Raw genomic sequence first — 110,489 nt, 5'->3', positions numbered from 1 at the left:
GGAGCCATCCCGGCCCGCCGGGCCGCCGTACCCGGCGCCAACGGCTCGGGAAAGCGGGCCAGTTCGCCGGCCGCGACCGGTCCGGCCAGCCGGGCCACCTCGTCCGCGTCGCCGCGCTCGTCCGGGCGTACGCCCGTCTGCGCGGCCTTCAGCACCGCCACCGAACGCCCGGCCGCGAGCGCCGTGGCGGCAACGGCCGCGGTCGTGACGGTCTTGCCGACCTCCGTGCCCGTCCCCGTGATCACCAGTACCGGCATCTCATCCCTCCCGCGCAGCGGCGCACACGGCGCGCGCGATCCGCGCCACGTCCTCGTCCGAGGTGACGTACGGCGGCATCGTGTAGACCAGGTCGCGGAACGGGCGCAGCCACACGCCCTCCCGCACGGCGGCCCGGGTGGCCGCGGTGATGTCGATCTCGTGGTCGAGCTGCACCACGCCGATGGCGCCCAGGACACGGACGTCCTTCACCCCCGGCAGCGCGGCGGCGGGTGCCAGGCCCGCCCGCAGGCCCGCCTCGATCCGCCGGACCTCCGCGTGCCAGTCCTGCCCGAGCAGCAGGCCGATCGAGGCACAGGCCACGGCCGCCGCCAGCGGGTTCCCCATGAACGTCGGGCCGTGGGCGAGCACCGGCACCTCGCCCCGCGAGATGCCGTCCGCCACCCGCGCGGTGCACAGCGTGGCCGCCATGGTGAGATAGCCACCGGTCAGCGCCTTGCCCACGCACATCACGTCCGGGGTGACGCCCGCGTGGTCCGCCGCGAACAGCGCGCCGGTGCGCCCGAATCCGGTGGCGATCTCGTCGAACACCAGCAGCACGCCGTGCTCGTCGCACGCCTCGCGCAGCACCCGCAGGTACGCGGGGGAGTGGAACCGCATCCCGCCGGCGCCCTGCACCACCGGCTCCACGATCACCGCGGCCAGCTCATCGGCATGCCGCCCGATCAGCTCACGCAGACGCAGCGCGTACGGCTCCTCGTACTCGGCCGGCGGCGCGTCCGCGAACACCTGACGGGGCAGCACACCGGTCCACAGGTCGTGCATCCCGCCGTCGGGGTCGCACACCGACATCGGGTTCCAGGTGTCCCCGTGATAGCCGCCGCGCCAGGTCAGCAGCCGCTGCTTGGCCGGGCGGCCGAGCGAGCGCCAGTACTGCAGGCACATCTTCACCGCGACCTCGACCGACACCGAGCCGGAGTCGGCGAGGAACACGTGCTCAAGCCCCTCTGGCGACATGTCGACAAGGAGCTTCGCCAGCCGGACGGCGGGCTCGTGCGTGAGCCCGCCGAACATGACGTGGCTCATCCGCCCCAGCTGCTCACGGGCCGCCTCGTTGAGCACGGGGTGGTTGTAGCCGTGGATCGCCGACCACCACGAGGACATGCCGTCGACCAGCTCGCCCGAGCCGTCGGCCGGGCGCAGCCGGACCCCGCTCGCCGACTCCACGACGAGCGGTTCGGCACGCCCGGGCATCGGACCGTACGGATGCCACACATGCCGCCGGTCCAGTTCCAGCAACTCGGGCACGCTCAGGCCGGGCAGGTCAGGCATTGGGCGCGAGATCCGTTCCGGCGCCCCGGCGGCGCACGGCGACCAGGTCGCTGCGCGCCTCGTTCCCCGCGGGCTCCGGCGCGGCCGCCGTACCGCAGACACCGCCGCCCTCGTGCGATCCGCAGCCGGCCTCGGCGTGCGATCCGCAGCCCGCCTCCGCCTGCGACCCGCACCCGGCGCTCTCGTGGGAGCCGCAGCCGCCCGCGGCGGCCGCCGCCCGGTGCTCCGGCAGGGTCACCTGCTCGGCGCCCTCCACCTCGAACCCGGCGTCCGCGATCATCTCCAGGTCGGCCTTGCCCGCCTGACCCTCGCTGGTCAGGTAGTCGCCCAGGAAGATGGAGTTGGCCAGGTTCAGGGCCAGGGGCTGCATGGTGCGCAGGTGGACCTCGCGGCCGCCCGCGATGCGCACCTCGGCGTCCGGGCAGACGAAGCGGACCATCGCGAGGATGCGCAGACAGCGCTGCGGGGTGAGGTTCCACTCCTTGGCGAGCGGGGTCCCCTCGAACGGGATCAGGAAGTTCACCGGAACGGAGTCCGGGTCGAGCTCGCGCAGCGAGAAGACGACGTCCACCAGGTCCTCGTCGCTCTCACCCATACCGGCGATCAGCCCGGAGCAGGCGGACAGTCCGGCCGCGTGCGCCTTGTTCACCGTGTCCACCCGGTCGGCGTACGTGTGGGTGGTGGTGATGTCCCCGTAGGTGGCCTCGGAGGTGTTCAGGTTGTGGTTGTAGGCGTCCGCGCCGGCGTCGCGCAGCCGTTCGGCCTGGCCGTCGGAGAGCAGGCCGAGACAGGCGCACACCTCGACGTTCTCGTGTCGGTCCTTGATGGTCCGGATGGTCTCGGAGACCCGGTCCACGTCCCGGTCCGTGGGGCCGCGCCCGGACGCCACCAGGCAGACCCGCTTGGCGCCCCCCGCCAGGCCCGCGGCGGCGGCCTCGGAGGCCTCGCCGGGCTTGAGCCAGGTGTACTTGAGGATGCCGGCGGTGGAGCCGAGCCGCTGGGAGCAGTAGGAGCAGTCCTCCGGGCACAGGCCGGACTTGAGGTTGACCAGGTAGTTGAGTTTCACGCGCCGGCCGAACCAGTGCCGGCGCACCTTGCCGGCCGCGGCCACCACATCGAGCAGGTCGTCGTCGGAGGTGGCGAGCACGGCGAGAGCCTCGTCGCGGGTCGGCGACTCGCGCCGAAGCCCCTTGTCCACCAGCGTGTTCAGCAGGTCCATGAGGCACGATCCTGTCCTACGGGACCGCCTCGGGCCAAGGAGAGTTTGCACAACGGAGACGGTTCACCGTGTGGGTATTGCCACACCCTGGGTGGGCGGCCGTACGGCTAGTGTCTGTCCGCTACCTACAAAAGCCCCGGAGGAGCCATGGCGTTCGGCTGGATCGACGAGCAGGCCGAGGCGCGCCGTCGCGCCGGACTTGTCCGGACCCTGCGCCCGCGCCCGGCCGACTCGCCGCTGCTGGACCTGGCGAGCAACGACTACCTGGGTCTCGCCCACCATCCCGAGGTCGTCGAGGGGGCGGCCGGGGCCGCCCGGACCTGGGGCGGCGGATCCACCGGTTCCCGGCTGGTCACCGGCACCACCGAGCTGCACACCGAGCTGGAGCGGGAACTGGCGGACTTCTGCGGCTTCGAGGCGGCCCTGGTCTTCTCCTCCGGCTACGCCGCCAACCTGGCCGCGGTCACCGCGCTGGGCCCGCACGGGTCCCTGATCGTGTCCGACGCGGGCAACCACGCCTCGCTCATCGACGGCTGCCGGCTCGCCCGGGGCACCACCCAGGTGGTCGGGCACGCCGACCCGGAGGCCGCGGGCAAGGTGCTCGGCACGCACCCGGGACCGGCGATCGTCGTCTCCGACACGGTGTTCTCCGTCGACGGCGACGCGGCACCGCTGGCCGCCCTGGCCGAGGCGTGCCGTGAGCACGGCGCGGGCCTGGTCGTGGACGACGCGCACGGGCTCGGGGTACTGGGCGACGGCGGCCGGGGCGCCCCGTACGCCGCCGGGCTCGCGGGCGCCGGCGACGTGGTCGTCACCGCCACGCTGTCGAAGTCGCTGGGCAGCCAGGGCGGTGTGGTGCTCGGACCGGCCCGGGTCATCGCCCATCTGGTCAACGCGGCCCGCACGTTCATCTTCGACACGGGTCTCGCCCCCGCGGCCGCGGGCGCCGCGCTCGCGGCGCTCCGGCTGCTGCGGCGCGAGCCGTCGCGGGCGGAGCGGGCCCGCACGGTCGCCGCCGAACTGCACGCACGTCTGACCGCCGCGGGTCTGGAGGCGGTACGACCGGACGCCGCGGTGGTCTCCGTGCGGGCTCCGTCCCCGGAGCAGGCCGTGCGCTGGGCGGCCGACTGCCGTACGGCAGGCCTGGCCGTGGGCTGTTTCCGTCCTCCTTCCGTGCCCGACGGCATCTCGCGGCTGCGGCTGACCGCCCGCGCGGACCTCTCCGGGGCCGAGATCGAACGCGCTGTACGTGTGATTCGCGAGGCGCGACCATGAGTCGGCGTGACACGGCCGCACATCTGGCGAAAGTGATCGGATCTGATCAGTAGGGGTCGGTCCGCTGGTCGGTGGTCAGGTCGGGTTCGACCCGATCACCGGAGCGTGGCCACGAAGCCCGCCCAGCTCCCGGGGGAGAAGAGCAGCGCGGGTCCGGCGGGGGCCTTGGAGTCGCGCACGGCGAGCAGTCCGGCCCACGGGCCGGAGCGCGGCCGGGCCGTCTCCACGCAGTTGTTCGCTCCGGTGCTGTAGCTGCTGCGCAGCCACCGCACGTCGTGCAGATCGGTACTGGCTGGGACGTTCCGAGGCAGTGCTGTCATGGTGCCTCCTTACGCGCCGTCACCTATCCCGGCGATGTAGTCCAACGATTCCTCGGGTGAAAGGGCGTGGAACTGAAGGGTGTCGAAGGCCTCGGAGTAGGCCATGAGGTCTTCTTTCCGTTCCAGGTAGAGGCTACTCGTCAACTGGTCAAGAACAACTACGTCCAGATCAGAAGTGCTCGGAAATGAGAAGATAACGAAAGGCCCGGTGAGGCCGATATGCGCCCCCGCCGCGAACGGCAGTACCTGGAGCCGCACTTGGGGCAGCCGCGCGGCCTCCACCAGCCGTTCCAGCTGCCGCGCCATCACCTCGGGACCGCCGACCTCGCGCCGGAGCACCGCCTCGTCCAGTACCGCGGTCAGCTCCAGCGGCGGCTCGGACCGGAGCACGTCCTGCCTCGCCAGTCGCACCTCCACCAGGGTGTCCAGCCGCTCCTCGTCCACTCCCTCCACCGCCGCCCGGGTCACCGCGCGAGCGTATTCGGGCGTCTGCAGAAGGCCGGGAACCACCGTGGTCTCCAGGGTGCGCATCCCGCTCGCCTGCGACTCCAGACTGATGAAGTCGCGGTAGGTGGGCGGCAGGACGCCCCGGTAGGCGTGCCACCAGCGGTTGCGGCCGCCCGCGTCCTGCGAGCCCGTCAACATCAGCAGCATGTCCCGCAGTTGCCGGTCCCGCACCTCGTACGCGTCGAGGAGTAACCGCACGTCGGCCGGCTTCACCCCGCTGGCGCCGGTCTCGATGCGGCTCACCTTCGACTGGTGCCAGCCCACCAGAAGGGCCGCCTCGCCACTGGTGAGCCCGGCCCCGGTGCGCAGCGCGCGCAGTTCGGCGCCCAGCTTGCGGCGCCGCACCGCGGGACCGTTCTGCATGGGAACTCCTTACTCCTTCCAGGCCGCCCGGATACGGTCTCGCGTCGCAGAGTTCACCGCTTCGGGCGACAGATATATGCATATCTCGGTGGATCGCTCCCCTGACCGCCTCGGTGATGGCAGTCTGGCGAAGAAGCACCAGTCCGGGACCGTACTCGAACCATCCGCTCCTCGTCGGACTGCGGTCCCGTGGGAAAGGGACGACGTCGCCATGGCAGACCACCTGGAAGCATCCGTCACTCTGCCGAGCGATCCCGCATCGGTCTCCGCGGCCCGTTCCTACGTGGTGGGCACCCTCGCGGAGTGGGGCCTGCCGTCGGACACCGACATGGCCGACACCGTGCGGCTCATCGTCTCCGAACTCGCCACCAACGCCGTGCAGCACACCTTCGGTCAGTCACCCACCTTCACGGTCGACATCGCGCTGGACCGTGACGAACACCTGCGCATCGGCGTCACGGACAGTCATCCGCGCTTTCCGAAGAGACTGCCCGCCGCCGTCCAGCAGGACAACGGGCGCGGCATGGTCATCATCCGCTGGCTCACCGCCGAGTGCGGCGGCAGACTCCGCGTCCGCCCCACCCGCGAGGGCGGCAAGACGGTGTGGATCGAACTGCCGTGGACCCTCCAGGGGGAGCACCTCACGACGGCGGGGCAGCAGGAACCCTAGAGGAGGACCCTGGAAGCCGGAGAACCAGAGCCCGGTACGCCGGCGGCCCTGCGGCCCGCCACGGAGCCGGACACGGCCGCGCCGCCCCGGGGCCGCCCGCGTGCTTCAGGCGGGCACCGGGACGGCGCCGACGGTCAGGGGGAGCGGCCCCGCTGCTGGAGCCGCTCCGGGGCTGGGCGGGGTCAGCTGACCCGGCCGTACCAGACGCTCCGGGTCCAGATCTTCTCGAGCCGCACCACGGCCCCGGTCTTCGGGGCGTGCCAGATCTTGCCCTTCCCGGCGTAGATGCCGACGTGGTAGACGCTGGATCCATAATGGAAGAAGACGAGGTCGCCGGCCCTGCGGTGGCCGGCGGAGATATGGCGGGTCTTGTTGTACTGCTGGGCCGCCGTACGCGGCAGCTTCTTGCCCGCCTTCTTGAACGAGTAGAGCGTCAGACCCGAGCAGTCGAACCGGCGCGGACCGGTTGCCCCGTACTGGTAAGGGGAGCCCTTCTTGGAGGCGGCGATGTGCAGGGCCTTCGTCGCCAGAGTGGCGGCCGAGGCCTCGCCGGCCAGGCCGGGCACGGCGATGGAGCCGCCCACCGCGGCGAGCGTAAGAGCCGAGGCCGTACCGGCCCTGGCCATCATCGACGGGACACGATTCAGCGCAGTCATGCGCAACCCTTCGTCAGCCGCCTGTGAAGGATGACCTGTCGGATTCGGGCTGGCGAAGTGGCCCGGCCGCGTTGCTGCGGCTTCACCCCAAGGGCTGCTCGGCACGACCGTCCGTCTGTGACGAACGTCCGTCCCGGCGACCCGTCTTGCCTGGGTCCTCCACTCCTGCCGATCCACTCCTGTCGACCGGTCACCCGGGGCGGCGGCAGGACTCGGCGTCCGCCCGGATCGCCCCGCCGCGGTGGCGGGGGCTTGTCGTCAGACAGGGATCTTCACTCACAGCTGTCCGAAAATCCCAACGGAACCGGGGATTTGTGGCGTTACTCACCACTCACCCGTTCGGGTGGACAGTGCTCTGTTCGAGTAGCCGTCAACTTGCCTGCGTAGCCCCGGACCTGGGGCGGAGTACCTCGGCGCACGTCCCGGTTCCGCCGATCGCGCAAGTCGGGGAGTCAGAAAAAAGGCCCGGAGATACGCCGGCCGGGGGTACGTCGTTCGGGCCGTTTCAACTCCGCGCCGGACGGATCGTCGACGACGAGGTCCATCCGGCGCGGGAACCGGTGTCCGGTTCAGCCCACGCAGTCGGGCGGGAGCACGACGCGCGCGGTGCGGCGCTCACCGTCGAGCACCCGCAGAGCCCGTGCCAGCGTGTCCCCGTGCAGCTCCGTCTCGCCCCGCCGGTGCATCAGGGCGAGCGCGTCGCGGAGCTCGGCCGCCTTGCGCACCAGGGCCTGCGCCGCGCGCAGCCCGCCGTAGGTGTCTCCCGGACGCGCCGGGTTGATCCGGCCGAGCAGGTCGGCCGCCTCCAGGTAATGGTCGATCAGCTCGCCCTCGGCCCTGGTCAGCGCGGGCAGCGGCGGAAGCTCCGGTGGCAGCATCGGCGGGTCACTCCGCCGGCTCGGCGCCGGGGCCGGTCTTGCGGCTCGGGACCACGCCGTCCACCAGGCCGTACGCCAGCGCGCCCGGCGCGTCCAGCACCAGGTCCCGTTCCAGGTCCTCGCCGACCTGCTCCGGCGTACGCCCGGTGTGCCGGACCAGCATCCCCTCCATCAGCGCCCGCGTCCGGGTCAGCTCCCCGGCCTGGATGAGGAGGTCGCTCGGCTGTCCCCGGGTTGGTTCGGGCAGCGCGGGCTGCTTGAGCACCACACGCGCCCCCGGCAGGATGAAGCGTTTGCCCGGGGTGCCGGCCGCGAGCAGGGCCGCGGCGGCGGAGGCGGCCTGGCCCAGGCAGTAGGTCTCCACGTGGCAGCGGACGTAGCGCATCGTGTCGTAGACGGCCGTCATGGCGCTGAACGAGCCCCCCGGGCAGTTGAGGTACAGCGTGATGTCCCGGTCCGGTGCGGCGTGTTCGAGGTACATGAACTGGGTGATCACATCGGTCGCCGCGGTGTCGTCCAGAGGTGTGCCGAGGAAGACGACCCGGTTCTCGAACAGCTTCGAGTAGGGATCGAGCGTGCGGTGCCGGCCCGTGCTCGTGCGCTCGGTGAACTCGGGCAGGACGTGGCGGGCGAACGGTCGAGCCATGGGCGTACCCCTCCTCGCGACGGGACCTCCGGCGGCCCCGCGTCTGTACAAAATGTACAGTACGTACGTGACGTTATGATGGGGGTATGGCCTACGAGATTCCGGTGACGCAAGCCAGGGCTGAGTTCGCCGACCTGATCAACCGGGTGGTGTACGGCGGTGAGCGCGTCGTCGTGACCCGGCACGGCAAGCCCCTCGTCGCTCTGGTCTCGGCCGCCGATCTGGAGCGCCTGGACGCCCTCGAGGAGCCGGCGGAGGAGGAGATCGTCAGCTCCGTGTCCAAGGTGCGCGAGCCCGCGCCCGCGCCCGCGGCCGGGGAGCGGCAGCGGTTCGGCATCGCCGCCGAGCACCGGGGGCCCGGCGCTTCCTGATCCATGCGTGCCGAGGGCCCGTCAACGCCCGCGTATGGGGGAGTCCATCGAGTGGTCATGGCCCGACCAAAGCCTGGTTAACGTCGCTGAAACTCCGGCGAACTAGCCTGCCGATCCACGCCACCAGGGGTTCTTCTGCCCGCGTTGATCACCATCGGGGCAATTTGTCTGTGTGTTACATCTGTCCCCGTAGCGGTGGCTGCGGCAACCGGACCCCGCACGGTCCGGAGCAAGGACTGTGAGGTGGGACGTGCAACTGACCCCGCACGAGCAAGAGCGGCTGCTGATCCATGTGGCGGCCGACGTGGCCGAGAAGCGCAGGGCCCGCGGACTGAGGCTCAACCACCCCGAGGCGGTCGCCCTCATCACGTCGCACATCCTCGAGGGCGCACGGGACGGCCGTACCGTCGCCGAGCTGATGTCGTCCGGCCGTAAGCTCCTCACCAGGGACGACGTCATGGACGGCATCCCGGAGATGATCCACGACGTCCAGGTCGAGGCCACTTTCCCGGACGGCACCAAGCTCGTCACCGTGCACGAGCCGATCGTCTGAGGGGGCCCGCGATGATTCCCGGAGAGATCCTGTTCGCGGACGGCCCCATCGTCTGCAACGAGGGGCGCGAGGTCACCCGCCTCACCGTCCTCAACGCCGCCGACCGGCCGGTCCAGGTCGGCTCCCACTACCACTTCGCCGAAGCCAACCCCGGCCTGGAGTTCGACCGCGCCGCCGCGCACGGCAAGCGGCTGAACGTCGCCGCCGGCACCGCCGTGCGCTTCGAGCCCGGCATCCCCGTCGCGGTGGAACTCGTGCCCCTGGCCGGCGCCCGGATCGTGCCCGGACTGCGCGGTGCGACCGGAGGTGCCCTGCATGCCTGAGATCTCCCGCGCCGCGTACGCCGACCTGTTCGGTCCCACCACCGGCGACCGTATCCGGCTGGCCGACACCGATCTGCTGATCGAGATCGAGGAGGACCGCTCGGGCGGGCCCGGACTCGCCGGGGACGAGGCGGTGTTCGGCGGTGGCAAGGTCATCCGCGAGTCCATGGGCCAGTCCCGGGCCACCCGCGCCGAGGGCACCCCCGACACCGTCATCACCGGGGTGGTCGTCGTCGACCACTGGGGCATCGTCAAGGCCGACGTCGGCATCCGCGACGGCCGGATCACCGGCATCGGCAAGGCCGGCAACCCGGACACCATGAACGGCGTCCACCCCGACCTGGTGATCGGCCCGGAGACCGAGGTCATCGCCGGCAACGGGCGGATCCTCACCGCCGGCGCGATCGACGCCCATGTGCACTTCATCTGCCCGCAGATCGCCGACGAGGCGCTCGCCGCCGGCATCACCACCCTGGTCGGCGGCGGCACCGGCCCCGCCGAGGGCTCGAAGGCGACCACCGTGACGCCCGGCCCCTGGCACCTGGCCCGGATGTTCGCGGCGATGGAGCAGTACCCGCTCAACATCGGCCTGCTGGGCAAGGGCAACACGGTCTCGCACGAGGCGATGCTCTCCCAGATCCGCGGCGGTGCCCTCGGGCTCAAGCTGCACGAGGACTGGGGTTCCACCCCGGCCGTCATCGACGCCTCGCTGACCGTGGCCGATCGGACCGGCATCCAGGTCGCCATCCACACCGACACCCTGAACGAGGCCGGATTCGTCGCCGACACGCTCGCCGCGATCGCCGGGCGGGGCATCCACGCGTACCACACCGAGGGCGCGGGCGGCGGGCACGCGCCGGACATCATGACGGTCGTCTCCGAGCCGCACGTGCTGCCGAGTTCGACGAACCCGACCCGGCCCTTCACCGTCAACACCGCCGAGGAACACCTCGACATGCTGATGGTCTGCCACCACCTGAACCCGGCGGTCCCGGAGGACCTGGCCTTCGCCGAGTCCCGCATCCGGCCCTCCACCATCGGCGCCGAGGACGTCCTGCACGACCTGGGCGCGATCTCCATCATCTCCTCGGACTCGCAGGCCATGGGCCGGGTCGGCGAGGTCGTCCTGCGCACCTGGCAGACCGCCCATGTCATGAAGCGGCGGCGCGGCGCACTGCCCGGCGACGATCGGGCGGACAACCACCGGGTACGGCGCTATGTCGCCAAGTACACGATCAACCCGGCGCTCGCCCAGGGGCTCGCCCGGGAGATCGGGTCGGTGGAGACCGGCAAGCTCGCCGACCTGGTGCTGTGGGAGCCGGCGTTCTTCGGCGTCAAACCGCTCCTCGTCATCAAGGGCGGCCAGATCGCGTACGCGCAGATGGGCGACGCCAACGCCTCCATCCCCACCCCGCAGCCCGTCCTGCCCCGGCCGATGTACGGGGCGATCGGACGGGCGCCGGCCGGGAACTCGTTCAACTTCGTGGCACCGCTCGCCGTCGAGGACGGGCTGCCGGACCGGCTCGGGCCCGGCAAGCGGTTCGTCGCCATCGACTCGACGCGGTCGGTCACCAAGGCCGACATGCGGGAGAACGACGCGCGACCGCGGGTCCGGGTCGACCCGGACAGTTTCGCCGTGCACATCGACGGTGAGCTGGTCGAGGCTACACCGGCCGAAGAACTGCCCATGGCCCAGCGCTACTTCCTCTTCTGATGTCCAGGGCAGCGCTGCTCGTCCTGGCCGACGGCCGGTTCCCCGCGGGAGGGCACGCGCACTCCGGCGGGGCGGAGGCCGCCGTCAAGGCGGGCCGGATCACCTCCGCCGCGAGCCTGGAGGGCTTCTGCCGCGGGCGGCTGCACACGGCCGGGCTGGTCGCGGGCGCGGTCGCGGCGGCCGCCGTCCTCGGCGTCGAGCCGCGGGAGCTGGACGCGGCCGCGGACGCCCGTACGCCCTCACCCGCGCTGCGGGCGGCCGCGCGGCGACTCGGGCGGCAGTTGCTGCGGGCCGCCCGGGCCTGCTGGCCGTGCGAGGAACTCGACGCGCTGGCACGGGAGTTCCCCAAGGGCGCGCATCAGCCGGTGGTGCTGGGCCTCGCCGCCCGCGCGGCCGGCCTCGAACCCGGGGACGCGGCGTACTGCGCGGCGTACGAGAGCGTCAGCGGGCCGGCGACGGCGACGGTGCGGCTGCTGAGCCTCGACCCGTTCGACGCGACCGGTGTGCTGGCGCGGCTCGCGCCGGAGCTGGACCGGGTCGTCGACCGGGCGGTGGCGGCCGCGCGGAGAGTCCCCGACGAGGGGGTCGACGAGCTGCCGGCCGGGTCGGGACCGCTGCTGGAGGCCGGCGCCGAGTGGCATGCGGCCTGGCCCGTAAGGCTGTTCGCGTCCTGAAGAACCCTCACCCCCGCCACACCTGCCGTCCGCCAGGGGCGCTGCTCCTCGGTCAAGGCATCTCGGACAGGAGCCGTACATGCACCTCGACCACACCCACCACGGCCCCTCCGCCGTGAGCGCCGACGCCCACCGGTCCGACGGGGCCCGGCGCGCCCTGCGCGTCGGACTCGGCGGTCCCGTCGGGTCCGGTAAGACCGCCACCGTCGCCGCGCTCTGCCGGACCCTGCGCGAGGAGCTCTCCCTGGCCGTCGTCACCAACGACATCTACACCCGTGAGGACGCCGAGTTCCTGCTCAGGGAGGCCGTACTGCCACCCGAGCGAATCACGGCCGTCGAGACCGGCGCCTGCCCGCACACCGCGATCCGCGACGACATCTCCGCCAACCTCGAGGCGGTGGAGGACCTGGAGGACGCGGTCGGGCCGCTGGACCTGATCCTCGTGGAGTCCGGCGGGGACAACCTCACCGCCACCTTCTCCAGGGGACTCGTCGACGCGCAGATCTTCGTGATCGACGTGGCCGGCGGCGACGACATCCCGCGCAAGGGCGGACCCGGCGTCACCACCGCAGACCTGCTCGTCGTCAACAAGACCGACCTGGCGCCGTACGTCGGCTCCGACCTCGCCCGGATGGCCGCCGACGCCAAGGCGCAGCGGGCCGAACGCCCGGTGATTTTCCAGTCGTTGCGAGGCGACGCGGGAGTCGCGGATGTGGCCGCGTGGGTGCGGGGGCGGCTCGCCGCGTGGACGGCGTGACGACGACCGGGGTCCGGGCGGACGCGCGGATCGTCGCCCGGAGCGACGGCCGGGGCGGCACCGCCCTGCCCGTGCTGGACGGCGAGGGTCCGCTCGCGCTGCGCCGCGTCCGGGCGAGCGGCGACGAGGCGCGGGTGATGGTCGTCGGCGCGATGAGCGGCCCGCTCGGCGGCGACCGCTTCCGGGTGCGGGCACGGGTGGCCGAGGGCGCCCGGCTGCACGTCGGTTCGGCCGCCGCCACCATCGCGCTGCCGGGACAGCACAAGGGCGAGGCACGGTACGACGTCCGGCTCGACGTGGCCGAGGGCGCCGAGCTCAACTGGCTGCCGGAACAGCTCATCTCAACCGGCGGCAGCGACCTGCGCGTCACCACCCGAGCCGAACTCGCGACCGGGGCACGGCTCGTGCTGCGCGATGAGCAGGTGCTCGGACGGGCCGGGGAGGAACCCGGACGGCTCACCAGCCGGCTCACCGTGCGACTCGCCGGCCGGACCCTGCTGGACCAGGAGCTGAGCTGCGGGCCCGGAGCACCGGGCGGCTGGGACGGCCCCGCCGTGCTGGGCGGCCACCGGTCCGTGGGCCAACTGGTCGTGGTGCGCCCCGAGTTCGCGGAGCAGCCGCCCGCGGCGCGGGTGCTGGGGGAGTGCGCGGCGCTGATGCCGCTCGCCGGACCGGCGGTGCTCGTCGGCGCCGTCGCCCCCGACGCGCTGACGTTGCGGCGGCTGCTCGACGAGGCGCTCGCCCTGCTCACCTAGGGTCTCTCGTGTGGATCATGCCGGGCTCGCGCGCCCGGGCACCGCCCCTCGCCGCGTTGTCGTCGGCTGCCAGGGCTCCGCCATGGCGCCCTCCTCCGCAGTGCGAGGCTCCCCCAAAGACCCTGGTTGTCCCGCTCAAGAGACGCGCTGATCCGTTTATCGGATTGGTAAAGAAGATCTGCCTCCTCTGTTCTCGGGTGGCGCACAGCCGCGAGGATCCCCGTCTGACCACTCGCAGCGATGTGCAATGGGAGTCCACTTGAGGGACAACAGACCGAAGAGCCGCCTGCTGGCGCTCAGTTCGGCCGGAGCGCTCGTCACGGCGACCCTGATAGCCGGCGCGGCGTCGGCGCCCGCGGCCAGCGCCGACAGCCGCCACGGACGGGACCGCGAGGCCGTCGGCGCCGAGATCGCCGCCGCCCGCGCCGCCAAGGCCGGCATCGACTGGCGGGACTGCCCCGCCGACTGGGGGCTGGAGAAGCCCATCCAGTGCGGCTGGGTCTCCGTGCCGCTCGACTACAGCAAGCCCGACGGCAAGCAGATCGAGCTCGCCGTCGACCGCATCGGCAACACGGGAACCCAGAAGGAGCGCCAGGGCGCGCTCGTCTACAACCCGGGCGGTCCCGGTGGCTCCGGCCTGCGCTTCCCGCGCCGGGTCACCACCAAGAGCGCCGTCTGGGCGAACGTGGCGAAGGCCTACGACTTCGTGGGCTTCGACCCGCGCGGCGTCGGCCACTCGGCGCCCATCTCCTGCGTCGACCCGCAGGAGTTCGTCAAGGCGCCCAAGGCCGACCCGGTGCCGGACACCGAGGCCGACAAGACCGTGCAGCGTAAGCTCGCCCGTGAGTACGCGGAGGGCTGCGGCGAGCACAGCGGCACGATGCTGCCGCACATGACCACGCCGAACACCGCACGCGACCTGGACGTCATCCGCGCCGCGCTCGGTGAGCGCAAGCTCAACTACCTCGGCGTCTCCTACGGCACCTACCTCGGCGCCGTCTACGGCACCCTCTTCCCGGGCCACCTGCGCCGCATGGTCGTGGACAGTGTGGTGAACCCGTCGAAGCGGAGCATCTGGTACCAGGCCAACCTGGACCAGGACGTCGCCTTCGAGGGCCGCTGGAAGGACTGGGAGGACTGGGTCGCCGCCAACGACGCCGCCTTCCACCTGGGCACCACCCGCGCCGCCGTCCAGGCCAAGTGGCTCGAGCTGCGCGCCACCGCCAAGAAGAGCCCCCTCGGCGGGGTCGTCGGCCCGGCCGAGCTGATCTCCTTCTTCCAGAGCGCCCCGTACTACGACTCCTCGTGGGTGCCGGTCGCCTCGGTGTTCAGCAAGTACGTCGCCGGTGACACCCAGGCCCTCGTCGACGCCGCCGCCCCGGACATGGCGGACACGGCCGGCAACGCCGCCGCGGAGAACAGCAACGCGGTCTACACCGCCGTCGAGTGCGCCGACGCCAAGTGGCCCACCAGCTGGAGCAAGTGGGACCGGGACAACACCCGGCTCCACCGGGACCACCCGTTCATGACCTGGGCCAACGCCTGGATGAACCTGCCCTGCGCCACCTGGCCGGCCAAGCAGCACACGCCCGTCGAGGTGGGCACCCACCGGGGCCTTCCGCAGGTGCTGATCGTCCAGTCGACGCATGACGCCGCGACCCCCTACCAGGGCGCCGTCGAACTGCACAAGCGCTTCAAGGGCTCGCGTCTCATCACCGAGCGGGACGCGGGCTCCCACGGTGTGACCGGCCTGGTCAACCCCTGCATCAACGGCCGGGTCGACGCCTATCTCCTCGCCGGCAAGCTGGACTCCGCCGATGTGACCTGCGCGCCGCACGCGACGCCCAAGCCCTAACCGGCAGCGGTTCGGACAACAGGGGCGGCCGGACTTCCCGGCCGCCCCTTCGTCATGCCTCCGCCGGCCAGGCGTCCTCGGCCGCGTAGTCGAAGGTACCGGGGTACGCCCCCGCCATGACCGGGAAGCGTTCCCGCCAGTCACCGTCGCGCAGCGCACCCGTCAGCCACTCCACCGTCTCCGGCAGGCTGTCCGGGTACGACACCACCGGCCGGTAGCCCAACTCCCGCTCGGCGGCCGACATGTCGAAGACCACCGGCAGCGGGACCGACCACGGGGTACCGCCCACGGTCCCGCCGGGCGGCGGGCCGTCCAGCAGCGTCGTCTCCGTCTCCACGCCCATGACCGCGTCGATCGCCGCCCCGATCTCGGCCACCGTGGGCGTCTCGCCGTCACAGGCGTTGAGCACCCGGGACCCCGGCCGGGCCGCCGCCAGCCGCACCAGTTCGGCGATGTTCCGGGCGCTCGCCGGGTGGAAGCGGCTCTCCCCGCGGTACGCGAGTACCCGTCGGCGCCTGCCGTCCAGGTTCCGCTTCACGAAGTACAGCTCGCGGGGGAGCGGGCTGTGCGGACCGTGCACCGCGCCCGCCCGCAACACGGTCGTCGGCAACACCGCTTCGGCGTCGCGCAGTTCATGCTCCAGGGCCGCCTTGCGGGTGGAGTAGGTCGCCGCGCCCGGTGCCACCACCGGCTGGGACTCGGGCACCGGTACCGGATACACCGGAAAGCCTTCCGGCTCGCCGGTGGTGTCGAAGCCCCGCCCTTCGCCGTCCTCGTACACCGACACACTCGAGATGACCACCGCGGAGCCGATCCGGTCCGCGAGGGACGTCAACTGCCGTGCGTGCGAGGCGTCGTACGCCACCATGTCGACCACGAGGTCGCAACCGCCGCCCACCACGGCGGCCAGCGCGCCGTCGTCGGACCGGTCCAGTCGTACCACCCGCACGCCGGCGTCCCACGACTCGTCCCGGCCGCCGCCCCGCGAGGCGGCAGTCACCTCCCAGCCGTCCCGTGCCAGCGCCGCCACCACCGGCCGGCCGATCTGCCCGCTCGCCCCGATCACCACTGCCTTCTTCATGCGGCGAGCCTAGGCGCGGGGCAGGCCCGGGTCCGAGCCGTTCTGCCGAGGGCAGAGGTCAGCCGAGCGGCGTCCGGGGGAACTTGCGTTCCTTCTTCGCGTCCGCCTGCTCCCCCTTGACGACGGCCGCGTACTGGTCGACGTACTCCTGCTCGGAGAGCGAGAGGATCGCGTACATGATCTCGTCGGTGATGGCCCGCAGGACGGCCTTCTCCTTCTCCATGCCGGCGTAGCGCGAGAAGTCGAGCGGCTCGCCGAAGCGGATCACGACGGGGCGGATATGGGGTACGACCTTGCCCGGCGGCTGCGCCTCGAAGGTGCCGATCATCGCGCAGGGCACGACAGGCACCCCGGCCCTCAGCGCCATGACCGCGACCCCGACCTTGCCCTTGTACAGCCGGCCGTCGTGCGACCGGGTCCCCTCCGGGTAGATGCCGAGCAGCTCGCCCTTGCCGAGCACCCCGAGCCCCTCGCGGATCGCGGCCTGCCCCGCCTCCTTGCCCGAGCGGTCCACCGGGATCTGCCCCGCGCTGCGGAAGAAGAACGCGGTGAGCCGGCCCTTGACGCCCGGCCCGGTGAAGTACTCGGCCTTGGCGAGGAAGGTGATGCGCCGCTTCAGGATCGCCGGCATCAGGAAGTGGTCCGAGAAGGACAGATGGTTACCCGCGACGATCGCCGGCCCCGACGCCGGCACATGCTCCAGCCCCTCGATTCGAGGCCGGAAGACCAGCCTGAGCAAGGGGCCCAAGAGGACGTACTTGAGCAGGTAGTAGAACAAGGGGTCGCTCCTCACTCCTGGCGGATTGGCTCAACCACCGCGTCCCTCCACGTCATTCGGCCTGTCGTGGGATGTCAGTGTAGGTGCAGGCACGGCCGTCCGGCACCGGTCCGGACCGTGTCGGGGCCGACCGTGAACGCCTGCCCCGAACGGGTGCTACCGGAACGCCGCGAGGTTGCGCGCGACCCACTGCGCGAACGGGCGCGCGGGGCGGTGCAGGATCGCGGCGACGTCGGGACTGATCCGCCGCTCGGCCGGGAGCGGGACGCCGAGGACGTCCAGCGTGCCGGTGACGACCTGCTCCGGCATGAACCGCGCCAGATGGGCGTGGGCGTCCTCGCGGGACAGCTCCACGAACCTCACCTCCTCGCCCAGGGCCTCGGAGATGACGGCGGCCTGCCGGCGCGGACCGATCGCCTCGGGGCCGGTCAGCTCGTACACGCGGCCCGAGTGGCCGTCCTCGCGCAGCACCGCGGCGGCGACCGCGGCGATGTCCGCCGGGTCCACGACGGGCAGCGCCACGTCACCGAACGGGGCGCGGACCGTGCGTTCGGCGCGGACCGTGTCCGCCCAGGCGAAGGCGTTGGAGGCGAAGCCACCGGGACGCAGGACGGTGAACTCCCCTCCCCACGCGCGCACCGCCGCCTCGAACCGGCGCAGCCGCGCGTGCGAGGGCGCCTGCGGGCGGGTCGCGCTCACCTGTGAGGAGGCCAGGACGATCCGCTCGACCCCGGCGGCCCCGGCCGCTTCCAGCAGGGCGTGCGGGCTTTCGCCCCGGCTGTTCAGTTCCCCGCCGAGCAGGACGAACAGGGCGCGGGCACCCGCGAGCGCGGGCCCCATGCTCACCGCGTCCCCGGGATCCGCCCGGACCCACCGGACCCCGGCCCGGTGGTGCGCGGGCCGCGGTCGCCGGGAGACGGCCACGACCTCCTCGCCCGCCGCGGCCAGCAGCTCCACGAGCGTCCGCCCGACGTTCCCGGTCGCACCCGTCACCGTGATCATGATGACCCTCCTGATGTGAGTTAGTTAGCTGACTTAAAAACTAGCACGGAGTCGGCAGGGGCTGTCTATAGTCAGTCGGGTGACCAACTCAGTGAACCGCCGGACACAGGCCTCACAGAAGCGGCAGCGGCTCACCGCGGCGGCGGCCCGGGTCCTGCACGAGCAGGGGGTCGAACGCACCACCCTCGCCGACATCGCGCGCGCGGCCGACGTACCCGTCGGCAACGTCTACTACTACTTCAAGACCAAGGACGAGCTGGTCCAGGCCGCGCTGGCCGAGCACACCGCGCGGCTGGACGAACTCACCGGCCGGCTGGAGCGGCTGGCCGATCCGCGCGACCGCCTGAAGGCGCTGGTCGAGGCCTGGGTCGGGCAGCGGGACGTCGCCGCCCGCCACGGCTGCCCCACCGGAACGCTGGCCGCCGAACTCGACAAGCGCGCCGACGGAACCCTCGACGCGGAGGCCGGGGCGGTGCTGCGGCGGCTGCTGGACTGGGTCGCCGGCCAGTTCCGCGAACTGGGCCTGCCCGGCCCGCAGGACCTCGCCCTCACCCTCGTCTCCGGCTACCAGGGCATGTCGCTCATGGCCAACGCCCTGCGTGACCCGGACGTCATGACCCGTGAGGGCGCCCGGCTGCTGCGCTGGCTGGACTCCCTCGGCGCTCAGGGCGCGCCCGTCGCGGGCAGCTCCAGACGCAGTTCGTAGCCGCCGTCCGTAGTCGGTCCGGAGGTGATGGTGCCGCCGAGGAGCGAGGCGCGCTGACCCAGGCTGACGAGGCCGTAGTGCGAGCTGGGCAGGGGGAGCCCGGGACGGGTCGGCGCGGAGTTCGTCACCGTGACGCGCACGGTGCCGTCCTGCTGCCCGAGGCAGACGGTCGCAGCGGCGCCGGGGGCGTGCTTACGGATGTTGGTCAGGGCCTCCTGGATGGTGCGGTAGACGGCGCGCTGCACGGTCGGCGGCAGATCCTCCGGCAGATCCATGCGCAGCTTCGTCTCGATGCCGCTGCCCGCGACGAGCTGCTGGAGGTCGGCCAGGGACGGCTGCGGGGTCAGCTCGGTCGGGCGCCCGCCGGAGGCCCGCAGAACGTTGACCATGTGCCGCAGCTCGTCCAGGGTCTGGACGCTCAGCCGCCGGATCGTGGCCGCCGCCTCCTTTGCCTCCGGGTCCCGACTGCCCACCTGCAGCGCGCCCGACCGTACCGCGATCAGGCTCACCTGGTGGGAGACGACGTCGTGCATCTCGCGGGCGAGCTGCGCGCGTTCCTTGGAGAGCGCGGCTTGGGCGGTCAGCAGCTGTTCGTGGTCGCGCGCCTCGGAGATCTCGGTGAGCCGCAGCGACAGATCGCGCCGGGTCTGGACGAGCTGGCCGAGGAACACGGGAGCGGCGGCCATCGCCGCGGTGTAGGTCAGGGTGATCAGGGTCGAGGTGCCCAGCAGGTCTATCGCGGGCGACGGCCATCGGGTGACGTCGCTGAACGTGAACGCCAGGGCGCACAGGACCAGCATGACGCGGCGGCGGGTGAGCGAGGCGAGGGTGTACAGCGCGGCCAGCGCGGCGAAGACGGCGTCGGAGAGCAGGACGGAGGGCAGGGTGAGCAGGAACGTGAGCAGCGGCAGACGCCGGCGCATCAGCAGCGCGAAGGCGGCGACCAGGGCGAAGGTCATGCGCATCGGTTCGTCGCTGTCGAAGTGCACCCAGACGTCGAACAGCGAGCAGACGACGACGGCGGCGTCCAGCAGCGGCGCGGGCGGTCGGCGGGGTGTCATCCGTCCCCCTTCTTGAGGAGCCCGGCCCGTTGGGCGAGCAGGGCGGCCTGGACACGGCCGCCCACCTCCAGCTTGGTCAGGATGGCGCTCACGTGGTCCTTGACCGTCCCGGTGCTCAGGTGCATCCGGGTGGCGATGTCGCCGTTGGACAGTCCCTCCGCGACGAGGAGCAGCACATGGCGCTCACGGTCGGTCAGCCGTTCGATGGTGCGGGCGGCGGCCTCCTGGGAACCGGCGCCCAGGAAGCCGTCCACGACGGTCCGGGTCACCTTGGACGACAGGACGGTGCCGCCGTCGGCCAGGGCCCGCACCAGGAAGGGCAGTTCCTCGGGGTCGGTGTCCTTGAGCAGGAAGCCCGCCGCCCCCGAGCGCAGAGCCGTCTCCACGTACTCGTCCATGTCGAACGTGGTGAGCATGGCCACGACCGGGGGATGCGGCAGCCGGCGGACCTCCGCCAGGACCGTCAGCCCGTCCACGTCCGGCATGCGGATGTCCAGCAGCACGACGTCCGGCTCCGTCACCCGCACGGCGCTGAGCGCCTGTCCGCCGGGCACCGCCGCCACGACCTCGATGTCGTCCGCCGCGTCGAGGATGTGCTGGAAGCCCGTACGGATGAGGGCCTCGTCGTCGACCACCAGTACCCGGATCACGTGTGCTCCACTCGCTGCCGGTTTCCAGTCTGATCCGTACCGCGCCGAGCGGCGCGCCGTGGGCGCCCGGCGGCGGGTTCAGCCGGGCGGCGGGGCAGTCCCAGCCGGTCGGCGGGGCGGTTCCGGACATCCGCCGGATGTTCGTGGCCGGTGGTGGCCACCGACCCTGGTACGCATGAGCCAGGACGTGCCGTCGGCCGCGTCACCCACCGTGTCGCGCGCCCGGGTGTCACCCGCGGTGACACCCGCCGGGACAGACCGCCGCCCACCGGGCCCACCGTCCCCGGGGCGGCTGGCCGGCGTAGACCTGGCCCGCGGTCTGGCGGTCCTGGGCATGTTCGCGGTCCATGTCGGCCCCGAGCCGTCGGTCGGCGGCCCGCTGGGCTGGTCGATGGAGCTGGCCCGGGGCCGCTCCGCCGCCCTGTTCGCCGTGCTGGCCGGGTTCTCGCTGGTCCTGTTGACCGGCCGTCCGCAGCCGCGGACCGGTCAGGCCGGGCGGCAGGCCGTGGGCAGGGTACTGATCCGCTCGGCCGTGCTGGTCGTCCTGGGGTACGCCCTGACCGCCCTGAACACCGACGTCGACGTCATCCTCTCCTGCTACGGGCTGCTGTTCGTCCTCGCCCTTCCGCTGTACCGGCTGCGGGCCGCCACCCTGGCCGTCGTCGCGGCGGCGACCGTGCTCGTGCTGCCCCAGGTCCTCTATCTGCTGCGGGCCGCGCTGGAGAACGGGAGCTGGGGCGACACGGTCGTCGCCCACGACCCGCTGGCCCGGGTCACCGGCACCGACGGGCTGGCCGGTCTGCTCGTCACCGGCGCCTACCCCGTACCGACCTGGCTGCCGTTCATCGTCGCCGGTATGGCGGTGGCCAGGCTCGACCTCGACCGGCCCGGCGCACGGAACCGGCTGGCCCTGTCCGGCACCCTGCTGGGCGTGGCCGGCTACGGGGGTTCCTGGCTGGCCCTGCACCTGGTCCCGGGCGCGCAGGCCGCCGTGAGCGCGGCCACCGGGGGCGGCCCGGCCGGGTCCGCCTGGTGGTCCGACGCCGTGGGCGACGACCCCACCGCGGGCGTCCCCGCGTGGCTGTTGGTCGCCGCGCCGCACAGCCAGACCACTTGGTCGATCCTGGGCAACACCGGTGTCGCCCTGGTCGTCCTGGCCGCCTGCCTCACCGTCACCGGCCGGTCGCCGCGCCTACGGTGGGCGGTCAGTCCGGTCACCGCGGTCGGCGCCGTCCCGCTGACCGTCTACGTCGGCCACATCCTCGCGATCAAGGCCCTGCACACCGACGACCTCGCGGAGTCCGCCGCCCCGGCGGTCCTGCTCGGCTTCGCCGCGGTGGCCATGCTGTCGGCCCTCGCCTGGACCCGCGCCTTCCGGCGCGGACCGCTGGAGCACGCCCTGCACGCCGCCACCACACCGGCCCAACTGATCAGATGACCCGCGCACGGACTTCTCGACCGAGAGCCGTGCCGGTGCACCAAGGAGGTCAGTCGCATGACGATCCGCCTCACGTTCCTGAGCACGAGCGGGGGGGAACCCACCCCCGGCACCCGTTTCGGTGACGCTCCACCGACCGAACGCGAACTGGGTGAGGCGCGCGCCGCCCGAGCGGACCTCCCGCCCCACACCCGGGCCGTGCGCGCACCGTCCCTGCGCTGCCGGCGGACCGCCGAGGCACTGGGTCTGGCGGCGGCGAGCGAGCCCGCGCTGCGCGACCTCGACCTCGGCACATGGCGCGGCCGCACGGTCGACGAGGTCGCCGCGGCGGACCCCCACGCCATCACCGCCTGGCTTACGGACCCGGACGCCGCACCGCACGGGGGTGAGTCGGTACGCCGGTTCTGCCGGCGTACCGCGAACTGGCTCGGCGCCGTCGCCGACGAGCCGGGCCACATGCTGGCCGTCACCGAACCGGCGGTCGTCCGGGCCGCGCTCGTGCACGCCCTGTCCGCGCCGGCGAGAGCGTTCTGGCGCTTCGACGTGCCGCCCCTGTCCCCGGTGTCCCTCACCTGGCAACGCGGTCACTGGGACGTCAGTGTCGGCTCCGCCGCCTTCGAGGCGACCCGGCGATTCACCGTGATCCACCGGAACCCGCCCCGGCACGCCGGCCGGGAGGCCGCCCACGCCCTCGTTCCGTCCGCCGGCACCTGGGCCGACCCGCTGTGGTACCCCCGGGTGGACGGGGCCGACTACGCCTCAACGCGCCCGTAGCGGCGCCCTCACCCCGGCCGCCGCCGCGGCCGTCGCGCGAGTCCCGTCGCCGCTCGCGCCGCCCGCCCCCGTACGATGTCCGCGATGCCCAGCAACCAGCAGCGCGCCCAGCGACCGCCTCGACGGCCCCGTCGCGCGCTGCTCGTGCTGGCGGTGCTCGCCGGCCTGCTGGGCATGCACGCCCTGGCGCCCGGCGGCGGCACCGGGCACCCGGCACGGGCCCATGCCGAGCACCGGACGGTCGCCGTCATGGCCCAGGACGCCTGTCCGGACGGCCATTGCGGTGGCGGCCACCTGCACCACGCCGACCCGTCCTGCGCGTCCGACGCCGTCAAGGACGGCCCCCGGTCACCTGTTCTGGTCCCCGGCCCGGTGACCGCCCCGGCGCCGGCCGACGCGTGCCGCTCCCGCGCCGTCGCCGCGCCGGACGGCGCCCGCGCCCCGCCCACCCTGGCCGAACTGCAACTCCTGCGGATCTAGAGGCACCGACGACCGCTCCGACGGCGGCCGTCCACCCACGCGTGCCCGAAAACACCTTTCCCACAGCAGGAGTTCCCAGCATGACCACTCGTACCCTGACGCGCCGCGCCGCCCTCCTCGCGGTCACCGCGACCGCCTCGCTGGCCCTCGCCGCCTGCGGCGGCAGCGACGACGGCGCGGCCCACGCGGGACACGGCGGCCCGGCGTCGACCGCCGCGTCCGCCACAGCCACCGCCGGCCCCCGCAACGCCCAGGACGTCTCCTTCGCCCAGGGCATGATCCCGCACCACCAGCAGGCCCTGGAGATGGCGAAGCTCGCCGACGGCCGGGCCTCCTCGGCCCGGGTGAAGGACCTCGCCGCCCGGATCGAGAAGGCACAGGACCCGGAGATCCGCACCATGACCGGCTGGCTCACCGCCTGGGGCGAGCAGGTGCCCATGGCCGGCATGGACCACTCGGGACACGCCGGGATGACCGGGATGACCGGGATGATGAGCGACGGCGACATGGCGGCTCTGAAGAAGGCCTCCGGCGCGGACTTCGACAGGAAGTTCCTGTCCCTGATGGTCGAGCACCACCGGGGCGCCGTCGAGATGGCCGGCACCGAGAAGGCCAAGGGCGCCTACGGTCCCGCCAGGACCATGGCCGGTGACATCGTGCGGGCGCAGAACGCCGAGATCCAGGAGATGAAGCAGCTCCTCGGCGGGAGCTGACACGAGACGGGGGGCCGGCACCGGTCCGGCCCCCCGCTTCCCTCAGCCCAGCACCTTCTCCAGGGAGCCCAGCGCCGAGCGCAGCTCCTCGGCCGTGATGGTCAGCGGGGGCGCCAGCCGGATCGTGGAGCCATGGGTGTCCTTGACCAGGACGCCCTCCCGCATGAGCCGCTCGCTGATCTCACGGCCGGTGCCGATCACCGGGTCGACGTCGACGCCCGCCCACAGCCCGCGCGCCCGGAACCCGGTCACGCCCCTGCCGACCAGCGCGGTCAGGCCACCGCGCAGGACCAGGCCCAGCTCGGCGGCCCGGCGCTGGTACTCGCCCGTCTCCAGCAGCCCGAGGACCGCCGTGCCGACCGCCGCGGCCAGCGGATTGCCGCCGAACGTGGAGCCGTGCTCACCCGGGTGCAGCACGCCCAGCACCTCGCGCCGCGCCACCACCGCCGACACCGGCACGATGCCGCCGCCCAGCGCCTTGCCCAGCAGCAGCACGTCCGGGACGACGTCCTCGTGCTCGACGGCGAGGGTGCGGCCGGTGCGGCCGAGACCCGACTGGATCTCGTCCGCGATGAACAGGCAGCCCTTGCGGCGGGTCAGCTCACGGACACCGGTCAGATAGCCCTCGTCCGGGATGACGACCCCGGCCTCGCCCTGGATCGGCTCGATCAGCACCGCGGCCGTCGTCTCGTCGACCGCCGCCTCCAGCGCGGCCAGGTCGTTGTACGGCACGATCTTGAAGCCGGGCGTGAAGGGGCCGAAGCCGGCCCGGGCCGACTCGTCCGTGGAGAAGCTGACGATCGTCGTCGTACGGCCGTGGAAGTTCTCCGCGGCCACCACGATCGTCGCCCGGTCGGCGGGGACGCCCTTCACGTCGTACGCCCACTTGCGGGCCACCTTGACGCCGCTCTCCACCGCCTCGGCGCCCGTGTTCATGGGCAGCACCATGTCGAGCCCGGTCAGCGCGGCGAGCCGCTCCGCGAACTCGGCCAGCCGGTCGTTGTGGAAGGCGCGGGAGGTCAGGGTCAGCAGGTCGAGCTGTCGGTGCGCGGCCTCGATCAGCTCCGGGTGCCGGTGGCCGAAGTTGAGGGCCGAGTAGCCGGCCAGCATGTCGAGGTAGCGGCGGCCCTCGACATCCTCCACCCAGGTGCCCTCCGCCCGGGCGACGACCACGGGCAGCGGGTGGTAGTTGTGCGCGAGGACCGGCTCCTCCGCCCGGATCAGGTCCTCGGACGTACGGGTGCGCGCGGGTGCGGTCATCAGCGGATCTCCTGGGTGCAGCACTTGATGCCACCGCCGGCCTTGTGGAACTCCGACAGGTCGACGGGGACGGGGACGTAGCCGTGGTCGGCCAGGCGCTCGGCCAGCGCCTCGGCCTTCGGGGCGATGAAGACGTGCCGGCCGTCGGACACGGAGTTCAGGCCGAACGCCATCGCGTCGTCGCGGGTGGCGAGCACGGCGTCCGGGTACAGGCGCCGCAGCACCTCCCTGCTGCCCGGGGAGAACGCCTCCGGGTAGTAGACGATGTTGTCGTCGTCCAGGACGAACAGCGCCGTGTCCAGGTGGTAGAAGTACGGATCCACCAGCGTCAGGCCGATCACCGGGTGGCCGAGGAACTCCTGGGCCTCGCGGTGGGCCTCGCGGGTGGTGCGGAAGCCGGTGCCGGCCAGCACGTACCGGCCCGTCCACACCAGATCGCCCTCACCCTCGGTGACCGACTCGGGGCGGTGGACGTCGAACCCGGCCGCCTTGAACCAGGTGTCGTAGTGGACGGACTCGGGACGCCGCTCCGACGCGTGGAACAGGGACCCGAAGACCCGGCCGCCGACCACGAACGCGGCGTTGGCGGAGAAGACCATGTCGGGCAGGCCCGGGACCGGATCGACCGCGTCCACGGTGTGGCCGTGGGTGCGGTAGGCGCCGATCAGGGTCTGCCACTGCTCCCGGGCCAGGTCCACGTCGACCGGCTTGTCGGGATGCATCCACGGATTGATCGCGTACTGCACGGCGAAGTGTCTGGGTTCGCAGACGAGGAAGCGCCGATGGCGCGGCACACGGCTTTCGGGCACAGAGGGTTCCCTCCGCTTTCCTGTGTGTCACTGAAGGATGACACCACGGTAGAAAGCGGCGGGGGCGGACGACAAGAAACAAGGGCTGCGCGTATGTGCAGCATCGCTGCGTTCACGTCGGCGCAAACGCATCATCGCTGCGTGAAAAGGGGTTTGCCGCGCACTCATTCGGGCGCCGCCTGGGTCGCGCCCGCTTCCGGGCTCTCGGGGAGGAGATGCGAGAGCACCATCACGCTGATCGTCTTCCGGATGAAGGGCTCGGCGCGGATCCGCTCCAGCACCTCCTCGAAGTGCTCCACGTCCCGCGCCCGTACGTGCAGCAACGCGTCCGCCCCGCCGGTCACCGTCATGGCCGCCGCGATCTCCGGATGGTTGCGGACGACCTCCGCCAGGCGCCGCGGCGGGGCCGCGCCCTCGCAGTACACCTCGACGTACGCCTCCGTGCGCCAGCCCAGCGCGAAGGGCCGCACGGTCGCCGTGAACCCGGTGATCACCCCGGTCTCCCGCAGCCGGTCCACGCGCCGCTTGACCGCCGTGGACGACAGCCCGATCGCCGCGCCGATCTCGGCGAAGCTGGTCCTGGCGTTCGCCATCAGCGCGGTGATGATCTTCCGGTCGAGGTCGTCGAACGACGTGGCCCTGCTGTTCATGCGGGCACTGTAATCAGCCGTGCCCGCGACCGGGTCTACGACTGGGTGGCGACCATCGCGAGTGTCAGCAGCCCGAGGACCACCCAGCCGAACCACAGCCAGCCGTTGCTGCCGAGCGCGACGGTGTAGGCCGTCACGACGACGAGCCCGCCGACGGTCATCGCCCCCATCGCCTTGGTGGAACCGTTCGTGGAACCGGGCATCGCGACACCCTCCTCATGGTCCGTCCACCACCATGGTGCCCCGGTTTCCGCCCGGAAGGCATACCGCGTACTCAGCCCTCGCGCGCGTTGAGGGAGGCCAGATAGGCGTTGTACGCCGCCAGCTCCTTGTCGCCGTCCCGGTCCGCGGCCCGGTCCGTGCGCCTGGCCTGCCGCTGCTCGGAGCCGTACCACTGGAACAGCAGCGCGATCAGCACCAGCACGGACGGGATCTCGCTGAACGCCCAGGCGATGCCGCCGGCCGCGTTCTGGTCGGAGAGCGCGTCGATGCCGAGCGAGGCGGGCGGGTTCCGGAACGTCGCCACCATCGGCGTGGACCCCATCATCAGCGCGATGCCGAAGAAGGCGTGGAACGGCATGCCCGCGAACAGCTCCAGCATCCGGATCAGGTAGCCCGGCCGGTGCGGCCCGGGGTCCACGCCGATGATCGGCCAGAAGAACACGACGCCCACGGCGAGGAAGTGCACCATCATCGCGGCGTGCCCGGTCCTGGAGCCCATGAGGAAGTCGAACAGCGGGGTGAAGTACAGGGCGTACAGGCTCGCGATGAACAGCGGGATGGTGAACACCGGGTGCGTGATCACCCGCATGTAGCGGCTGTGCAGCAGCGCCAGCAGGAGCTCGCGCGGGCCCGTGCGGCCCCGGCCGGCGGGCGGCAGCGCGCGCAGCGCCAGGGTCACCGGGGCACCGAGCAGGACCAGGATCGGCGACAGCATGCTGATCACCATGTGCTGCACCATGTGCACGCTGAACATGACCATGCCGTAGTCGTTCAGCCTGGTGCACATCATCAGGGCGATGGTGAGGACACCGGCGACGTACGACACGGTCCGGGCGGCCGGCCAGGAGTCCCCGCGCCGCCGCAGCCGCACGACACCCCATCCGTACAGGGCCAGCCCGGCCAGACAGGCGACGAGGAAGAAAGGGTCGGCCGACCAGTGCAGCCCCCGCCCCAGCGTGAACGGCGGCAGGTCCATCGTCATGCCGTGGCCGCTGTGATCCATCCGCCGGCTCCTGATTCGTGGGGGTTGTACGCGTCTGTCCGCCCACAAGAGTAGAACCGCCCCCGGTCAGCGCCGTGACCGGGGGCGGGTGGTCGTGGGGCGGACTACAGGACGCACTCCGCCTCGTCGTACCGCTCCGCGGGCACCGTCTTCAGGGTCTCCACGGCCTGCGCCAGCGACACCATCACGATGTCGGTGCCGCGCAGCGCGGTCATCCGCCCGAACTCGCCCCGGTGCACGGCCTCCACCGCGTGCCATCCGAAGCGCGTGGCCAGCACCCGGTCGTACGCCGTCGGCGTGCCGCCCCGCTGCACGTGCCCGAGGATGACCGGCCGTGCCTCCTTGCCGAGCCGGTGCTCCAGCTCGATCGAGAGCTGCCGCGCGATGCCCGCGAAGCGCTCGTGGCCGTAGATGTCCTTGCCGCCCTCGTCGAAGTCCATGGCGCCGGGCCGCGGCTTGGCCCCCTCCGCGGCGACCACGATGGCGAACCGCTTGCCCGCCTCGAACCGCGCGCCCACCTTCCGCGTCAGCTCGTCGATGTCGAAGGGCCGTTCCGGGACGACGATGGCGTGGGCGCCGGCCGCCATGCCCGAGTGCAGCGCGATCCAGCCGGTGTGGCGGCCCATGACCTCCACGATCAGCACCCGCTGGTGGGACTCGGCGGTGGTCTTCAGCCGGTCCAGCGCCTCGGTGGCGACCCCGACCGCCGTGTCGAAGCCGAAGGTGACGTCCGTGACGGCGATGTCGTTGTCGATGGTCTTCGGCACGCCCACGATGGGCAGCCCGTTGTCCGACAGCAGCCGGGCCGCCTTCAGCGTGCCCTCGCCGCCGATCGGGATGATGGCGTCCAGGCCGAGTTCCGCGACATGGCCCCGGGCCCGCTCGACACCGTCGCGCAGATGCTCGGGGCGGACCCTGGAGGAGCCGAGGATGGTGCCGCCGCGCGCCAGGATGCCGCCCACGGCATCGAGGTCGAGCTTCATGTAGTCGCATTCCAGGAGGCCCTTCCAGCCGTCCCGGAAACCGATGACCTCGTCACCGTGGTCGGCCACGGCACGGTGCACGACGGACCGGATGACGGCGTTCAGGCCGGGGCAGTCGCCGCCGGACGTGAGGACACCAATGCGCATAGCCCGAAATACCTTCTCAACGTGGGCCGGGAAACCGGACCACGTCGTCCGGCGGATTCCCGGCCACCCTACCGGCGTGAGGGGGTGGCTCCGTAGCGGGCGTCCGCCTGCTGGACGCGCCCGCACATGTGAGCGGACGAGCCGTCAGGCGGGCCCGTCACGAGCCTGCCGGAAAGCGCTGAGAGGCCCCTGACGCGAGCCTTACGCGGGCTGCTGCGCGGCCGCGATGCGCTCGTTGCGCAGCGCCTCGTACCAGCGGTCGTCGACCGGCGGCAGCGCGTTGACGTCGAGCGCCAGCTTGAGCAGCAGGTCGGCGATCTGCGGGTTGCGGGCGAGGACCGGGCCGTGCATGTACGTGCCGAAGACGGTCCCGTTGTACGCGCCCTCGGTGCCGTCCCCGGTGCCGTTGCCCTTGCCGATCCGGGTGCGGGCGAAGGGGCGGGCGCTGGCGCCGAGGTGGGTGACGCCCTGGTGGTTCTCGAAGCCCGTCAGCGGGGGCAGGCCGAGCTGCGGGTCGATGTCCGCGAGGACGTCACCGACGCACCGCTCGCCCTCGCCGCGCACCGACGTGACGTCGAGCAGGCCGAGGCCCGGCTCCCGCTGGCCGAGGTCGTTGATGAACTCGTGGCCGAGGATCTGGTAGCCGGCGCAGACCGAGAACACGATCGCGCCGTTCTCCACGGCCCGGCGCAGATGGCCGTCGCGCCGCAGCCGCTCGGCCGCGAGCCGCTGCGGCCGGTCCTCGCCGCCGCCGATCAGGTAGATGTCACCGGACGTCGGGATCGGCTGGTCGCTGCGCACGTCCAGCCGGGCCACGTCCAGGCCGCGCTGCCGCGCCCGGCGCTCCACGACGAGCGCGTTGCCCTGGTCGCCGTAGGTGCTCAGCAGGTCGGGATAGATCCACACCAGCCGCAGTTGGTTGTCGCTCATGAGGTGATCGCCCTTCGAAGATCAGTTGCCGACGCGGCGGCGCAGGTCCTGGAACGCGGTGTAGTTCGCGATGACCTCGATGCGTCCCGGCGGGGCCGCCTGGACGGCCTGGTCGAGGTTGTCGCACACCTGGAACTGCTGGTTCGCGACTTCGAGGCGGACGGCGAGGTCCAGCTTGCGGTCGCCGACCACGAAGATCGGGTGGCCGGTCAGCCGCGTGTAGTCGACGTCCCACAGCCAGGAGGTGTCGGTGCCGTCGGCTCCGCGCGCGTTCACGGACAGGATCACCGGGGTGGGCGGCGGGTCGATCAGGGAGAACGTCTCCAGCCAGCCGGCCGGGTTCTTGGCCAGCAGCAGCCGGAGGTCACGGTCCATGAACTGGACGACGTCGTACCGGCCGGCCACGGCCTGCACCTGGTACATCCGCTCCAGGGCGACCTGCGGAGGCACCCCGAAGACGGCGGCGACGGCCGCGGAGCTGGCCGCGTTCGCCTTGTTGGCCCGGCCCGGCAGCTGCAGGTGGATCGGCCAGGCGGAGCCGTGCGGGTCGAGTACGTGGTCCCCGGACAGTGCCCAGCTCGGCGTGGGCCGCCGGAAGCCGCACTCGCCGCAGAACCAGTCCTCGCCCGGGCGCTGCATCACGCCACCGCAGGACGGGCAGGACCAGGCGTCGTCCTTCCACATCTGGCCGGCCGCGACCCAGATCACGTTGGGGGAGGAGGACGCGGCCCACACCACCAGCGGGTCGTCGCAGTTGGCGACGATGACGGCCTTGGAGCCGGCCAGGCCCTCGCGCCAGTTCTCGGCGAGCATCCGGGTCTCGGCGGCGCGGTCCAGCTGGTCCCGGGAGAGGTTCAGCAGGGCGATGCACTTCGGGCCGGTGTCCCGGGCCACCCCGGCCAGGTACTTCTCGTCGACCTCGATGACACCGAACTTCGCGTCCGAACCGCCGGCCAGCGCCGAGGTGATGCCGGCGGGCATGTTGGCGCCGAGCGCGTTCGACACCACCGGACCGGCGGCGCGCAGCGCCTCGGCGATCAGCCGGGTGGTCGTGGTCTTGCCGTTGGTGGCGGACACCAGGATGACGTCCAGGTTCTGGGCGAGCCGTCCGAGGAGGTCGGGGTCGAGTTTCAGCGCGACCCGGCCACCGATCACCGACCCGCTGCCGCGTCCCGCGGCACGCGATGCCGCGGCGACCGCCTTGCCCGCGGTCACGGCCAGCTTGGCCCGCGGCGAGAGCGGGTCCGAGTTGCCTGCCATCAGTTCTCGATCCTCCTTGCGTACGCGCCGCGCCTGGGGCCATCCGGCAGCGTGGTGTGGACCTCAGCCTATCGAGATCCATTCGCACACCCGAATCGCGGCCCACGCCTCGCGGCGGGCATGGGCCGAACGAACCGTACCCTTGCCGCCATGCGACACCGTCCGATCCCGGGCGCCCACGGGCGCGTCCGGCCCCTTTCCCTGCTCGGGGACCCCGTTCTGCACGAGCCCTGCGCGGACGTCACCGATTTTGGCCCCGAACTCGCCGCACTCGTGGAGGACTTGTTCGCGACCATGTACGCGGCCCAGGGGGTGGGCCTGGCCGCGAACCAGATCGGGGTGCCTTTGCGGGTATTCGTCTATGACTGTCCCGACGACGAGGACGTCCGTCACCTCGGCCATGTGGTCAACCCGCGCCTGGTGGAGACGGACGGCGTGGTGATCCGGGGCCCGGAGGGCTGTCTGTCCCTGCCGGGCCTGGAGGCGGGGACGGAACGGTACGACCACGCGGTGGTCGAGGGCTTCACGGCGGCCGGGGAACCGGTCACCGCGCACGGCACGGGGTTCTTCGCCAGGTGCCTCCAGCACGAGTGCGACCACCTGACGGGCACGGTGTACGCCGACCGCCTGACGGGTCTGCGCGGCCGGCGGCTGCGGCGGCGGATCGACCGGGCCGCCTGGCACCGGGCGGGGGACCGCACCGGAGCCCAGGGCCTCTCGTTCGGATGATGCCGGGCTCGCGGGGTCTGGCACCGTCCCTCGCCGCGTTGTCGTCGGTCGCCATGGCTCCGCCATGCCGCCCTTCTCCGCCTGCGGGGCCGCTGCGTATGCGCGCGATCCCCGCGGCGCCGGGCGTCCGGGCCGCCCTCGCGGCCGCCCCCCGCTGCCCGAAAGGCGTGGGCGGTGCCCCCACAGCAGACCCCGCTCCCTCGTCCGGCCTGATCCGAACGGAAGACCCCGGGCCCTGCCGTCAGAAGCCCGGGCCGCCGACCCGGTCCCCGGCCGCCGCGAGCCGGCCCCACAGCAGGTCGGCCAGCGAGCGGACCAACTCGGCCCGGGAGCACGGCCGCTCGCCCAGCCACCAGTCGCCGGCCGCGTGCATCATCCCGACGATCCCGTGTCCCCAGACCCGGGCGAGCTGCTGACTGCCCGGCCCGAGGTCCAGCCGGTCCTCGATGACCTGAGCCAGCTCCTCGCCCATCCGGCGAAGCAGCGGAGCGCTGTGCTTGCCGACGTCGAACCCCTGGTCGCCGCCGGTGCTGCCCTCCGCCGGGTGCATGAGGAACCGGTACACCTGGGGCCGGGCCTCGATCGCCGCGAGATAGGTGTCAAGGGTGGCCTCCACCCGCTCGCGCCGCTCGGCGGGCGCGTCCAGCGCGGCGCGCAGCGAGTCCAGCAGCGCGTCCGTGTGCCGCTTGGCCAGAGCCGCGTAGAGGCCGCCCTTGTCGCCGAAGTGGCGGTACAGGATCGGCTTCGTGATGCCGGCTTCCGCGGCGATGGCGTTCATCGACGCCTGCGGGCCGTCGCGCAGCACCACCCGGTCGGCGGCCTCGAGCAGCTCGCGCCGTCGGCGGTCGGCGGACCGCTGCTGATCGGTCCGCTGCGTGGTGTCCATGTGGTCTCCCCACCCGTGCTGATTCGGTGACGCCTGCGCAAACTAACACTGTCCGCGCCCGCGACATCGAACGGGATGCCGAGGCGTCATCAGGAGTTGACTTTTCCTACTGGTCGGTAACACACTCGCGTTACCGCTAGTAACATCACTGGTAAGACCGCACGTACCGCCGCTGGAGGGGACATGGCCGAGTTCACCATGGAGCTCAACGACGAACAGAAGGAGGTCCGGGAGTGGCTGCACGGCTTCGCGGCCGACGTCATCCGCCCCGCGGCCGCCGAATGGGACGAGCGTGAGGAGACTCCCTGGCCGGTCATCCAGGAGGCCGCGAAGGTCGGCATCTACTCCCTCGACTTCTACGCGCAGCAGTACTTCGACCCCACCGGCCTCGGCATCCCGATGGCCATGGAGGAGCTGTTCTGGGGCGACGCGGGCATCGCCCTCTCCATTGTGGGCACCGGTCTGGCCGCCGTGGGCGTTCTCGCCAACGGAACCGAGGAACAGATCGGCACCTGGATCCCGCAGATGTACGGCGACCAGAACGACGTGAAGGTCGCCGCCTTCTGCTCCTCCGAGCCGGACGCCGGCTCCGACGTCGCCTCCATGCGCACGCGCGCGGTCTACGACGAGGCCAAGGACGAGTGGGTGCTCAACGGCACGAAGACCTGGGCGACCAACGGCGGCATCGCCAACGTCCACGTCGTCGTCGCCGTCGTCGACCCCGAGCTGGGCTCCAAGGGCCACGCGTCCTTCATCGTCCCGGCCGGCACGCCGGGGCTCGCCCAGGGCCAGAAGTTCAAGAAGCACGGCATCCGCGCCTCGCACACCGCCGAGGTCGTCCTCGACAACGTCCGGGTCCCCGGCTCCTGCCTGCTCGGCGGCAAGGAGAAGCTGGACGAGCGGCTCGCCCGGGCCCGGGAGCGGGCCAAGGCGGGAGGCGAGCGGGTGAAGAACGCGGCCATGGCCACGTTCGAGGCCTCGCGGCCCGCCGTGGGCGCGATGGCGGTCGGCACCGCCCGGGCCGCGTACGAGGTCGCCCTCGACTACGCGAAGACCCGCGAGCAGTTCGGCCGGCCCATCATCGACAACCAGGGCGTGGCCTTCCAGCTCGCGGACATGCGGACGCAGATCGACGCCGCGCGGCTGCTGGTCTGGCGGGCGTCCTGGATGGCGGTCAACGGCAAGCCGTTCACGGCGGCCGAGGGCTCCATGTCCAAGCTGTTCGCCAGTGAGACGGCGAAGAAGGTGACCGCGCAGGCCATCCAGATCCTGGGCGGCAACGGCTACACCCGCGAGTACCCGGTGGAGCGGATGCACCGCGACAGCGCGATCTACACCATCTTCGAGGGCACGAGCGAGATCCAGCGCCTGGTCATCGCCCGCACCCTCGCCGGGATGCCGATCAGGTAGCGCTCCGGCGTCCGGATGCCGATCCGGTGACGACGAGGGGCGCGGGTGCCGGCACGACCCCGCGCCCCTCTGCGGTCATGGGCGGTCGTCCGCGGTCATCCGTGCCGCAGCGGTGTGAGCTGCTCGATGTCGTAGCGCCGCCGGAGTCGCTCGATCGCCTCGCGGTCCGGCGGTCCGCCGTTGCCCAGGATCTCCAGCAGCTCCTCGAAGTAGCGTTCGTGGTCCGGCGGCGGGGACGCCTGGAAGAACATCCTCGCCGGCGTGTCCGTCGGATTGGCGAACGCGTGGGGACAGCCGGGCGGTACGACGATGACCGTGCCCGGAGTCGCCCGGACCACCCGGTTGCCCGAACTCGACTCCCAGCGCCGCCAGTTGTCGGGGGTGCGGATGCGCGGCTCGAAGGCGAGCACGTCCAGTTCGCCCTCGAGGACGTAGAACAACTCCTCGCTGCGCGTGTGCACATGGGCGCCGACGTCGAACCCCGGCGGCACCTCCACCTCGAAGGTGGAGGCCATGCGTGAGTGCGTGCCGGTGACCTTGAACGTCACCCGCTGGGCCGGTGTCTCGACGACCCGGCCGTGGCCCGGCGGCACCAGCAGCCCTTCGGTCGGCGCCGCCTCCTGGGCCGCCGTGGCTCCCCGTGCCGCGGGCCCTTCCGGTACCGCCAGCCCCTCCGTCGTGGTCATCGCCGGCTCACCACGTCACCGGCAGGGCCGCGGGCCCGCGGATCAACGCGCCCTTCCGGAAGGGCACCTGGGCCGGCGCCACGGCCAGCCTGAGACCCGGCACCCGGTCCAGCAGGGCGTCCACCAGCAGTCCCGACTCCAGCCTCGCCAGCATGCCGCCGGGGCAGTAGTGCGGGCCGCAGCCGAACGCCACATGGGGATTGGGGCTGCGGGAGACGTCGATGGTCTCCGGGTCGCGGAAGACCTCCGGGTCGCGGTTGGCGGCCAGGTAGGAGACGTAGACCGCGTCCCCGGCCCGGACGCGGACGCCGTGGATCTCCACGTCCTCCAGGGCGATCCTGGACAGCCCGACGGCGTTGCGGTGCGGGATGTACCGCAGCAGCTCGTCGATGGCCTTCGGTCTGATCCCCGGGTCGGAGCGCAGCCGCGCGGCCAGTTCGGGACGGGTCAGCAGCAGGTAGAACATCTGCCCGCTGTTGTTGGTGACCGCCTCGCCGCCGATCTGGAGCAGGACCGCGAGGCCGACGGCCTCCTCCAGGGCGACCTCCTGACGGCCCGCGGCGGCGCCGAGCAGCGAGGCCACGTCCTCGCCCGCGCTGTTCTCGCGCAGGGCGATGAGATCGCGGAAGTAGGCGCTCATCTCGCGCTTGGCCCTCTCACTGAGCTCCTTGCCGTGCGCGGAGGACAGGATGAGCTGGGTCCATGTGTGCATGCTGTGCCGGTCGGCGGCCGGCACGCCCATCAGCTCGCAGATCACCGCGATGGGGAAGGGGCTGAGTACCGCACTGGTGAGGTCGGCGGGCGGCCCGTCCTGGAGCAGCTCGTCCACCAGCTCGTCCAGCATCGCGCGCGCCTTGTCGCGGATCCGCTCCACGCCCCTGGCGGTGAACGCGGCGGCCACCGAGCGGCGCAGCCGGGTGTGGTCGGGCGGGTCGAGGAAGCCGACCGCGCCCCGGTCCGGGATGAAGTGCGGGGCGAGCCGGGTGACCTGCTTGCCCATGACGGCCTCGCGGCCGAAACGCGGGTCGTTGGCCACCATGCGCACGTCGTCGTACCGGGTGACCAGCCAGGCCCAGCCCTCGCCGTTGGCGAGCTGTACGCGGGTGACCGGGCCCTCGTTCATCAGGTCGGTCAGCACCGGGTCGAAGTCCGTCCCGGCCAGGTCGACCGCCGGCCAGTGCCGGACCGGGGGCAGGGTCTCGGTGAGGGTCTCTTCGGTCATCGTGTCTTCTCGCCGTCCTGGACCCAGCGGCCCACGGTCATCTCGGCGGTGATGCCGGGACCGAACCCGGCCAGCAGCCCGCGTGCCCGGTGCTCGGCACCGCCCTCGTCGAAGAGCCGGCGCAGCGCGTCCAGGACGACGGCGCTTGCGATGTTGCCGTACTCGGTGAGCGTCGACCGGCTGAACCGGAACGCGTGCGGTTCGACCTGCAGGAACTTGCTGAGGTCGTCGAGTATTCGGGGCCCGCCCGCGTGGATGATGTAGAAGTCCAGGTCGGAGGCGTCCCAGCCGTGGTTGCCCGCGAGGTCCTGGAGCGCCGGGGCGAGCGGCTCCATGGTGGCCGGCACCCGCTTGTCCAGCAGGAAGTGGAAGCCGGTCGCCCGGACGTCGTACGCGATCCAGTCCTCGGTCTTCGGGATCAGGTACGAGCCGTTGCGCTCGAGCTGGACGCCCGTGCCGCCGCGGCCGCGCACCACGGCGGCGGCGATGCCGTCGCCGAACAGGCCGTTGGACAGCAGCGAGCCGACGCCCAGGTCGGTGGGCTGGTAGCACAGCGAGCAGAACTCGCAGGCCACGATGAGGGCGTTGGCCTCGGGGTAGGCCGAACAGAAGTCGTGGGCCCGGTTGATGGCCGCACCGCCGGCCGCACAGCCCAGCTGGGCGATGGGGAGCTGCCGGGTGGTGCTCGAGAAGTCCATCTCGTTGATCAGCCACGCGGTGAGCGAGGGCATCATGAAGCCCGTGCACGACACGTAGATGATGACATCGATGTCGGTTGTCAGGAGCTCGGCGTCGTCGAGCGCCCGCTGGATCACCGCGGGGACGCGAGCCTTGGCCTCCGCCTCGTAGAGCTTGTTGCGGTCCTCGAAGCCCGGATGCTTCAGGGTTTCCTCGATGGGCTGCACGATGTGCCGGGTGCGGACGCCCGTGTTCTCGATCAGCCGGAGGGCCAGCGGGAGCTGCGGGTGGTCCGCGTGGTGCAGGCGCGCCAGCTCCAGCGTCTCCTCCATCGTGATCACATGCTCTGGTACGGACACCGAGGGTCTGCACAAAGTCGCCATGAGCCGTCCCTGCTTTCGCCGTCCGGCAGGCTTTCGCCCGCCGGTCAGAAGGTGGTCCACCCAGGTTCACCCGACGGGGCGACGATCTCGCGCCGGACTACTCCGAACCGGTGACAAGGGGTCAGGGACGACCACGCTGTGAAACCCCCCGGAGGGGCTACGGCGCCCCGCTGCTGTGGGCGATGCACGCCACGTCGATGCGGTCCGCGAGCTTCGCCAGTTCGATGGTCAACGCGGCCACCGTGTCCTCGTCGAGCTGCTCCCCGGCCTCGACCAGATGCAGCCACCGCCCGCCCACGGTCCGCAACAACTTGCTCACGTCGGCCGCTGCCACCTGCAAGGTACCGCGGTCGTCGACGATCAGAGGCAGGGTCACTTCGCGGTTCACAATCGGGATGTTAGCCGCGCGGTCCTCACGCACCCTGCCAAACCGTGGTGATGTTGCAGAACTCCCGGATTCCGTGCCCGGACAGCTCACGTCCGTAGCCGGAGCGCTTCACCCCGCCGAAGGGGAACGCCGGATGGGAGGCCGTCATCCCGTTCACGTACACGGCTCCCGCCTCCAGGTCCCGGGCGAACCGCTCCACCTCGCGCTCGTCCCGGGTCCACACGTTCGAACTCAGACCGAACGGCGAGTCGTTGGCGATGAGCACCGCCTCGTCGAGGTCACCGGCCCGGTACAGCGTGGCGACCGGCCCGAAGGCCTCCTCACGGTGGATGCGCATCTCCCGGGTGATGCCCGCCAGCACGGTCGGCGGGTAGTACCAGCCCGGGCCGTCCGGGCGCTCGCCGCCGCAGAGCACCTCGGCCCCACCGCGCTTCGCGTCGTCGACCAGCTCCTCAAGATCCCTGCGCCCCTGCTCGCTGGAGAGCGGCCCGACCTCCGTGTCCTCCTCCAGCGGGTCGCCCGTCCGCAGCGCCTTCATGCCCGCGACGAACCTCTCCGTGAAGGCGTCGTACACGTCGGTGTGCACGATGAACCGCTTGGCCGCGATGCACGACTGCCCGTTGTTCTGGACGCGGGCGGTCACGGCGACGCCGGCCGCGCGGTCGAGGTCGGCTGAGGGCATGACGACGTACGCGTCGCTGCCGCCCAGCTCCAGCACCGTCTTCTTGACCATCTCGCCGGCGGTGGAGGCGACGGCCCGCCCGGCCGGTTCGCTGCCGGTCAGCGTCGCGGCCTTCACCCGCTCGTCGCGCAGGATGTCGTCCACCGCGGCCGATCCGATCAGCAGCGTCTGGAAGCAGCCCTCCGTGAAGCCCGCACGGTGGAACAGGTCCTCCAGGTACAGCGCCGTCTGCGGGACGTTCGAGGCGTGCTTGAGCAGGCCCACGTTGCCGGCCATCAGCGCGGGCGCGGCGAAGCGGATCACCTGCCACAGCGGGAAGTTCCAGGGCATCACGGCGAGCACCGGACCGAGCGGCCGGTAGCGGACCCGGACCCGGGAGGCACCGGAGTCCCGCACGTCCTGCTCGGGCGGCTCCTCGTCGGCCAGCAGTCCCTCCGCGCGTTCGGCGTACCAGTGCATCGCCTTGGCGCACTTGGCGGCCTCCGCGCGGGCCTGCTTGACCGGCTTGCCCATCTCGGTGGTCATCACCCGGCCGATCTCCCGCTGGTCCTCGTCCAGCAGGTCGGCGGCCCTGTTCATCATGTGCGCGCGTTCGGCGAACGGGGTCGTCCGGTACGTGCGGAACGTGGCCTCGGCGAGCTGGAGCCGGCGCTCCAGCTCCTCCTCGCCCATGGCCTCGTACGTCTTGAGCGTTTCGCCGTTCGCCGGGTTCACCGTCGCGATGGGCATGGCTGACCTCCCTGGGAGCGGGCTTGCTTCGACCTTCGCGCGCGACACCGCCCGTCGCAACGCGTACGCCGCTGTTCAGGCCGAGTGCTCCGCCAGCCGGTCGAGAAACGCCGTCTGCGCCGAGACGATCACCTCGCGGGCCCGGTCCAGACCGAACCACGCGACCCGGTCCAGCTCCGGGAACTCCTGGGTGCGGCCGGACCTCGGCGGCCACTCCATGGTGAAGGTGCCCGGCTCGATCGTCTCCGGATCCAGGTCCGCCTCCACCGCCCAGGCCGTGACGACCTTGCCGCCCCGCTGTGCGACCTCGCCCAGCGGCACCGCCTCCCCGTCGGGCGGCGCAAGCCCCAGCTCCTCCCGGAACTCCCGCCGGGCCGCCTCCCAGGCGGGCTCGCCGGCGTCGTACTCGCCCTTGACGACGGTCCACGCGCCGGCGTCCTTCTTCGCGAAGAACGGCCCGCCCATGTGGCCGAGCAGCACCTGGAGTCCGTCGTCGGCGCGCCGGAACAGCAGCAGCCCCGCGCTGCGCCGCGTCGCCCTGACCGTCATGGCCTGACCTCCGGGTGGGCCGCCAGCAGGGCCTCGACGGTGTCGGCCTCCTCGGGCCGCTTGTCCTCGCGGTAGCGGATCACGCGGGCGAAGCGCAGGGTGACGCCGGCCGGGTAGCGGGAGGAGCGCTGCAGGCCGTCGTAGGCGATCTCCACGACGAGTTCGGGGCGCACCCTGATCCCCCAGCCGCCGTCCTCGACGGCCAGTTCCCGCAGTCTCTCCGTCTGCCAGGCGAGCATCGCGTCGGTCATGCCCTTGAAGGTCTTGCCGAGCATCGCGAAACCGCCGTCCGGCGTCCGGGCGCCGAGGTGGAGGTTGGAGAGCTTGCCGGTGCGGCGGCCGTGGCCCCACTCGGCGGCCAGCACCACCAGGTCGAGGGTGTGCACCGGCTTGACCTTCAGCCAGGAGGCGCCGCGCCGGCCCGCGCTGTAGGCGGCGTCCAGCGCCTTGACCACCACGCCCTCGTGGCCGCGGGCGAGCGTGTCCGCGAGGAACCGTTCCGCCGCGCCGGCCTCCGCCGGCCCGGACACCACCGTCCTGCGCACCCGCATGGGCTCGGGCACCAGTCGGGCCAGCTCCGCGTGCCGCTCGGCGAACGGCAGGTCCAGCAGGTCGCGTCCGTCGACCGACAGGGCGTCGAAGAACACGGGGGAGACGGGGACCTCGCCGGCCGCCCGCGTGACGTCCGTCCGGGAGCCGACCCGGCCGGCCGTCTCCTGGAAGGAGCGGGGCCGGCCGGCCGCGTCGAAGGAGATCACCTCGCCGTCCAGGATGAACCTCTCGCCCGCGAGACCGAGCGCGGCGGCGCTCACCTCGGGCAGCCGGTCGGTGATGTCGTCCAGCGTGCGGGTGTGGATCCGGACGGTGCCGCCGTCCCGGTGGACCTGGACGCGGATGCCGTCCAGCTTCTCCTCCACCGCGCACGAACCCAGCTTCTCCACCGCCTCGGCGACCGAGGAGGCGCTGTGCGCGAGCATCGGATGCACCGGACGGCCGACGGTCAGCCGGAACCGCTCCAGCGACCCGGGTCCCTCGGCCAGCAGCGCCTGGGCCACCGTCTGCAGCGATCCGGCGAGCATCACCGCCCGCCGGACGTCCGCCGGGTCCGCGCCGGTCGCCCGGGCGAGCCCCTCCACCGCCACCGCGTCCAGGGCGCCCTGCCGGACCTCGCCGGTGAGCAGGCCGCGCAGGAAGCGCTGTTCGGCCTCGGTGGCCGAGCCCATCAGCTCGCCGACGAGCCGGAGCCGTTCCGCCTGGGACCCGGGCCCGGACACCTTGCCCAGCTCGCTGAGCCGGGCGTCGACCTCCCGCACCGTGAGGGCGGGTGCGTCGGCCGGCGGGACCGAACGGCTCAGCACCTTCCAGCCGACACCGAGCCGGCCCTGGGGGAGCCGGCCGGCCAGGTAGGGGATGACGATCGGCACGTCGTCCGCCTCCGCCTCCCGGAACAGCTCCGCGAGCAGGGCGGTCTTGCGGGATCTGGCCGCCGTCGCGGCGACCTCCCCGGACACCTCGGCCAGCCGGGTCAGCAGCATGCAGTCAGGGTGCACCGCGGGGGCGGGGTCTACACCTGCGCACCGGCATCGAGGTCGGCGAAGAGCATCCCCCGTTGATGGCCGCCCCGGCCCGGTAGCCGCGGCCGGCCGCGTTCACCACCTGCTCGCCGAGATGGCCCCGCAGGTGCGTGGACGGCACGTTGCGCGGCTCGCCCGTGTCGATGACCAGCGTGCGCCGCCGGGCCCGGCCCAGCACCAGCGCGGCGGACAGTCCGGCCGCGCCGCCGCCGACCACGACGACTTCGTAGCTCCTGGTCATGTGACCACCTCCGCCGCCGACGGTCGCGCGGAGGCTGCCGTATTGACAAACTTCTTTGCCGATCCTGCAATGAGGTCATGAGCGTCGAACGAACGGGGAGCACGGAGACCGGCGAGAGCACCGATGGCGTTCTGGCGGGCGTCGGGCCGAGGCTGCGGCGGCTCCGCAAGGAGCGGGAGGTGACCCTGGCGGCGCTGTCCGAGGCCACCGGCATCTCCGTCAGCACCCTGTCCCGGCTGGAGTCGGGCCTGCGCCGGCCCAGTCTGGAACTGCTGCTGCCCATCGCGCGGGCCCACCGGGTGGCGCTGGACGAACTGGTCGGCGCCCCGCCGGTCGGCGACCCCGTGGTGCGGGCGAAGCCCGTCGAGCGGAACGGCCGTGTCTTCTGGCCGCTGACCCGCCAGCCCGGCGGCCTGCAGGCCTTCAAGATCATGGAGTCGCAGCGCGGACAGGAGCCGGACCGGCGCACCCACGAGGGCTACGAGTGGCTGTACGTGCTCTCGGGACGGCTGCGGCTCGTGCTCGGCGAGCACGACGTGGTGCTCTCGGCGGGCGAGGCGGCGGAGTTCGACACCCGGGTGCCGCACTGGTTCGGGTCGACGGGGGAGGGGCCGGTGGAGTTCCTCAGCCTGTTCGGGCCGCAGGGGGAGCGGATGCACGTACGGGCGCGGCCCACGCGCAAGTGACGCGGTCTACTGTTCCCTGATCGGCAAGCGACCGCTTAGTATGCCGTCGGAACCCGGTCAGACGAAGCAGTCCCGTGGAGGCCCCGCATGCAGGCATGGCAAGTGCACGAGAACGGCGAGCCGCGCGAGGTGATGCGCCTGGCGGAGGTTGAGCGGCCCACGCCCGGTGACGGCCAGGTGCTGCTGCGCGTACGGGCCGCCAACATCAACTTCCCGGACGCCCTGCTCTGCCGGGGCCAGTACCAGGTGCGGCCCCCGCTGCCGTTCACGCCCGGTGTGGAGATCTGCGCCGAGACCGAGGACGGCCGCCGGGTGATCGCCAACCCCGCGCTGCCGTACGGCGGTTTCGCCGAGTACGCCGTCGCCGACGCCCGCGCGCTGCTGCCCGCGCCCGACTCCCTGGACGACGCCCAGGCCGCCGCGCTGCACATCGGCTACCAGACGGGCTGGTTCGGGCTGCAACGCCGGGCCCGCCTGGAGGCGGGGGAGACCCTGCTGGTGCACGCCGCCGCCGGTGGGGTCGGCAGCGCGGCCGTGCAACTGGGCAAGGCCGCCGGGGCCACCGTGATCGGCGTGGTCGGCGGCGCGGAGAAGGCCGCCGCCGCCCGGGAGCTGGGCTGTGACGTGGTCGTCGACCGGCGCGCCGAGGACGTCGTCGCGGCCGTGAAGGAGGCCACCGGCGGCCGCGGCGCCGACGTGATCTACGACCCCGTCGGCGGCGAGGCCTACGCCCAGTCCGCCAAGCTCGTCGCCTTCGAGGGGCGGATCGTGGTCGTCGGGTTCGCCAGTGGCACTATCCCGAGCCCTGCCCTCAACCACGCCCTGGTGAAGAACTACGCGATTCTCGGCCTGCACTGGGGCCTGTACAACACCAAGAACCCCGAACTGGTCCTGCACTGCCACGAGCGGCTCACCGAACTGGCCGCGCGCGGCGCGATCAGGCCGCTGGTGAGCGAGCGGGTGCCGCTGGAGGGCGCCGCCGACGCCGTGCAGCGGGTCGCCGACGGGGTGACCACCGGCCGGCTGGCCGTGGTCCTGGACAAGGGAGCCGCCGTATGACCGACGCAGCGGAACTGCTCCGCCGTACACAGGAGTTGCTGGCCGCACATCCGCCGGCCGGAACCGGCCGCCTGGAGTTCCTGCGGGCCCGGTTCGACGCGGGCCTGGCGTGGGTGCACTTCCCGGCGGGCCTCGGCGGACTGGACGCCCCACGCTCCCTGCAGGCCGTCGTGGACGCCGAACTCGAGGCCGCCGGCGCCCCGGACAACGACCCCCGGCGCATCGGCATCGGCCTCGGCATGGCCGCGCCGACGATCCTGAAGTACGGCACGGAGGAGCAGAAGCGGCGCTTCCTGCGGCCCCTGTGGACCGGGGAGGAGGTCTGGTGCCAGCTCTTCAGCGAGCCGGGCGCCGGCTCCGACCTGGCCGCCCTCGGCACCCGGGCGGTACGCGAGAGCGGGCAGGACTGGGTGGTCAACGGGCAGAAGGTGTGGACGTCCAGCGCCCACATCGCCCGCTGGGCCATCCTCATCGCCCGCACCGACCCGGACCTGCCCAAGCACCGGGGCATCACCTACTTCCTCTGCGACATGACCGACCCGGGCGTCGAGGTGCGGCCACTTCGCCAGATCACCGGCGAGGCCGAGTTCAACGAGGTCTTCCTGACGAACGTCCGCATCCCCGACAGCCGGCGCCTCGGCGAGGTCGGCGACGGCTGGCGGGTCGCGCAGACCACGCTGAACAACGAGCGCGTCGCCATCGGCGGCATGCGGCTGCCGCGCGAGGGCGGCATGATCGGCCCGGTGTCGAAGACCTGGCGCGAGCGGCCGGAACTGCGCACCCACGACCTGCACCAGCGGCTGCTGAAGCTCTGGGTCGAGGCCGAGGTCGCCCGCCTCACCGGCGAACGCCTGCGCCAGCAGCTCGTCGCCGGCCAGCCCGGCCCCGAAGGCGCCGGCATGAAGCTCGCCTTCGCCCGCCTCAACCAGGAGATCAGCGGCCTGGAGGTCGAACTCGGCGGTGAGGAGGGGCTGTTGTACGACGACTGGACCATGCGCCGCCCCGAACTGGTGGACTTCACCGGCCGCGACGCCGGATACCGCTACCTGCGCTCCAAGGGCAACAGCATCGAGGGCGGGACCAGCGAGGTTCTGCTGAACATCGTCGCCGAGCGCGTCCTGGGCCTGCCGGCCGAGCCGCGCACCGACAAGGACGTCGCCTGGAAGGACCTGGCCCGATGAGCACCCAGCCGGATCTCCTCTACTCCGAGGAGGAAGAGGCGCTGCGCGCCGCCGTCCGCGGTCTGCTCACGGACCACTGCGACGCGGCCGGCGTGATCGCCCGCACCGAGTCGGACGCCCCGCACGACCTCGCACTGTGGAAGTCCCTCGCCGACGGCATGGGCCTGGCCGGGCTGCTGGTGCCGGAGGCACTGGGCGGCCAGGGCGCCACCCACCGCGAGGCCGCCGTCGTCCTGGAGGAGCTGGGGCGTGCCGTCGCCCCGGTGCCCTACCTCAGCAGCGCGGTCGTCGCCATCGAGGCCCTGCTGGCCTGCGGGGACGAGGAGCTGCTCGGCCGTCTGGCGTCCGGCCGGACCATCGGCGTCCTCGCCGTGGGACTGCACACGGCCCCGGGTGCCGGTCATCGCACCGCACGGCTGGAGAACGGCTCGCTGCACGGTGAGCTGACCGGCGTGGCGGACGCCGCCGCGGCCGATGTCCTGCTCGTCCCGGCCGACGACGGCGGGCTGTACGCCGTGGCCGCCGAAGCGGCGGCCGTCACCCCGCAGGTCTCCCTCGACCTGACCCGCCCGGTCGCCACCGTCACGCTCGACGGAGCACCCGGACGCCGCGTCGGCGACGCGGAACCGGCCGTACGGCGGGCCCTGCGGGCCGGCGCCGGACTGCTGGCCTCCGAACAACTGGGCGTGGCCGACTGGGCGTTGACCGAGACCGTGCGGTACCTGAAGGAACGCAAGCAGTTCAACCGGCCGGTCGGCGGCTTCCAGGCGATCAAGCACCGGCTCGCCCAGCTCTGGCTCGAGCTCGTCAGCCTCCGGGCCGTCGCCCGCGCCGCCGCCGACGCCCTCGCGACCGGCGCGGACACCGACGTCACGGTGACCGTCGCCCAGGCCTACGCCGGCCCGGTGGCCGTACGCGCCACCGAGGAGGCGGTGCAACTGCACGGCGGGATCGGGATGACCTGGGAACACCCCGCGCACCTGCACCTCAAGCGGGCCAAGGCCGACTCGATCGCCTACGGCACCGCGGGCGCCCACCAGGAGGCGCTGGCCCAACTGGTCGACCTCCAGGCGCCCTGACACACGGCGCGTGAAGCCCGCCCCACCCGGGGCGGGCTTCTCCGTGCGCACGCCCCGCGCGGCCAAGTGAACAGGGGGCAGCGGTCCGGCCAATTCCCCGCAGGGACGGTCCCGTTGGGCGACGGGCGCACGCATACTCTCCCCGGTCCCGTCCGGCCCTCAAGGGAGGCACCGCATGGCCCTCACCACCCGTCGCAGAGCCCTCACCACCCTCGGCGCCGCCCTCGCGGGCACGATTGCCCTGCCCGCCGTCCAGGCCCGCGCGGGCGGCCGGCACCGCCCGCGCCCGCTGTGGCACGCCCACGCCCACAACGACTACGCCCATCCGCGGCCGCTCCTCGACGCCCTCGACCACCTCAACACCGACGACCTCGCGGGCCTGGAGGCATTCCTCGACGTACACCCGTCCGCCTGACACCACACGATCGGAGGACACGTCAGCCACCCGGACAAACCCTCCGCTACGCCACACTTACGGCCGAACGCCGCTCAAGGGGCGTGGCGGAGGAGGTTGACGATGGCCATTTCCATCTCTGTGGTGCTGCTGCTCCTTATCCTGGCAGTGGTGTTCATCCGCAACGGCGCGCTGAAGATGTCGCACGCCCTGGTCTGCATGCTGCTCGGGTTCTACCTGGCCAGCACCAGCATGGCGCCCACCATCCACAGCGGGCTCACCGCGACGGCCGACCTGGTGAGCAGCCTGCGGCCGTGAGCAGTGAGCCGTGAGGTCAGCCGGAGAAGACCCCGATGCCGTTCGGCACCGGGCGTTCGGCGCCGCCGCTCGGGTGGTTGCGGACCGTCACCCCGCTCGCGCCGTCGTCGCGGGTGACCATCTCGCTCGACCCGCCGCCGTCGAGGTTGAACGCGTCGGAGGCGCCCAGGTCGCGCATGGTGGCCGCCTCCTCGGCGATCGTCAGGCCGGTGCGGGAGTCGTCGGCCCCGTCCAGCGCGAGCAGCAGCATCTGCTGTCCGCCGCCCTTGAAACCCGCGACGGTGCGTACGGCGGAGGCGGTGTCGTCGAGCCCGGACAGCGGCGTGCCGTCGCGGAGTACCGGGTAGCCGCCGATCGCGAACGCGTAGGGGACCTTGGCGGTGGCCGCCACCAGGTCGTGGGTGACGCCCACCGCGTCGCCCACGGCCAGCTCGCGCAGCTCCCGCGCCCCCTGCTCGCGGCCCACCAGCACCGTGGTGTCCGAGGGGATCGAACCGCTGCCCGGAGTGCCGACGGCGCCGACCACCCGGCCGCCGCGCACCGTCACCTCGTAGGTGTCCGTACCGCAGGCCGCCGCCCGGTCGGTGTCCGTGCCGCAGACGGCGCGCACCCGGGAGGCGCCGCCCCACCGGGAGGTGAAGGCGCCCACGGAGTTCTGCGGCAGCGCGTACTGGTTGAGCCCGCCCAGCGGGAGCTTCCCCTGCGGTGTGGTCACGGAGCCGGTGAGGGAGAGGCGGTCCAGGCGGGCCCGCCGGTCGGTGCCCACCCCGAGCACCTCCCGCGTGGTGGTCCCGGGCGGCAGCGCCGGCCCGAACCGCTGGCCCTTCGGCACCGCCGCCTTGAGCACCTGACCGCCCGCGACCGCGGGACCCACGGTCGCGCCGGTGGCCTCGACGCCCGGGTGCTGGGTCTCGGTGATGTCGAAGAAGTCGCCGTTGACACCCGCGACCGCGCCGGCCGTGTCGGCCAGCCGGGACACGGTCGCCCGGGCCGCCACCGCCCCGGGGTACAGCAGGTCCGTACGGACGTGCGGATTGCCCAGGTCGACGGTGAGCAGATGGGCGTGGGTCCGCCCGGCCGCCGCCGTGATGTCGAACTCCCGGTAGGTGACCCCCGGAGCGATCCGCTTGCCCGGTCTGCCGGCCGGTACGGCACCGGCCGGCGCCGCTCCCGTCAGGGCCGCGCCGGCCAGTAGGCCGAACGCCGTGAGAACCGTGAGAACCGATCTGCCCGCCGCCGTCTGCCGCCGAACTCGCGTCACCGCGCCCCCTGATGCCTCGTCAACTGTCACCAGTGCTCAGGGGAAGTGCACCAGACGACGGCGACGTACGGGACGGCTAGGCGTCGACTACGCGAGAACGGGTGAGAAAACGCACGCCCTCGGGTGCCTCCAGCGAGAAACCGCTTCCTCGTCCGGGTACCACGTCCACGATCAGCCGGGTGTGGCTCCAGGCCTCGTACTGGCTCCGTGACATCCAGAAGGTCACGGGCTCCTCGACGCCGTCCACCACCAGCTCGGCCAGCAGCACGTCCGAACCGCCGGTACGGAACTCGCCGTCCGGGTAGCACATGGGGGCGCTGCCGTCGCAGCAGCCGCCCGACTGATGGAACATCAGTGGTCCGTGTTCGGCCCGCAGCCGGCGCACCAGCTCCGCGGCCTGTGGGGTGAGTTCGACGCGGGGCAGTTCCTCTTGCATGGTCACCGTCCTGGAGCACGGGAGCTCGGATCTCATTCAGTCTCACGTGTCGTCAGTGGCGCGTCCAGCGTGCGGGGTTCACGTCCCGGTGCCGCTCAGGCCCGACCCCGGCCCAGCGCCGTCCCCAGCGCCACGTTCCAGCGCCCCGCCCGGCCGGTGAACTCGGTGGCGGTCAGGGGCGGTACGTCGATCCGCCAGAAGGCGGCCTCCGGTGCGCCGAGCACCCGCACCGTCACGGCCCGCACGACCTCCGGCTCGACCACCGCCACCGTGCGGCCCGCGGACCGGGCGGCCTCTTCCAGCCAGCCCCCGACCCGGGCGCACAGAAGGCGCACCGACTCCCCGCCGTGCGGGTTCGCCGCGGGGTCGGCCAGCCACCGGGCCAGCGCCTCCGGCTCCCGGGCGCCGACCTCGTCGAGGGTCCGCCCCCGCCAGCGGCCCATGTCGAGCCCGGCCAGAGCGGGTTCGGCACGTGCGTCGAGACCCAGCGCGGCCGCCGTCTCCCGGCACCGGACGGTGGGGGAGACGAGGACCGGGGCGGCCGGCCGCAGTTCGTCCGCTGCCGACCGGGCGCGCGCGGCGCCGGCCGCCTCGAGTGAGCACCCGTCGTCGAAGCGGGCCTCCCGCACGGCCGGGTTCATCGCCGGTGAGATCAACATCACTCGGGTCGTCATGAGGTCGCTTTCATGGGCAACGGCCCTTTCGGCACGGGGATTTCAAGCGTAGGGCGGCTGCGGGGGCGCACCGCCCCGCACCCGTGCGCCCTTGGCTGCACCCGCGCTTCGCGGTACGTTCGCGACGATATCGACGACGGAATGCGGAAGCCGGTGGGAATCCGGCACGGTCGCGCCACTGTAAGCCCCGTTCACACCACTCCTGGTGCGAGCCGGGCAAGTCAGACCCGCCCGTCGTCCCGTGCACCACCGAGCAGGGACGCGAGTTCCCCAGGAGGTCCTGCCATGGCGCAGTCCGCCGTTCAGCCCAGCACCGACCCCACCGTCATTCCCGCCAAGCTGCCGATCGGCGCCATCGCCCCCTGGGCGGTCTTCTTCGGCGTCCTGATGCTGGTCCTGCTTTACTTCGTCGGCGCCGAACAGGGCGCGACCTCCGTGATGTCCGGCGAGAACGTGCACGAGTGGGTGCACGACGCCCGGCATCTGCTCGGCTTCCCCTGCCACTGACCGGGGCGAGGAAACGTACGAGCTCATGAACTCGGCAACCGTCCGGAATCTGTTGGTGCGTGGCATGCTCGCGGGACTCGCCGCGGGCCTGCTCGCCCTCGTCGTCGCCTACTTCCTCGGTGAGCCGCGGGTCGACTCGGCCATCGCCTACGAAGAGGCGCACTCCCACGAACACGGTATGGAGGCGGTCTCCCGCACGATGCAGTCGACCGCCGGCCTGTCCACCGGCGTGCTGGTCTACGGCATCGCGTTCGGCGGCATCGCCGCGCTCGCCTACTGCTTCGCGCTGGGCCGCATCGGCCGCTTCGGGCCGCGCGCGAGCGCGCTGCTCCTGGCGGCCGCCGGCCTCGTCGCCGTCTACGTCGTGCCCTTCCTGAAGTACCCGGCCAACCCGCCGTCCGTCGGCGACCCCGACACGATCGGCAAGCGCACGACGCTGTACTTCCTGATGATGGTCCTGAGCGTGCTGCTGGCGGTCGCTACGGTGATCCTCGGCAAGCGGCTCGCCCCCCGTCTGGGCAACTGGAACGCGACGGTGGCCGCGGGCGCGTTCTTCCTCCTGGTCGCCGGGCTCGCCTACGCGTTCCTGCCGGCCGTCGACGAGGTCCCCAAGGACTTCTCCCCGAGTCTGCTGTGGCAGTTCCGGCTGGCGGCGCTGGCCGTCCAGGCGACCCTGTGGACCGCTTTCGGGCTGGTCTTCGGCGTCCTGGCGGAACGCGTGCTCACCGCGCAGCGCACGGCCGGCGAGCGGCAGGCCACAGGTCCGCGCGCCCCGGCCGCGCACCACTGAGGTCCCCGGCGCTCCGGCGCGAGGCGTGAGGCGCCGACCCGCTCGCGGGCCGGTGCCTCACGCGTTCGCCGCGGACCCCGCGGCCGTCGTCAGAAGCGGACCGCGGGGCCCTGCTCAGAAGGCGTACCGGACGCGCAGCCAGGGAGCGTGCGCCGCGACGAGCCCGCGCAGCTCGTCCACGGCCCTCGCTTTGACCAGGTGGTCGTAGCGCACGTTCAGCGCCCCGTTCTCGGAGCGTTTGCCCTGCTGGATGCCGGGCTGCCAGAGCATCTCCTCGGCGCGCGGATGCCAGCCGAGGTTCACCTCGTGCAGCTCCCGGTTGTGGGTCAGCATGATCACTTCGGCGGCCGCCTGCCGTTTGACCCGGTCCGGGAGCACGTCGTCGAGCTGGCGGAGCAGCTCGGTCCAGGCCTCCTGCCACCCGGGGCGCAGGACCACGGGGGAGAGGTTGAAGTGCACCTCGTACCCCGCGTCCAGGAAGTCGGCCGCGGCGCCGATGCGCTCGGCCACCGGTGACGTCCGGATGTCCAGCAGCCGGGAGTCCTCGCCGGGCATGACCGAGAAGCGCACGCGGGTGCGGCCCCGCGGATCCAGCGCCAGGAGATCCGGGTTCACGAACTTGGTGGCGAAGGACGCCTTGGCAGTGGGCCACTGCCGGAAGGCGTGCACGAGGTCGGCGGTGTTGTCGCAGATCAGCGCGTCCACCGAGCAGTCACCGTTTTCGCCGATGTCGTAGACCCACGCCTGCTCGTCGCACTGGTTGGGTTCCCGCTTGGGGCCCTGTCGCGCGATGTGGCGGCCCAGGTGGGCGATGATCCGCTCGATGTTGGTGAAGACGGTGACGGGGTTGGCGTACCCCTTGCGGCGCGGTACGTAGCAGTACACGCAGGCCATCGCGCAGCCGTTGGACGGACCGGGAGCGATCCAGTCGGCGGACCGGCCGTTGGGTCGTGTGGTGAGCGTCTTGCGTTCGCCCAGCACCAGCGTCTCGCCCTTCACCCGCACCCAGCGCCCGACGTTCCCCTCGTTTCCGTGCAGCTCGGGAATGCGCCAGTGGGAGTCCACCTCGACGACTCGCGCGGCGGGGTGGCGGGCGAGGATCTGGCGTCCGCGGGGCGAGGCGGCGGCAGCGGGCTCGGCGTAGATCGTCCGCACGGGCAGCAGCCGCCGGGCGGTGTCTGAGTCACGGAACAGCGGACCGGTGGCCGGCGTCCGTCCCGGCTCGTCCCCGGAAGACGTGACGCCGGGCAGGGCGTCGAGCCCGAACAGCGCGCCGTCGTCCGGTGCGTCGGAGAAGTCCATCATGTGTGGTTCGCCGGGTTTCCTGACTGACGTCGCATACGGCCCACTGTACGCAGCCGCGACACTCCGGTGCGAAGGCCGTCAGCGGTTGAGCCGGACGATGGAGGCGTTCAGGGCGGCCGCGAAGGCACACCAGGCGGCGTACGGCAGCAGGGCCCCGGCCGCGGCCCGGTCGGTGCGGGCGATCTGCCGGATGAGCTGCGCGTTGCCGAGGTTCAGCAGCACGTTGTCGGCGAGCGCCGCCTTCGGAGCGCGATGGGCGAAGAACAGCCGGCTCCACGCCGCGTTCAGCGCCAGGTTCGCGGCCAGGCCGCGGACGATCCCGGCCCGCCGACGCGGATCAGGGGCGCGCCCGAGCGCGTGGCCGGCCGCATAGGCGATCGACGCGTACAGCGGGGTCCACACCACGCCGAACGCCCAGGACGGTGGCTGCCAGGACGGTTTGCGCAGCGAGGCGTACCAGGTGCTGTCCGGATCGGTCGCCGTGGCGCCCGCGACGGCGGTGAGGGCCACCGCCGCCGTGGCCGCGCCGTACCGCAGCCAGGGGTCGGGCCGCCGGGTGCCTCCGCGTTCGCTGATCACCTTCATGTCCTCACGTATTTCCCGGGCATCGCCCGATGTCACCGGTCAGCCGCGGCGCAGCAGTTCCGCCAGGATGTCGTTCCAGGGCAGGTGGGAGCTCTCGGTGCCCGCCGGGACCGCCTCGAACGTCTCGGTCAGCCAGTCCTCGAACGGGTCGGCCGGTATGTACAGCACGGCGGCCCCACCCGCGCCGCGCAGCAGGATCCGCAGCGTCGTGGATCCGTGGCAGCGGCAGGGCGGCCAGACGCGCACAAAGCCCTCGCCGGACGGAGCACGCAGGCCCGCGTCGAGCAGGTCGCGTGAGAACAGCCAGGGCGCGATGGTCTCGGGGCCGTCGCGGAAGTCCATGCGCACGGCGAACGGATCGGCCGGGTCGTAGCTGAAGCGGACCTCGACCCGGACGGCTTCCCCTTCGCTGATGACCAGGTCGATGTCCAGGTCGGTATGGAGACGCCTGGTCCGGTCGGTGGAGTGCATGAGGCCTCCCGGATGAGGTGGATCGTGGGCTCTGCCCTGCGCGAAGCCCCGCACTCCACACTTCCGGACGGGGGCCGGGGGTGGATGCGGCCGGCCGGCAGGTATCGCGGGGCGCACGGGGATTCGTGGACCGCCGGGGTGCAACCGTTCCGTACGCGCCGCCGGAAGACACAGCGACGTGGGCGGGCGGGCCGTCCGGGCCTACTCCACCCCTGGGGGGCCTGGCACGCATCGGAAGGGATGTGTCATGAGGCTTCGCGACGAATGGCCGGTGGACCACAGGCTGGCGACGGTCTACCGGTACGGCGCCGGACTCTGCGGCGGCGTCCTGCTGCTGTTCGGCTGTCTCGGCTTCGCCGACGAACTCAGCCCCTTCGGCACGGACGGCACCCGCATCGCGGGCATGTCGACGAACGGACTGCTGAGCCTGATCTCGGTGCTCTTCGGGCTGCTGCTGATCGGCGGCGCCGTGGTCGGAGGGAACTTCGCCTCCACGCTCAACATGGCCGTGGGGACGCTGTTCCTCGTCAGCGGGTTCGTCCACATCTTCGTCCTGGACCGGAGCGCCAACATCCTCGACTTCGGCATGACGAACGTCCTCTTCACCTTCGTCATGGGCCTGCTCATCCTCACCTTCGGGATGTACGGCCGGGTCACGGGCGGGCTTCCGCACGACAACCCGTACTGGCGCCGCCGCCACCCGAGGCAGGCGGCGAGGGAGTCCCTGGCCGCCCGGCGCCGGGAGGGGGCCCGGGCTGCCCTGGCCCCGCCGCCCGACGCCTCGTCCCGGCTCCCGGCCACCCGGCCGCACGGCTGAACCCGCTTGCCGGCACGACGGCATCCCGGCACGACAAGGGCGGCACCGCCACTCGCGGTGCCGCCCCGTACGACGGGAGCCCTGTCCCGACGGCTCACAGATCGATCATTCGCACCACGAAGAACGCGGCGACGAGCAGGCAGCCGATCACGATCAGCGCCATCCAGATCCCAGGATGTTCCCAGATGCCGCCGTCCGGTCGCTCGGGGTGCGCTTCCGCCGTCGATCCCTCGACGGGCGGTGTCTCTCCGGGAGGGCGCAGGGATTCGGTCATCGTTTCCACCTCCAGGTGCGGGCGGTGGGAGCCACTCGCCGAGGCCGTGCGCCTTGGCGAACCGGTTCCTCTCGAACTCTTCCGAGCCGGCCGGACGAGTGGATGCGGCGTACGCGCCCGCTCTCACCCGCCGCCCCCCGCCCGAGCCGCCGCCCAGCGCAGGGCGGTGAGGCGGCCCTGGTCAGGCACGGTCCACAACGCGTGCCCGCGCAGGTCCCAGCGCCGCAGCAGCGTGTTGGCGGCGAGGAAGCCGCTGGTGGCGGCCCGTTCCATCAGGGCCACCGGCAGGCCGGTGCGGACCGTGTCGCCCGCGACGACCAGGCCGGGCGTGGGGGTGCTGACCGTGGGCCGGTCCGCGTGACCGCCCACCGGGAACAGGGGGCAGTCGGCCCGCCACTCGTGACGGGCGTCCACCACCCGGGCCCGGGCCGTCTCCGGGTAGAGGCGGTGCAGTTCGCCGAGCAGCTCCTTCTCCGTGGTCTCCCGGCCGGCGTCCTCCGGCACGGCGTAGGCGTGCAGTTCGACGACCGAGCCGCCGGTGCGGGCTGCCCACCGGGCCGCCTCGCCCTCCCAGCCGCTGAGCACACTGACGTTGTCGAGGGCCCCGAAGCCGCTGGTGCCGAGGAAGCCGGGCCGGTCCGCGCGCACGGGCCGGTCCAGCCACAGACGGGACACCAGGAAGGGCGGGGCGGTGCGCAGCCGCGCCACGCGCTCGCGCCACTCGGCGTCCCCGAGATCGCCGCAGCGGCCCACGAGGGAGCGCAGGCCCGCCGGGTCCAGGGCGAGCACCACGGCGTCGTACGGCTCCTCGCCGCTCGTGGCGGTCACGGCGTAGCCGCCCGAAGGCAGGACGGAGACACCCTCCACCGCGGTGCTCGTGCGCACCCGCGCGCGGAGCCGCTCCAGACGTGCGGCGATCGGGTCCCACAGCGCCTGCGGGAACGGTTCCCGGGGCACGTCGAACAGCAGGCCCTCGGCCGAGCCGAGGAAGTAGATGTGGAACATCAGCGCCATCTCCGCCGCCGACAGCTTCCGGGGATCGGCGAAGAAGCTGCGGGAGAACACCTCGAAGGCCAGGTGCCGCGCCGCGGGCGGGAACCCGATGTCCTCCAGGAAGTCGTACGCGCTGACGTGGTCGAGCCGTTCGTACACCTCGGGCACCCGCACGTCGAGCAGTGGCAGGGCCGCGCGCGGGCGCATCCGGGCCAGGTCGCGCACGGAGAAGGACTCGCTCAGCGCCACGAACCCGAGCGCGCTCAGCGGCGGGGTGCGCGGCACGTGCCGGAAACTGTCCCGCCGGCCGCTGCCGTGACGCAGCGGATAGTCGGGCAGGCCGGTCAGGCGGGCCAGGGCCGGATCGGTCCGGCGCAGCAGCGCGCGCAGGTTGTAGTACTGCCGGAAGAACGCGTGGAAACCCCGGCTCATCGTCACCGTCGTACCGTCGGCCAGCCGCGTGGACCATCCGGCCAGCCGGCCGCCGAGCTGCGCGTAGCGCTCGTACACGGTGACCCGCACCCCGAGCTCGGCCAGCGCGGTGGCCGCCGTCAGCCCGGCGATGCCGCCGCCCACGACCGCCACCCGCGGCGCGGTGGACTCCCCGGCACGACCGGCGCCGGGCGGTGCCGGCAGCAGCCGGGCCAGCCGGTCCCGGCCGGGGCGGGGTGGGCGGACGCCGGACACGGAAGGACGGCGCGGCCCGGTCATCGCCCCGCCTCCCCGCCGTCGGCGAACGGGCGGCGGCCTACGACGGTGTGGGTGATGCCGGTCTGCCAGCCGGGCAGCGGCAGCACCCGTACCCGTTCGAACCCCGCTCGCTCCACCCGCCGCGCGAGCTGCCCGGCGGTGTCGAAGGAGACGACACTGCGCCACAGATGCCGGTAGAGCGGTCCGTCGCCGAGCAACGTGGCGACCGGCAGGACGACCCCGCCGCACACCGCGGTCCACACCGCGCGGTGCGCCGCCCGCCCGCTCAGCGCGTACTCGTGCACGGCCAGCCGGCCGCCCGGTGCCAGCAGCCGGTGAGCGTGGGCGAGTACCGCGTCCGGGTCCGCGGTGTTGCGCAGCAGGTACGCGGCGAAGACCGCGTCGAACGGGCCGCGCACCCCGGCCGCCGCCAACCGCTCCACCGGCGCCTGCACGAAGCGCACCGGCCTCGGCCAGGGGCGCTGGGCCGCCCGCCGCAGCATCCCGGCCGACGCGTCGACGGCGGTGATGTCCGCGCCAGGCAGTGCGGCGGCCAGAGCCGCCGTCGAGGCGCCGGTACCGCAGCCGAGGTCCAGCACCCTCGGCCCCGGGACGCCGCCGGGAAGGCCGAGGCGCCGGGCGGAGCGGCGCAGGTGGGCGTGGTAACCGGGATTCGCCGCCACGAGCGTGTCGTAGCTCCGGGCGGCGTGGTCGAACGCGGTCGCCAGCTCGGCATCGCGCAGCACGGGCATGCCATCTCCGTGAGAGGTCGTTGGGTACGGGGTCGTCGGATATGGGGTCGTCGGGTACGGGAGTCGGGGATCAGGTGGTGGCGGGGGTCAAGCGGCCCGGGCACTTCGGCGCGGGGTGAACGGCAGGGCGAGTGCCGAGCCGAGCATCGCGGGGACGGGCACGTGCAGCCCGATGGACAGGTCCTCCGCCAGGCAGGTGCGTCCGTCCAGGAAACGCAGCAGGCGGGGCGCGGGCACATGGGTGAACAGGCGGGTGAAGAAGGCCGGGCCGTCCACCCGGCCGTGGTCGAGGGCGTGCAGCAGCACCGCGTCCATGAGCCGGGAGCGGGCCGAGTGGGCGCGCGGCGGGACGGGACGGCGTCCGGCGTGCAAGGCGGCGGCCACCGCGCCGGTCTGGCGCTGCACGGCGCTGAAGGTGTAGCCGGTCGCGGGACGGGTGGCCCCGGCCGCGGCCCCGATGCGGAACACGGACGGGGCGGTCCGCCGGGGGAAGTCCGCGTCCGTCATCGGGATCACACCCTGTTCGCACTCCAGCACCTCGTGGTCGCCCGCGCCCAGGACCCCGGTGACGTAGTGCCGCAGCGCGCGGTCGTAGGCGTCCCGGCCGAGCGGGCTGCGGGAGAACTCGGTGTACTCCACCAGCGCCTCCCGAGGGCCGGTCGGCAGGACGTAGCCGAAGGACAGGCCGTGCGCGGGCTGCGGGGTGCGGAAGTCCATCAGCTCCACCACGCCGGGATCGAACACCGGGCGGCGGGTGCGCACGAACCAGCCGCGGAAGTGCTGCAGCAGCGTCGTGCGGGCCGGTGGCAGCCGCTCGGGCGGCCGTGAGTCGAACACCCAGCGGGCGCGGACCGTCACCCGGCCGCCGTCGGCCCGGCGGGCGTGCACCACCGCGCCACCGGGCGCGGACTCGACCCGCTCGGCGAGGGCCTCCACGGTCGTCACCCACGGGCTGTCCGCGAGTACGCGGCGGGCCAGGTCCTCCAGCGCGTCGGAGCGCAGCATCTTGTAGCGCAGCGGCTCGATGGCGGCGTCCACCGTCCGTCCGTCGCCGGAACGGACCCGCAGCCGCCGCCAGGAGGCCGTCAGCGCCTCGTCGTACGGCCCCGCACCCGCCTCCCAGAAGCACCAGGTGCGCCGTGCCGCGCGGAACGGCCCCGGCGGTGCCGCCAGTAGCACCGCCGTCACCCGGCGCCCGTCCGCGGGCGGGCGGGCCAGCCGCAGCGCCAGCGACAGCCCGGCGGCCCCGGCGCCCACGACGGCGACGTCCGACTCCACCTGCACGGCGGCTCCTTCCACGACGGCTCTCTCTGCGGACCGGCGGATCCGGCCAGTCTTCCCGCGCACCGGCCCCGGCGGATGCAGCGGGGAGCGTGTCGTGCGGGTGGGCACCCATGGCGCCGGCATGTCCACCAAATGGCGCATCCGGCGGGGCGACCCGCGCGGAATGTGTCACGACGACATACCGGTCGCCCCCGGTGCCGGCACCGGGGGCGACCGGTGCCGGCTCACCGACAGCGCGACTTGGCCGGCTCACCGACAGGTGGTCCGGCTCACCGACCGGCGAGAGGATTCGCGATGCGTTCCACCCAGGCGATCGGCCGTCTCACGGCAGACCCGCCGCGCAGGCCGCCCGCTGTGGCCGGTCCCCACGACACCGGGGAACCGGCCGCCCCCGGCGGCGCTCGCGCCGTCGACGAGGACGTGCCGGGCGCCGTCGGCCGGGAACTGCGCGAACTGCTCGCCGACCGTCTCGCGGGCTGCCACGGGCTCGACCCGGTGTTCGCGCGGGACGTCGCCGAGCGGACCGCCCGCTTCACCCGGCGCGGCGGCCGCCGCATCCGCCCCCGGCTCCTGTGGTGGTCGCTGCGCGCCTGCGGCGGCGGGGACCCGGCCCAGGTGCGCGCGGCGCTGCGGACGGCGGCGGCGCTGGAACTGCTCCAGACCTGCGCCCTGGTCCACGACGACCTGATGGACCAGGCGCCCACCCGCCGCGGCGCGCCGGCGCTGCACGCCGATGTGGCCGGGCAGTACGCCGGTGCCACATCGGGACCCGCCGCTCAGCGGCTCGGCGCGTCCACCGCCGTGCTCGCCGGTGACCTCGCCCTGGCCTGGGCGGACGACGCCCTGTCCGGACTGCTGCTGGACCCCGGGCTGCCGCGTGACACCGCGCACCGGCTGCACGAGGTGTGGCGGGTGCTGCGCACGGAGATGGTGGCGGGCCAGTACCTCGACGTACGCGGCCAGGCCGTGTCCTCCGGCACCCCGGCCCGGTCGATCCGGGCCGCGTGCCTCAAGAGCGCCCTGTACACGGTGGAACGGCCCCTGCAACTGGGAGCGGTACTCGCCGGAGCCGACGACCGCACCATCAGGACGCTGCGCCGTGCGGGACGCTGCGCGGGCCTCGCCTTCCAGTTGCGGGACGACCTCGACGACCTCTTCGCCGACCCCCGGGTCACCGGCAAGCCGTCCGGCGGCGACGTGCGTGAGGGCACCCCGACCTATCCGCTGGCCGTGGCCCGGGCCCTCGCCACCGCCGCCGGCGACCACCACGCGCTCGGCGTGCTCGAGCACGCGATGGGCCGCGCCGACCTCACCGACGGCGAACTGGCGGAAGTACGCGAGGCCCTCGTCGCCACCGGAGCCCGCGACCACGTCGAGGCGCGGATCGCCCGGCTCACCCGGCGCTGCATGCGCCACCTCGGCGAAGCCTCCCTGGAACCCGGCGCGGCCGCCCGGCTGCGCGGCCTGCTGGCGGAGATCACCGGCACGGCCGGCCAGGTGCCCGAGCCGGCCGCGGCTCCGCGCGCCGCCGCCCTGGCCGCCGCGGGTACGGAGGCGGGCCGGTGACCCGGACCATCGCGGGACTCACCGACCACGTGGTCGTGGTCGGCGCCGGACTGGCCGGTCTGTCCGCCGCCCTGCACCTGCTCGGCGCCGGCCGCCACGTCACCGTCGTCGAACGCGACCCCCGGCCCGGCGGGCGCGCCGGCCGTATGGAGCTCGGCGGCTATCTGATCGACACCGGGCCCACCGTGCTCACCATGCCGGAGATCGCCGACGAGGCGTTCGCCGCGGTCGGCACCTCGCTGCGCGACCGCGTCGACCTGATCGAGCTGCACCCGGCCTATCGGGCGCGCTTCGCCGACGGCAGCACCCTCGACGTGCACACCGACGCCGAGGCGATGGAGGCGGAGATCGAGCGGTTCGCCGGCGGCGCCGAAGCGGCGGGCTACCGTCGGCTGCGCCACTGGCTGGGGCAGCTCTACCAGGCCGAGCGGGGCCGATTCCTCGACGCCGACTTCGACTCACCGCTGCAACTGCTCACGCCCGACCTGGTCAGGCTCGCCGCGCTCGGCGGCTTCGGCCGCTGGGAGGCGCAGGTCGCCCGCCATGTGCGCGACGAGCGGCTGCGCCGCGTCTTCTCCTTCCAGGCCCTGTACGCCGGTGTCCCGCCCGAGCGGGCGATGGCCGCCTACGCGGTGATCGCCTACATGGACACGGTCGCCGGGGTGTACTTCCCGCGCGGCGGCATGCACGCCCTGCCCCAGGCCATGGCCGACGCGGCGGCCGAGGCCGGGGCGCGGTTCCACTACGGGCAGCGGGTGACCCGCCTGGAACGCTCCGGTGAGCGTGTCACCGCCGTGGTGACCGACGATCAGCGCATCCCCTGCGACGCCGTCGTCCTCACCCCCGACCTGCCGGTGACCTACCGCCTGCTGGGCCGTTCCCCACGCCGCCCCGCACGGCTCAGGCACGCCCCGTCGGCGGTGATCCTGCACGCCGGCTGCGACCGCACCTGGCCCGAGCTGGCCCACCACACCCTGTCCTTCGGTCAAGCCTGGCGGCGCACCTTCCGCGAACTCACGCACACCGGTGAGCTGATGAGCGACCCCTCCCTGCTGATCACCCGGCCCACCGCGACCGACCCCGGTCTGGCCCCACCCGGCCGCCATCTGCACTACGTCCTCGCCCCGTGTCCCAACACCGACATCGGGCCGGACAGCGCCGACTGGCCCGGGCTCGGCGCGCGCTACCGCGACGGCCTGCTGCGCGAACTCGACCGCCGCGGCCTCGCGGGCATCGCGTCCGCCATCGAGGAGGAGTGCCTGGTGACCCCCGCCGACTGGAGCGCGCAGGGACATGCCGCCGGCACGCCCTTCTCCGCCGCGCACACCTTCGCCCAGACCGGCCCCTTCCGCCCGCGCAACCTGGTGCGCGGCACCGCCAACGCCGTCCTCGCCGGCTGCGGCACCACCCCCGGCGTGGGCGTACCGCCCGTACTGCTGTCCGGGAAGCTGGCCGCGGCCCGCGTCACCGGCGGCACCCGCGCCCGCACCACCTCCCGCCGGGCCGCCCGGCAGAGCGTCGAAGGAGTACGGCCATGACCACCCGCGAGCTGGACGCCGCTCGCATCACGGACCCGGGACTGCGCGCCGCCTACACCCACTGCCGGGACCTGAACGCCCGGCACGGCCGCACCTACTTCCTCGCCACCCGCCTGCTGCCGCCCGACCGGCGCCCCGCCGTGCACGCCCTGTACGGCTTCGCCCGCTGGGCCGACGACATCGTCGACTCGCTCGGGGACGGCCGCGGCGCCCCCACCGGCGACGAGGCGGCACGGCGGGCCGCCGCCCTGGACCGCCTGAACGACGACCTGACCCGAGGCCTGGCGGGTGGCCGGGGCGCCGAGCCGGTGGTCACCGCCCTCGCCGACACCAGCGCCCGCTACGCCATCGACCGGCGCCACTTCACCGACTTCCTGGCCTCCATGCGCAGCGACCTGACGGTCACCGAGTACGCCGACTACGCGGCGCTGCGCGGCTACATGCACGGCTCGGCGGCCGTGATCGGCCTGCAGATGCTGCCCGTCCTCGGCACCGTCGTACCGCGCGCGGAGGCCGCCCCGTACGCGGCCGAACTGGGCGTCGCCTTCCAGCTGACGAATTTTCTGCGGGACGTCGGCGAGGACCTCGACCGCGGTCGTGTCTACCTCCCCCGGGACCTGCTCACCGCACACGGCGTCGACCGCGCACTGCTGCGCCGCTGCCGGGACGCCGGCCGCACCGACCGCCGGGTCACCGCGGCCCTGCGCGCCTTCGCCGACCTCACCCGCGCCGCCTACCGGCGCGCCGCGCCCGGCGTACCGATGCTCGACCCCGTCGCCCGGCCCTGCATCCGCACCGCGTTCGTGCTCTACGGCGGCATCCTGGACGCCGTCGCCGACGACGGCTGGGCGGTACTGAACCGCCGCGCGGCGGTCCCCCGCAGGCGCCGGGCGCTGGTCGCCGCGGACGGCCTGCTGCGGGTGGCGGCGGCCCGCATGGCCGCCCGTGGCGGGTCCGGTCGCGCCCTGTATCCGTCCGCCCCGTGCGAGGAGGCCGCGTGACGCCCGATCGTCCGTTCCGTCGAGCCCGTCTGCCCTTGCGTCTGCGCCGCGACCCCGTCGCGTGGGAACGCCAGCGGCCGACGTGGCGCGAGGCCCGGCCCGCGCTCATCGCCGACGCGCTGAAGCGGGCGCAGCAGCGTCCCAGCGGCAACTGGTACGTCGTCGGGGCCTCCCGCGACCTGCGCCGGGACCGCCCGCTGGGCCGGACCGTCGCCGGCCAGGAGGTGGTGCTCTGGCGCGACGGACGGAGCCGCCTCGTCGCCGGCCCCGGCATCTGCCCGCACCTGGGCGCACCGCTGCGGGACAGCCCGGTGCGGTGCGGCACCCTGGTCTGCCACTGGCACGGACTCGCCCTGGACGGCGCGCCGTTCGGCGGCTGGGAGCCCTGGCCCGCGCACGACGACGGGGTACTGCTGTGGGTGCGGCTGGACGGCGTCGGAGGCGAGGAACCCACCCCCCGGCCGCCGGTACCGGACCGGCCCGCCGCGGCCGGCGCGCTGACCGCCGTCTACACCGGGCAGGGCGTCTGCGAGCCGGCCGACGTGGTCGCCAACCGGCTCGATCCCTGGCACGGGGCCTGGTTCCACCCGTACTCCTTCGTCGACCTCACCGTCGTGGACTCCCCGGGCCGGGACGACGGCGAGGACGCGTTCACGGTCGACGTCTCCTTCAAGGTCGCGGGACGGCTGGTCGTCCCGGTCCGCGCCGTGTTCACGGCCCCCGGACCGCGCACGGTCGTCATGCGGATCACCGGCGGCGAAGGGGAGGGCTCCGTCGTGGAGACCCACGCGACACCGCTCGGCCCGGACGGTCAGGGCAGGCCGCGCACCGCTGTGGTGGAGGCGGTCGTGGCCACCTCCGAACGCCCCGGCTTCGCCGTCGCCCGCCGGACCGCCCCCCTGCTCCGCTCCGTCATGCGGCTCGCGGCGGGCCGCCTCTGGCGTGACGACCTGGCCTACGCCGAACGGCGCTGGGAGTTGCGTTCCACCGGGCGCTTTCCCGGGTGATCGCCTGTCCGCGGCTCGGGATCCGCTGCCCCATGGCCCCATGGGCCCCATGGCTCCGGATTCGCTGCGTCACCTGGAAGGCGTACCGCGCGCGGCGTGACGCGTGCCCGGCGCTGTGTATCGCGGTGTACGACGCCCGGCGGCCGTGACGCGCGGTGGTGGGCCGGGCCGCAGGAGCGGGCCGGGGGACTGGTCGGGGGAGAGGGCCGGCCGACGAGCGGCGTGACCCGGGTCGCCGCAGGGGCGTGTGCGTGTACGCGGGCCGCGAACCGCGCCTACCAGGCGGGGGCGGATGCGGGGGCGAACACGGGGCCGATCGCCCGCCACCGATCCACGGCGCTCACCCCCGTCCAGCGGAACGAACGCCGCCCTCCGCGCCGTACAGGCCGCTCAGCGTCCGCACCGCGTCCCGCAGGCCCGCGCACCGCGGGAAGTCTCCGGCCGCCCTGCGGTCCCAGCCCGGTCCGGCCGGCAGGACGAGGGGCCGTCTGCGGGCACCCGCCGACCCCCACTGCAGACCCGCCACGTGCCGGGCCAGCGGACCCGACGCCGTCGACCGGGTCTGCGCCCAGAGCACGACGGCGACCGGACCGGTGCGCCGGACACAGGCCAGCAGCGCCTCCACCGGCACGGCGGCGCCCAGCATGCGCGTCGGCACGCCCTGCTCGGCCAGCGCCGCGTCCAGCGCCTCCAGCGGCAGCGAGTGCTGCTCGCCGGGCGCGCAGGCCAGCACCACCGGCTCGGTGCCGGTGGCATCCGCCGGGCGCGGCAGCACCAGCGGCGCACGGCGCAGCGCGGTGGAGATCTGCCAGGACAGCAGGTGCTCCACCTCCACGTAACGGTCGCCGGACGACTCCCACTTGCGGCCCACCGCCCGCAGCGTCGGCACCATCACCTCCTCCCACGCCGTCGTCAGCCCGTGCTGCCTGACCGCGTCCAGCAGCCGGTTCTCCAGCTCCGGCGTGTCCAGCCGCACCGCGGCCCGGGCCAGCCCCCGGCACTCCTGGCGCACGTCGCCGAGCGGGAGCCCGCCGCCGGCGCCGCCACGGCGGACGGCCGTCCCGGGCGACGGGACCACCGGTGGGTCGGCGGCAGGGCCGGCCGGGTCCGTCGCGGGCGGAGCCCCCTCGCCGTGCGTGGCGCGGGCCACGCGAGCCGCCTCGGCCGGTGCGACGCCCGCCGCCGCCAGCCGGCACATCTCCTCGACCATCGCCACGTCCCGCGGACTCCAGCGCCGATGCCGCCCCTGGGACCGCGAGGCGGGCCCCAGCCCGTAGCGGCGGTCCCAGGAGCGCAGCGTGGTGGGGGAGACGCCCAGGCGGCGGGCCACCGCGCCCGTGGTAAGCCCGGCCGCCTCCGTCACGTCCACATCGCTCATGACCGTCCGCCCCGTCGCTCCCGGGGCCCGTGGGCCCGCTCTTCCCGCTTCCCGCTACGGGTCCCAGGCTACTCGATGCGATATCGATGCGAGTTGTCGAGCCATGGCTACCCGGCGCAGGCTGAATTCCGGACAGCGGAGGACGCGGACGCGGTGGAAAGCCGGCCGGGTCGCTGACCGGAGGGGCGCCGCGGGACACCGGCGACGCACACCGGGCTCACGAGGAGAGACGTGGTCATGGACCGTATCGCGGCTGTATCGGGCTCCGTCGTCACGGCCGGCCCCCGCCTCACCCACCCGTCGCAGGCCGCCGGGGACGGCCTCACACCGGCCGTGGACGACGCGTCCTGGTCCGAGATCCACCGGCGGTGGGGCGGGCTGGTCCACGGGCTGGCCCAGCGGGCGCTCGGCGATGCGCGGGACGCCGAGGACGTGGCCCAGCAGGTGTTCGCCGACGCCTGGCGCGGCCGGCACGGATATGTGCCCGAGCGCGGGACACCGGCCGCCTGGCTCGTGGGTATCACCCGGCGCAAGGTGGCCGACGCGCTGGCCGCCCGAGCGCGTCGTGCGCGACTCGTCGCGGCGGCCGCCGAACAGCCCCCGGCCCAGAGCCGCGACGACACCGGCGAGCCCGAGGCCGCGCTGGACCGGATGGTCGTCGGGCGGGCACTGCGGCAGCTGAGCACCCCGCAGCGGCAGGTACTGCACCTGGCCTACTACGAGGACCTGACCCAGACCCAGATCGCCCGCATCACCGGCTGGCCGCTCGGCACGGTCAAGAGCCACACCCGCCGCGGCCTCGACCGCCTCCGCCACTGCCTGCAGGACGAGGGCATCGCCAACGCGGGGCGCGCACAATCGATGCAAGTGTGACCGATCAAGTCGGAGGGCCCACCGATCAGGCTGCCGGAGTGCCCACCGATCAGCTTTCGAAGTGACCGTCGATCGGCTTCAGGCCGAGCCGGTCAGCCGGAGACGTGCCGGCCGCCCCGTGCGGCGTGGGGCGACAGCGGGCCGGAGGCCGTACGCCGGCCGGGGGCGACCTGCTGGCCGAAGGCCTGCATGGCCACATCGCTGTTGGCCGGCAGGACGGCCATCAGCCCACGGTCCTGAGCCTCCGCGACCGCGGGGGCGGCGACGCTTCCCTCGGGAACGAAGGCCAGACGGACGTGCCCGTCCCCGGACCCACGCCGGTCCACCGGCGCGACCGCGCCGTGGGTGCCATCGGGCAGGGTCACCCACAGCTGGAAGTCGTCGTACCGGACGAAGTCCGCGCCCTTGACCGGCCAGGGGTAGTGGTGCTCGCCGGGCACGCTGGGCAGGATGCCCTGGTGGTTGCCGTGGCTCAGCGGCACGCAGGAGTTGAACAGGGAGTCGGTCCACGCCTCGACGGCGTCGGCGTCCTCGATGGGCGTGCGCAGCAGGTCCTCGGCCCGTTCGTAGCCCAGCTCCGCCAGGGCGGGCAGCGTGAGCGGGAAGGCGTCGACCAGTTCGGCCGCGTCCTGCCGGAGCCGGTCCACCTTCGCCGGGTCGGCGCAGAACTGCATGCTCCACTCGATGCCGACCCGCGCGCGGTACATGAGCCAGCCGCGGGCTCCCTTGACCCACAGGCTGCCGCCGTGGTGCATCTCCCACCGCTCGGAGTTCGTCGGCCCCTGTTTCGCCTCCAGGGGCCGGGGTCCGTAGGGCAGGTCGGCGTCGTCCATGACGTGCAGGATCTTCCGGGCTGTCGCTTTGGCGGCCCGGAAGTGTGACGATTCAAAGCGCTTCGGATGCTCGACGAGGCGGATCTTCCACGGATGGTTCTCCGTTTCGATGCCGCCCAGCTGGATTTCGGGGTGGCCCATGGCTGCTCTCCTTGGCTCGGCCTCACGGGCCGGCCCCCGGCTCGCGGGGCGGAGTCCCCCTGATTCGTCCCCCAGATTTCCCCCTGCTTCCATCGTGCGCCGCGAACCGGCAGGTCGCGACCTCAGCAGCCCCCGGCCGCACGGGGGGCTCAACGGAGTGCCGCCATCGCCCTGTTGACGAGGCGTCGCCTTCCCTCCCGCGCGGCCGTGCGCCGGGCGGTGATCCGGTTGCGGGGCATTCCGGGAGGAGTAGCGTGGGAGTTGATCGGTCCTGCCTGAGTCTGGAGGTGGGCGATGTTTCTCCGATTGCTGCGGCGTCGTAGGCCGCACCGGCTGGTCCTTCTCGGCAACGGCCGTCTGATCCGGGGCTTCAGCGGCGGAATGTACGACGGTCACGGGTACCAGCCCTGACACCGTTCGCGGTTGAATCCTGGAGGAAGTGCGGTGACAGAGGACACCCACGCCCTGGCAGCGTTGGCAAGGCTTCTGTCACCGCACTGCCGTGTCACCAGGATGTCCGACGGAGCGCTCATCGCGGACTGGAAACGGACGCGATTTCTCGGCATGGCGGCGGCGGACGTCCGGAAGCTGGCCGAGGGAAGCCCCGAGGAACGTGCCGAGCTCGTCGGCGTTCTGAGGCGCGCCGGGTGCGCGACGGACCGCCGGACGCCGCGGGCGGACTCGGTCGTCGGGATCTGGTTGCGTGGAGTGCACCTGCTGATCCGGACCGCCGGATTCGGGCGCGTCCTCCGGCTGCTGGCCCTGGCCGCGCCGGGCTACGCCCGTGCCGACGTCCCTTCCGCCGACGAGGTCGCACGGCTGAAACAAGCGGTGCGGACCCACAGCCGCGGCAGCTGGCTCGTCAACGGAGACTGCAAGTCCGAGGCGGTGACGGCCTTCGTCCTGTTGCGGCGGTGCGGCCTCGAGGCCGTCCTGCACGTCGGTGTGCGTGAGCACCCGTTCGCCATGCACGCCTGGACGGAGTCGGCGGGCCTGTGCATCCCCGACGCCGATCCGCGAGGACACGCCTTCACATCGGTGCTCTCGATCGACTGCTGGGGCCGGTGACATGGACGCGCTCCGCCTCGAGTGGGCCGGTGGCGCACCGAGACTCCGGACAGCCGGCACCATGAAGCGTCAGGGACTCGTGACGACGGTCTCCTCGCCGGCCGGCACCGCGGCCGTCGTCGGCTGGGCCGGCTCGGCCCGCGACCGGGAGGCGGGCGCGCGCGGCCTCCTCGACGCCCTCGGCCGACCGGGAGCCGCCACGCCGTTGCCGCCCGGCGACTACGCGGCCGTTCTGGTGTACCGCGACCGCGTCCTTCTGCTGCGCGACGGGCAGGCACGCGTCCCGCTGTTCTTCAGCGAGTCGGCCGGCCGCGTGACCGCCGTGAGCACCTCGGCGAGCAGCCTCGGGAGCGCCACCGAGCTGGACCCCCGCTACTTCTGCCGGTACCTCACCGGAAACATGGCGCAGCCGCACACGGACCTCACCCCCTTCACCAGGGTCCACCGCGTCCTGGGCGGAGAGGTCGTGGAGCTCTCCCGTACCGGCCGGATGCGCGGTCGTACCCTGCGACGCGTCCGCCCAATGGCCGGCCCGCCGGAGTCGGCAGCCGGCGGACTCACCCGCGGTCAGGCCGCGCGGGAGTTCCGGCTGGCGCTGGAGAACGCAGTCCGGAGCCGTATGGGCACCGCGACGGCATGCCATGTCTCGGGCGGCACCGACTCCACCAGCGTCGCGCTGCTCGCCGCACGCCTGCTGGCCGAGGAACGCGGCGGCCGGGGTGAACTGGTCCTGCTCGCCGGGCGTTTCGCCCAGGGCGAGCTGGCCGCGGAGCGGCCCTACCTGGACATGGCGATGGAGGAGATCCGCCGCCACGCGCCCTCGGCCCGCCCGTTGGTCGTCGACGCCGACGGCGTGGCCGACTTCGACGACTTCGAGCACCACGCGGGAGACGCGGACGAGCCGCATCCGCACGCCTTCCGCGCTCCGTTCTGGAGCAGGCTCCACGCCGCGGCCGCCGAGCTGGGCTGCGACACCCTCCTGACCGGCTGCGGGGCCGACCCGATCGCCGACGCAAACCCCTACCTCCTGCACAGGCTGGCCCGCACGGGCCGGCTCCGGCAGATGACCCGGCAGGCACGGGCCTGGGCCGCGGGAAGCGAGCGGGGTCTGCGGGACGTCGTCCACGCCTACGTGGTCCAGCCGGCTCTTCCCCTCGCAGCCGAGCGTGTCACCGCCCTGGCCCGCGGCGGGACGGTGCTCGGCGGACTCGGCACGTTCAACCGCCCCGGATGGCTGCGGCCCGGGTTCGCGCGGGCCCACGGCTACCGGGAGGCCGGCATCGCGGAGAGCCGCTTCGTGTTCGGAAGCAGACCGGAGCAGTCGCTGTACGACGCCGCCAACTACGCCGCCGCTCCCGACCCGCTGTCCTGGCAACGGGCGCCACGGGACGGGTTCCTCCTCTCGCACCCCTTCCTCGACCCCGACGTCATCGCCACGATGAGCGGCCTGCCCGCCTCGGTCACGTTCGAGCCGGGCCGTCCCAAGGCCGTCCTGCGCGCGGCCATGGCGGACCTGCTCCCCGCTCCGATCGGCGGCCGGGCGGTCAAGGTCCCCTTCGACGACCTCTACGCCCGCGGCCTGCGGGCACACGGCGACGAACTCATCGACCTGTGCCGTTCCGCCCGGCATCCGCTGGTTGCGGAGATGTTCGACGTGGAGACGCTGTGCCGGGCGGTCCGGGAGGCCCGGCTCGGTACGGGGGACTCGTACTCCTGGGACCGGGTGAACAGCTCCCTCGCCCTGGTGGCCTGGCTGGAGCGGCTCACCGCTCGCTCTTGATGTCCCACAGGGTCCGCACATGCGGGCCCGCGATGAGGTCGACGAGGCCGTAGCGGCTTACCAGCTCGCGTTGTTGCGCCGGCGTGAGGACACGGTCCTCCTCCCCACCGCGCGCGACGGACGTCATCACGCTCGCCCCCTGCGGGCCGAACTTCCAGTAGACGGTGACGAAACGCGCATCCCTCGTGTATTCGTCGAACGCGTTGTTCTCGTGCACCCTGGCACGGTAGATGAGGGAGTCGACGCCCCTTTTCTGGTCCTGCTTCACCTGTCCGGAGGTCTTGCCCCCACCCCAGGAGTTCCCCATGAACTGGAGCGGCGGCTGCAGCACGAGCCGGTCCTTGCGTGCGAGGCTCGCGGTGGCGTAGAAGGCCACCTGGTCGTACGGCGTGTTCATGGGCATTTGCACCACCAGCCGGGTGGAGAAGGTGTCGCTCGACTCGATCCATTGGCCATAGGGCATCCAGGGTTGTGCTTCCACCAGCTCGCCGGGCTGGTGCACCTCCCGACGGGAGAGCGGGTTCACTTCCGAGGATTTGGTCCACTGCGCGGCGTCGTCCCGCCACTGCTGGCGGAGTCGGTCCTTGCGGCTGAGCGGCACCCGTAAGCCCATGGCGTGGAATTCGGTGCCGAGCACGTAGAAGCCCACGGAACCGTGGTTCTGGAGGGTGATGTCGATCGGTACGGAGAAGGCCTTGCGGTCCTTGCTGAGCACGGCCTTGCCCATGGACAGGGTGATGAGAGGCCTGGTCTCCCGCTGGTACGGCACGTAGAGGTTCTGGTAGCCGAAATTGGCGACCGCGATGATCGAGGAGACGATCACCGCGGCGGCCACCCGCTTCGGAGCGGGGATCAGGACCGTCGTCCGCCACACCGTGAGAGCGGCCCATGCCGAACCCACCGCGAGTGCGGCGAACGCCGCCGGATACCACTTGGAATCGCCGTCCCTCACCGTCCCGACCAGAACCAGGACGTTGGTCAGCAGGGCAGCGAACGAGCCGATCAGAGCGACCAGCCCGGAGTACGGGAAGCAGTGCCGGACCCAGTGGTCCAGGACCCCGGCGGCGCCCAGCAGGGTGGTGAGCGCGACTGCGAGAAGGACGGCACCGGTGATCCGGCCGGGAAAGGTCAGCGCGTGGAAGAAGTCCTCGCTGCCGAACCGGGCCAGCAGAGCCGTCGTCAGGATCAGGGTCACCAGCATGACCGCGAAGGACACTCGTGACTGCCAGGTTCGCAGCGAAGGCCGTACCGCTTTCGGGTGCAAGCCGGGGTGGGGCCTGGGGGTCCGCACCCGATCACCTCCTGAGACGGTGGGTCGCGCCCCTGCACGTGTGGGGGACGGGCACTCACGTGCGCGAGGCGGAGAGAGAGATGTGCCGTGCGGAGACACAGGTGTGCGGCGCGGCAGCGGTTGACCCGCCGCCGTGCCGAGGATTCGTCATCATCGTCCGTGGTGATCCACCGGGGCGCCATCCGACGCCCCCGGACGTGGGACCAGTCGGCGCCCCTACGGTTCACCAGGTGGGTTCCCCGACCATGCCGTAGGACCAGTGGGAGCTCTTGGACATCTCGAAGTGCAGATGCGGTCCGGTGGCATTGCCCGTGGCCCCGACCTCGCCGAGTCGCTGACCGGCGGTGACCTTCTGGCCGTCGCTCACCTGGCGCTGTGACAGGTGGCAGTAGGTGTAGATGTGCCCGTTGTCGGCGCTCAGGCCGATCCACTGGCCGTACGCCCCGCCCTTGCCGTTCGACCAGGCGATGGTCCCTTCCCGTACGGCGACCACGGGGGTGCCCGTCGGCGCGGCGAAGTCCTCACCCGTGTGGCGGCTGACGCCGTCCGGTTTCCAGGCGTACGGGCCGCGCGCGTAGAAGGGGAAGGTGACTTTGTGGCCGGGGACCGGAGACGGGACGCGCCCGCCGCCGGTGGTGTCCGGGCGGTCGACGGTGAAGCCGGCACGCCGGCCGAGTGCGCTCAGGGAGGCGTAACCGGGGATGCCGTCGGCGTCGGCTCCGGTGAAACCCTGGGTGAGTTGTTCCGCGCGGTAGGCGGCCCGGGTCTGTTCGCCGAAGAACCCCGTGGGGCCGTCGGGGATCCGGTGGCCCTGGGCGATCAGGGCCCGCTGCACGGTGCGGACGTCGTCGTTGCTCGCCCCGAGTCGGACGTTGGAGAGTGAGACCATGACGGTTCGTTCCTTTCGGGTCGTCAGCGCCAGGGGGTCACGGTGAGCCGGATCCGCACGTCCTCCCCGGGGATCGGTGCCGCGCTGGCGGGCAGCGGTATGCGGCCGGCCGGCCGCAGCCCTGGACCACGTTGAGGGCCGTTTGGGTGAGGGCGTGCACGTCGACGTGCAGGGTCTCGGCGGTGACGAGCGAGTCTCCGGAGCACCGGATCAGCGGCTGACCACCACGCGGGAACTTCCACAGGGTGGTGCGCAGGCTGCCCCGGGCGTGATCCTCGGTGACCTCGGGCCACAGCGTCCCGGCGAGGACCGTTCGGGACACGCGTCCGCGCAGCGCCACGAAGGCCAGCAGGCGCTGACCGTTGCGGCACAACTCGACGGGCCCGGCATCGCACTCCAGTCGGAAGTGGCCGAGCAACCGCGGTTCGGACGGGGAAGACACCTTGCGCCTCTCGTCATCAGTCTCGGCCGGTGCGGACGGACGCCGCAACTTCGGGTAAGGCCGCACTGATCGTTCCCTGACGTCACGTCATAGCTATGTGAAGCGTCACTGGTTGACCGCGAAACCGCCTGTTGAGGGCCCCCGGCTCCGGTGGCAGGGATACGTCGCCGGGGTGAAAATCGAGGAAGAGGTGAGCGGCGCCGTCGCGCGCCGCCCTCGATTCTCACGACCTCGAAGATCTTCAGGACCTCGAACTCGAACGAGGCGTTCACTCATGGCTCTCCACCCGACGCGTCCTGTGGTCCTGAGGCTCTACCACGACCTGCGCGATCACCCCGGCGAGGGCCGACACGGTGGTGGCGGTGGTGGCGGTGGTCACGGCGGTGGCGGCGGTGGCGGCGGTGGCGATGGTGGCTTCCACGGAGGCTTCGGCGGGGGCAGGCGCTCCGGCGGCGGCCGGGGCTCCGGCGGCGGCCGGGGCTCCGACGGGGACAGGCCCCGCGGCCCGCGCGGACCAGGCCCGGACAGGCCCCCGGACCCCGGTCCGGCAGACACCGAGGACGCCGCCGAGGGTCCGTTCCGGGTGGTGCGGCCGGCGGACATGCTCGTCGTCGACATCAGCCTGGTGAATCTGCGCCGGGACGGCAGTCGTCTGGTACCGCGGGTTCCGGGTGCACCGGCGTTCGTCCTGGCCGTGCTGCCACCGCAGCACGTCATGGAGCAGGCTTTCCCGGCGGAAACCCCGGCCCCGTCCGCCCCGGTCAAAGCCTTCACCGCCGGCCCGACGACGCTGTCCTTCTCGGTCCCGACCGACCTGAACGGTCTGGACCTCTCACTGGAGGCGTTGCTCGACTGGAAGCGACTCGTGCCGTTGACGGATTTGTCCGGCCTGCCCGGGGGCACCGCGGGGCCGACAGGTTTCCAGGACGTCCCCGGAAGCGTCCTCGAATTTCCCACCCGGCTGCTGATCACCTACGACGGGCCGGTGGACTGGCTGAGCAGGCCGGAACCCCACCGGGCCGACGGGCGCACCGCGTTGTGGCACGCGCGGCTGCACTCGACGCGGGACGGAGACGTCCGGCTGCGGGCGTTCGCGGCGGTGCGGGACCGCAGTCCGCACCTCGGGAGCGGCTCCCTCAGTGACGTGAACCGGGAGGACATCGTCACCCTCACCAGCCGCGCCGAACTCGTGCCGCCCGGCGGCCCGCCCATCGAGGTCCCGAGCGAGTCGTTGCACTCGGAACAGTTCATCGTCACGCCGCTCGGCGCGTCGGCCCATCTGCACGGCGCCTGGGAGGCACCGCCCGAAGGCGACAAGGACCGGTACCCGGCCGCCGGGCGGCCCTACCCCGATCTGGAGATGTACGACCACATCACGGGTCTGGGACGCGACCAGTACGTACGCGTCGTCACCCGCGGCCGTCTGTGCACCAGGCACCGGGCGTCGCACGTGGAGGAGTACCGGCGGGTGTTCGTCGCGGACCCGCAGGGCGGAATCGTCGCCTACCTGCGACGGGAGGACCGCATCATCGTCAAGGAGCCGGAGGTCGAGTACGGGGCGGACGGCTACACGCACGGGGGCCGGGAGATGCCCTTCACCAGTCTGCGCGTCACCGACCGCGTCACACCGCTGATCATGCCGCCGGACTCGCCTCCGACCGAGAGGCCGGGTGATCCGAGTGCGCCGATCAGGGACCGCGTCGCCTTCTGGGTGCGGCGCGCGAGCGACAAGAGCTATTACGAGTTCACCCTGATCGGCACGGACCACGAGGGCAGGAAGGTCAGCTTCAGGATGCCGCTGATCTATGTGCCCGACGGACAACTCGTCGATCCGGCTGTACTGCTGCCGGACGGTCAGCACGCGCCCACCGGTACCGAAACGCTGGTACGGAAGCTGCTCGAGGAAAAGCCCGATCGCATGACGGGCAAGCTGACCGGCCAGGTGATGGCCATGACTCAGCCGCCGGCGGGTGTGCCCGGCAGCACCAGCCACCCGGTCGACGACCTGACCTTCGGGCTCCACACCGTCGGCACGCCCTACGTGAAGACGGCGAACGTACGCGTCCCCGCTGTCGAGCAGTTCACCGGCAACGCCGGTTACCGGGGAGTCAAGTTCAACGACACCTACCTCGAGCAGACCATGGAGAGGCACCCGGCGGGCGCCTACCTCGATCTCGAGCCGCCGGTCACGGTCGCGCTCGGCGCGGAGGACGCGGGTGGGGTCGCGAGCCCGAAGACGGCGCTCGAGCTCATCACCGCACACGCGGGTGTCATCCCGAACGTCTTCAAGAAGGATCAGACCGGGGCAGCCGTCGCCGCGTTCGACCTGACCGGCATGAAGAGGGCGTTCGGCGGAGCGAAGCTGCTCGGGGTGATTCCCCTGGACCGGTTCCTGCAGGACATCCCGCAGGACCACCTCGGCACGCTCCAGCAACTGGGCGACGAGCAGATCGAAGCCATCCTGCAGGACGTCAGGGGCCTGCTGCCCGCACCGGTGCTGCGGGTTCGCGACCTGGTGGACGGCCAGGGCAAGGAACTGCGCTACGTGTGGAAGACCAGGCTCGGCAAGATCGGGCCGTCGGCACAGCCGGCGCCGGACGAGTCGTCGACCCTGCCGGTGAAGCTGGAGGGCGCCACGCTGACCCTGGACGCCCGGACCGTCCGCTCGCAGGGCGCCGTAGACAAGTCCACCGTGCAAGGCAGACTGACCGACTTCGCGCTGGAGTTCACCGACATCGCCCAGGTGCATTTCGACGAGCTGACGTTCAGGGCCGGCCCGGGGAAGAAGCCCGATGTCACGGCCGGCGGTCTGGAGTTGACGTTCGAGAAGGACCTGGAGTTCATCAACACCCTGCGCAGCGCGTTGCCCGCCGATGTCTTCGGGTCCGGCGCGTACGTGGAAGTCGATGGGACAGGTGTCCGAGCGGGCTACAAGTTCGAGCTCCCGGCCCTGCGAATCGGTGTCTTCACCCTGTCGAACGTCTCGCTGGCCGCCGAGCTGCGCATCCCGTTCGACGGCACGCCCGTCTCGTTCCGCTTCTCCGTCGCCGAGCGGGAGCACCCTTTCAACGTCACTGTGTCCCTTCTCGGTGGCGGCGGCTATTTCTCCATGGAGGTCGACACCACCGGTCCACGGCGGATAGAGGGGGCGATAGAGTTCGGCGGCGCCGCCGCACTGGATCTCGGGGTCGCGAGCGGCGGGGTCTCGATCATGGCCGGTATCCGCTTCACGCTCCAGAAAGGCAGAGCGAAGGAGGGGGACGAGCCGGCAACGCCGGACGATGTCTCCCTCACCGGCTACCTGCGCTGCAGCGGCTTCCTCTGCGTGCTGGGCATCGTCACGGTGTCCGTCGAGTTCAGCCTTGAGCTCCGCTACGAGAAGCACGGACATCAGTCTGTGGTCCGCGGCAGGGGCACGCTCACGGTCAGCGTGCGGATCGCCTTCTTCAGCAAGTCCGTGACGCTCGAACTCGAACGGAGTTTCTCCGGCGCCCCGGGCGACCCGTCCTTCGCCGACTGCGTCCCGCTGGAACCGTACTGGCGCGAGTTCTGCGAGGCGTACGCTCCCCAACCCCACGGGTGATGTCCATGCCCCTCGAACAGCGCGTCAACTGGACGGTCCTCCCGGCCGGGCTCTCGGACGACGGCACCCGGGCACGGGTGTCGGTGTTCGTGACCCCTCGGCTGTACCCGGGGGACGACACGAAAGCAACGCTGCGCGGCTTCACCGACTTCCACGACTGGCCGCGGACGGTCTTGGCGGCCACCTTCGAGTTCGCCACCACCGGTGACCCCAAGTCGCCGCCCGTGCCCTTCACCGATCCGCTCAGGCCACAGGTCCCGGAACCGAACACGAGCCTGTGGACGAGCCTTTTCGACGGCGACACCCGGCTGGAGGCCTACCCCGACCCGCCCGAGCAGAACTTGACCAGCTACTCGGCTCAAGGGGTCCGCACGTACACCAAGGCCGTCTATGCCACGGCGGCGAAGGACCACTCGGAGGCGCCGCCCCCGACAAGGGATCTGCTGCGCTCACAGTCCACGGTCCCCGCCGGGTCCCGGACGAGGCACCAGCGCGCGGGCCGGGGTGGCGCCACCGATGCCGAAGCGGTTCCCCCGGAGCTGGAGGATCTGCACGCGTTCTACCTTCCCTCGAAGGCTGCCGGGCCCGCGGCCGGGGGGCCACCGGCCGGGTCGGGGACAGCGGTCGCCGCGGAGCCTCCGGCCGGGGAACCGCCCGCGTCCGGCCAGGAGGAGCAACCTCCGCCGCCGTCGCCGCCGCATCCCGACTTCCACACGATGCTCGGCTCACTCGGCGACCACCCCGCGCTGCTCCAGCACCTCGGACTGGTACTGACCTTCGAGGTGCCAGGGCTTCTGCCGTCCAAGGGCGAACGCTTCCTGACCGTCGTCCCCCACTGGGACCCGGCACCGGACGTTCTCTCGTACGACGTCGCCTGCCTCACCCGCTACTACTTCGACGTCGACCCCCTCTCCCCGGATCCGTCCACCCCCGGCCGCCGCGTCTTTCTCGCCGCGCAGCCACCGCCCGCGGATGACCCGGCTGCGGCTACTCCTGCGGCGGCTCTGGCGACTCCTTCCCGTGGCCTTGAGGAGTTCTCGGCGGACTTCTCCGTCGAGCAGGCGGACGTCGACGGTGCCGCGCTCAAGATGGTGGGGGTGTCCGAGGACGCCACGGGGCTGTCCCCGATGCGCAACCCCGGTATCTCGCTGGTTCGGAAAGAGCGCATGGCCAGTCTGCGGCCGGAGTTGGACAAGGCGCGAGCTCACAACGACAGCTTCGACGCGCTGGTCAATCACCGGAAGGAGCAGGACGGGCAGGCTCCCCAGAGCCCCGAGAACCCCCATACCCCCCAGGATCAGCCGACTCCGCCCGTGCTCGCCGCCCGGGACCTGGTCCGCGGCCACCGGATGGACATCTGGGACGAGCAGCGGAACGCCTGGTTCTCGCTGCACGCGCGCGACGTGGAGTACCGGCAGTCCCACGGCGGGCCGCTCCTGCTGACGGCCTCCGACGAAGGCTTCTTCCAGACCCACGCGGTCGCACCGCCGAACGGCTCGGCGCTGCACATACCCGAACCTCTGGCCGTCTGGCACGGATGGTCCCTGTCGGCTCCCCTCCCGGGCCTCGTGCTGGACACCGACGAGGGGGACCCCGACAGCCACAGGCCTCCCAACCCCCCGGTGCCACTCCAGAACGAGGCGCCGCCGGGAGTGCCGTTGGAGATCACGGTCAGGGCGGGACGCGGTTCACTGCCGGCACTGCGGTACCGCCACGCGTACCGGGTGCGCCTGCGTACCGTCGACCTGGCCGGCCGTGGCCTCGACCTCGATCACGCCGACGCCCTGATGCATCTGCCCGGCGTGACGATTCCTGATCGGCCGCTGGTCTTCCAGCGGTTCGAGGCCGTGTCGGCGCCGGCGGTGGTACCGAGGCTGCCGCTCGCCGAGGGCGCCTCCACCTTCCGGATGGTCATCCGCAGCAGCCCGGGGGACCGGCCGCCACCGGCCGCTCCGCCCGGCCCGGCGGGGAGCGGGACGAGGGTTTCGCTGGCCAATGTCCAGCCCGGCCTGAAGAACGCGGACATCGCCGTTGTGCAGAGAGCCCTCATCGCCCTGGGCCATGACCTCCCGGGCGGCGCGGACGGCTCCTTCGGGAAGCTGACGAGAGCCGCATACACCGCGGAGCAACGCGATCAGGGCTTCTCCGGGAGCGACGCGGACGGCGCACCCGGCTGCGAGTCCCTCACCAAGCTGGGCCTCAAAGGCGGCTTCACCGTCGACTGCGGCCCCGGCTCCAGCCCGGCCCCCGACACCGGCAGTACGGCGGAGCGGTACGCCGCGGAGTTCAATCGATCGCCGCTGGTCGTCAAAGAGGGACACCGCCCCTACCAGGGTGCCGACGAACGCCACGTGGTGGCGCCGAAAGTGGCGCTGCAGTGCGTGGAATGGCACGGGCTGCTGGACGAGGCCATCGGCTCCACCGATCCCACCGTGCAGAACGCGGTCTACGAACTGGCCGTACGCGAGAGCGGTTCCCTGGAAGACCCTGGACCGGACGTACGTCTGGAGCCCGTCGACTCACCGGCGGCGGACCCCGAGCACCCGGCGGTGATCGCGCTGCACACGGGTGAACAGGTCGACATGCGTGGTCTGCCCGACCCCCTGGCCCGGGCAGCCGCCCTGTTCGACCTGCCGGGAATGCCCGCCGGTCAGCCGTTCCTCGTCCCCTGGGACGGCGATGTCTGGCACCGCCCGAAATCCTTCCGGCTGCGGCTGACCGACGGAACCGGGCCGCCACGCTTCGACGAGGCGTCCCGGGTACTGACCGTGTCGCTGCCCAAGGGGGCCGTGGCCACCGTCCGCGTGTGCTCCGGCATCGACTTCGACGAGAACCTCATGGGCATGGCTTCCTGGTGCCGTGAGGCGACGACGCCGGCGGCGGGATTCGCACCGCGGACGGAGGAGCAGGCCGCGGCGTCGAGAGAGATGGAGTCGCGGAAGGCGGACCGTGCGCTGGAGCTGGCCGCGGCGGGGCGCCACTGGATGTTCACTCCCTGGCACGTGCTGACTCTCGTACACGCGGTCGACAAACCCCTGAAGACCCCCGTCCTCAACCTGTTCCCGCCGGCGACCGGACGCCCCGAGAAGGCGACGGCGGAGCATCTGGCCGGCACCATCGCGCTGGACGAGAGCAGTACGGGCCGGATCGATCTGGTCGCGGAGTGGACCGAGGTGACGGACGCGGGCCCAGATGGGCGTGCCACCCAGGAGATGACCGCGCCGGTGTTCGGACTGCTGACGGCGAGGGCCGTACAGGAAGGCGCCCTTGGCAAGAAGTCCGCCGTCCTCCAGAACGGCGTCCTCACCTTCAGCACCGAGGCGGCCGAGCAAGAGGCCGTGGAAGACCCCCCGCCCCTCATCGGGAAACACGAGTTCGGCGACACCAAACACCGCATGGTGCGCTATCACCCGCTGGCCGGGAGCCGGTTCGGAGACTGCTTCCCGCCGGATTTCGCCGGGCCCGGCGCGAGCGAGCTGATCGTACCGGGTACCGCCCAGGAGCACCCGGTGCTCAGCAGCGCGCCACCCATGGCTCCGCGGGTCCTGTACTGCGTACCCACGCTGTCCCTGGAGCAGGACCACGGGACGTCCGACGCCATCGTCCGGCGACGGCGCGGCGGAGGCATACGTGTGTACGTGGGCCGCTCCTGGTGGTCCTCCGGAGACGGTGAACTGCTCGGCGTGGTCCTCGGCGAGCCGCCCGGCGGCGACCCGGAGTCCCTGCGCGACGCCAAGGTCACCCTCATGGGCCGCGACCCCCTCCACCGTTCGGCACCCGTCGTGGCCCCGGCCCCGGAGATGTTCACCAACGCGGTGGGGGAGCCCAGGCGACTCGCCATGGACCTGCTCCCCGGCAAGCTCCCCGTGACCGTGGTGGGCTTCGCGCCGCAGTTCGACGGGGATGACAAGAACACCAAGGACGGCGAGGACGAGGAGAACGAGCAGAACGGCCGTTGGTTCTTCGACCTGGATCTGGACACCGGGGACACCTGTCTGCCCTTCGTCCGCCTCGCTCTGGTCCGGTACCAGCCTCACTCGATCGACGGAGCCGAGATCTCCCCGGTCGTCCTCGCCGACCTGGTCCGCACCCTGCCCGACCGGGTACTCACGGTCCGGCCCGGCCGGCCGCTCACCATCAGCCTCACCGGCCCTTCCTGGAACCCGACCGATTCCCCGCGACCGCAGATCACCGCCACGCTGCAGCGCCGGCACGATGTCATCGGCGACCAGGATCTCGGGTGGGTGACCCTCGACGACACCGTCACCCCACTCGTCTCGGCCGAGGCGGAGTCGTCCGACAGGCCGTCCTACACGGGCCGGATCGAGGTACCGCCCGTACGGCGCGGGGTCCCCCTGCGCCTGCTGGTCATGGAGACCGAGGGCATCCCGGCCGACGGTGCCACCCCGCCCACGCCTGCCGGGCCGGTGATCTACTGCGACACCGTCGACCTCCCACCCACACACGACGGTCATGACGGCGATCGTGACAACCGCGACGACGATGACCGGCGGGACCGCCCTGACCGGCCGGACGACGACCACGACGGCCACGGCCGGCACGGTCCCGGCGGCGACTTCCGCCACCACTGACTCCCGATAGCAGGTCCGTTCCACGTCCACGAAGGTGACAGGGAGCTACCCAAGGCCACGGACATCGTCACCTCGGTGACGTTCACCCGGGACGGCTCGCCGCCGCCCGTCAATTGAAGGAGGAGACCGCCATGTCCGACGAAACACTGCAGGACACACTGCCCAGTCCGCAGACCGACGCCACCGACCGGTTCGAGGCGGCCCCCGACCCGGACGGGACCCTGATCCCGATACCGAGGGAAGCGCCGGCCGGGAGTCCGATCCGTGACGACGCCATGATCAGTGTCAGTCCGCTCCAGGGCAGCGGCTACTACGTGACGATCTACAACGGTCCTCCCGAAAGCTCGAGGGAGGTGGACGACTTCATCGCCGAACTGCTCACCGAGGCATCGCTCGCGCGCCTGGAGCAACTGTTCGCCGAGACCGCGGCCGGTGGCGTCATCAGATTCCTGGCGGCACCGGTCGGAGTGCTCATCTCACTGCTCAACTCGACGCCCACGTTGAACGAGCAGTTCATCCGCACGCGACTGGACGACGGCACCCAGGTCACCTACGCGGTCCTGTCCCCGGGGGAGTGAACCCCGAGGCACGGCCGCGACCCGCACACCGCTCCGCCGTACCGAGGTGACCCGCGAGGACGTCGCGGACCCTGCGCGCGGGACGCGGCAGGCGGCCTGACCGGCTCGGGAGGCGTTCAGGAGCGTTCAGGCGACCGACGACAAGGTCCTGCACCACGGGCCGACCTGTGCGGTCGGCCTGTGCGTCACAGGGCGCCCGTCCCGCTCGCGGAGCGGGCTCCACATCACTGCCAAGCGCACCACTGGATACGTCACGCCGCGTACGCTGAACGCAGCGGTGTCCGGTTCTCGCCAGTCCGCGGTAAATGCCTGGACTGAGGACCTCCCCCGACGGGACACTTCCGACTTCCGAATCTCCGGGAGTGTGATGGGGACAACAGACACGCGAGGGCCGGCGCCGGGCAGGAGCGCGGTCGTTCTGGCACTGCGCCGCTACGGCCGGGAACTGCTGCGGCTACGACGGCTGGCCCTGCCCGCGCTGCTGCTGCCGGCCGTGGGCAACATCGGCATTCGCTACGTCGCCCCCCTGCTGATCGCCAAACTGGCAGGGCAGGCCGCCGACGGCAGCGGTCTCACCCTCGACTCGGCGCTGCCGTACGTGCTGGGCTTCGGCGTGACGCTGTTGCTCGCCGAGGCCGTGTGGCGGGTCGGGCAGCACTGCCTGAACCGCGTGGACGCCCTGGGCATGGAACACCTGTACGTGAGCGGAATGGACGAACTCCTCGCCAAGGACGCGGCGTTCTTCCACGACAACTTCGCCGGCTCCCTGACCAAACGGGTGCTGAGTTTCGGCAAGCGCTTCGAGGACTTCGTCGACACGGTGACGTACCGGATCGTAGGCAGCCTCGTCCCCCTGGTGTTCGGTGCCGTGGTGCTGTGGAGCTACGAACCGATGCTCGTCGTCGGCCTTCTCGTGATGATCGCGTCGACCGTGGTGGCAGCGACACCTCTGATCCGTCGCCGGCAGAGGCTCGTCAACGACCGTGAGGCGGCGATCGCCCGGGTCTCCGGGCACGTCGCCGACAGCCTCGTGAACATGGAGACCATCCGCGCGTTCGCGGCCGAGCGGCGGGAGGCCGACGAACACCGCAGACGTGTCGCGGACTCCCGGCGCCTGACGCTGAGATCGTGGGATTACGGCAATCTGCGTGTCGACACCCTGATCGCCCCCCTGTCCGTGCTGACCAACGTGTTGGGCCTGTTGATCGCCATTGCCTTCGGTGGCCCGGGCCAGGGAGTGGAGGAGGTCGTCGTCGCTTTCACCTACTACTCCAACGCGACCCAGATCATGTTCGAGTTCAACCAGATCTACCGGCGTCTGGAAAGCTCGATGACCGAGGCCGCGCAGTTCACGGAGCTGCTGTTGGATCCGCCCACCGTGCTCGACCTGACGGAACCCGAACCGCTCGCACCGCGGGACGCGGGCGTCCGCTTCGAGGCGGTGACCTTCGCCCATGCGGGCGCGAAGCCGATTTTCCAGGCACTCGACCTGGACGTGCCGGCAGGCGCACGCATCGGTCTGGTCGGCAGGTCCGGCGGCGGCAAGACCACACTCACCCGGCTCCTGCTGCGGATGTCGGACATCGACGACGGACGCATCCTGATCGGTGGTCAGGACATCAGCCGGCTGCGCCAGACCGACCTGCGCTCACTGATCGCCTACGTCCCGCAAGAACCCGCCATGTTCCACCGCAGCCTGCGGGACAACATCGCCTTCGCCCGGCCCGGCGCCACCGACGAGGAGATCCACGCCGCGGCCGCGGCCGCGCACGTCACGGAGTTCGCCGACCAACTCGCCGACGGCTTCGGCACTCTGGTGGGGGAGCGGGGAGTGAAACTCTCAGGCGGCCAGCGCCAGCGCGTCGCCCTCGCCAGGGCCATCCTGCGCGACGCGCCGATCCTGCTGCTCGACGAGGCGACCAGCGCGCTGGACTCGGAGAGCGAACTCCTCGTCCAGGACGCCCTGTGGCGGTTGATGGACGGACGTACGGCCCTCGTGGTCGCCCACCGTCTGAGCACCGTCGCCGGCATGGACCGTCTCGTCGTCCTCGACCGCGGAAGCGTCGTCGAGCAGGGCACCCACGGGGAGCTGCTCGCGGCGAACGGTGCCTATGCCAAGCTGTGGCAGCACCAGTCGGGCGGCTTCCTCGGCGAGAGCGCCGAGTCGGCCCCTGGACGCCCAATCCCAGGAGCCGGTTCCAGCGGGCTGCCCGGGCCGGCCGACCCGTCGACGCTGGGGGACCTCAGTACGTCGTCGCACGCTGGTACTGGCACTCGGCCCACGTGACCGGGTCAGTCACGGACATCCTCGCCCGCTGGCGCCGTTGACGAAACGGCCGCTGTCGCCTTGGTGCCCCGGTCCGCCGCTCGACTGAACCCCGAACGCCGGGCAGGGGCCTCCTTGGCGCAGCCGCTCCCGCCCTTCCTCGGACACGCCCAGCGCGCTCGGCTTCGACGAGCTCGACCGGCAGGGCCGTCTCGGTGTACGGGGTCGACGTGTCGCGGGTCGCCGGGTCGGGCGGTTGAAGTGGCCAGTGACAGTCCGAGCGGCTGCGAACTGCCGCGAGGTCTTCGCGTACGTGTGCCGGCTCCTGGTCCAGCGGCATGTCGCCTCGTCGCCGGCCCCGCCCGGCAGCGGAGATGTGCTGAGGGGGCGGGTCAGGCTTCGGGGATGGCGCGGCCGTGGGCGGCGAGGGTGACGTTCTCGGGTTCGGGGCCGCCGCGTCGACCGGTCTCCAATGCGTCCAGGGCGGTGAGCTCGTCCGCGGTGAGCTCGAAGTCGAAGACGTCGATGTTCTCGGCGATGCGGGTGCGCTTGGTGGACTTGGGGATGACCGAGCGGCCCTGCTGCAGACCCCAACCCAGCAGCACCTGGGCGGGGCTCTTGCCGTGCGCCGCGGCGATGCGGGTGACAGCCGGGTCCTCGAGGACGCTCTTACGGTCCTCGCCATAGCCCGGGTAGAAGGTGATGCCTCCGATCGGGGACCACGCCTGGTTGAGGATGTCGTGCTGGTCGTCGAAGTCGAGCACGGCACGCTGCTGGAAGTAGGGGTGGATCTCCAGTTGGTTGACCGCCGGCACGACGGAGGTGGCGTCCAGCAGCATGGTCAGGTGGTCGACCATGAAGTTGCTGACGCCGATGGCTCGCACCTTGCCGTCGGCCAGGAGCTTTTCCAAGGCACGGTAGGCGGCGAGGGTCCTGTCGAACTCGGACGGCAGGGCCTGGTGCAGGATCAGCAGGTCGATTCGGTCCACCCCGAGCTTTGCGGCGCTCTTCTCGAAGCCGTGCAGGGTCTCGTCGTACCCGTAGTCGCTGATCCAGATCTTCGTCTCGATGAAGATCTCGTCGCGCGGCACACCGGAGTCGCGCAGTGCCTGGCCGACCTCGCGTTCGTTGCCGTAGGCGGCGGCGGTGTCGATGTGCCGGTAGCCGAGATCGAGCGCGGCCTTGACAGCGGCTCGCGTCTCGTCGGGCGGGGTCTGGAAGACGCCGAGCCCGAGGGCGGGCATCTCGACGCCGTTGTTGAGGGTGAGGGTCTGCATCACAGGGACCTTTCATTGTGAGTAGCCCGTGCGGGCACGATGAGGGTGAGGACGGTCACGACCGCCAGCGCGAGCAGGACGGCGGAGCCGGTCAGGGCCGTTCCCGAGCGGGCCGCGATGTCTGCGGCCGCGTGCCCGGTGGAGACGGAGGCGGCCACGGCGGTCAGGATGCTCAGGCTCAGTGCGCTGCCGATCTGGTGCACGGTGTTGACCAGGCCCGAGCCGGCCCCCGCGTCCGCGGGGGCGACGCCGTCGACGCCGCTGGAGGTCAGCGGGGCCAGCGCCAGGCCCTGGCCGGCGCCGATGAGCACCATGGGCAGGGCCACGCCCGTCAGGTAGGGGGTGTGCAGGCCGAGGCGGCTGAGCCACGCCATGCCCACCGTGGTCAGGACAACCCCGGTCAGGAGCACGAGCCGCCTGGCGGCCCGTTCCAGCAGCCGCGGGACCTGGACAGCGAGAACGAAGTTGACCAGCGTCATCGGCAGGAACGCGAGGCCGGCCTGCAGCGGTGTCCAGTGGTAGACGCTCTGCACGAACTGCGCGGTGAAGAAGAAGAAGCCCATCATCGCGCCCATGTAGAGCATCCGGGTGAGGTAGGCGCCGCTGCGTTCCCGGCTGGCGAACAGCCGCGGCGGCACGATCGGCTGCGCGGCCCGCCGCTCCACGCGGACGAACAGCCCGAGCATCACCACCCCGGCCACCAGCGGCACCAGGGTCAGGGGGGCGGTCCAGCCGAAGTCGGCGGCGTCCACGATGCCGAGTACCAGCGCGGTTGAGCCCAGTGTCGCCAGCACTGCCCCGGCGATGTCGAAGCGGCCTCGCCGGCGTTCGGTCTCGGGCAGGAACCGCAGGGCCGGCACCATCATCACGACGCCGACCGGGACGTTGAGGAAGAACCCGGCCCGCCACGACACCAGATCCGCGACGAGACCTCCGACGACCAGGCCCAAAGCGGCGCCGAGACCGGCGACGGCGCTGTAGGCGGCCATCGCCCGGTTACGGGCCCGGCCCTCAGCGAAACCACGCGTCAGAAGGGACAGCGCGGACGGGGCCAGCACCGCAGCGCCGATGCCCTGGAGCGCGCGGGCGCCTATCAGCCACCACTGGGTCTGCGCGGCGCCCACCAGCAGCGAGGTCAGCGAGAAGACGACCAGGGAGAACAGGAAAACCCTGCGGTGCCCGAACAGGTCACCGGCTCGGGCTCCCAACAGCAGCAGCCCGCCGAAGACCAGGACGTAGGCATTGGTGATCCAGGACAGGCCGGTCTCGGAGAACCCCATGTCGGAGCGAATCCGCGGCAGCCCGGTGAAGACGATCGAATTATCGAGGATCACCATGAAGTAGCTGACGCAGATGATCGTAAGGATCAGCGTCGCGTGGACCGGAGTCCCGTCGCGTCGCGCCGCCGCAGGTGCCGACGCGCGCTGTGCGGTGGTGGTCATCGCGTCACCAGCCCCATCGTCAGCGTCCCGCCGTCGGTTCCAGTGATCGCCCCCGCGGCGGACGACGCGCCGCCGAGGCGCGCGGAGGCGTCCACCGTGCTGATCACAGGCTGCCTGTTCACAGCCGCACCAGCACCTTGAGGGCCTTGCGCTTCCTTGAGGTACGGGTCGGCGCCATCCCCGACGGGGACATCGTCGGCTTTGTGCATGAGTGCTGCGCGCACGCTGTTCCTTCAGGTCGGTTTCATCGGGCCCGTCGAGGACTCGCAGTCCTTGGCCTCCTCCAGGGAACCGCGGGTGGACGCACAGCTGGGAGTCACTCCTTTTCCAGGTAATGGCAGTACCTCGCAGACGCTCGCCGACGCACCTACCGTGAGGGTGCAGGCCAGATCCACACCGCCCGAGCAAGAGGGGGCCCGTGCCCTTCGCCGCCCGCGCCGAAGCCTTCACCCACCCCACGTTCGACGCCGACCGGTCCGAGGACACGCCCGCCGACGCGTCGCCCATAAAGCTCCCGAGGTCTGACCATGACTGAGAGTGACAAGAAGAAGAATCTGGCCGCCGAGGTCCGCGAGTTCCTGAGGACCCGGCGCGCTCGGATCACTCCGGAGCAGGCCGGGCTGCCGGTCTTCGGCGGCAAGCGCCGTGTCGCGGGCCTGCGCCGTGAAGAGGTCGCTCTGCTGGCGGGCATGAGCGTGGACTACTACGTCCGGCTGGAACGCGGAAACCTCGGCGGAGCCTCCGACTCGGTCCTCGAAGCTCTCGCGCACGCTCTGCAACTCGACGAGGCCGAGCGCACCCACCTCTACGACCTGGCCCGCGCGGCCACTCCCTCAGGCCGACGGCCCACGGCGACCGCTTCCCGGGTGCGGCCGACGATCCTGCGGCTGCTCGACTCCATGACCGACGTACCGGCATACGTCCGCAACGCACGGTTCGACATCCTGGCCACCAACGGACTGGGCCGGGCGCTGTACGCACCCGTCTTCGACTCGCCGCTGTTCGCTCAGCGCGGGCCGGTCAACAGTGCCCGTTTCATGTTCCTGGACCCCGCGAGCAGGGAATTCTGGGTCGACTGGGACAAGGGCGCCGACGACGCGGTGGCCTTCCTGCGGACCGAGACGGGCCGGGCACCGCACGACAAGGTGCTGACCGATCTGGTCGGAGAGCTGACGACGAGGAGCGCTGACTTCGCCCGCCGGTGGGCGCGCCACGATGTGAAGTTCCACCGTTCCGGCGTCAAGAACCTGCACCATCCGCTGGTCGGCGATCTCGCCCTGCCCTACGAGGCGATGGACCTGCCGTCAGACCCCGGCCTCCGGCTCAACTTCTATACCCCTGAACCGGACTCGCGAGAGCGGGAGGCACTCGGTCTCCTCGCCAGTTGGGCGAGCACCGGAACGGCCGTCTTCTCCGGGAGCGACCGGCCAGGGAACGACTGACCGTACAGCTACGGGCCGACCAGCGGCGACGCTGACATGATCCGGCCCACGGCCCGGGGCCGGATCGCCTCCGGAACGGCCGCTGCCTCCTTGCCTGCTCTGGGTCCCTGGAAGAGGCGTCGCCACCTTCCGGGGCTGCGGGTGCGCCACGGGGAGGGAGGTCAGTTCTCTCGCGACCGTCCGGCGAGGGCTTCGAGTGTCGCGGCCCAGGAGGCGAGCAGCCGCAGGCCCTCTTCTGAGGGTGAGCCGGGTGCGGCGGTGTAGATGGTGACGGTGAGGCCGGGTTCGGCCGCCATCTCCAGGCCCTCGTAGGCGAGGGTGATATCTCCGACGGCCTCGTGGTGGAAGTTCTTGGTGCCGGTGCCGTGGTGGCGGACGTTGTGGGCGCCCCAGCGGGTGCGGAAGTCGTCGCTGCGGGTGGAGAGTTCACCGACGAGGTCGTGCAGCTCCTTGTCGTGGGGGTTGCGGCCGGCCTCGGTGCGCAGGATCGCGACGGTGACGTCGGCGGCCAGGCCCCAGTCGGGGTAGAAGCGGCGGGACGCGGGGTCCAGGAAGGTGAAGCGCGCGAGGTTCGCCTGGTTGTGCGGGTTCGCGTAGACGTCGCTGTAGAAGGCGCGGGCGAGGGCGTTGGTGCCGAGGATGTCCATGCGGCCGTTGCGGACGAAGGCGGGGCCTGCGGTGATCGCGTCGAGCGTCCACTGCAGGCTCGGGTGCGGGGTCCACTGCCGGGCGGCGCGTCGGCGTCGGGGGCGGGCGAGGGCGTCGGAGCCGTCGGCGGCCTGGGCCAGATGGAGGAGGTGGGCACGTTCGGCGTCATCGAGCTGGAGGGCGCGGGCCACGGACTCGAGGACGGCGGGGGAGGCACCGGCGAGGTTGCCGCGTTCGAGCTTGGCGTAGTACTCCACGCTCATGTCGGCGAGGGCCGCGACCTCGCTGCGGCGCAGCCCGGGGACGCGGCGCCGGGTCCCGGAGGGCAGTCCGGCCTGCTCCGGGGTGATCTTGGCTCGCCGCGAGGTGAGGAACTCGCGGACCTCCTGTTGGTTGTCCACCCTTCGACCGTACGTGCAGCGGGCCGCATGAGGGATGTACTGCCGGTACACCCATCGACGGTGACTGGCCGGCCGCCACCAAGGGCGGTTACCTGGAGGACGTGGCGCTGTCCCCGGCCGTCCGCCGGCGGGGACGGGGCCGCCCGACCTCGGCGCGCGGTCGCCTCGCGACCCGGGGACGGTCGTACGCGGACCGCTTACAGCGGTCCCAGTTCACGTGAGCAAAGGAACCCTCATGCGCGGCGCAGTGATCCACGCCCCCGGTGACGTCCGCTTCGAGCCGCTGGACGACCCGAAGATCCTCCACCCCACCGACGCGGTCATCCGCACGGCCGTCACCTGTGTGTGCGGCTCCGACCTGTGGCCCTGGCGTGGCCTGGAGCCGATCGGCGACGCCCATCCGATGGGGCACGAGTACGTCGGCTTCGTCGAGGAGGTCGGCTCCGAGGTCACAGCCGTGAAGCCGGGCCAGTTCGTCGTCGGCTCGTTCGCGACCTCGGACAACACCTGCGCCAACTGCCGTAACGGCTTCCCGTCGAACTGCCTGCATCGCGAGTTCATGAGCACCTGCCAGGCCGACTACGTCCGTATCCCCAACGCCCAGGGCACCCTGGTCGCCACGGACGAGGTGCCGGGCGAGGAGCTGTGGCCCGGTCTGCTGGCCGTCTCCGACGTCATGGGCACCGGCTGGTGGGCCGCCGACGCCGCCGAGGTGAAGCCCGGATCCACCGCTGTGGTCGTGGGCGACGGGGCGGTCGGCCTGTGCGCGGTGATCGCCGCCAAGGAGATGGGCGCCGAGCGGATCATCGCCATGAGCCGCCATGAGTCCCGGCAGAAGCTGGCCCGCGAGTTCGGCGCCACCGACATCGTCACCGAGCGCGGCGACGAGGGCATCGCCCGGATCAAGGACCTCACCGACGGCATCGGCGCCGACAGCGTGCTGGAGTGCGTGGGCACCGCGCAGGCCATGCGGCAGGCACTGCACTCCGCCCGCCCCGGCGGCAATGTCGGCTTCGTCGGAGTCCCGCACGACGTCGCCATCGACGGGCAGGAGCTGTTCTTCTCCCACGTCGGCCTGCGCGGCGGCCCCGCCCCCGTGCGCCGCTACCTGCCCGACCTCATCGAACGCGTCGTGACCGGCCGGATCGACCCGGGCAAGGTCTTCGACCTCACCCTGCCCCTCGCCCAGGTCACCGAGGGCTACAAGGCCATGGACGAGCGCCGAGCCATCAAGGCACTCCTCAAGCCCTGACCCCGCACCATTCCACTTCCTGGGTCCGAACGCCCCTTCAACGCGCTCGAGGAGGAGGACCTCCAGCACGACCACGTTCGCTCTCGTCGGTGCCGGCACCGGTCCGGGCCTGGGGCAGTCCGCCCCGGCGAGAGGTCCCCGGGCCTCGTCATCCTCGGACACCTCGACCACAGCCCGGACACCGACCGGCCGGCCACCGCCGACCGCGTCACCGTCGAACCCCTGACGTGACCTGTACTCGGCCCGCACACCCACTCGGCAAACCGCCGCCCCCACACACCGCACGGAAAGAACGAAGCCCGTTGAACCCCAGGTACGACTTCACCGGCCAGGTCGCCTTCGTCACCGGAGCCTCATCCGGCATGGGCCTGGCCACGGCACGCGCCTTCGCCGAAGCGGGCGCCGCCGTCGGCCTCGCCGACATCGACGAAGCCGCCCTCGATACGGCGGCACGACAGCTCACCGACGAAGGCCACCGGGCGCTTGCCCTCACCTGCGACGTCACCGACGAGTCCCAGGTCGCCGCCGCCGTCGACCGCACGGTGGAGACCTTCGGACGCCTGGACATGGCCTACAACAACGCCGGCATCCAGATCCCGCCCGCCGACGCCGCCGAGGAAGCAGGCGAGATCTTCGACCGCGTCCACGCTGTCAACCTGCGCGGCATCTGGGCGAGCATGAAGCACGAGCTGCGCCACATGCGCGCCCAGGGCAGCGGAGCGATCGTCAACTGCTCCTCCCTGGGCGGCCTGGTCGGCATCCCCGGCCGCGCCTCGTACCACGCCAGCAAGCACGGCGTCATCGGTCTGACCGGCAGCGCCGCCCTGGAATACGCCCCGCGCGGCATCCGCATCAACGCGATCTGCCCCGGCACCATCGACACCCCCATGGTGAGCGACATGATCGCCAAGGGAGAACTCGACCGCGCCTGGGCCGAAGCGAACCAGCCGATCAACCGTCTCGGCACCGCCGACGAGATCGCGCAAGCCGTCCTGTGGCTGTGCAGCCCCGGCGCCGGCTTCGTCGTCGGCGTCGCGCTGCCCGTCGACGGCGGCTACGTCGCCCAGTGACCACCGAGCCGACGAGCGGCTTCCCCCCAGTGGGGCCGACCCGGTACGCGACAAGGAGTGACAGCATGCCCAAGCAGTCCGCGCCCGAGGAGCTGAAGGCGATCGCGCCCAAGCTCATCGAGGTCACCGACGAGGTGCTCTTCGGTGACGTATGGGAGCGCCCCGGGCTCTCACCACGCGACCGGAGCCTGGTGACCGTCAGTGTTCTCGCCGCGCTCTACCGCAGCGAACAGCTGCCCTATCACCTGGGCGTGGCGCTGGAGAACGGCCTGAGCGTCGAGGAGCTCTCCGAGGCCATCACCCACCTGGCCTTCTACGCCGGCTGGCCCAACGCCATGACCGCGATCAACCATCTCAAGAAGATCACCGAAGAGCGCGACGCCTGACACTCGCACACCGCACACCACATCCCCGCAGCCGCACAGCAAGGAACGCCTTCCGTGGAAATCGTCACGCAGACCCCGACCGTCAAGGCCCCCGCCGAGCGCTTCACCGGTGACGTCTACCTCAACATGATCGAGACCCCCGTCGAGCCGGCCCGGCTGGCGACCGCCCTGGTCCGCTTCACCCCCGGTGCCCGTACCAACTGGCACTCCCACGCCAACGGCCAGATCCTCCACATCACCGACGGGGTCGGCCTCGTCGGCACCCGTGACGGCGACGTCGTACGCGTGAGCGCCGGCCAGACCGTCAAGTGCCCGCCCGGTGAGGAGCACTGGCACGGCGGCACCGACACCACCCTCATGGCGCACATCGCCATGGTCGTCGGCAATGACGACGGCGACGGCACGGCCTGGCTGGAACCCGTGACCGACGAGCAGTACGCCGAAGCGCTCGCCACCGTCACCCGCTGAGAGCCGATGCGACGGTCGGTGCGCGAGTGACGGGACGCCCGCCCGGCATTCCATCTGATGCGGTGTCATGAGGCGTTCTCATGGACTCGCGCGCGCAGCTCGCTGACGCGCGTCCGGACAGGGCGCTACTCCTGTCCGGGGACGGCCATCTCGCCCAGCAGCGACCAGTCGTCCTGAGGAACGGTCGCGTTCACGATGCGCGGCGTCTGGACCAGATGGGGCGGCAGCGTCCGCTGCGCAGCCTTGAAGTGCGCGGACTGCACATGCTTGGCGCCGGCATCGTCGTCGCGGAAGGCCTCGACCAGGACGTACTCCGTCGGGTCCGCCACGCCGCGCGACCAGTCGAACCACAGGCAGCCGGGCTCGGCGCGCGTGGCCCGGGTGAAGTCGGCGGTGATCTCGGGCCAGCGGTCGGCGTGCTCGGGACGGACTCGGAACTTGGCGGTGATGAAGATCATGGGGTTCCTTCGCTGATGTCTGTGCGCTCTGCGTCAAACGGGCGTTGGGTACGGCGGATCGTACGGCCTCGGTTCGCTGTCGCCGGCTCGCCGACCCCGCGACAGCGGACGCGGTGCGGTTGCCGCTGCCCGTGGGACTCTCCTCCAGCAGAGTTACATACCCCACTTTTCCGCCTGCGGGTGAGCACTCATTCGATGCGCCTCGTTGAGCCCAGTAACCGGTGACCCACCTGCAGACCGGTAAGTGAGGTGCGGATATGTCAAAGATCGGTCCGAGACAAACCAAGCGGCGCCTCCCCGCCGCTGACTGCCGCCCGGATCGGGTGCACCTTTGCTCCCGTCAACTCAAGGACTGAGAACGGTCGCTTCATGGACTACTGCATCCCGTGCAGCCGCACGCTCAACGGCGCCGTAACCTGCCCGGAGTGCGGGGCATACGACCCCGGCATGGCACAGCTGAGCGATCACAGAGGGGGTGCTCCGGCCGTCGAGGCCGCGATGCCGGAGGCCCGCTCGAGCAGGTCGCCGAGCTCCTCCGGGTCACCCCTTCCCACGTCACCGACTGCCTCGCAAGACCTGTCGGCTGACCGGTACGACCCTCCCGCGCGGCTGCGGAAGTATGCCGTCCGGTCTCTTGCCGCAGCGGCCTTCACCCTCCTCGGAGGCCTGGCCACCGCATCGGTGCTTCCCCACTCGACGGCCCCACGAGCAACCTCGATCCCGGAGCAGCCGTCCCCCGGAGAGCCCGATGTCCGCGTTCCCGATTCACAGGCTTCACCGGAGCGCGTGACCACGCACCCGGCCCGAAAGGGCGTGCCGGACCGAAACGGTGACGGGATCCGGCGTCCTCTGCCAACGGCGACGCGCAGCACGTCACCGGTCTCCCGGCCTCCCGCCGCCACCAGTGCGCCACCACCAAGGAAGGCGAAGCCGACCCCCCGAGCCTCCAGCGGCCGCCGCCCCGGCTCGCCCTCGCCGACGCCAACCCCTCCCGCGAGGCCCTCGGCCAGTCCTTCCGCCAGTCCTTCCGGCAGCATCAGCGCCTCTCCCACCGGTTAGTGGCTCACCGCGGGCCTCGCGGTGGTCGGCGGGCGACCGCGGCAGCCGAACGTCGCCCAGCCGCCTGCGACACGTCAGGATGCCGGTATGAGAATGTCTGTCGGTCATCCGAGCCTGCGTCCCTATCAGCCGTACGAACAGCCCTCCATGACGAGCGATGACGGGCTGGTCGCGCATTTTCTGGGCACCAGTTCCGTTCTCCTGTCGGATGGGGAGACGTCCGTGCTCAGCGACGGGTTCGTCACCCGGCCGGGGTTGCTGCGCGTCGCCCTGGGCAGGATCGCGCCCGACCGCTCTGTCGTGCGCGCGGCCATCGATCGACTGCGGGTGAGGAATCTGGCCGCGGTGGTCTGCGCCCACTCCCATTACGATCACGCCCTCGATGCGCCGGTGTGGGCCCTGGAGACCGGCGCGGAATTGGTCGGATCGCCCTCCACCGCGAACATCGGCCGCGGCCTGGGAGTGCCGGAGTCGTCCTTGCGGGTGGTCGCGGACGGCGAGACCGTCTCCTACGGCCGTTTCGACCTGACCTTCCTGGACGCCGTGCACAGCCCCGGCGACCACTATCCCGGCACTGTCGACGAGCCCCTCGTACCACCGGCCCGGGCCGCGGCATGGAAGACCGGAACCGCCTTCAGTGTCCTCGTCACCCATCCTGCGGGCCGCATCCTGCTGCACGCCAGTGCCAACTTCCGCCCTGGCGCCCTGCGAGGTCGGCCCGCCGACGTCATCTATCTGGGCATCGGCAACCTGGGCAAGCAGCCGACCGGGTTCCTGGGCGCCTACTGGGACGAGGTCGTTGTTTCGACCGGGGCCCGCCGGGTCGTCCTGGTGCACTGGGACGACTTCTTCCTCGGTCTGCACCGGCCCCTGAGGCCGATGCCCTACTTTCTGGACGACATCGACGCCACGATGAGTCGGCTGCTGCCCTTGGCCCGCCGCGACGGTGTCGACATCGTCCTGCCCGTTGCCTGGCAACCGAGCGCTCCTCTCGCCGACCTCTCGTGAACCGTTCCCGCATGTGCAGCGTGACGTCGGCAGGTACGTGCCTGTACCGAGGCGCCACTGCGTCGGCCCAGCCGGGACGTCGCGCGGGTCCACGGGGTCGGCGAGCCGGCTACCGGAGGCCGGCCGCGGCCGGTGATCGACAGCGCAGGCTCGTGCGGCACAAATGCGAGGCCCGTTCAGCCGAGCTTGAGAAGGCCCGCTTCGATGACGGCCCGGCCGACGGGGGCCGCGAGTTCGGCGAGACGTTCGCAACCGGCGTCACCCAGAGCAGCGTAGGCGGGAAGGGCCAGGCGGTCGGTGCGGTCCTCGATGTGCCGGCGCAGGAGTACGCCTTCCGGGCTGAGCGCGTCGCCGTCGAGGAGACCTCGCTTGCGCAGGCGCTCCCGGGTGTCGGCCCACTCCTCCTCGGGCCATGCGCGGCTCGCCTTGAGGAATTCGACGGGAACCTCACCGGTGGCGGCGTGCAGAATCAGGGCCTCCAAGCCACTCACGCCCTCGCTCAGCAGACACGCGACATGGCCGTCTCCGCGGAACTCCCGGAGCAGCGTCTGGGCGTGCCACAGCCGCAGTAGCGGCTCCTCCGGCCATGGCAGCGCAGCATGCGCGGCGAACAGCGGGCGCCCCTGGGCGTGTTCGCAGGCCGCCTCGGCGGCCCGGCGGGTCAGCGCCACGACCTCGTCCAATTCGGGCAGCTCGTGGATTCGCGCCCGCCGCAGGGCTTCGCCCGCAGCGGCGTACCGCGCGGCCAGCACCTGTTGCGGCGTCGTCGCGTTCCAGGCCCCGTCGACCGCCCGCCGTACGAACTCGGGGTTGAAGTTGTAGAAGGTCGCGATCACCAGCTCGGCGGGTGCCCGGCCGAACGCGGCGCTCCGGGAGGTGAAGTACCCGGCGCGTCCGCTCAGTCCGAGGTCCGCGTACCGGCGCCTTCCCTCGGGGACGAAATAGATCATGCCGTGTACGGGCTCGAGACGGCGCCAGGCCGCGCGGGCTGTGTTCATGGGGTCACCTCTGAGAAGAGTCTGCAAGGAGTCGGCGAACGGGGTATCCGCCGCGGGTTCAGTACTCGCCGTGCGCTCGCAGGTGGTCGAGCAGCAGGTGGGTCAGCGCCTCGGGCGCCTCCTCTGGGACCCAGTGGCCGACTCCCTGGAGGGTTTCGAACCGGTACGGCCCCTTGACCCACCGCCCGGTCTCCTCCGCGGCTGCCGGGCCGAACGCGCTGTCCTCCGTGCTCCAGACGTACAGCGTGGGCACGTCGATGACGCCGATCGCGTCGTCGGGGCGGCCGGCCCGGTACCAGTTGAGCGCCGCGGTGAGGGCGCCCGGCTGGGACAGGCGCCGCACGTAGGTCTCGGCACTGTCCTGCGGGACCTTGCCGGCGTAGAGCCGGCGGAGCTCCTGGGCATCGTGGGCGAGCATGCGCTCCTCGGTGGCGGGTGTTTCGCGCCAGTCGATCATGTAGTGGGAGCGTCTGCGCTGATCCTGGTCGGTACGCAGGGTGGTGGCCAGAGCGCGGGGATGCGGGGTCGACGCGACCGTCAGGGTGCGGACGCGGCCGGGGTGGGCGTGAGCGGTCCACCAGGCCACCGCCCCTCCCCAGTCGTGGCCCACCAGGTCGAACGCCGCCCAGCCCAGTTCCTCGCTGATCGCGACCACGTCGTCGACGAGAAGGCCCATGCGATAGTCCTCGGGCCGCTGGGGGCGGGCGCCGGGGGAGTACCCACGCTGGTCGGGTGCCACCACCCGGTAGCCGTGCGCGGCCAACGCCGCGATCTGCCCTTGCCACACCAGCCCCGTCTGCGGGAACCCGTGCAGCAGCAGCACCGCGCGGCCCTCGGGCGGACCCGCCACGAGGGCGTCGAACACGCGCGCACCTGTGGAGATGCTCAGCCGCGTCACGATCCACCTCCCGTACCAACTGGTCGGTACCCTCCAGGGGCGGAGGCGGGCTGTCAAGCCCGCGAGCGGGTGCCACCCATCGGTCACGTGGTTGAACCTGACGCCGAATTCAACTATAACCGACCGGGAGGCCGACTCCCGTCGCCCCTGCGGTCATGGCTCATGTCCTCGGTCACCGCAGGAGGCGCGCAATGAGCCCGCGCCCGCAGCAGTTGGCGCTCGGCACCGCCTATCAGCATCGATCCCGGCTCACGGAGCCCTGAATTCCTGGCCCCGAAGCTCCCGGACACTCGGACCAACAGCAAACAGTGAGGCGACATGAGGGAAGCAGTCATCGTTTCGACGGCACGGACGCCGATCGGAAAGGCGTACCGCGGTGCGTTCAACGACACCCAGGCGCAGGAACTCGCCGCCCATGCCCTTTCGCACGCGGTGCGGCGCGCCGGGCTCGAGGGAGGTGAGGTGGAGGATGTGATCTTCGGCTGCTCCGTGCAGCAGGGGTCCACTGGTGGCAATGTCGCACGTCAGGCCACTCTTCGCGCCGGACTTCCGGACTCAGTGTCGGGGATGTCGATCGACCGGCAGTGCTCGTCGGGCCTAATGGCCATTGCGACGGCCGCCAAGCAGATTGTCACGGACGGTATGCAGGTCGCTGTCGGCGGCGGTGTCGAGTCGATCTCCCTGGTGCAGAACGACCACATGAACACCCACCGCATGGCGGATCCCTGGCTGGTCGAGCACAAGCCGAGCATCTACATGCCAATGTTGCAGACGGCCGAGATCGTCGCCGAACGCTACGGCGTGAGCCGGGAACGCCAGGACGAGTTCGCGCTGCTGTCACAGCAGCGCACCGCGGCGGCGCAGGAGGCCGGCCGGTTCGACCGGGAGATCGTCGCACTCACCAGCATCAAGAAGGTTCTCGACAAGAACTCGGGGGAGGTGCGGAACGAGGAGGTCACCCTGACCCGGGACGAGGGCAACCGCGCGTCGACGACGCTCGAAGGCCTGGCCGGGTTGGCGCCGGTGCTGCCCAACGGGCAGGTGAGCAAGCATTCCAGCGTGACGGCGGGCAACTCCTCGCAGTTGTCGGACGGGGCTTCGGCGTCGGTGTTGATGGAGTCGAAGGAGGCCGAGCGCCGCGGACTGGAGCCGCTGGGCGTCTACCGGGGGATGACCGTTGCCGGTTGTGGGCCGGACGAGATGGGCATCGGTCCGGTGTTCGCCATTCCGAAACTGCTGAAGCAGCACAACCTCACCATTGACGACATCGGCCTGTGGGAACTCAACGAGGCGTTCGCTTCCCAGGCGTTGTACTGCCGTGACGAACTGCACATCGCCCCGGAGCGGTTCAACGTCAATGGCGGCGCGATCTCGGTCGGTCATCCGTACGGAATGACCGGTGCCCGGCTGGTGGGGCATGCCCTTATTGAGGGCAAGCGCCGAGGCGTCCGGTATGTGGTGATCTCGATGTGCGTCGGCGGCGGAATGGGCGCAGCCGGACTGTTCGAAGTCGCCTGAGCTCGGCATCCCTGTTGGTTGGGGGCAGCAAGGACCGGCCGGGCGCGGTACCAGGGGCACTTCATGAGAGCCGACGAAACATGGCTGCCGTCGCATGGTCCGACGGCAAGCCGACCGCGAGAGAGAGACGTGGATACCGTGTCGAATGTGGTGGAAAAGACCCGAACCGCGGTCCTGGTGGACTTCGGCGGGGTCATCACCTCCAGTGTGTTGCGGGCTTTCACCGACTTCGGCGCCTCGCTCGGCGGCGACCCGCGCCTGCCGCTGGACCTCCTCGGCCGGGACCAGCCCTCACGCACCCTCCTGGCGGACCACGAGTGCGGCCGTATCGACGCCGAAGCATTCGAACGAGGATTCGCCGAACGTCTCCGCGTGCATGGCGCCGACGTACCGGCCGCGGGGCTCACGGCCCGGATGCAAGCGGGAATGTCGATCGACCAGGACATGCTCGCGCTGCTCGGTGACCTACGAGCCGCCGGCCATCCCGTTGCTCTCGTATCCAATTCGTTCGGTACAGGAACCTACGACGGCGTCGACCTCACCGCTGTTGCCGATGTGGTCGTCATCTCCGCCGAGGTCGGGATCCGCAAGCCCTCCCGGAGGATTTACGCGATCGCATGTGAACGCCTCGGCATCGACCCCGAAGAGGCAGTCATGATCGACGATCTGCAGCAGAACCTCGACGGAGCGGCACGGATCGGTATCGGGGGCGTACTGCACACCAGCGCCGCCGACACCCGCCGCCAACTCGCCGAACGCTTCGGGATCACCGCCTGACCGATCGATCGACCGACCGGGCGCAGTGCGGCCGGTCGTCCGGCCACACCGTCCGGGGACCCTGACGAGGCCGGGCGAAGTCAACCGATCGGCGAGGGTGAGACCCGCACCGTCACCTCCGCCACATCCCGGAAGGTACCCTCATGACCAGCGTTTTCGATCCTGTGGGCCGCCACGCGGCCGCCACTCCCGAGAAGGTGGCGCTGCGCGGCGCCAGGGACCAGTGGACCTACCTTCAGCTGCGTGACGCGAGCGTACGGTACGCGGGCGCCTTGGCCGCCGCGGGCCTGTCCCCCGGGAACCGGGTGCTGCTCGCGGCGCCGTCGGTGCCCGAGTTCGTGGTGGCCTACCTCGGGATCCAGGCCGCGGGCTGTGTCGTGGTGCCGGTCAACACGATGGTCACCCGGGCCGAGGCCGAGTACGTCCTCGGCGACGCCGGGTGCTCATTGGCGATCGCATGGCACGCCCTCGGCCCCGCCGTCGCGGAGGCGGCAGCGGCGCTCAAGGTGCCCTCCTGGACGCTGCCCCCGGGCGCGTCGGTCACCGGTGCAACCCCTGCCGACGTCGTCGACCGGGACCGCGACGAGACCGCGGCCATCCTGTACACCTCGGGCACCACGGGGCGGCCGAAGGGGGCCCAACTCACTGTCGGGAACCTGTTGTCCGCCGGGGAGATCGGCGCCGAGTGCAGCCGCGCCTCCAGCGCCGACCGTACTGGCACCGGTCTCCCGCTGTTCCACGTGTTCGGCCAGGCATCGGTCATGATGGCGACCTTGACCGTGGGCGGCTCGATGTCGTTGCTGGCCCGATTCGACCCGGCGTCGATGCTCGACATGCTGCGCCGCGACCGGCTCACCATCATGGCCGGCGTGCCGACCATGTGGAACGCGCTGCTGCACGCGGCGGGCGATGCGAACCCGTCGGACTTCGCGGGGCTCCGTGTCGCGGTCTCCGGCGGCGCGTCGCTGCCCGGGGAGATCGCCAGAGCCTTCGAGGCCCGCTTCGGGTGCACCATCCTCGAAGGGTATGGGCTCACCGAGACCACCGCGTTCGGCACCTTCAACGACATCGACCGCGGCGGCAAGACCGGGTACACCGGCAGGGCAGTCCCGAGGCTGCAGGTTCAGGTGCGTGACGAGGACGGCAATGAGTGCCCGCCGGGCACCGTCGGTGAGGTTCACATCAAGGGATCCACGGTGATGCGCGGCTACTGGAACCGCCCCGAGGACACCGCCGCGGCAATCTCGTCCGACGGCTGGTTCCGGACCGGCGACCTCGGCGAAATCGACACGGAGGGCGACCTGCGCATCGTCGACCGTATCAAGGACCTGATCATCCGCGGCGGTTACAACGTCTACCCCGGTGAGGTCGAGGAAGTTCTCTACGCGCATCCGGACATCGTCGAGGCAGCCGTGATCGGCGTTCCCGACGAGCACTACGGCGAGGAGGTCGCCGCGCTCATCGCCACCCGCCCCGGTGCGGAAATCGGTGCCGCAGAGGTATCGAGCTGGGCACGAGAGCGGCTGTCCGCCTACAAGATCCCGCGCATCGTCCGGTTCGTCGGCGCGCTGCCCAAGGGCCCGACCGGGAAGATCCTCAAGCGGTCCATCGACCGTACCGCACTGACCCGCGACACGGCGCCCGGCGACGTTGCCGCCTCGCACTGAACATCCCTGCTTCGGCGGACGAGAGGCAGTGACCACATGCGCTGTCCGGCTGCACGGCGGGATGCGATCCGTCCGCCGTGGACTTCGGAAACCAGGACTCAACCGGCGCCGCCTGTGGGCCCAGTGCGCCTTGCAGGTTTGTGACTATGGCGTCGGATTCAAGTACAGTCTCCGGGATGGAGACCACCGCGCCCGAGGGGATCGACGGCGAGAAGGCACCGCCCATGGCGCCCCTCTCGCACCTTCGCGAGCCGCCTACGACGAAGCGCGGAGCGCGGACACGAGCCGCTTTGGTGAAGGCCGCGCGGAAGGTGTTCGAACGGGACGGCTACCTCGACACCCGCCTGACCGATATCACCAAAGAGGCCCAATGCGCGGCGGGATCCTTTTACACGTACTTCGCCAACAAGGAAGAGGTGCTTGCCGCCGTCCTCCTGGAGGCGCAGGAGGACATGATGCACCCCGGCATGGGCCGGGTGCAGGGTGCCGACGATCCCCATGCGGTACTCGAAGCGAGCAATCGCGCGTATCTGGAGGCATACAAACGGAACGCGAAGCTGATGGCGCTGCTTGAGCAGGTCGCCCAAGTGGAGCCGGAGTTCCGTGAGTTCCGAAGTCGGCGCGGGGACGCGTTCATCCGCCGCAATGCCCGCGGCATCGCGGACCTGCAGGCGCGGGGTGTCGCAGACCGTGAGGTCGATCCGATGATGGCCTCCCGTGCGCTGTCGGGCATGGTCAGCGGCATGGCCTACAACGCCTTCGTGCTCTGTGAAGAGCAAGAGGAGGGCACGCCGGTGGACTTCGAGGAGCTCGTGTCCACGGTCACGCGGCTCTGGGCGAACGCCCTGCGGTTCCCCGGCCACCGCTGATCGGGCAGCCCGGCCCGGGACGAAGCCTGCCGCTCGCGGGCATGTGACGACCCTGGCGCCGCATCGGCACGACCAGCGTGCGCGAGCGCACGCTCGAACGCCTGCCGCATCGCACCCGGTACCCGGGTGCTTCTCTCCTTCTCTCCTTCGCCTCGAATCCGGCGACACCACCGTGATGTCCCTGTCCCAGGTCAGTGGGGCCGGCCGGCCTTCCCGGGGGCGCCGGCGGGCAGTGTTGTGCCCGACCTACTTGAACTTGACGTCGGATTCAATTATACAGTGGGCAAGAGCACGTCGCCTCATCTCGGGGCCATGCCCCGGCTTGGCACGCCCCGCCACGGAGAGGGTTCGCTGTGAACGTTGCACAAAGGCGCGCGAGCGGGGTCTCCCTGGCGGAGAGGGGCTTCGGCCCGGTCGATCTCTACTTCGCGAAGGCACGCAGCCGTCGCCTTCGCCGAATGGCTGAGTGTCAGATTCGGCGATCGCGGGGTGCGGCAGTGTGGTCGATACCGCTGTCGCGTACGCCGCCGATCCGGCCAGGTACTGCTCCACGGCGTCCAGTGGCCACCAAGAGCGAACTGATCAATGACACGGACGGCGCCCACGCCGATTTCGTGGCCCGAGCGGAAGGCCTCATGCCAGGGCTTCCGCGGCGTCTGACGGCGTCGTAGGCATGGCCAGTCACCTCGACAAGTGGCCGACGACCTTTCCCTCCCTACCCGTCAGGAGTACAGATGTCCCTTTTCGAGATATCGGACCGCGCCAAGAAATACCAGGCGGATCTGCTCGAGTTCATGGATGCGCATGTCTACCCCGCTGAGGCGGTGTACCACGAGCAGATGCGCGCGTCGGGTGACCCGCACTTCCACCCGCCGATCATCGAGGAACTCAAGGCGGAGGCGCGGGGGCGCGGACTGTGGAACCTCTTCCACCCGCACCCGGAGTGGGGTCCCGGGCTGACGAACCTCGAGTACGCGCCGCTGGCAGAGATCATGGGGCGCAGCCACATCGCCTCCGAAGCGTGCAACTGCAACGCGCCCGACACCGGCAACATGGAGGTGCTCACGCTGTTCGGCAGCGACGAGCACAAGGAGAAGTACCTCAAGCCCCTGCTCGACGGGACGATGGCCTCGGCCTTCGCGATGACCGAGCCGCGCGTCGCCAGCTCCGACGCCACCAACATCGAGTTGCGGATGGAGCGCGACGGCGACGAGTACGTGCTCAACGGCCGCAAGTGGTTCGCGTCCAACGCCCTGCACCGCAACTGCAAGGTGCTCATCGTCATGGGGAAGACGGACCCCACCGCCGCTCCGCACCGCCAGCAGTCGATGATGGTCGTTCCGATCGACGCCCCCGGGATCACGGTGATACGCGGCCTGCCGGTGTTCGGCTACCAGGACCGTGAGGGGCACGCCGAAATCGACTTCACCGACGTACGGGTGCCGGCAAATGACGTTCTCAAGGGCGAGGGAGAGGGGTTCGCGATCAGCCAGGCCCGGCTCGGGCCCGGTCGTATCCACCACTGCATGCGGGCCATCGGCGCGGCCGAGCGGGCGCTGGAGCTGATGTGCCGGCGCGCGCAGTCACGGGTGACCTTCGGCAGTCCGGTTGCCGAACGGTCCAACATCCAGGATTGGATCGCGGAAGCGCGGATCGACATCGAGATGATCCGCCTGCTCACGCTCAAGGCCGCGTATCTGATGGACACGGTCGGGAACAAGGAAGCGCGCACCGAGATCGCGGCCATCAAGGTGGCCGCTCCGAACATCGCGTTGAAGATCATCGACCGCGCGATCCAGGTGCACGGAGCAGCAGGAGTGACCGAGGACTTCCCGCTGGCGATGATGTACGCGCAACTGCGGACGCTACGGCTCGCGGACGGTCCCGACGAGGTCCACAAGCGGGCCATCGCCAGGCAGGAACTGCGGCAGTACCGCGACGGGGTCACCGGCACGGTCACCGCCGGCGGCCCCAAGACAGTGGTGAACTGACATGGCAGGACTGGATCTCACCGGTCGCACCGCCGTCGTCACGGGCGCCTCGCGCGGGATCGGGCTGGCGATCGCCCGGGCCATCGCCGCCGCCGGCGCAAACGTCGTCCTCACCTCCCGATACCAGGAGGCGGCTGACGCCGCCGCGGCCCAGGTCGGGGGCACGGCGGTCGGCGTCGGCGCGCACGCGGTCGACGAAGAAGCGGCCCGGCGCTGTGTCGATCTGACGCTCGAGCGCTTCGGGAGCCTGGACATCCTCGTCAACAACGCGGGGACCAACCCGGCCTTCGGGCCCGTCATCGACCAGGACCACGGCAGGTTCGCCAAGACCTTCGACGTGAACCTGTGGGCTCCCGTCCTGTGGACGGGTCTGGCCACGCGGGCCTCGACGGCCGTGCCGTCGGCGGCCTGCCGGGCGACCTCGGCTTACTCGTTCGCCGGGATGTCCGGGGCGCCCAAGTCGAGCACCCACTCGCCCGGCCCGAAAGCCCTGGGCGTCGCCGCCTCGCCCCGGCGCCGGATCGACCAGCGACCGGGCACCGGCTCCCACAGGTACTCCTCGTCACCGAGCCCCGCCAGCCGCACCTGGGCCATCTCCCTGGCGTGGTCGAACTGGTCGAGCAGCAAGCCCAAACGGTCGGTCCGCGCACCCTCGGTGTCCATGCCCGCCCCTTCGCCGTTGCGCCTCGTGTCTCACCGCGCTCAGGCGGAAGTCAACCGCTCACCCTCGTGGGGCGCGACCGATTTCTTCGCCCACGGCGTGGTGCAGCACCATGCCGTGCGCCGTGTCGAAGTCGCACAGCCTCGGCCGGCCGACAGCCCGGTGTCGTGGCGGCCGTCGGTCGCGACGGCCCAGGTGTGTCAGCCGGGCGGTGCCGACAGGTGGATCAGGATGCCGCACACCTCGTCCACGATCTCCCGGGCCTCCGTCTCGTCCTCGCAGTCGCCCAGCTCGCGTGCCGCCCCTCCGATGACGGTGGTCAGCACGCTCACCCGGACCCGGCCGGCGCGTCGCCGCTCGTCCACCTCCAGGAGCCGGGCGTTGCGCCGTACCCATGCGCGGTCCCACTGGCGGCGCAGCGTGTCGAAGCCCGCGGGGTTGTCGTCCTCCGCGAGGAGCCTGCCGAGCCGCCGGTTGTCCCAGGCACCCTCCAGGTACGCCCTGGCTCCCGCCACGAAGAGGGCGAGGGGGTCGTTTACGCCACGGCTGCGCTCGGCGGTCAGCGTGGCCGCGGTCCTGTGCTCCTGCTCCTCCCGGAACTCCTCCCACAGGGCGAGATAGAGCCCCCGTTTTCCGCCGTAGTGCTGGAAGAGGGCGCCTGCCGGAATGCCGGAGCGCGCCGCGATCTCGGTGAGCCCGGCATCGGTGTAACCGCGCTCGGTGAACACCTCCAGCGCGGTGTCCAGCAGCGCACGCCGGACCGTTCGGTCCTGTACGGCGTGCCCCTCCGGCAGGGCCATGCCTCCTGGTCCGCCCGGCAGCCGACGGGCCGCCCCGGTCCCGGCGGACTCCGACCCCACGATGCCGCTCACTGGCAATCCCCACCATCTCCGGCGCCGTCGCGGATGGCGAGGGCGACCAGTAGTTCCAGAAGGTCGGCGATCCGGCGCGGATTGCGGCCGGTGCGTTCCTCGATCCGTCGCAACCGGTAGTGCGCCGTGTTGTGGTGCACCCGCAGCCGGTCGGCGGCCAGCCGCAGATTGAGGTCCGCGTCCGCGAAGGCCCGTATGGTGGCGGCCAGAGTGTCGCCCCGTTTGCGGTCCTCCTCCAGCAGCACCCGCACGCGGGGATCGACCAGCTGCCGGGCGAGGTCGTCGGCGCGCAGCGCCAGGTAGTCGAACGGGGACAGCCGCGGCAGCGCCGCCACCCCGCCCCCGCCCGGTACGAGGTCGAGGGCGGCACGCGCCTCTTCGTACGCGCGCGGCAGTTCACTTGCGCCCTGGGCGACCGTACTGATCCCCATGGAGAGCATGGTTCCGTCCCGCGCGAGCCGCTGCTGCACGGCCTCGAAGTGGGCGCAGATGTCCTCTGCGTTCATTCCGGCCCGGACCACGGGCACGGCCACCACCTCGCCGTGGCGCACGACCACCAGGGTCCTGCCGGCCCAGGGCCCGGCGACGCTGATCGACGCGCTGGTGGCATACCCGTTCTCGGCCGAGGTGAGGTCCCCGGTGCGCGTGTCGCCGACGCACACCGCCACGACCGCCATCATCGGCGAGCGCGGCCCGATGCCGTACGCCTGTGCCGCGGCGCACAGCGGACCGCGCGTCGGTGCCACGCCGGCCAGGAGCTGGTCCAGGAGATCCCGGCGCTCCCGGTCCGCGTCCGCCACCACGTGCTGCTGGTACTCGATGTAGGCCTGCGCGGCGTGGGTGCTGGCGTAGTCGACGTACCGCATCAAGGGCGTGACCAGGGACAGCGCGGCCTGCTGGGCATCGGCGGACGTGCCCGCGCACTCGAGCAGCGCGTCCCACAGCACCTGCCGGCCGACCCGGAAGGCACTGATCCAGTCCTCCAGGGCGAACCCCGCGCGTGCTCGGCGCATGGCTGCCCCGCGGCTGAAAACCAGGTCTTCGGCAGCGATGTCTCGGTCGCCGGCCAGCGCCGCCAGCTGCATCCGGTAGTGCTCGAGCACCTGCTCCCGTACCTCGTCGAAGAACCGCTCGTCCTGCAGCGCGTACGACGGGATCTCCGCGCGCATCACCTCGACGGCGGCCTCCGCCACCTCCTCGACCCGGTCGTGGACGGCATGCAGGATCCGCCACCGCTCCCGGAGGAGCGGTTCGGAGAGTCGGGGAGCGCCCAGGGCGGGACCGCGAGGCATGGCGCCGATCGTCGCCGCCCGCCTCGTGCTCCGTCAACAGGCCCGGCGTGAGACACCTGCCGTCACTTGTGCACGGCGCACAATCCGGCGACCGAGAAGTTGGGTGCTCACAACCAATGTGCGGCTGGAACGCCCCCACCTACTGTGACGCTCGCCCACCCCCCAGCACCTCGGAAGGGGCGTCACTCATGCTCGCGGTCGACGGTATCACCGTGCGCTTCGGCGGGATCACGGCACTGGACGGTGTCGCGTTCACCGTCGAGCCGGGAACCGCCGTGGGGCTCATCGGTCCGAACGGAGCCGGTAAGACCACCTTGTTCAACTGCCTCACCAGGCGCTGCACCCCCGATGCGGGAACGGTGCAGTTCGAGGGTGAGGACCTGCTCGCCCTTCCGCCGCACGCCGTGGCCGGGCGCGGTATCGCCCGCACCTTCCAGAACCTTGGCCTGTTCCCGCAGCTCACGGTCCGGGAGAACGTCATGGTCGGCGCCCACGGCCGGGGGCGCACCGGACACCTCGCCGCGGCGCTCCGGCTGCCCCGCGTCAGGCGCGAGGAGAGGGAACTACGTGATCAGGCGGACGACTTGCTACGGCGGCTGGACCTGGCGGACGTCGCCGACCACCCCGCCTCCGGGCTGCCGTTCGGCACGCTCAAACGCGTCGAACTCGCCCGTGCGCTCGCGGTACGGCCCCGGCTGCTGTTGCTCGACGAACCCGTCAACGGGCTCAGCCACGGCGAGGTCGGACAATTCGCGGATCTGGTCCGGTCGGTGCGCCAGGATTTCGCCCTCACGCTCGTGGTGGTCGAACACCACATGGGGTTCGTGATGGACCTGTGCGACAAGGTGGTCTGCCTCGACTTCGGCCGCAAGATCGCCGAGGGCTCGCCGGAGGAGATCCAGCGCGACCCGGCGGTCGTCGAGGCGTACCTGGGGGTGGCCGCATGAGCGAGCCCACCACCGACCGCACCGAGGCCGAGGCGAGTGAGGCGAGCGCGGAGGCGGAATTCCTGCGGGTCTCCGGCCTGCACGCCGGATACGGCCAGGCCCGCGTGCTGCAGGGGCTCGACTTCACCGTCGCGCGCGGCGAGGTGTGCGCGATCCTCGGACCCAACGGCGCGGGCAAGACCACGACCCTGCGGGCGCTGAGCGGCATGGTCCGCGGCCGTGGCTCGGTCACCCTGAACGGCTCCGAACTGCTGGGCCGCTCGCCCGAGCAGGCCGCCAGGCTCGGCGTGGCGCACGTGCCCGAGGGCCGGGGCACCTTCAACGACCTGACCGTCGAGGAGAACCTGCGCATCGGCGCCCACCTGCGCACCGGCCTCGGCAGACGGAGCCGCGGCGAGCGTGCGGCCGTGGCCGCCGACCTGGAACGGATCTACGACCACTTCCCCAAACTGCGACAGCGGTCGCGTCAGGCCGCCGGCAGCCTCAGCGGCGGGGAGCAACAGATGCTCGCCATCGGCAGGGCGCTGATGCTGCGGCCCTCCCTGCTCCTCCTGGACGAGCCGTCCCTCGGGCTCGCGCCGCTGGTCACCCGTGAGCTGTTCGAGATCGTCCGTGCCGTCAATGAGGAGGAACGCACCACCGTGGTCGTCGTCGAGCAGAACGCCCAGCTCGCGCTGGACATCGCGCACCGGGCGCACGTACTGGAGGCCGGCCGCCTGGTGCTGTCCGGACCGGCCGCACAGATCCGCGAGGACGGACAGGTCGCCGAGGTGTACCTCGGTGTCTCCGTCCACACGCGTAAGGCCGGGTGAGCGCCATGACCGATCTTCTCCAGCAAGTGGTGGAAGGACTGGGCTCCGGCGCGGTGTACGCCAGCCTGGCGCTGGCCCTGGTGCTGATTTACCGGTTCACGGGGATCGTCAACTTCGCGCAGGGCGAGCTGGCCATGCTCTCCACGTATGTTGCCTGGCAGTTGGTGGCGTCCGGGATGCCGTTCTGGCTGGCGCTGCCGGTCACCCTCGCGGTGTCCTTCGCCGGCGGCATGCTGGTCGAGCGGATCGTCATCCGTCCCGTGCAGGGCGCGCCCGAGCTGACGGTGGTCATCGTCACGGTAGGCCTGTTCATCTTCGTCAACGCGCTGGCCGGCCTGATCTGGTCGTTCACCGTGAAGGACTTCCCACAGCCGTTCCCCGACGGCGGGCTCGACCTGGCCGGGGTGCGCGTGGACTGGTCGGCGCTCGGGATCATCGGCGTGGTCGCCGTCGTGATGGGCCTGCTGTACCTGTTGTTCCAGCACACCTCCACCGGTCTGGTGATGCGGGCGGTCGCCGGTAACCCGGCCTCCGCCCGGCTGTCGGGCATCCGGGTGGGCCGCGTGCTGATGCTCGGCTGGGGGCTGGCCGCGACGGTCGGCGCGGTGTCGGGCGTGCTCGTCGCCCCGGTGCTGTTCCTGGAGCCCAACATGATGGGCGGGGTGCTGATCTACGCGTTCGCCGCGGCCACCCTCGGGGGCTTCGACAGCCCGGTGGGCGCGGTCGTCGGCGGCCTGTTCGTGGGCGTCGCCGAGACGCTGACCGGGGCGTACGTGGGCGTGATCGGTGCCGATCTGAAGGTGGGCGTCCCCCTGGTGATCATCCTGGCGGTGCTGCTGGTGCGGCCCCAGGGCCTCTTCGGTCGGGCGGCGGTGGAGCGCGCATGAACACCATCACAACGGCACTCGGCACCGACCGGGCCCGGCGCCCGCGGGCCGCGCTCACCGTGCTGCTCACAGCGGCGGTCGCCGTCGGCGCACCGTTCTACCTCGCCCCCTTCCAGGTCTTCCAGCTGACCATGGTGCTCCTGTACGCCGTGGCGCTGGCCGGCCTGAACCTCCTGGTCGGCTTCGGCGGGCAGATCTCGCTCGGGCACGGCGCGTTCTTCGCGGCGGGCGCCTACACGACGGCGGTCATGCTCGACCGGTACGACACCGGCCACCTGGCCACACTGCCGGTCGCGGCCGCCGGATGCTTCCTGCTGGGCCTCGGGTTCGGAGTGCCCGCCCTGCGGCTGCGCGGGCTGTACCTCGCCCTGGTCACCCTCTCCTTCGCGGTGTTCCTGCCGCCCCTGCTGAAGCGGCTCGAACCGGTGACGGGCGGCTCCATGGGCCTGACCGTGGACAAGCTGCAGCCGCCCGCCTGGAGCGGACTGGCCGAGGACCAGTGGATGTACTTCGTCGTCCTCGCCGTCACCGCGGTGGCCCTGCTGCTCGCCCGCAACCTCCTGCGGTCCCGGGTCGGCCGGGCGCTGCTCGCCGTGCGGGACAACGAGAGCGCCGCCGAGGTCATGGGCGTGCGGCTGTCGCTGCACAAGACGCTCGCCTTCGCGTGGAGCGCGATGTTCGCCGGTGTCGCCGGGTGTCTGTACACCTGGGTGATCGGCTTCGTCTCGCCCGACTCCTTCAGCTTCGTTCTGTCCATCACCCTGCTGGCCGGCCTGGTGGTCGGGGGGCTCGGGTCGCTGTACGGGCCCCTGCTGGGCGCGGCGTTCGTGATGTACGTGCCGAGCGTGTCCCAGGACCTCAGCGAGGCGGCACCGGGAGTGGTGTTCGGTCTGCTGATCATCACGGTGATGTTCGTGGCGCCGACAGGACTGGCCGGTCTGCCGGGCCGTGTCCTGGGCGCGGTCGCCCGTCGCCTGCCCCGCACCACCACCACCCGCGCCCCGATACCCGAGGCCGCACCCGCGCCCGACGCGGAGCCCGAGTCCCGGGCCGAATCCGGACCCCCCGTGACCCTCACCCCTGCGGACCCCGCAGTAGTGGACGCCGAACCCGTGGGCGCACCGCCCCGCACGGAAAAGGAATGAATCACATGCACAAGACGACCGCTCTGCGGGTGGCCGCGGCCGCGACCGCCGCCCTGCTCACCGCGACCGCCTGCAGCAGCCGGCGAGGGCAGGACGCCCAGGACACCGCCGCCGGCGGCGCGTGCAAGGGCCAGCAGACCACCGGCATCACCGACAAGACCATCAAGCTGGGCGGGATCTACCCGCTGTCGGGGCCGGCCTCCGCCTACGGCACGATCAGCAAGGGCGCGGCCGCCTACTTCAAGTACGTCAACGACAAGGGCGGGATAGACGGCCGCAAGGTCCAGTTCATCGTCCGCGACGACGGCTACCAGCCGCCCAAGGCGGTCGAGGAGGCCCGCAGACTCGTCGAGCAGGAGAAGGTCTTCGCCGTCTTCCAGACCCTGGGCACCCCCTCCACGGCAGCCGTGTGGGACTACCTCAACAAGCAGAAGGTGCCGCAGCCCTTCGTCGCCACGGGCGCCTCCGTCTGGGGCACCGACGACCAGCATCCCTGGACCATCGGCTGGCAGCCCAACTACGTGGCCGAGGCGCGGGTGTACGCCAAGTACCTCCAGGACGCCAGGCCCAAGGCCAAGGTCGCGGTCCTCTACCAGAACGACGACTTCGGCAAGGACCTGCTCGGCGGGTTCAAGAAGGCCGTCGCCGGAAGCGGCATCAAGGTGGTCGCCGAGGAGAGCTACGAGGTCACCGACCCGTCCGTGTCGGCACAGATGGCGGGCCTCGCCCGTTCCGGGGCGGACGTGCTGCTGAACGTCACCACTCCCAAGTTCGGCAGCCAGGCCCTCGCCGCCGACGCCAAGAACACCAAGTGGAACCCGCTGCACATCGTGAACAACGTGGCCTCGTCCACCGCCGTGCTCCAGCCCGTCGGGTTCAAGAACGTGCAGGGCGTGGTCTCGGCGACCTACTTCAAGGACCCCGCCGACCCGCAGTGGGCGAAGGATCCCGAGGTGAAGACCTACACGAACGCCATGCACAAGTACGCCCCCGACGCCGACCCGGCCAACCAGTTCAACGCGTACGGCTGGGCCGTGGCCTCCAGCCTGCACCAGGCCCTGGACGCGATGAAGTGCCCGACCAGGGAAGGGCTGCGGGATGCGGTGCGCAACCTTAAGAAGGTGAAGGTGGGCATGCTGCTGCCCGGGGTCACCATGTCCACGGGCCACGGCGACGCCTTCCCGCTGGAGACGATGCAGCTCATGCGGTTCAAGGGCCAGCGGTGGCAGCTGTTCGGCAAGCCGGTGGACACCCGCAAGGAGTTCGGCCCGCCGGCGAAGTGAGCAGGCGGGGGCGGTCCCGGTCGATGCCCTGACCGCTGGGGACCGCTCCCGCCCCGTCACCCGGGCCCGGACTGCTCAGACGGCGTTCAACCCTCCGTCCACCACCAGGCTCTGCCCGGTGACGTAGGAGGCGCGGTCGGAGAGCAGGAAGGTGACGGCATCGGCCACCTCCCAGGCGGTGCCCTGGCGGCCGAGCGGGATGCGGGTGAACGAGGTGGAACGCGAGGCCCGCCGGGCCGAGGCCTCCCGGCCCATCGGGGTGTCGATCAGGCCCGGGACGACCAGGTTGGCGCGGATCCCGCGCGGCGCCCCCTCCTTGGCGACATGTCGGGTGAGACCGAACAGACCCGCCTTGGAACTGTCGTAGGCGGGAGAGTTGGTGGCCGCGCGCAGCCCGGCCACGGAACCGACGAAGACGATCGAGCCCCCGTCGGCGATCGCGGGCAACCCGTACTTGGCGGCGAGGAAGGGGGCGCTCAGGTTGAGCGAGAGCACCTGTTCCCATTGCTCCGGTGAGGTGTCCGCAAGGCCCGCGCCGAGGCCGACGCCGACGTTGACCACCATCGCGTCGAGCCCGCCGAGTGCGCGGAGGGCCTCGGCGACCATGGCCGAGGACTGGCCGGGATCCGTGGCGTCACCGATCACGGGGACGCCTCGGGCGCCCTCCTCACCGACCAGGGCGGCGGTGGCCGCCGCGGCGGAGGAGGAGACGTCGGCGCAGGCCACGGAGGCTCCCTCACGGGCGGCGAGCACGGCCACCGCCCGCCCGTTGCCCACCGGGGCCTCCGGATCGTCGCCGGGGCGGGTGCCCGCGCCGACGACCAGCACGTTCCGGCCGGTCAGGAGGCCGCCCGGGCGGTTCGCGGTGTGCCGGGGCTCAGGCATCGGTGTCCGTCCCTTCCGCCGCGTCCGCGCCGGCCCCGGTGGGCGCGGGCAGAGCTTCCGTTTCGAAGCCGGGCTCGAGCCGGGTGCCGGCGGAGTTCAGGAAGAAGGCGACCATGTGGTACTGACCGACAAGCATGGTGATTTCGATCAGTTGTGCCTCGTCGTGATCGGCGGCGAGCGCGGACCAGGTGTCGGCGGACAGGCGTGCGTCCCGGTGCAGTTCGTCGGCGGCACGCAGCAGACGGGCGTCGGCCGGCGTCCACTCCTGGGCGTCGGGACCCGCGCCCACCCGCCGGATCTCCTCGTCGGTGACCCCGGCTGCCCTGGCCAGCGATACGTGCCGCCCCCATTCGTAGTCGGCCCGGGTGTTGCACGCGGTGCGCAGGATCAGCAGTTCCCGGGTCCGGTCCGGCAGACGGCCGTCGCGCAGCAGATGGCTGCCGAACGGGAGGAAGTGCTGGAAGAGGCCGGGGTGCCGCACCATGGTGGTGAAGATGTTGGCGAGG

Annotated in this window: 108 protein-coding genes, 4 pseudogenes and 2 riboswitches (2 of these 114 cut by a window edge); of the genes and pseudogenes, 54 read left to right on the top strand and 58 right to left on the bottom strand. The window is 71.8% G+C overall.

The features are described 5' to 3' along the window. The 3 genes in view from bioD to bioB are tightly spaced (at most 1 nt apart) and all read right to left on the bottom strand, a layout consistent with a single transcriptional unit that may run on beyond the window. A protein-coding gene (gene bioD / locus ACFVVO_RS09380) for a dethiobiotin synthase (protein WP_390053186.1) crosses the window boundary here: on the bottom strand, positions 1–257 show its beginning. It extends 460 nt beyond the left edge of the window; only the first 257 of its 717 coding nucleotides appear in the window; its start codon is at positions 255–257; its stop codon lies beyond the left edge, outside the window. Position 258: 1 nt separating this feature from the next. Continuing rightward, positions 259–1,548, bottom strand: coding sequence for an adenosylmethionine--8-amino-7-oxononanoate transaminase (locus ACFVVO_RS09375; protein WP_390053184.1), 1,290 nt, complete (start codon positions 1,546–1,548; stop codon positions 259–261). Further along, entirely contained in the window at positions 1,541–2,767 is a 1,227-nt protein-coding gene (gene bioB, locus ACFVVO_RS09370) for a biotin synthase BioB (RefSeq protein WP_390053183.1), read from the bottom strand. Before bioB ends, ACFVVO_RS09375 begins: the two co-directional genes overlap by 8 nt. A gap of 147 nt (positions 2,768–2,914) precedes the next feature. Between bioB and ACFVVO_RS09365 the strand changes: the two genes are divergently transcribed. Next, positions 2,915–4,042, top strand: a complete 1,128-nt coding sequence (locus ACFVVO_RS09365) for an 8-amino-7-oxononanoate synthase (protein ID WP_390053181.1) — start codon at positions 2,915–2,917, stop codon at positions 4,040–4,042. Positions 4,043–4,137: 95 nt separating this feature from the next. On the opposite strand, the gene ACFVVO_RS09360 is transcribed toward ACFVVO_RS09365, so the two are convergent. Next, positions 4,138–4,362: a DUF397 domain-containing protein gene (locus tag ACFVVO_RS09360; RefSeq protein ID WP_390053179.1), complete on the bottom strand. Its 225-nt coding sequence runs from the start codon at positions 4,360–4,362 to the stop codon at positions 4,138–4,140. A gap of 9 nt (positions 4,363–4,371) precedes the next feature. After that, positions 4,372–5,232 (bottom strand): helix-turn-helix domain-containing protein, encoded by an 861-nt coding sequence (locus ACFVVO_RS09355; RefSeq protein WP_390053177.1) that lies wholly within the window; start codon positions 5,230–5,232, stop codon positions 4,372–4,374. Between the two features lie 211 nt (positions 5,233–5,443). Between ACFVVO_RS09355 and ACFVVO_RS09350 the strand changes: the two genes are divergently transcribed. After that, positions 5,444–5,902, top strand: a complete 459-nt coding sequence (locus tag ACFVVO_RS09350; protein WP_390053175.1) for an ATP-binding protein — start codon at positions 5,444–5,446, stop codon at positions 5,900–5,902. 182 nt (positions 5,903–6,084) lie between these two features. Here the strand turns inward: ACFVVO_RS09350 and ACFVVO_RS09345 are convergent, their stop codons facing one another. From ACFVVO_RS09345 to ACFVVO_RS09335, 3 genes are all read right to left on the bottom strand, one after another. After that, positions 6,085–6,558, bottom strand: a complete 474-nt coding sequence (locus ACFVVO_RS09345) for a C40 family peptidase (protein WP_390053173.1) — start codon at positions 6,556–6,558, stop codon at positions 6,085–6,087. 3 nt (positions 6,559–6,561) lie between these two features. After that, a riboswitch (cyclic di-AMP (ydaO/yuaA leader) is annotated at positions 6,562–6,786 on the bottom strand. 341 nt (positions 6,787–7,127) lie between these two features. After that, the gene (locus ACFVVO_RS09340; protein ID WP_390053171.1) at positions 7,128–7,436 is read right to left on the bottom strand and encodes a hypothetical protein; all 309 of its coding nucleotides are present in this window, start codon (positions 7,434–7,436) and stop codon (positions 7,128–7,130) included. 7 nt (positions 7,437–7,443) lie between these two features. Next, a complete protein-coding gene (locus ACFVVO_RS09335) occupies positions 7,444–8,082 on the bottom strand; it encodes an ATP-dependent Clp protease proteolytic subunit (RefSeq protein WP_390053169.1) in 639 nt (212 codons plus the stop codon). 86 nt (positions 8,083–8,168) lie between these two features. Between ACFVVO_RS09335 and ACFVVO_RS09330 the strand changes: the two genes are divergently transcribed. From ACFVVO_RS09330 to ACFVVO_RS09295, 8 genes are all read left to right on the top strand, one after another. Continuing rightward, the gene (locus ACFVVO_RS09330) at positions 8,169–8,453 is read left to right on the top strand and encodes a type II toxin-antitoxin system Phd/YefM family antitoxin (protein WP_390053167.1); all 285 of its coding nucleotides are present in this window, start codon (positions 8,169–8,171) and stop codon (positions 8,451–8,453) included. A 250-nt stretch (positions 8,454–8,703) separates the two neighbouring features. Continuing rightward, the gene (locus ACFVVO_RS09325; protein WP_020938600.1) at positions 8,704–9,006 is read left to right on the top strand and encodes an urease subunit gamma; all 303 of its coding nucleotides are present in this window, start codon (positions 8,704–8,706) and stop codon (positions 9,004–9,006) included. Positions 9,007–9,017: 11 nt separating this feature from the next. Then, positions 9,018–9,329, top strand: coding sequence for an urease subunit beta (locus ACFVVO_RS09320; protein ID WP_390053165.1), 312 nt, complete (start codon positions 9,018–9,020; stop codon positions 9,327–9,329). Then, positions 9,322–11,043 carry an urease subunit alpha gene (locus ACFVVO_RS09315; protein ID WP_390053163.1) on the top strand — a complete coding sequence of 574 codons (1,722 nt, stop codon included), beginning with the start codon at positions 9,322–9,324 and terminating at the stop codon, positions 11,041–11,043. Before ACFVVO_RS09320 ends, ACFVVO_RS09315 begins: the two co-directional genes overlap by 8 nt. Further along, positions 11,043–11,717, top strand: coding sequence for an urease accessory protein UreF (locus tag ACFVVO_RS09310; protein ID WP_390053161.1), 675 nt, complete (start codon positions 11,043–11,045; stop codon positions 11,715–11,717). Before ACFVVO_RS09315 ends, ACFVVO_RS09310 begins: the two co-directional genes overlap by 1 nt. Before the next feature lie 79 nt (positions 11,718–11,796). Next, positions 11,797–12,474 (top strand): urease accessory protein UreG, encoded by a 678-nt coding sequence (gene ureG / locus ACFVVO_RS09305; protein ID WP_390053160.1) that lies wholly within the window; start codon positions 11,797–11,799, stop codon positions 12,472–12,474. Then, positions 12,471–13,229, top strand: a complete 759-nt coding sequence (locus ACFVVO_RS09300; protein WP_390053158.1) for an urease accessory protein UreD — start codon at positions 12,471–12,473, stop codon at positions 13,227–13,229. Before ureG ends, ACFVVO_RS09300 begins: the two co-directional genes overlap by 4 nt. Before the next feature lie 247 nt (positions 13,230–13,476). Beyond that, positions 13,477–15,084: an alpha/beta hydrolase gene (locus tag ACFVVO_RS09295; RefSeq protein WP_390053156.1), complete on the top strand. Its 1,608-nt coding sequence runs from the start codon at positions 13,477–13,479 to the stop codon at positions 15,082–15,084. A gap of 52 nt (positions 15,085–15,136) precedes the next feature. Here ACFVVO_RS09295 and ACFVVO_RS09290 read toward each other — a convergent pair whose 3' ends face one another. The 3 genes from ACFVVO_RS09290 to ACFVVO_RS09280 form a co-directional block, all read right to left on the bottom strand. Then, positions 15,137–16,153, bottom strand: a complete 1,017-nt coding sequence (locus ACFVVO_RS09290) for an NAD-dependent epimerase/dehydratase family protein (RefSeq protein WP_390053384.1) — start codon at positions 16,151–16,153, stop codon at positions 15,137–15,139. 70 nt (positions 16,154–16,223) lie between these two features. Further along, positions 16,224–16,943 carry a lysophospholipid acyltransferase family protein gene (locus ACFVVO_RS09285; protein WP_390053155.1) on the bottom strand — a complete coding sequence of 240 codons (720 nt, stop codon included), beginning with the start codon at positions 16,941–16,943 and terminating at the stop codon, positions 16,224–16,226. A 156-nt stretch (positions 16,944–17,099) separates the two neighbouring features. Continuing rightward, entirely contained in the window at positions 17,100–17,945 is an 846-nt protein-coding gene (locus tag ACFVVO_RS09280; RefSeq protein WP_390053153.1) for an NAD(P)H-binding protein, read from the bottom strand. Between the two features lie 79 nt (positions 17,946–18,024). Here ACFVVO_RS09280 and ACFVVO_RS09275 point away from each other — a divergent pair, with 79 nt between their 5' ends. Then, entirely contained in the window at positions 18,025–18,651 is a 627-nt protein-coding gene (locus tag ACFVVO_RS09275) for a TetR/AcrR family transcriptional regulator (RefSeq protein WP_390053152.1), read from the top strand. Here the strand turns inward: ACFVVO_RS09275 and ACFVVO_RS09270 are convergent. Together ACFVVO_RS09270 and ACFVVO_RS09265 are read right to left on the bottom strand one after the other, a co-directional pair. Then, positions 18,609–19,712 carry a sensor histidine kinase gene (locus ACFVVO_RS09270; RefSeq protein WP_390053150.1) on the bottom strand — a complete coding sequence of 368 codons (1,104 nt, stop codon included), beginning with the start codon at positions 19,710–19,712 and terminating at the stop codon, positions 18,609–18,611. The genes ACFVVO_RS09275 and ACFVVO_RS09270 overlap by 43 nt on opposite strands. Further along, entirely contained in the window at positions 19,709–20,362 is a 654-nt protein-coding gene (locus tag ACFVVO_RS09265) for a response regulator (RefSeq protein ID WP_390053148.1), read from the bottom strand. The genes ACFVVO_RS09270 and ACFVVO_RS09265 overlap by 4 nt, the downstream gene beginning before the upstream one ends. Before the next feature lie 175 nt (positions 20,363–20,537). Between ACFVVO_RS09265 and ACFVVO_RS09260 the strand changes: the two genes are divergently transcribed. The 4 genes from ACFVVO_RS09260 (at position 20,538) to ACFVVO_RS09245 (ending at position 23,767) form a co-directional block, all read left to right on the top strand. Beyond that, on the top strand, positions 20,538–21,800 hold the full coding sequence (locus ACFVVO_RS09260; RefSeq protein ID WP_390053146.1) for a DUF418 domain-containing protein: 1,263 nt from the start codon (positions 20,538–20,540) through the stop codon (positions 21,798–21,800). Positions 21,801–21,857: 57 nt separating this feature from the next. Further along, a complete protein-coding gene (locus ACFVVO_RS09255; protein ID WP_390053144.1) occupies positions 21,858–22,574 on the top strand; it encodes a histidine phosphatase family protein in 717 nt (238 codons plus the stop codon). Positions 22,575–22,658: 84 nt separating this feature from the next. Next, positions 22,659–23,054 (top strand): DUF6153 family protein, encoded by a 396-nt coding sequence (locus ACFVVO_RS09250; RefSeq protein ID WP_390053143.1) that lies wholly within the window; start codon positions 22,659–22,661, stop codon positions 23,052–23,054. A gap of 80 nt (positions 23,055–23,134) precedes the next feature. Further along, entirely contained in the window at positions 23,135–23,767 is a 633-nt protein-coding gene (locus ACFVVO_RS09245; protein WP_390053141.1) for a DUF305 domain-containing protein, read from the top strand. 42 nt (positions 23,768–23,809) lie between these two features. On the opposite strand, the gene rocD is transcribed toward ACFVVO_RS09245, so the two are convergent. From rocD to ACFVVO_RS09205, 8 genes are all read right to left on the bottom strand, one after another. Next, on the bottom strand, positions 23,810–25,027 hold the full coding sequence (rocD, locus tag ACFVVO_RS09240; RefSeq protein ID WP_390053139.1) for an ornithine--oxo-acid transaminase: 1,218 nt from the start codon (positions 25,025–25,027) through the stop codon (positions 23,810–23,812). Beyond that, positions 25,027–25,836 (bottom strand): dimethylargininase, encoded by an 810-nt coding sequence (gene ddaH / locus ACFVVO_RS09235; protein WP_390053138.1) that lies wholly within the window; start codon positions 25,834–25,836, stop codon positions 25,027–25,029. The genes rocD and ddaH overlap by 1 nt, the downstream gene beginning before the upstream one ends. 164 nt (positions 25,837–26,000) lie before the next feature. Further along, positions 26,001–26,486, bottom strand: coding sequence for an Lrp/AsnC family transcriptional regulator (locus ACFVVO_RS09230; protein WP_390053137.1), 486 nt, complete (start codon positions 26,484–26,486; stop codon positions 26,001–26,003). Between the two features lie 35 nt (positions 26,487–26,521). Further along, the gene (locus tag ACFVVO_RS09225) at positions 26,522–26,689 is read right to left on the bottom strand and encodes a hypothetical protein (RefSeq protein ID WP_361122855.1); all 168 of its coding nucleotides are present in this window, start codon (positions 26,687–26,689) and stop codon (positions 26,522–26,524) included. 71 nt (positions 26,690–26,760) lie between these two features. Continuing rightward, positions 26,761–27,711 (bottom strand): cytochrome c oxidase assembly protein, encoded by a 951-nt coding sequence (locus tag ACFVVO_RS09220; RefSeq protein WP_390053135.1) that lies wholly within the window; start codon positions 27,709–27,711, stop codon positions 26,761–26,763. A 104-nt stretch (positions 27,712–27,815) separates the two neighbouring features. Next, entirely contained in the window at positions 27,816–28,841 is a 1,026-nt protein-coding gene (locus ACFVVO_RS09215; protein ID WP_390053133.1) for a 6-phosphofructokinase, read from the bottom strand. A gap of 201 nt (positions 28,842–29,042) precedes the next feature. Next, complete coding sequence (locus tag ACFVVO_RS09210) at positions 29,043–29,771, bottom strand: type 1 glutamine amidotransferase (protein ID WP_390053131.1); 729 nt, start codon at positions 29,769–29,771, stop codon at positions 29,043–29,045. Between the two features lie 21 nt (positions 29,772–29,792). Next, on the bottom strand, positions 29,793–31,031 hold the full coding sequence (locus ACFVVO_RS09205) for a MurT ligase domain-containing protein (protein WP_390053129.1): 1,239 nt from the start codon (positions 31,029–31,031) through the stop codon (positions 29,793–29,795). Positions 31,032–31,181: 150 nt separating this feature from the next. Here ACFVVO_RS09205 and def point away from each other — a divergent pair, with 150 nt between their 5' ends. Beyond that, a complete protein-coding gene (gene def, locus ACFVVO_RS09200) occupies positions 31,182–31,760 on the top strand; it encodes a peptide deformylase (protein WP_390053127.1) in 579 nt (192 codons plus the stop codon). A gap of 241 nt (positions 31,761–32,001) precedes the next feature. Here def and ACFVVO_RS09195 read toward each other — a convergent pair whose 3' ends face one another. Beyond that, positions 32,002–32,646, bottom strand: a complete 645-nt coding sequence (locus ACFVVO_RS09195) for a TetR family transcriptional regulator (protein ID WP_390053126.1) — start codon at positions 32,644–32,646, stop codon at positions 32,002–32,004. Between the two features lie 183 nt (positions 32,647–32,829). Here ACFVVO_RS09195 and ACFVVO_RS09190 point away from each other — a divergent pair, with 183 nt between their 5' ends. After that, a complete protein-coding gene (locus ACFVVO_RS09190; protein ID WP_390053124.1) occupies positions 32,830–34,056 on the top strand; it encodes an acyl-CoA dehydrogenase family protein in 1,227 nt (408 codons plus the stop codon). 95 nt (positions 34,057–34,151) lie between these two features. On the opposite strand, the gene ACFVVO_RS09185 is transcribed toward ACFVVO_RS09190, so the two are convergent. From ACFVVO_RS09185 to ACFVVO_RS09150, 8 genes and pseudogenes are all read right to left on the bottom strand, one after another. Further along, entirely contained in the window at positions 34,152–34,649 is a 498-nt protein-coding gene (locus ACFVVO_RS09185; protein WP_390053382.1) for a cupin domain-containing protein, read from the bottom strand. Between the two features lie 100 nt (positions 34,650–34,749). Then, positions 34,750–35,964 carry a cytochrome P450 gene (locus ACFVVO_RS09180; RefSeq protein ID WP_390053123.1) on the bottom strand — a complete coding sequence of 405 codons (1,215 nt, stop codon included), beginning with the start codon at positions 35,962–35,964 and terminating at the stop codon, positions 34,750–34,752. Further along, on the bottom strand, positions 35,961–37,025 hold the full coding sequence (locus ACFVVO_RS09175) for a type III polyketide synthase (protein ID WP_390053121.1): 1,065 nt from the start codon (positions 37,023–37,025) through the stop codon (positions 35,961–35,963). Before ACFVVO_RS09175 ends, ACFVVO_RS09180 begins: the two co-directional genes overlap by 4 nt. Positions 37,026–37,182: 157 nt before the next feature. After that, positions 37,183–37,413, bottom strand: a complete 231-nt coding sequence (locus tag ACFVVO_RS09170) for a DUF6213 family protein (RefSeq protein WP_043477773.1) — start codon at positions 37,411–37,413, stop codon at positions 37,183–37,185. 25 nt (positions 37,414–37,438) lie between these two features. Next, positions 37,439–38,824, bottom strand: a complete 1,386-nt coding sequence (locus ACFVVO_RS09165) for an NADP-dependent succinic semialdehyde dehydrogenase (protein WP_390053119.1) — start codon at positions 38,822–38,824, stop codon at positions 37,439–37,441. A gap of 75 nt (positions 38,825–38,899) precedes the next feature. Then, a complete protein-coding gene (locus tag ACFVVO_RS09160) occupies positions 38,900–39,373 on the bottom strand; it encodes an NUDIX domain-containing protein (RefSeq protein ID WP_390053117.1) in 474 nt (157 codons plus the stop codon). Then, a complete protein-coding gene (locus tag ACFVVO_RS09155) occupies positions 39,370–40,908 on the bottom strand; it encodes an ATP-dependent DNA ligase (RefSeq protein WP_390053115.1) in 1,539 nt (512 codons plus the stop codon). Before ACFVVO_RS09155 ends, ACFVVO_RS09160 begins: the two co-directional genes overlap by 4 nt. A gap of 130 nt (positions 40,909–41,038) precedes the next feature. Continuing rightward, a pseudogene (locus ACFVVO_RS09150) lies at positions 41,039–41,188 on the bottom strand (FAD-binding protein); the annotation flags it as partial. Between the two features lie 77 nt (positions 41,189–41,265). Here ACFVVO_RS09150 and ACFVVO_RS09145 point away from each other — a divergent pair. From ACFVVO_RS09145 to ACFVVO_RS09120, 6 genes and pseudogenes are all read left to right on the top strand, one after another. Then, positions 41,266–41,874, top strand: a complete 609-nt coding sequence (locus ACFVVO_RS09145; RefSeq protein ID WP_390053113.1) for a helix-turn-helix domain-containing protein — start codon at positions 41,266–41,268, stop codon at positions 41,872–41,874. An 87-nt stretch (positions 41,875–41,961) separates the two neighbouring features. Then, the gene (locus tag ACFVVO_RS09140) at positions 41,962–42,933 is read left to right on the top strand and encodes an NADPH:quinone oxidoreductase family protein (RefSeq protein WP_390053111.1); all 972 of its coding nucleotides are present in this window, start codon (positions 41,962–41,964) and stop codon (positions 42,931–42,933) included. Continuing rightward, entirely contained in the window at positions 42,930–44,114 is a 1,185-nt protein-coding gene (locus ACFVVO_RS09135; RefSeq protein ID WP_390053110.1) for an acyl-CoA dehydrogenase family protein, read from the top strand. Before ACFVVO_RS09140 ends, ACFVVO_RS09135 begins: the two co-directional genes overlap by 4 nt. Then, positions 44,111–45,193, top strand: a complete 1,083-nt coding sequence (locus ACFVVO_RS09130) for an acyl-CoA dehydrogenase family protein (RefSeq protein WP_390053108.1) — start codon at positions 44,111–44,113, stop codon at positions 45,191–45,193. Before ACFVVO_RS09135 ends, ACFVVO_RS09130 begins: the two co-directional genes overlap by 4 nt. 175 nt (positions 45,194–45,368) lie before the next feature. Then, a pseudogene (locus ACFVVO_RS09125) lies at positions 45,369–45,548 on the top strand (hypothetical protein); the annotation flags it as partial. Positions 45,549–45,710: 162 nt separating this feature from the next. Then, positions 45,711–45,905, top strand: a complete 195-nt coding sequence (locus ACFVVO_RS09120) for a hypothetical protein (protein ID WP_199209621.1) — start codon at positions 45,711–45,713, stop codon at positions 45,903–45,905. A 16-nt stretch (positions 45,906–45,921) separates the two neighbouring features. Here ACFVVO_RS09120 and ACFVVO_RS09115 read toward each other — a convergent pair whose 3' ends face one another. The 3 genes from ACFVVO_RS09115 to ACFVVO_RS09105 form a co-directional block, all read right to left on the bottom strand. Beyond that, positions 45,922–47,166 carry a phosphodiester glycosidase family protein gene (locus ACFVVO_RS09115; RefSeq protein WP_390053106.1) on the bottom strand — a complete coding sequence of 415 codons (1,245 nt, stop codon included), beginning with the start codon at positions 47,164–47,166 and terminating at the stop codon, positions 45,922–45,924. 76 nt (positions 47,167–47,242) lie between these two features. Then, complete coding sequence (locus ACFVVO_RS09110) at positions 47,243–47,602, bottom strand: DUF779 domain-containing protein (protein WP_390053104.1); 360 nt, start codon at positions 47,600–47,602, stop codon at positions 47,243–47,245. Positions 47,603–47,697: 95 nt separating this feature from the next. Beyond that, positions 47,698–48,276: a histidine phosphatase family protein gene (locus tag ACFVVO_RS09105; protein ID WP_390053102.1), complete on the bottom strand. Its 579-nt coding sequence runs from the start codon at positions 48,274–48,276 to the stop codon at positions 47,698–47,700. 98 nt (positions 48,277–48,374) lie between these two features. Beyond that, positions 48,375–48,526, top strand: a riboswitch (cobalamin riboswitch). Between the two features lie 35 nt (positions 48,527–48,561). Here ACFVVO_RS09105 and ACFVVO_RS09100 point away from each other — a divergent pair. Both ACFVVO_RS09100 and ACFVVO_RS09095 read left to right on the top strand, forming a co-directional pair. Beyond that, a complete protein-coding gene (locus ACFVVO_RS09100) occupies positions 48,562–48,783 on the top strand; it encodes a CbtB-domain containing protein (RefSeq protein WP_390053100.1) in 222 nt (73 codons plus the stop codon). A 25-nt stretch (positions 48,784–48,808) separates the two neighbouring features. Continuing rightward, positions 48,809–49,573: a CbtA family protein gene (locus ACFVVO_RS09095; protein WP_390053098.1), complete on the top strand. Its 765-nt coding sequence runs from the start codon at positions 48,809–48,811 to the stop codon at positions 49,571–49,573. A gap of 114 nt (positions 49,574–49,687) precedes the next feature. On the opposite strand, the gene ACFVVO_RS09090 is transcribed toward ACFVVO_RS09095, so the two are convergent. The 3 genes from ACFVVO_RS09090 to ACFVVO_RS09080 all read right to left on the bottom strand — a co-directional run bounded on the left by ACFVVO_RS09090 (position 49,688) and on the right by ACFVVO_RS09080 (position 51,934). Continuing rightward, complete coding sequence (locus ACFVVO_RS09090; RefSeq protein ID WP_390053096.1) at positions 49,688–50,878, bottom strand: spore photoproduct lyase family protein; 1,191 nt, start codon at positions 50,876–50,878, stop codon at positions 49,688–49,690. A gap of 78 nt (positions 50,879–50,956) precedes the next feature. Continuing rightward, positions 50,957–51,463, bottom strand: a complete 507-nt coding sequence (locus ACFVVO_RS09085) for a TspO/MBR family protein (RefSeq protein WP_390053094.1) — start codon at positions 51,461–51,463, stop codon at positions 50,957–50,959. Between the two features lie 39 nt (positions 51,464–51,502). After that, positions 51,503–51,934 (bottom strand): SsgA family sporulation/cell division regulator, encoded by a 432-nt coding sequence (locus ACFVVO_RS09080; RefSeq protein WP_390053092.1) that lies wholly within the window; start codon positions 51,932–51,934, stop codon positions 51,503–51,505. A 247-nt stretch (positions 51,935–52,181) separates the two neighbouring features. Here ACFVVO_RS09080 and ACFVVO_RS09075 point away from each other — a divergent pair, with 247 nt between their 5' ends. Further along, a complete protein-coding gene (locus ACFVVO_RS09075) occupies positions 52,182–52,751 on the top strand; it encodes a DUF4383 domain-containing protein (protein WP_390053090.1) in 570 nt (189 codons plus the stop codon). A gap of 94 nt (positions 52,752–52,845) precedes the next feature. Here ACFVVO_RS09075 and ACFVVO_RS09070 read toward each other — a convergent pair whose 3' ends face one another. The 4 genes from ACFVVO_RS09070 to ACFVVO_RS09055 all read right to left on the bottom strand — a co-directional run bounded on the left by ACFVVO_RS09070 (position 52,846) and on the right by ACFVVO_RS09055 (position 56,744). Continuing rightward, positions 52,846–53,025: a DUF6480 family protein gene (locus tag ACFVVO_RS09070; RefSeq protein ID WP_390053088.1), complete on the bottom strand. Its 180-nt coding sequence runs from the start codon at positions 53,023–53,025 to the stop codon at positions 52,846–52,848. A 123-nt stretch (positions 53,026–53,148) separates the two neighbouring features. After that, the gene (locus tag ACFVVO_RS09065) at positions 53,149–54,729 is read right to left on the bottom strand and encodes an FAD-dependent oxidoreductase (protein ID WP_390053086.1); all 1,581 of its coding nucleotides are present in this window, start codon (positions 54,727–54,729) and stop codon (positions 53,149–53,151) included. After that, positions 54,726–55,460: a class I SAM-dependent methyltransferase gene (locus ACFVVO_RS09060; protein WP_390053084.1), complete on the bottom strand. Its 735-nt coding sequence runs from the start codon at positions 55,458–55,460 to the stop codon at positions 54,726–54,728. The genes ACFVVO_RS09065 and ACFVVO_RS09060 overlap by 4 nt, the downstream gene beginning before the upstream one ends. Positions 55,461–55,547: 87 nt before the next feature. After that, complete coding sequence (locus ACFVVO_RS09055) at positions 55,548–56,744, bottom strand: lycopene cyclase family protein (protein WP_390053082.1); 1,197 nt, start codon at positions 56,742–56,744, stop codon at positions 55,548–55,550. A 294-nt stretch (positions 56,745–57,038) separates the two neighbouring features. Between ACFVVO_RS09055 and ACFVVO_RS09050 the strand changes: the two genes are divergently transcribed. From ACFVVO_RS09050 to ACFVVO_RS09035, 4 genes are read left to right on the top strand one after another with little or no spacing between them, the layout of a single operon-like run. After that, positions 57,039–58,310 (top strand): polyprenyl synthetase family protein, encoded by a 1,272-nt coding sequence (locus ACFVVO_RS09050; protein ID WP_390053080.1) that lies wholly within the window; start codon positions 57,039–57,041, stop codon positions 58,308–58,310. Then, positions 58,307–59,848 (top strand): phytoene desaturase family protein, encoded by a 1,542-nt coding sequence (crtI, locus tag ACFVVO_RS09045; RefSeq protein WP_390053078.1) that lies wholly within the window; start codon positions 58,307–58,309, stop codon positions 59,846–59,848. Before ACFVVO_RS09050 ends, crtI begins: the two co-directional genes overlap by 4 nt. Continuing rightward, a complete protein-coding gene (locus ACFVVO_RS09040; protein ID WP_390053076.1) occupies positions 59,845–60,849 on the top strand; it encodes a phytoene/squalene synthase family protein in 1,005 nt (334 codons plus the stop codon). The genes crtI and ACFVVO_RS09040 overlap by 4 nt, the downstream gene beginning before the upstream one ends. Continuing rightward, positions 60,846–61,856 (top strand): DUF5914 domain-containing protein, encoded by a 1,011-nt coding sequence (locus tag ACFVVO_RS09035; protein WP_390053074.1) that lies wholly within the window; start codon positions 60,846–60,848, stop codon positions 61,854–61,856. The genes ACFVVO_RS09040 and ACFVVO_RS09035 overlap by 4 nt, the downstream gene beginning before the upstream one ends. 340 nt (positions 61,857–62,196) lie before the next feature. Here ACFVVO_RS09035 and ACFVVO_RS09030 read toward each other — a convergent pair whose 3' ends face one another. Next, a complete protein-coding gene (locus tag ACFVVO_RS09030; protein ID WP_390053072.1) occupies positions 62,197–63,234 on the bottom strand; it encodes a MerR family transcriptional regulator in 1,038 nt (345 codons plus the stop codon). Positions 63,235–63,471: 237 nt separating this feature from the next. Here ACFVVO_RS09030 and ACFVVO_RS09025 point away from each other — a divergent pair, with 237 nt between their 5' ends. After that, on the top strand, positions 63,472–64,107 hold the full coding sequence (locus ACFVVO_RS09025; RefSeq protein ID WP_390053070.1) for an RNA polymerase sigma factor: 636 nt from the start codon (positions 63,472–63,474) through the stop codon (positions 64,105–64,107). Positions 64,108–64,199: 92 nt separating this feature from the next. Here the strand turns inward: ACFVVO_RS09025 and ACFVVO_RS09020 are convergent, their stop codons facing one another. After that, positions 64,200–65,234 (bottom strand): DUF6424 family protein, encoded by a 1,035-nt coding sequence (locus ACFVVO_RS09020; RefSeq protein ID WP_390053069.1) that lies wholly within the window; start codon positions 65,232–65,234, stop codon positions 64,200–64,202. Between the two features lie 360 nt (positions 65,235–65,594). Between ACFVVO_RS09020 and ACFVVO_RS09015 the strand changes: the two genes are divergently transcribed. Together ACFVVO_RS09015 and ACFVVO_RS09010 are read left to right on the top strand one after the other, a co-directional pair. After that, positions 65,595–66,149, top strand: coding sequence for a lasso peptide biosynthesis B2 protein (locus tag ACFVVO_RS09015; protein ID WP_390053067.1), 555 nt, complete (start codon positions 65,595–65,597; stop codon positions 66,147–66,149). Between the two features lie 61 nt (positions 66,150–66,210). Beyond that, positions 66,211–67,929: an asparagine synthase-related protein gene (locus ACFVVO_RS09010; RefSeq protein ID WP_390053065.1), complete on the top strand. Its 1,719-nt coding sequence runs from the start codon at positions 66,211–66,213 to the stop codon at positions 67,927–67,929. Here ACFVVO_RS09010 and ACFVVO_RS09005 read toward each other — a convergent pair. The 4 genes from ACFVVO_RS09005 to ACFVVO_RS08990 all read right to left on the bottom strand — a co-directional run bounded on the left by ACFVVO_RS09005 (position 67,913) and on the right by ACFVVO_RS08990 (position 70,972). After that, complete coding sequence (locus ACFVVO_RS09005) at positions 67,913–69,130, bottom strand: hypothetical protein (protein WP_390053064.1); 1,218 nt, start codon at positions 69,128–69,130, stop codon at positions 67,913–67,915. The two genes, ACFVVO_RS09010 and ACFVVO_RS09005, sit on opposite strands and share 17 nt — an antisense overlap. A 313-nt stretch (positions 69,131–69,443) precedes the next feature. Next, entirely contained in the window at positions 69,444–70,109 is a 666-nt protein-coding gene (locus ACFVVO_RS09000) for a M23 family metallopeptidase (RefSeq protein ID WP_390053062.1), read from the bottom strand. A gap of 37 nt (positions 70,110–70,146) precedes the next feature. Further along, positions 70,147–70,551: a hypothetical protein gene (locus tag ACFVVO_RS08995; protein WP_390053061.1), complete on the bottom strand. Its 405-nt coding sequence runs from the start codon at positions 70,549–70,551 to the stop codon at positions 70,147–70,149. Between the two features lie 268 nt (positions 70,552–70,819). After that, positions 70,820–70,972 (bottom strand): hypothetical protein, encoded by a 153-nt coding sequence (locus ACFVVO_RS08990; RefSeq protein ID WP_390053060.1) that lies wholly within the window; start codon positions 70,970–70,972, stop codon positions 70,820–70,822. A 180-nt stretch (positions 70,973–71,152) separates the two neighbouring features. On the opposite strand from ACFVVO_RS08990, the gene ACFVVO_RS08985 reads away from it, so the two are divergent. The 4 genes from ACFVVO_RS08985 to ACFVVO_RS08970 all read left to right on the top strand — a co-directional run bounded on the left by ACFVVO_RS08985 (position 71,153) and on the right by ACFVVO_RS08970 (position 81,591). Then, positions 71,153–74,134, top strand: a complete 2,982-nt coding sequence (locus tag ACFVVO_RS08985; protein WP_390053058.1) for a hypothetical protein — start codon at positions 71,153–71,155, stop codon at positions 74,132–74,134. Between the two features lie 5 nt (positions 74,135–74,139). Next, on the top strand, positions 74,140–78,726 hold the full coding sequence (locus ACFVVO_RS08980; protein WP_390053057.1) for a peptidoglycan-binding protein: 4,587 nt from the start codon (positions 74,140–74,142) through the stop codon (positions 78,724–78,726). 131 nt (positions 78,727–78,857) lie between these two features. Beyond that, positions 78,858–79,304 (top strand): hypothetical protein, encoded by a 447-nt coding sequence (locus tag ACFVVO_RS08975; protein ID WP_390053055.1) that lies wholly within the window; start codon positions 78,858–78,860, stop codon positions 79,302–79,304. Positions 79,305–79,671: 367 nt separating this feature from the next. After that, on the top strand, positions 79,672–81,591 hold the full coding sequence (locus tag ACFVVO_RS08970; protein WP_390053053.1) for an ABC transporter ATP-binding protein: 1,920 nt from the start codon (positions 79,672–79,674) through the stop codon (positions 81,589–81,591). Between the two features lie 371 nt (positions 81,592–81,962). Here ACFVVO_RS08970 and ACFVVO_RS08965 read toward each other — a convergent pair whose 3' ends face one another. The 3 genes from ACFVVO_RS08965 to ACFVVO_RS08955 are packed head-to-tail and all read right to left on the bottom strand — an operon-like array spanning position 81,963 to position 84,411. Next, complete coding sequence (locus tag ACFVVO_RS08965; protein WP_390053051.1) at positions 81,963–82,847, bottom strand: aldo/keto reductase; 885 nt, start codon at positions 82,845–82,847, stop codon at positions 81,963–81,965. Further along, positions 82,847–84,289 (bottom strand): MFS transporter, encoded by a 1,443-nt coding sequence (locus ACFVVO_RS08960; protein WP_390053050.1) that lies wholly within the window; start codon positions 84,287–84,289, stop codon positions 82,847–82,849. The genes ACFVVO_RS08965 and ACFVVO_RS08960 overlap by 1 nt, the downstream gene beginning before the upstream one ends. Then, positions 84,286–84,411, bottom strand: a complete 126-nt coding sequence (locus tag ACFVVO_RS08955) for a hypothetical protein (RefSeq protein ID WP_390053049.1) — start codon at positions 84,409–84,411, stop codon at positions 84,286–84,288. The genes ACFVVO_RS08960 and ACFVVO_RS08955 overlap by 4 nt, the downstream gene beginning before the upstream one ends. Before the next feature lie 405 nt (positions 84,412–84,816). Between ACFVVO_RS08955 and ACFVVO_RS08950 the strand changes: the two genes are divergently transcribed. Further along, positions 84,817–85,731 carry a helix-turn-helix transcriptional regulator gene (locus ACFVVO_RS08950; protein WP_390053047.1) on the top strand — a complete coding sequence of 305 codons (915 nt, stop codon included), beginning with the start codon at positions 84,817–84,819 and terminating at the stop codon, positions 85,729–85,731. A gap of 161 nt (positions 85,732–85,892) precedes the next feature. On the opposite strand, the gene ACFVVO_RS08945 is transcribed toward ACFVVO_RS08950, so the two are convergent. Beyond that, entirely contained in the window at positions 85,893–86,780 is an 888-nt protein-coding gene (locus tag ACFVVO_RS08945; protein ID WP_390053045.1) for a helix-turn-helix transcriptional regulator, read from the bottom strand. Between the two features lie 235 nt (positions 86,781–87,015). Between ACFVVO_RS08945 and ACFVVO_RS08940 the strand changes: the two genes are divergently transcribed. The 4 genes from ACFVVO_RS08940 to ACFVVO_RS08925 all read left to right on the top strand — a co-directional run bounded on the left by ACFVVO_RS08940 (position 87,016) and on the right by ACFVVO_RS08925 (position 89,956). After that, the gene (locus tag ACFVVO_RS08940) at positions 87,016–88,032 is read left to right on the top strand and encodes a zinc-dependent alcohol dehydrogenase family protein (RefSeq protein WP_390053044.1); all 1,017 of its coding nucleotides are present in this window, start codon (positions 87,016–87,018) and stop codon (positions 88,030–88,032) included. A gap of 302 nt (positions 88,033–88,334) precedes the next feature. After that, positions 88,335–89,102 carry a glucose 1-dehydrogenase gene (locus tag ACFVVO_RS08935; protein ID WP_390053042.1) on the top strand — a complete coding sequence of 256 codons (768 nt, stop codon included), beginning with the start codon at positions 88,335–88,337 and terminating at the stop codon, positions 89,100–89,102. 65 nt (positions 89,103–89,167) lie between these two features. Continuing rightward, positions 89,168–89,488 carry a carboxymuconolactone decarboxylase family protein gene (locus ACFVVO_RS08930; protein WP_390053040.1) on the top strand — a complete coding sequence of 107 codons (321 nt, stop codon included), beginning with the start codon at positions 89,168–89,170 and terminating at the stop codon, positions 89,486–89,488. Positions 89,489–89,542: 54 nt separating this feature from the next. After that, positions 89,543–89,956, top strand: coding sequence for a cupin domain-containing protein (locus ACFVVO_RS08925; RefSeq protein ID WP_390053038.1), 414 nt, complete (start codon positions 89,543–89,545; stop codon positions 89,954–89,956). 125 nt (positions 89,957–90,081) lie between these two features. On the opposite strand, the gene ACFVVO_RS08920 is transcribed toward ACFVVO_RS08925, so the two are convergent. Further along, the gene (locus tag ACFVVO_RS08920) at positions 90,082–90,414 is read right to left on the bottom strand and encodes a putative quinol monooxygenase (RefSeq protein WP_390053036.1); all 333 of its coding nucleotides are present in this window, start codon (positions 90,412–90,414) and stop codon (positions 90,082–90,084) included. 1,146 nt (positions 90,415–91,560) lie between these two features. Here ACFVVO_RS08920 and ACFVVO_RS08915 point away from each other — a divergent pair. Beyond that, a complete protein-coding gene (locus ACFVVO_RS08915; RefSeq protein ID WP_390053035.1) occupies positions 91,561–92,481 on the top strand; it encodes an MBL fold metallo-hydrolase in 921 nt (306 codons plus the stop codon). Positions 92,482–92,657: 176 nt separating this feature from the next. Here the strand turns inward: ACFVVO_RS08915 and ACFVVO_RS08910 are convergent, their stop codons facing one another. Beyond that, on the bottom strand, positions 92,658–93,479 hold the full coding sequence (locus tag ACFVVO_RS08910; protein WP_390053034.1) for a hypothetical protein: 822 nt from the start codon (positions 93,477–93,479) through the stop codon (positions 92,658–92,660). Positions 93,480–93,537: 58 nt separating this feature from the next. Then, positions 93,538–94,380, bottom strand: coding sequence for an alpha/beta fold hydrolase (locus ACFVVO_RS08905; protein ID WP_390053380.1), 843 nt, complete (start codon positions 94,378–94,380; stop codon positions 93,538–93,540). A gap of 315 nt (positions 94,381–94,695) precedes the next feature. Here ACFVVO_RS08905 and ACFVVO_RS08900 point away from each other — a divergent pair, with 315 nt between their 5' ends. The 6 genes and pseudogenes from ACFVVO_RS08900 to ACFVVO_RS08875 all read left to right on the top strand — a co-directional run. Further along, on the top strand, positions 94,696–95,895 hold the full coding sequence (locus tag ACFVVO_RS08900; protein WP_390053032.1) for an acetyl-CoA C-acyltransferase: 1,200 nt from the start codon (positions 94,696–94,698) through the stop codon (positions 95,893–95,895). Positions 95,896–95,958: 63 nt separating this feature from the next. Continuing rightward, the gene (locus ACFVVO_RS08895; protein ID WP_390053030.1) at positions 95,959–96,672 is read left to right on the top strand and encodes an HAD family hydrolase; all 714 of its coding nucleotides are present in this window, start codon (positions 95,959–95,961) and stop codon (positions 96,670–96,672) included. A gap of 143 nt (positions 96,673–96,815) precedes the next feature. Beyond that, the gene (locus ACFVVO_RS08890) at positions 96,816–98,339 is read left to right on the top strand and encodes a class I adenylate-forming enzyme family protein (protein ID WP_390053028.1); all 1,524 of its coding nucleotides are present in this window, start codon (positions 96,816–96,818) and stop codon (positions 98,337–98,339) included. 176 nt (positions 98,340–98,515) lie between these two features. After that, on the top strand, positions 98,516–99,208 hold the full coding sequence (locus ACFVVO_RS08885) for a TetR/AcrR family transcriptional regulator (protein WP_390053026.1): 693 nt from the start codon (positions 98,516–98,518) through the stop codon (positions 99,206–99,208). A 734-nt stretch (positions 99,209–99,942) separates the two neighbouring features. Beyond that, positions 99,943–101,199, top strand: a complete 1,257-nt coding sequence (locus ACFVVO_RS08880; protein ID WP_390053025.1) for an acyl-CoA dehydrogenase family protein — start codon at positions 99,943–99,945, stop codon at positions 101,197–101,199. Position 101,200: 1 nt separating this feature from the next. Beyond that, positions 101,201–101,521: pseudogene (locus ACFVVO_RS08875) on the top strand (SDR family NAD(P)-dependent oxidoreductase); the annotation flags it as partial. A 107-nt stretch (positions 101,522–101,628) separates the two neighbouring features. On the opposite strand, the pseudogene ACFVVO_RS08870 reads toward ACFVVO_RS08875, so the two are convergent. The 3 genes and pseudogenes from ACFVVO_RS08870 to ACFVVO_RS08860 form a co-directional block, all read right to left on the bottom strand. Next, positions 101,629–101,862, bottom strand: a pseudogene (locus tag ACFVVO_RS08870) (DinB family protein); the annotation flags it as partial. Positions 101,863–102,060: 198 nt separating this feature from the next. Then, a complete protein-coding gene (locus ACFVVO_RS08865; RefSeq protein ID WP_390053023.1) occupies positions 102,061–102,660 on the bottom strand; it encodes a TetR/AcrR family transcriptional regulator in 600 nt (199 codons plus the stop codon). Positions 102,661–102,728: 68 nt separating this feature from the next. After that, positions 102,729–104,024, bottom strand: a complete 1,296-nt coding sequence (locus ACFVVO_RS08860) for a PucR family transcriptional regulator (protein ID WP_390053021.1) — start codon at positions 104,022–104,024, stop codon at positions 102,729–102,731. Between the two features lie 188 nt (positions 104,025–104,212). On the opposite strand from ACFVVO_RS08860, the gene ACFVVO_RS08855 reads away from it, so the two are divergent. From ACFVVO_RS08855 to ACFVVO_RS08835, 5 genes are read left to right on the top strand one after another with little or no spacing between them, the layout of a single operon-like run. Then, positions 104,213–104,971 (top strand): ABC transporter ATP-binding protein, encoded by a 759-nt coding sequence (locus ACFVVO_RS08855; RefSeq protein WP_390053019.1) that lies wholly within the window; start codon positions 104,213–104,215, stop codon positions 104,969–104,971. Then, on the top strand, positions 104,968–105,783 hold the full coding sequence (locus ACFVVO_RS08850) for an ABC transporter ATP-binding protein (protein ID WP_390053017.1): 816 nt from the start codon (positions 104,968–104,970) through the stop codon (positions 105,781–105,783). Before ACFVVO_RS08855 ends, ACFVVO_RS08850 begins: the two co-directional genes overlap by 4 nt. A gap of 5 nt (positions 105,784–105,788) precedes the next feature. Continuing rightward, a complete protein-coding gene (locus ACFVVO_RS08845) occupies positions 105,789–106,670 on the top strand; it encodes a branched-chain amino acid ABC transporter permease (protein ID WP_390053015.1) in 882 nt (293 codons plus the stop codon). Further along, complete coding sequence (locus ACFVVO_RS08840) at positions 106,667–107,815, top strand: branched-chain amino acid ABC transporter permease (RefSeq protein WP_390053014.1); 1,149 nt, start codon at positions 106,667–106,669, stop codon at positions 107,813–107,815. Before ACFVVO_RS08845 ends, ACFVVO_RS08840 begins: the two co-directional genes overlap by 4 nt. Positions 107,816–107,820: 5 nt before the next feature. Beyond that, on the top strand, positions 107,821–109,098 hold the full coding sequence (locus ACFVVO_RS08835) for an ABC transporter substrate-binding protein (protein ID WP_390053012.1): 1,278 nt from the start codon (positions 107,821–107,823) through the stop codon (positions 109,096–109,098). Positions 109,099–109,173: 75 nt separating this feature from the next. Here ACFVVO_RS08835 and ACFVVO_RS08830 read toward each other — a convergent pair whose 3' ends face one another. Together ACFVVO_RS08830 and ACFVVO_RS08825 are read right to left on the bottom strand one after the other, a co-directional pair. After that, entirely contained in the window at positions 109,174–109,983 is an 810-nt protein-coding gene (locus ACFVVO_RS08830) for an SDR family NAD(P)-dependent oxidoreductase (RefSeq protein ID WP_390053011.1), read from the bottom strand. Beyond that, positions 109,976–110,489, bottom strand: partial view of a carboxymuconolactone decarboxylase family protein gene (locus tag ACFVVO_RS08825; RefSeq protein WP_390053009.1) — the 3' portion only. Its footprint extends 137 nt past the window's final position; the window shows 514 of its 651 coding nt (coding positions 138–651); the start codon falls outside the window, past its right edge; it ends in the stop codon at positions 109,976–109,978. The genes ACFVVO_RS08830 and ACFVVO_RS08825 overlap by 8 nt, the downstream gene beginning before the upstream one ends.

This window comes from Streptomyces sp. NPDC058145, assembly GCF_042884245.1.
Taxonomy (GTDB): domain Bacteria; phylum Actinomycetota; class Actinomycetes; order Streptomycetales; family Streptomycetaceae; genus Streptomyces.
Note: the sequence above shows the minus strand (reverse complement) of the source record. Positions and strands in the feature narration are given on the sequence as shown.

Excerpts from the sequence above, each read along its gene's own strand:
- ACFVVO_RS09375 (WP_390053184.1), bottom strand. The coding sequence starts at position 1,548 with ATGCCTGACCTGCCCGGCCTGAGCGTGCCCGAGTTGCTGGAACTGGAC.
- bioB (WP_390053183.1), bottom strand. The coding sequence starts at position 2,767 with ATGGACCTGCTGAACACGCTGGTGGACAAGGGGCTTCGGCGCGAGTCG.
- ACFVVO_RS09365 (WP_390053181.1), top strand. The coding sequence starts at position 2,915 with ATGGCGTTCGGCTGGATCGACGAGCAGGCCGAGGCGCGCCGTCGCGCC.
- ACFVVO_RS09360 (WP_390053179.1), bottom strand. The coding sequence starts at position 4,362 with ATGACAGCACTGCCTCGGAACGTCCCAGCCAGTACCGATCTGCACGAC.
- ACFVVO_RS09355 (WP_390053177.1), bottom strand. The coding sequence starts at position 5,232 with ATGCAGAACGGTCCCGCGGTGCGGCGCCGCAAGCTGGGCGCCGAACTG.
- ACFVVO_RS09350 (WP_390053175.1), top strand. The coding sequence starts at position 5,444 with ATGGCAGACCACCTGGAAGCATCCGTCACTCTGCCGAGCGATCCCGCA.
- ACFVVO_RS09345 (WP_390053173.1), bottom strand. The coding sequence starts at position 6,558 with ATGACTGCGCTGAATCGTGTCCCGTCGATGATGGCCAGGGCCGGTACG.
- ACFVVO_RS09340 (WP_390053171.1), bottom strand. The coding sequence starts at position 7,436 with ATGCTGCCACCGGAGCTTCCGCCGCTGCCCGCGCTGACCAGGGCCGAG.
- ACFVVO_RS09335 (WP_390053169.1), bottom strand. The coding sequence starts at position 8,082 with ATGGCTCGACCGTTCGCCCGCCACGTCCTGCCCGAGTTCACCGAGCGC.
- ACFVVO_RS09330 (WP_390053167.1), top strand. The coding sequence starts at position 8,169 with ATGGCCTACGAGATTCCGGTGACGCAAGCCAGGGCTGAGTTCGCCGAC.
- ACFVVO_RS09320 (WP_390053165.1), top strand. The coding sequence starts at position 9,018 with ATGATTCCCGGAGAGATCCTGTTCGCGGACGGCCCCATCGTCTGCAAC.
- ACFVVO_RS09315 (WP_390053163.1), top strand. The coding sequence starts at position 9,322 with ATGCCTGAGATCTCCCGCGCCGCGTACGCCGACCTGTTCGGTCCCACC.
- ACFVVO_RS09310 (WP_390053161.1), top strand. The coding sequence starts at position 11,043 with ATGTCCAGGGCAGCGCTGCTCGTCCTGGCCGACGGCCGGTTCCCCGCG.
- ureG (WP_390053160.1), top strand. The coding sequence starts at position 11,797 with ATGCACCTCGACCACACCCACCACGGCCCCTCCGCCGTGAGCGCCGAC.
- ACFVVO_RS09295 (WP_390053156.1), top strand. The coding sequence starts at position 13,477 with ATGGGAGTCCACTTGAGGGACAACAGACCGAAGAGCCGCCTGCTGGCG.
- ACFVVO_RS09280 (WP_390053153.1), bottom strand. The coding sequence starts at position 17,945 with ATGATCACGGTGACGGGTGCGACCGGGAACGTCGGGCGGACGCTCGTG.
- ACFVVO_RS09270 (WP_390053150.1), bottom strand. The coding sequence starts at position 19,712 with ATGACACCCCGCCGACCGCCCGCGCCGCTGCTGGACGCCGCCGTCGTC.
- ACFVVO_RS09260 (WP_390053146.1), top strand. The coding sequence starts at position 20,538 with ATGAGCCAGGACGTGCCGTCGGCCGCGTCACCCACCGTGTCGCGCGCC.
- ACFVVO_RS09255 (WP_390053144.1), top strand. The coding sequence starts at position 21,858 with ATGACGATCCGCCTCACGTTCCTGAGCACGAGCGGGGGGGAACCCACC.
- ACFVVO_RS09250 (WP_390053143.1), top strand. The coding sequence starts at position 22,659 with ATGCCCAGCAACCAGCAGCGCGCCCAGCGACCGCCTCGACGGCCCCGT.
- ACFVVO_RS09245 (WP_390053141.1), top strand. The coding sequence starts at position 23,135 with ATGACCACTCGTACCCTGACGCGCCGCGCCGCCCTCCTCGCGGTCACC.
- rocD (WP_390053139.1), bottom strand. The coding sequence starts at position 25,027 with ATGACCGCACCCGCGCGCACCCGTACGTCCGAGGACCTGATCCGGGCG.
- ACFVVO_RS09230 (WP_390053137.1), bottom strand. The coding sequence starts at position 26,486 with ATGAACAGCAGGGCCACGTCGTTCGACGACCTCGACCGGAAGATCATC.
- ACFVVO_RS09225 (WP_361122855.1), bottom strand. The coding sequence starts at position 26,689 with ATGCCCGGTTCCACGAACGGTTCCACCAAGGCGATGGGGGCGATGACC.
- ACFVVO_RS09220 (WP_390053135.1), bottom strand. The coding sequence starts at position 27,711 with ATGGATCACAGCGGCCACGGCATGACGATGGACCTGCCGCCGTTCACG.
- ACFVVO_RS09215 (WP_390053133.1), bottom strand. The coding sequence starts at position 28,841 with ATGCGCATTGGTGTCCTCACGTCCGGCGGCGACTGCCCCGGCCTGAAC.
- ACFVVO_RS09210 (WP_390053131.1), bottom strand. The coding sequence starts at position 29,771 with ATGAGCGACAACCAACTGCGGCTGGTGTGGATCTATCCCGACCTGCTG.
- ACFVVO_RS09205 (WP_390053129.1), bottom strand. The coding sequence starts at position 31,031 with ATGGCAGGCAACTCGGACCCGCTCTCGCCGCGGGCCAAGCTGGCCGTG.
- def (WP_390053127.1), top strand. The coding sequence starts at position 31,182 with ATGCGACACCGTCCGATCCCGGGCGCCCACGGGCGCGTCCGGCCCCTT.
- ACFVVO_RS09195 (WP_390053126.1), bottom strand. The coding sequence starts at position 32,646 with ATGGACACCACGCAGCGGACCGATCAGCAGCGGTCCGCCGACCGCCGA.
- ACFVVO_RS09190 (WP_390053124.1), top strand. The coding sequence starts at position 32,830 with ATGGCCGAGTTCACCATGGAGCTCAACGACGAACAGAAGGAGGTCCGG.
- ACFVVO_RS09180 (WP_390053123.1), bottom strand. The coding sequence starts at position 35,964 with ATGACCGAAGAGACCCTCACCGAGACCCTGCCCCCGGTCCGGCACTGG.
- ACFVVO_RS09175 (WP_390053121.1), bottom strand. The coding sequence starts at position 37,025 with ATGGCGACTTTGTGCAGACCCTCGGTGTCCGTACCAGAGCATGTGATC.
- ACFVVO_RS09165 (WP_390053119.1), bottom strand. The coding sequence starts at position 38,824 with ATGCCCATCGCGACGGTGAACCCGGCGAACGGCGAAACGCTCAAGACG.
- ACFVVO_RS09160 (WP_390053117.1), bottom strand. The coding sequence starts at position 39,373 with ATGACGGTCAGGGCGACGCGGCGCAGCGCGGGGCTGCTGCTGTTCCGG.
- ACFVVO_RS09155 (WP_390053115.1), bottom strand. The coding sequence starts at position 40,908 with ATGCTGCTGACCCGGCTGGCCGAGGTGTCCGGGGAGGTCGCCGCGACG.
- ACFVVO_RS09145 (WP_390053113.1), top strand. The coding sequence starts at position 41,266 with ATGAGCGTCGAACGAACGGGGAGCACGGAGACCGGCGAGAGCACCGAT.
- ACFVVO_RS09140 (WP_390053111.1), top strand. The coding sequence starts at position 41,962 with ATGCAGGCATGGCAAGTGCACGAGAACGGCGAGCCGCGCGAGGTGATG.
- ACFVVO_RS09135 (WP_390053110.1), top strand. The coding sequence starts at position 42,930 with ATGACCGACGCAGCGGAACTGCTCCGCCGTACACAGGAGTTGCTGGCC.
- ACFVVO_RS09130 (WP_390053108.1), top strand. The coding sequence starts at position 44,111 with ATGAGCACCCAGCCGGATCTCCTCTACTCCGAGGAGGAAGAGGCGCTG.
- ACFVVO_RS09120 (WP_199209621.1), top strand. The coding sequence starts at position 45,711 with ATGGCCATTTCCATCTCTGTGGTGCTGCTGCTCCTTATCCTGGCAGTG.
- ACFVVO_RS09110 (WP_390053104.1), bottom strand. The coding sequence starts at position 47,602 with ATGCAAGAGGAACTGCCCCGCGTCGAACTCACCCCACAGGCCGCGGAG.
- ACFVVO_RS09105 (WP_390053102.1), bottom strand. The coding sequence starts at position 48,276 with ATGACGACCCGAGTGATGTTGATCTCACCGGCGATGAACCCGGCCGTG.
- ACFVVO_RS09100 (WP_390053100.1), top strand. The coding sequence starts at position 48,562 with ATGGCGCAGTCCGCCGTTCAGCCCAGCACCGACCCCACCGTCATTCCC.
- ACFVVO_RS09095 (WP_390053098.1), top strand. The coding sequence starts at position 48,809 with ATGAACTCGGCAACCGTCCGGAATCTGTTGGTGCGTGGCATGCTCGCG.
- ACFVVO_RS09090 (WP_390053096.1), bottom strand. The coding sequence starts at position 50,878 with ATGATGGACTTCTCCGACGCACCGGACGACGGCGCGCTGTTCGGGCTC.
- ACFVVO_RS09085 (WP_390053094.1), bottom strand. The coding sequence starts at position 51,463 with ATGAAGGTGATCAGCGAACGCGGAGGCACCCGGCGGCCCGACCCCTGG.
- ACFVVO_RS09080 (WP_390053092.1), bottom strand. The coding sequence starts at position 51,934 with ATGCACTCCACCGACCGGACCAGGCGTCTCCATACCGACCTGGACATC.
- ACFVVO_RS09075 (WP_390053090.1), top strand. The coding sequence starts at position 52,182 with ATGAGGCTTCGCGACGAATGGCCGGTGGACCACAGGCTGGCGACGGTC.
- ACFVVO_RS09070 (WP_390053088.1), bottom strand. The coding sequence starts at position 53,025 with ATGACCGAATCCCTGCGCCCTCCCGGAGAGACACCGCCCGTCGAGGGA.
- ACFVVO_RS09065 (WP_390053086.1), bottom strand. The coding sequence starts at position 54,729 with ATGACCGGGCCGCGCCGTCCTTCCGTGTCCGGCGTCCGCCCACCCCGC.
- ACFVVO_RS09060 (WP_390053084.1), bottom strand. The coding sequence starts at position 55,460 with ATGCCCGTGCTGCGCGATGCCGAGCTGGCGACCGCGTTCGACCACGCC.
- ACFVVO_RS09050 (WP_390053080.1), top strand. The coding sequence starts at position 57,039 with ATGCGTTCCACCCAGGCGATCGGCCGTCTCACGGCAGACCCGCCGCGC.
- ACFVVO_RS09040 (WP_390053076.1), top strand. The coding sequence starts at position 59,845 with ATGACCACCCGCGAGCTGGACGCCGCTCGCATCACGGACCCGGGACTG.
- ACFVVO_RS09030 (WP_390053072.1), bottom strand. The coding sequence starts at position 63,234 with ATGAGCGATGTGGACGTGACGGAGGCGGCCGGGCTTACCACGGGCGCG.
- ACFVVO_RS09025 (WP_390053070.1), top strand. The coding sequence starts at position 63,472 with ATGGACCGTATCGCGGCTGTATCGGGCTCCGTCGTCACGGCCGGCCCC.
- ACFVVO_RS09015 (WP_390053067.1), top strand. The coding sequence starts at position 65,595 with ATGTCCGACGGAGCGCTCATCGCGGACTGGAAACGGACGCGATTTCTC.
- ACFVVO_RS09010 (WP_390053065.1), top strand. The coding sequence starts at position 66,211 with ATGAAGCGTCAGGGACTCGTGACGACGGTCTCCTCGCCGGCCGGCACC.
- ACFVVO_RS09005 (WP_390053064.1), bottom strand. The coding sequence starts at position 69,130 with ATGCTGGTGACCCTGATCCTGACGACGGCTCTGCTGGCCCGGTTCGGC.
- ACFVVO_RS09000 (WP_390053062.1), bottom strand. The coding sequence starts at position 70,109 with ATGGTCTCACTCTCCAACGTCCGACTCGGGGCGAGCAACGACGACGTC.
- ACFVVO_RS08985 (WP_390053058.1), top strand. The coding sequence starts at position 71,153 with ATGCTCGTCGTCGACATCAGCCTGGTGAATCTGCGCCGGGACGGCAGT.
- ACFVVO_RS08980 (WP_390053057.1), top strand. The coding sequence starts at position 74,140 with ATGCCCCTCGAACAGCGCGTCAACTGGACGGTCCTCCCGGCCGGGCTC.
- ACFVVO_RS08975 (WP_390053055.1), top strand. The coding sequence starts at position 78,858 with ATGTCCGACGAAACACTGCAGGACACACTGCCCAGTCCGCAGACCGAC.
- ACFVVO_RS08970 (WP_390053053.1), top strand. The coding sequence starts at position 79,672 with ATGGGGACAACAGACACGCGAGGGCCGGCGCCGGGCAGGAGCGCGGTC.
- ACFVVO_RS08965 (WP_390053051.1), bottom strand. The coding sequence starts at position 82,847 with ATGCAGACCCTCACCCTCAACAACGGCGTCGAGATGCCCGCCCTCGGG.
- ACFVVO_RS08960 (WP_390053050.1), bottom strand. The coding sequence starts at position 84,289 with ATGACCACCACCGCACAGCGCGCGTCGGCACCTGCGGCGGCGCGACGC.
- ACFVVO_RS08950 (WP_390053047.1), top strand. The coding sequence starts at position 84,817 with ATGACTGAGAGTGACAAGAAGAAGAATCTGGCCGCCGAGGTCCGCGAG.
- ACFVVO_RS08940 (WP_390053044.1), top strand. The coding sequence starts at position 87,016 with ATGCGCGGCGCAGTGATCCACGCCCCCGGTGACGTCCGCTTCGAGCCG.
- ACFVVO_RS08930 (WP_390053040.1), top strand. The coding sequence starts at position 89,168 with ATGCCCAAGCAGTCCGCGCCCGAGGAGCTGAAGGCGATCGCGCCCAAG.
- ACFVVO_RS08920 (WP_390053036.1), bottom strand. The coding sequence starts at position 90,414 with ATGATCTTCATCACCGCCAAGTTCCGAGTCCGTCCCGAGCACGCCGAC.
- ACFVVO_RS08915 (WP_390053035.1), top strand. The coding sequence starts at position 91,561 with ATGAGAATGTCTGTCGGTCATCCGAGCCTGCGTCCCTATCAGCCGTAC.
- ACFVVO_RS08910 (WP_390053034.1), bottom strand. The coding sequence starts at position 93,479 with ATGAACACAGCCCGCGCGGCCTGGCGCCGTCTCGAGCCCGTACACGGC.
- ACFVVO_RS08900 (WP_390053032.1), top strand. The coding sequence starts at position 94,696 with ATGAGGGAAGCAGTCATCGTTTCGACGGCACGGACGCCGATCGGAAAG.
- ACFVVO_RS08895 (WP_390053030.1), top strand. The coding sequence starts at position 95,959 with ATGAGAGCCGACGAAACATGGCTGCCGTCGCATGGTCCGACGGCAAGC.
- ACFVVO_RS08890 (WP_390053028.1), top strand. The coding sequence starts at position 96,816 with ATGACCAGCGTTTTCGATCCTGTGGGCCGCCACGCGGCCGCCACTCCC.
- ACFVVO_RS08885 (WP_390053026.1), top strand. The coding sequence starts at position 98,516 with ATGGAGACCACCGCGCCCGAGGGGATCGACGGCGAGAAGGCACCGCCC.
- ACFVVO_RS08880 (WP_390053025.1), top strand. The coding sequence starts at position 99,943 with ATGTCCCTTTTCGAGATATCGGACCGCGCCAAGAAATACCAGGCGGAT.
- ACFVVO_RS08865 (WP_390053023.1), bottom strand. The coding sequence starts at position 102,660 with ATGGCCCTGCCGGAGGGGCACGCCGTACAGGACCGAACGGTCCGGCGT.
- ACFVVO_RS08860 (WP_390053021.1), bottom strand. The coding sequence starts at position 104,024 with ATGCCTCGCGGTCCCGCCCTGGGCGCTCCCCGACTCTCCGAACCGCTC.
- ACFVVO_RS08855 (WP_390053019.1), top strand. The coding sequence starts at position 104,213 with ATGCTCGCGGTCGACGGTATCACCGTGCGCTTCGGCGGGATCACGGCA.
- ACFVVO_RS08850 (WP_390053017.1), top strand. The coding sequence starts at position 104,968 with ATGAGCGAGCCCACCACCGACCGCACCGAGGCCGAGGCGAGTGAGGCG.
- ACFVVO_RS08845 (WP_390053015.1), top strand. The coding sequence starts at position 105,789 with ATGACCGATCTTCTCCAGCAAGTGGTGGAAGGACTGGGCTCCGGCGCG.
- ACFVVO_RS08840 (WP_390053014.1), top strand. The coding sequence starts at position 106,667 with ATGAACACCATCACAACGGCACTCGGCACCGACCGGGCCCGGCGCCCG.
- ACFVVO_RS08835 (WP_390053012.1), top strand. The coding sequence starts at position 107,821 with ATGCACAAGACGACCGCTCTGCGGGTGGCCGCGGCCGCGACCGCCGCC.
- ACFVVO_RS08830 (WP_390053011.1), bottom strand. The coding sequence starts at position 109,983 with ATGCCTGAGCCCCGGCACACCGCGAACCGCCCGGGCGGCCTCCTGACC.